The 112,244-nt window shown below is 62.1% G+C and carries 104 protein-coding genes, 2 tRNA genes, 1 pseudogene and 1 riboswitch (1 of these 108 cut by a window edge); of the genes and pseudogenes, 50 read left to right on the top strand and 57 right to left on the bottom strand.

The window, feature by feature from the left end; translation table 11 throughout:
• Positions 1 to 66: 66 nt before the first annotated feature.
• Together NKH54_RS09080 and NKH54_RS09075 are read right to left on the bottom strand one after the other, a co-directional pair.
• A complete protein-coding gene (locus NKH54_RS09080) occupies positions 67 to 720 on the bottom strand; it encodes a hypothetical protein (protein WP_156932451.1) in 654 nt (217 codons plus the stop codon).
• 456 nt (positions 721 to 1,176) lie between these two features.
• On the bottom strand, positions 1,177 to 1,836 hold the full coding sequence (locus NKH54_RS09075; RefSeq protein ID WP_023748484.1) for a recombinase family protein: 660 nt from the start codon (positions 1,834 to 1,836) through the stop codon (positions 1,177 to 1,179).
• 700 nt (positions 1,837 to 2,536) lie between these two features.
• Here NKH54_RS09075 and NKH54_RS09070 point away from each other — a divergent pair.
• Positions 2,537 to 2,953, top strand: a complete 417-nt coding sequence (locus tag NKH54_RS09070; protein WP_023748485.1) for a hypothetical protein — start codon at positions 2,537 to 2,539, stop codon at positions 2,951 to 2,953.
• A gap of 9 nt (positions 2,954 to 2,962) precedes the next feature.
• Here the strand turns inward: NKH54_RS09070 and NKH54_RS09065 are convergent, their stop codons facing one another.
• Both NKH54_RS09065 and NKH54_RS09060 read right to left on the bottom strand, forming a co-directional pair.
• Positions 2,963 to 4,414, bottom strand: coding sequence for a tyrosine-type recombinase/integrase (locus NKH54_RS09065; RefSeq protein WP_353028075.1), 1,452 nt, complete (start codon positions 4,412 to 4,414; stop codon positions 2,963 to 2,965).
• 93 nt (positions 4,415 to 4,507) lie between these two features.
• A tRNA-Leu gene (locus NKH54_RS09060) sits at positions 4,508 to 4,592 on the bottom strand.
• Positions 4,593 to 4,798: 206 nt separating this feature from the next.
• On the opposite strand from NKH54_RS09060, the gene NKH54_RS09055 reads away from it, so the two are divergent.
• Entirely contained in the window at positions 4,799 to 5,383 is a 585-nt protein-coding gene (locus NKH54_RS09055) for a YqaA family protein (protein ID WP_353028074.1), read from the top strand.
• Positions 5,384 to 5,445: 62 nt separating this feature from the next.
• A complete protein-coding gene (locus tag NKH54_RS09050) occupies positions 5,446 to 5,964 on the top strand; it encodes a disulfide bond formation protein B (protein WP_353028073.1) in 519 nt (172 codons plus the stop codon).
• A 267-nt stretch (positions 5,965 to 6,231) separates the two neighbouring features.
• Here the strand turns inward: NKH54_RS09050 and NKH54_RS09045 are convergent, their stop codons facing one another.
• Entirely contained in the window at positions 6,232 to 6,789 is a 558-nt protein-coding gene (locus tag NKH54_RS09045) for an HNH endonuclease (RefSeq protein ID WP_008874122.1), read from the bottom strand.
• Positions 6,790 to 6,917: 128 nt separating this feature from the next.
• Positions 6,918 to 7,559: a DNA-3-methyladenine glycosylase family protein gene (locus NKH54_RS09040; protein WP_023685318.1), complete on the bottom strand. Its 642-nt coding sequence runs from the start codon at positions 7,557 to 7,559 to the stop codon at positions 6,918 to 6,920.
• 74 nt (positions 7,560 to 7,633) lie between these two features.
• Between NKH54_RS09040 and gluQRS the strand changes: the two genes are divergently transcribed.
• Positions 7,634 to 8,509, top strand: coding sequence for a tRNA glutamyl-Q(34) synthetase GluQRS (gluQRS, locus tag NKH54_RS09035; RefSeq protein WP_353028072.1), 876 nt, complete (start codon positions 7,634 to 7,636; stop codon positions 8,507 to 8,509).
• Here gluQRS and NKH54_RS09030 read toward each other — a convergent pair whose 3' ends face one another.
• The gene (locus NKH54_RS09030) at positions 8,510 to 8,797 is read right to left on the bottom strand and encodes a hypothetical protein (RefSeq protein WP_353028071.1); all 288 of its coding nucleotides are present in this window, start codon (positions 8,795 to 8,797) and stop codon (positions 8,510 to 8,512) included.
• Positions 8,798 to 9,015: 218 nt separating this feature from the next.
• Here NKH54_RS09030 and NKH54_RS09025 point away from each other — a divergent pair, with 218 nt between their 5' ends.
• Positions 9,016 to 9,891 (top strand): DMT family transporter, encoded by an 876-nt coding sequence (locus NKH54_RS09025; protein ID WP_352518497.1) that lies wholly within the window; start codon positions 9,016 to 9,018, stop codon positions 9,889 to 9,891.
• On the opposite strand, the gene NKH54_RS09020 is transcribed toward NKH54_RS09025, so the two are convergent.
• The gene (locus NKH54_RS09020; RefSeq protein WP_023671675.1) at positions 9,888 to 10,739 is read right to left on the bottom strand and encodes a YihY/virulence factor BrkB family protein; all 852 of its coding nucleotides are present in this window, start codon (positions 10,737 to 10,739) and stop codon (positions 9,888 to 9,890) included. The two genes, NKH54_RS09025 and NKH54_RS09020, sit on opposite strands and share 4 nt — an antisense overlap.
• Positions 10,740 to 10,799: 60 nt before the next feature.
• Between NKH54_RS09020 and NKH54_RS09015 the strand changes: the two genes are divergently transcribed.
• The 7 genes from NKH54_RS09015 to NKH54_RS08985 all read left to right on the top strand — a co-directional run bounded on the left by NKH54_RS09015 (position 10,800) and on the right by NKH54_RS08985 (position 16,225).
• Entirely contained in the window at positions 10,800 to 11,666 is an 867-nt protein-coding gene (locus NKH54_RS09015; protein WP_353028070.1) for an SDR family oxidoreductase, read from the top strand.
• Between the two features lie 24 nt (positions 11,667 to 11,690).
• Positions 11,691 to 11,882 (top strand): twin transmembrane helix small protein, encoded by a 192-nt coding sequence (locus tag NKH54_RS09010; protein ID WP_023671673.1) that lies wholly within the window; start codon positions 11,691 to 11,693, stop codon positions 11,880 to 11,882.
• Between the two features lie 19 nt (positions 11,883 to 11,901).
• Positions 11,902 to 12,483, top strand: a complete 582-nt coding sequence (locus NKH54_RS09005; RefSeq protein WP_353028069.1) for a cob(I)yrinic acid a,c-diamide adenosyltransferase — start codon at positions 11,902 to 11,904, stop codon at positions 12,481 to 12,483.
• Positions 12,484 to 12,511: 28 nt separating this feature from the next.
• Entirely contained in the window at positions 12,512 to 13,312 is an 801-nt protein-coding gene (locus NKH54_RS09000; protein ID WP_353028068.1) for a rhomboid family intramembrane serine protease, read from the top strand.
• 214 nt (positions 13,313 to 13,526) lie between these two features.
• The gene (locus NKH54_RS08995) at positions 13,527 to 14,276 is read left to right on the top strand and encodes an electron transfer flavoprotein subunit beta/FixA family protein (RefSeq protein WP_023685322.1); all 750 of its coding nucleotides are present in this window, start codon (positions 13,527 to 13,529) and stop codon (positions 14,274 to 14,276) included.
• Between the two features lie 20 nt (positions 14,277 to 14,296).
• Positions 14,297 to 15,226, top strand: a complete 930-nt coding sequence (locus NKH54_RS08990; RefSeq protein WP_023685323.1) for an electron transfer flavoprotein subunit alpha/FixB family protein — start codon at positions 14,297 to 14,299, stop codon at positions 15,224 to 15,226.
• 120 nt (positions 15,227 to 15,346) lie between these two features.
• Positions 15,347 to 16,225 carry a 3-hydroxybutyryl-CoA dehydrogenase gene (locus NKH54_RS08985; RefSeq protein ID WP_353028066.1) on the top strand — a complete coding sequence of 293 codons (879 nt, stop codon included), beginning with the start codon at positions 15,347 to 15,349 and terminating at the stop codon, positions 16,223 to 16,225.
• A gap of 27 nt (positions 16,226 to 16,252) precedes the next feature.
• Here NKH54_RS08985 and NKH54_RS08980 read toward each other — a convergent pair whose 3' ends face one another.
• The 3 genes from NKH54_RS08980 to NKH54_RS08970 form a co-directional block, all read right to left on the bottom strand.
• Positions 16,253 to 18,187 carry a PAS domain S-box protein gene (locus NKH54_RS08980; protein WP_352518498.1) on the bottom strand — a complete coding sequence of 645 codons (1,935 nt, stop codon included), beginning with the start codon at positions 18,185 to 18,187 and terminating at the stop codon, positions 16,253 to 16,255.
• A 202-nt stretch (positions 18,188 to 18,389) separates the two neighbouring features.
• Entirely contained in the window at positions 18,390 to 19,028 is a 639-nt protein-coding gene (locus NKH54_RS08975) for an NrsF family protein (protein ID WP_353028065.1), read from the bottom strand.
• Position 19,029: 1 nt separating this feature from the next.
• Positions 19,030 to 19,581, bottom strand: coding sequence for a sigma-70 family RNA polymerase sigma factor (locus NKH54_RS08970; protein ID WP_023671665.1), 552 nt, complete (start codon positions 19,579 to 19,581; stop codon positions 19,030 to 19,032).
• Between the two features lie 204 nt (positions 19,582 to 19,785).
• Here NKH54_RS08970 and NKH54_RS08965 point away from each other — a divergent pair, with 204 nt between their 5' ends.
• The 3 genes from NKH54_RS08965 to NKH54_RS08955 all read left to right on the top strand — a co-directional run bounded on the left by NKH54_RS08965 (position 19,786) and on the right by NKH54_RS08955 (position 23,598).
• Complete coding sequence (locus NKH54_RS08965; RefSeq protein WP_023737455.1) at positions 19,786 to 20,793, top strand: iron ABC transporter substrate-binding protein; 1,008 nt, start codon at positions 19,786 to 19,788, stop codon at positions 20,791 to 20,793.
• Between the two features lie 154 nt (positions 20,794 to 20,947).
• On the top strand, positions 20,948 to 22,519 hold the full coding sequence (locus NKH54_RS08960) for an ABC transporter permease (RefSeq protein WP_023737454.1): 1,572 nt from the start codon (positions 20,948 to 20,950) through the stop codon (positions 22,517 to 22,519).
• A complete protein-coding gene (locus NKH54_RS08955; RefSeq protein WP_023686694.1) occupies positions 22,516 to 23,598 on the top strand; it encodes an ABC transporter ATP-binding protein in 1,083 nt (360 codons plus the stop codon). Before NKH54_RS08960 ends, NKH54_RS08955 begins: the two co-directional genes overlap by 4 nt.
• Positions 23,599 to 23,633: 35 nt before the next feature.
• Here the strand turns inward: NKH54_RS08955 and NKH54_RS08950 are convergent, their stop codons facing one another.
• The 4 genes from NKH54_RS08950 to ugpB all read right to left on the bottom strand — a co-directional run bounded on the left by NKH54_RS08950 (position 23,634) and on the right by ugpB (position 27,827).
• Positions 23,634 to 24,695, bottom strand: a complete 1,062-nt coding sequence (locus NKH54_RS08950; protein WP_023673333.1) for a sn-glycerol-3-phosphate import ATP-binding protein UgpC — start codon at positions 24,693 to 24,695, stop codon at positions 23,634 to 23,636.
• Positions 24,696 to 24,702: 7 nt separating this feature from the next.
• Positions 24,703 to 25,551 (bottom strand): sn-glycerol-3-phosphate ABC transporter permease UgpE, encoded by an 849-nt coding sequence (gene ugpE / locus NKH54_RS08945; protein ID WP_023737453.1) that lies wholly within the window; start codon positions 25,549 to 25,551, stop codon positions 24,703 to 24,705.
• 9 nt (positions 25,552 to 25,560) lie between these two features.
• Positions 25,561 to 26,445, bottom strand: a complete 885-nt coding sequence (ugpA, locus tag NKH54_RS08940) for a sn-glycerol-3-phosphate ABC transporter permease UgpA (RefSeq protein ID WP_023685330.1) — start codon at positions 26,443 to 26,445, stop codon at positions 25,561 to 25,563.
• Between the two features lie 71 nt (positions 26,446 to 26,516).
• Entirely contained in the window at positions 26,517 to 27,827 is a 1,311-nt protein-coding gene (gene ugpB, locus NKH54_RS08935; RefSeq protein ID WP_353028064.1) for a sn-glycerol-3-phosphate ABC transporter substrate-binding protein UgpB, read from the bottom strand.
• Between the two features lie 479 nt (positions 27,828 to 28,306).
• On the opposite strand from ugpB, the gene NKH54_RS08930 reads away from it, so the two are divergent.
• Positions 28,307 to 30,754, top strand: a complete 2,448-nt coding sequence (locus NKH54_RS08930) for a bifunctional diguanylate cyclase/phosphodiesterase (protein WP_353028063.1) — start codon at positions 28,307 to 28,309, stop codon at positions 30,752 to 30,754.
• Here NKH54_RS08930 and tlpA read toward each other — a convergent pair.
• Complete coding sequence (gene tlpA, locus NKH54_RS08925) at positions 30,751 to 31,440, bottom strand: thiol:disulfide interchange protein TlpA (RefSeq protein ID WP_353028062.1); 690 nt, start codon at positions 31,438 to 31,440, stop codon at positions 30,751 to 30,753. The genes NKH54_RS08930 and tlpA overlap by 4 nt on opposite strands.
• Positions 31,441 to 31,474: 34 nt before the next feature.
• Here tlpA and argH point away from each other — a divergent pair, with 34 nt between their 5' ends.
• The 3 genes from argH (at position 31,475) to lysA (ending at position 34,483) form a co-directional block, all read left to right on the top strand.
• Positions 31,475 to 32,875 (top strand): argininosuccinate lyase, encoded by a 1,401-nt coding sequence (gene argH / locus NKH54_RS08920; protein WP_353028061.1) that lies wholly within the window; start codon positions 31,475 to 31,477, stop codon positions 32,873 to 32,875.
• 68 nt (positions 32,876 to 32,943) lie between these two features.
• A complete protein-coding gene (locus NKH54_RS08915; protein ID WP_023673325.1) occupies positions 32,944 to 33,150 on the top strand; it encodes a hypothetical protein in 207 nt (68 codons plus the stop codon).
• Between the two features lie 64 nt (positions 33,151 to 33,214).
• Positions 33,215 to 34,483: a diaminopimelate decarboxylase gene (lysA, locus tag NKH54_RS08910; protein ID WP_352533918.1), complete on the top strand. Its 1,269-nt coding sequence runs from the start codon at positions 33,215 to 33,217 to the stop codon at positions 34,481 to 34,483.
• A 20-nt stretch (positions 34,484 to 34,503) separates the two neighbouring features.
• Here lysA and NKH54_RS08905 read toward each other — a convergent pair whose 3' ends face one another.
• A complete protein-coding gene (locus tag NKH54_RS08905; protein ID WP_023748498.1) occupies positions 34,504 to 34,806 on the bottom strand; it encodes an ArsR/SmtB family transcription factor in 303 nt (100 codons plus the stop codon).
• 50 nt (positions 34,807 to 34,856) lie between these two features.
• Here NKH54_RS08905 and NKH54_RS08900 point away from each other — a divergent pair, with 50 nt between their 5' ends.
• From NKH54_RS08900 to NKH54_RS08890, 3 genes are all read left to right on the top strand, one after another.
• Positions 34,857 to 35,798 carry a threonine/serine dehydratase gene (locus NKH54_RS08900; protein ID WP_353028060.1) on the top strand — a complete coding sequence of 314 codons (942 nt, stop codon included), beginning with the start codon at positions 34,857 to 34,859 and terminating at the stop codon, positions 35,796 to 35,798.
• 136 nt (positions 35,799 to 35,934) lie between these two features.
• Positions 35,935 to 38,523: a TIGR02302 family protein gene (locus NKH54_RS08895; protein ID WP_023711721.1), complete on the top strand. Its 2,589-nt coding sequence runs from the start codon at positions 35,935 to 35,937 to the stop codon at positions 38,521 to 38,523.
• A gap of 41 nt (positions 38,524 to 38,564) precedes the next feature.
• Positions 38,565 to 38,936, top strand: a complete 372-nt coding sequence (locus tag NKH54_RS08890) for a glyoxalase superfamily protein (protein ID WP_023685340.1) — start codon at positions 38,565 to 38,567, stop codon at positions 38,934 to 38,936.
• On the opposite strand, the gene NKH54_RS08885 is transcribed toward NKH54_RS08890, so the two are convergent.
• On the bottom strand, positions 38,933 to 39,796 hold the full coding sequence (locus NKH54_RS08885; RefSeq protein ID WP_023698713.1) for a LysR family transcriptional regulator: 864 nt from the start codon (positions 39,794 to 39,796) through the stop codon (positions 38,933 to 38,935). The genes NKH54_RS08890 and NKH54_RS08885 overlap by 4 nt on opposite strands.
• Positions 39,797 to 40,022: 226 nt before the next feature.
• Between NKH54_RS08885 and NKH54_RS08880 the strand changes: the two genes are divergently transcribed.
• Positions 40,023 to 40,973 carry a DMT family transporter gene (locus tag NKH54_RS08880; protein WP_353028059.1) on the top strand — a complete coding sequence of 317 codons (951 nt, stop codon included), beginning with the start codon at positions 40,023 to 40,025 and terminating at the stop codon, positions 40,971 to 40,973.
• 6 nt (positions 40,974 to 40,979) lie between these two features.
• Here NKH54_RS08880 and NKH54_RS08875 read toward each other — a convergent pair whose 3' ends face one another.
• The 3 genes from NKH54_RS08875 to NKH54_RS08865 form a co-directional block, all read right to left on the bottom strand.
• A complete protein-coding gene (locus NKH54_RS08875; protein ID WP_023673316.1) occupies positions 40,980 to 41,351 on the bottom strand; it encodes a response regulator in 372 nt (123 codons plus the stop codon).
• Positions 41,352 to 41,415: 64 nt separating this feature from the next.
• Complete coding sequence (gene hpt / locus NKH54_RS08870) at positions 41,416 to 41,958, bottom strand: hypoxanthine phosphoribosyltransferase (RefSeq protein WP_023673315.1); 543 nt, start codon at positions 41,956 to 41,958, stop codon at positions 41,416 to 41,418.
• 23 nt (positions 41,959 to 41,981) lie between these two features.
• On the bottom strand, positions 41,982 to 42,617 hold the full coding sequence (locus tag NKH54_RS08865) for a hypothetical protein (protein WP_352545446.1): 636 nt from the start codon (positions 42,615 to 42,617) through the stop codon (positions 41,982 to 41,984).
• Between the two features lie 174 nt (positions 42,618 to 42,791).
• Between NKH54_RS08865 and ftsE the strand changes: the two genes are divergently transcribed.
• From ftsE to NKH54_RS08850, 3 genes are all read left to right on the top strand, one after another.
• Entirely contained in the window at positions 42,792 to 43,451 is a 660-nt protein-coding gene (ftsE, locus tag NKH54_RS08860) for a cell division ATP-binding protein FtsE (RefSeq protein ID WP_023685344.1), read from the top strand.
• Complete coding sequence (locus tag NKH54_RS08855) at positions 43,444 to 44,433, top strand: cell division protein FtsX (protein WP_353028058.1); 990 nt, start codon at positions 43,444 to 43,446, stop codon at positions 44,431 to 44,433. Before ftsE ends, NKH54_RS08855 begins: the two co-directional genes overlap by 8 nt.
• A gap of 133 nt (positions 44,434 to 44,566) precedes the next feature.
• Positions 44,567 to 45,286: a YdcF family protein gene (locus NKH54_RS08850; RefSeq protein ID WP_023673311.1), complete on the top strand. Its 720-nt coding sequence runs from the start codon at positions 44,567 to 44,569 to the stop codon at positions 45,284 to 45,286.
• Positions 45,287 to 45,384: 98 nt separating this feature from the next.
• Here NKH54_RS08850 and NKH54_RS08845 read toward each other — a convergent pair whose 3' ends face one another.
• Positions 45,385 to 46,017 (bottom strand): pyridoxamine 5'-phosphate oxidase family protein, encoded by a 633-nt coding sequence (locus NKH54_RS08845; protein WP_023704321.1) that lies wholly within the window; start codon positions 46,015 to 46,017, stop codon positions 45,385 to 45,387.
• Positions 46,018 to 46,131: 114 nt separating this feature from the next.
• Here NKH54_RS08845 and NKH54_RS08840 point away from each other — a divergent pair, with 114 nt between their 5' ends.
• Both NKH54_RS08840 and NKH54_RS08835 read left to right on the top strand, forming a co-directional pair.
• The gene (locus tag NKH54_RS08840; protein ID WP_023685345.1) at positions 46,132 to 47,037 is read left to right on the top strand and encodes a LysR family transcriptional regulator; all 906 of its coding nucleotides are present in this window, start codon (positions 46,132 to 46,134) and stop codon (positions 47,035 to 47,037) included.
• Positions 47,038 to 47,152: 115 nt separating this feature from the next.
• Positions 47,153 to 47,962, top strand: coding sequence for a lysophospholipid acyltransferase family protein (locus NKH54_RS08835; protein ID WP_023742891.1), 810 nt, complete (start codon positions 47,153 to 47,155; stop codon positions 47,960 to 47,962).
• Between the two features lie 69 nt (positions 47,963 to 48,031).
• On the opposite strand, the gene NKH54_RS08830 is transcribed toward NKH54_RS08835, so the two are convergent.
• The 3 genes from NKH54_RS08830 to NKH54_RS08820 form a co-directional block, all read right to left on the bottom strand.
• Positions 48,032 to 48,658, bottom strand: coding sequence for a LysE family translocator (locus NKH54_RS08830; RefSeq protein ID WP_352984592.1), 627 nt, complete (start codon positions 48,656 to 48,658; stop codon positions 48,032 to 48,034).
• Between the two features lie 83 nt (positions 48,659 to 48,741).
• Positions 48,742 to 49,689 (bottom strand): aldo/keto reductase, encoded by a 948-nt coding sequence (locus NKH54_RS08825; protein ID WP_023673306.1) that lies wholly within the window; start codon positions 49,687 to 49,689, stop codon positions 48,742 to 48,744.
• A 164-nt stretch (positions 49,690 to 49,853) separates the two neighbouring features.
• Positions 49,854 to 50,387: a gamma-glutamylcyclotransferase gene (locus NKH54_RS08820; protein ID WP_023754180.1), complete on the bottom strand. Its 534-nt coding sequence runs from the start codon at positions 50,385 to 50,387 to the stop codon at positions 49,854 to 49,856.
• Between the two features lie 124 nt (positions 50,388 to 50,511).
• Between NKH54_RS08820 and NKH54_RS08815 the strand changes: the two genes are divergently transcribed.
• Both NKH54_RS08815 and NKH54_RS08810 read left to right on the top strand, forming a co-directional pair.
• A complete protein-coding gene (locus NKH54_RS08815; RefSeq protein ID WP_023694036.1) occupies positions 50,512 to 51,510 on the top strand; it encodes a DUF2125 domain-containing protein in 999 nt (332 codons plus the stop codon).
• Positions 51,511 to 51,634: 124 nt separating this feature from the next.
• On the top strand, positions 51,635 to 52,558 hold the full coding sequence (locus NKH54_RS08810) for a sugar kinase (protein WP_353028057.1): 924 nt from the start codon (positions 51,635 to 51,637) through the stop codon (positions 52,556 to 52,558).
• A gap of 6 nt (positions 52,559 to 52,564) precedes the next feature.
• On the opposite strand, the gene NKH54_RS08805 is transcribed toward NKH54_RS08810, so the two are convergent.
• Both NKH54_RS08805 and hisC read right to left on the bottom strand, forming a co-directional pair.
• Positions 52,565 to 53,500 carry a prephenate/arogenate dehydrogenase family protein gene (locus NKH54_RS08805; protein ID WP_352623532.1) on the bottom strand — a complete coding sequence of 312 codons (936 nt, stop codon included), beginning with the start codon at positions 53,498 to 53,500 and terminating at the stop codon, positions 52,565 to 52,567.
• A gap of 4 nt (positions 53,501 to 53,504) precedes the next feature.
• Entirely contained in the window at positions 53,505 to 54,614 is a 1,110-nt protein-coding gene (gene hisC / locus NKH54_RS08800; RefSeq protein WP_352623534.1) for a histidinol-phosphate transaminase, read from the bottom strand.
• A gap of 126 nt (positions 54,615 to 54,740) precedes the next feature.
• A riboswitch (SAM riboswitch) is annotated at positions 54,741 to 54,818 on the top strand.
• A gap of 60 nt (positions 54,819 to 54,878) precedes the next feature.
• On the opposite strand from hisC, the gene metX reads away from it, so the two are divergent.
• Positions 54,879 to 56,048, top strand: a complete 1,170-nt coding sequence (gene metX, locus NKH54_RS08795) for a homoserine O-acetyltransferase MetX (protein WP_023685352.1) — start codon at positions 54,879 to 54,881, stop codon at positions 56,046 to 56,048.
• The gene (metW, locus tag NKH54_RS08790; RefSeq protein ID WP_023685353.1) at positions 56,045 to 56,659 is read left to right on the top strand and encodes a methionine biosynthesis protein MetW; all 615 of its coding nucleotides are present in this window, start codon (positions 56,045 to 56,047) and stop codon (positions 56,657 to 56,659) included. The genes metX and metW overlap by 4 nt, the downstream gene beginning before the upstream one ends.
• Positions 56,660 to 56,666: 7 nt before the next feature.
• On the opposite strand, the gene NKH54_RS08785 is transcribed toward metW, so the two are convergent.
• Positions 56,667 to 56,987, bottom strand: a complete 321-nt coding sequence (locus tag NKH54_RS08785) for a DUF1330 domain-containing protein (RefSeq protein WP_023694041.1) — start codon at positions 56,985 to 56,987, stop codon at positions 56,667 to 56,669.
• 247 nt (positions 56,988 to 57,234) lie between these two features.
• Here NKH54_RS08785 and NKH54_RS08780 point away from each other — a divergent pair, with 247 nt between their 5' ends.
• A complete protein-coding gene (locus NKH54_RS08780; RefSeq protein WP_023673297.1) occupies positions 57,235 to 58,170 on the top strand; it encodes a glycosyltransferase family 2 protein in 936 nt (311 codons plus the stop codon).
• 51 nt (positions 58,171 to 58,221) lie between these two features.
• Here NKH54_RS08780 and NKH54_RS08775 read toward each other — a convergent pair whose 3' ends face one another.
• From NKH54_RS08775 to NKH54_RS08765, 3 genes and pseudogenes are all read right to left on the bottom strand, one after another.
• On the bottom strand, positions 58,222 to 59,010 hold the full coding sequence (locus NKH54_RS08775; protein WP_023822501.1) for a DUF1194 domain-containing protein: 789 nt from the start codon (positions 59,008 to 59,010) through the stop codon (positions 58,222 to 58,224).
• A gap of 63 nt (positions 59,011 to 59,073) precedes the next feature.
• Positions 59,074 to 60,895: pseudogene (locus tag NKH54_RS08770) on the bottom strand (ABC transporter ATP-binding protein/permease).
• Positions 60,896 to 61,032: 137 nt separating this feature from the next.
• Positions 61,033 to 61,815: a class I SAM-dependent methyltransferase gene (locus NKH54_RS08765; RefSeq protein ID WP_023670688.1), complete on the bottom strand. Its 783-nt coding sequence runs from the start codon at positions 61,813 to 61,815 to the stop codon at positions 61,033 to 61,035.
• 118 nt (positions 61,816 to 61,933) lie between these two features.
• On the opposite strand from NKH54_RS08765, the gene gloB reads away from it, so the two are divergent.
• Complete coding sequence (gloB, locus tag NKH54_RS08760) at positions 61,934 to 62,701, top strand: hydroxyacylglutathione hydrolase (protein ID WP_023754177.1); 768 nt, start codon at positions 61,934 to 61,936, stop codon at positions 62,699 to 62,701.
• A gap of 20 nt (positions 62,702 to 62,721) precedes the next feature.
• Positions 62,722 to 63,174, top strand: coding sequence for a cupin domain-containing protein (locus tag NKH54_RS08755; RefSeq protein WP_023745808.1), 453 nt, complete (start codon positions 62,722 to 62,724; stop codon positions 63,172 to 63,174).
• Here the strand turns inward: NKH54_RS08755 and NKH54_RS08750 are convergent.
• From NKH54_RS08750 to NKH54_RS08740, 3 genes are read right to left on the bottom strand one after another with little or no spacing between them, the layout of a single operon-like run.
• Positions 63,149 to 63,823, bottom strand: coding sequence for a lysoplasmalogenase (locus NKH54_RS08750; protein ID WP_023754176.1), 675 nt, complete (start codon positions 63,821 to 63,823; stop codon positions 63,149 to 63,151). The two genes, NKH54_RS08755 and NKH54_RS08750, sit on opposite strands and share 26 nt — an antisense overlap.
• Positions 63,820 to 64,707: an aromatic amino acid exporter YddG gene (gene yddG / locus NKH54_RS08745; protein WP_353028056.1), complete on the bottom strand. Its 888-nt coding sequence runs from the start codon at positions 64,705 to 64,707 to the stop codon at positions 63,820 to 63,822. The genes NKH54_RS08750 and yddG overlap by 4 nt, the downstream gene beginning before the upstream one ends.
• 44 nt (positions 64,708 to 64,751) lie before the next feature.
• Positions 64,752 to 65,552: a DUF3108 domain-containing protein gene (locus NKH54_RS08740; protein ID WP_353028055.1), complete on the bottom strand. Its 801-nt coding sequence runs from the start codon at positions 65,550 to 65,552 to the stop codon at positions 64,752 to 64,754.
• Positions 65,553 to 65,811: 259 nt separating this feature from the next.
• Here NKH54_RS08740 and rpmB point away from each other — a divergent pair, with 259 nt between their 5' ends.
• The 3 genes from rpmB (at position 65,812) to NKH54_RS08725 (ending at position 67,626) form a co-directional block, all read left to right on the top strand.
• Complete coding sequence (gene rpmB / locus NKH54_RS08735) at positions 65,812 to 66,108, top strand: 50S ribosomal protein L28 (RefSeq protein WP_023670682.1); 297 nt, start codon at positions 65,812 to 65,814, stop codon at positions 66,106 to 66,108.
• A 162-nt stretch (positions 66,109 to 66,270) separates the two neighbouring features.
• The gene (locus NKH54_RS08730; protein WP_353028054.1) at positions 66,271 to 66,951 is read left to right on the top strand and encodes a queuosine precursor transporter; all 681 of its coding nucleotides are present in this window, start codon (positions 66,271 to 66,273) and stop codon (positions 66,949 to 66,951) included.
• A 3-nt stretch (positions 66,952 to 66,954) separates the two neighbouring features.
• Positions 66,955 to 67,626 (top strand): hypothetical protein, encoded by a 672-nt coding sequence (locus NKH54_RS08725; protein ID WP_353028053.1) that lies wholly within the window; start codon positions 66,955 to 66,957, stop codon positions 67,624 to 67,626.
• 5 nt (positions 67,627 to 67,631) lie between these two features.
• On the opposite strand, the gene NKH54_RS08720 is transcribed toward NKH54_RS08725, so the two are convergent.
• The 4 genes from NKH54_RS08720 to NKH54_RS08705 all read right to left on the bottom strand — a co-directional run bounded on the left by NKH54_RS08720 (position 67,632) and on the right by NKH54_RS08705 (position 72,303).
• A complete protein-coding gene (locus NKH54_RS08720; protein ID WP_353028052.1) occupies positions 67,632 to 68,657 on the bottom strand; it encodes an esterase-like activity of phytase family protein in 1,026 nt (341 codons plus the stop codon).
• Complete coding sequence (cobT, locus tag NKH54_RS08715) at positions 68,654 to 70,552, bottom strand: cobaltochelatase subunit CobT (RefSeq protein WP_027050744.1); 1,899 nt, start codon at positions 70,550 to 70,552, stop codon at positions 68,654 to 68,656. Before cobT ends, NKH54_RS08720 begins: the two co-directional genes overlap by 4 nt.
• A gap of 11 nt (positions 70,553 to 70,563) precedes the next feature.
• Positions 70,564 to 71,550, bottom strand: a complete 987-nt coding sequence (gene cobS, locus NKH54_RS08710; protein ID WP_023670677.1) for a cobaltochelatase subunit CobS — start codon at positions 71,548 to 71,550, stop codon at positions 70,564 to 70,566.
• Positions 71,551 to 71,673: 123 nt separating this feature from the next.
• Positions 71,674 to 72,303 (bottom strand): J domain-containing protein, encoded by a 630-nt coding sequence (locus tag NKH54_RS08705; protein ID WP_032887126.1) that lies wholly within the window; start codon positions 72,301 to 72,303, stop codon positions 71,674 to 71,676.
• A 169-nt stretch (positions 72,304 to 72,472) separates the two neighbouring features.
• Between NKH54_RS08705 and NKH54_RS08700 the strand changes: the two genes are divergently transcribed.
• Entirely contained in the window at positions 72,473 to 72,775 is a 303-nt protein-coding gene (locus NKH54_RS08700) for a BolA family protein (protein ID WP_023670675.1), read from the top strand.
• Positions 72,776 to 72,786: 11 nt separating this feature from the next.
• On the opposite strand, the gene NKH54_RS08695 is transcribed toward NKH54_RS08700, so the two are convergent.
• Both NKH54_RS08695 and NKH54_RS08690 read right to left on the bottom strand, forming a co-directional pair.
• Positions 72,787 to 74,340: an acetolactate synthase large subunit gene (locus tag NKH54_RS08695; protein ID WP_353028051.1), complete on the bottom strand. Its 1,554-nt coding sequence runs from the start codon at positions 74,338 to 74,340 to the stop codon at positions 72,787 to 72,789.
• Positions 74,341 to 74,453: 113 nt separating this feature from the next.
• Positions 74,454 to 74,786, bottom strand: coding sequence for a hypothetical protein (locus tag NKH54_RS08690; protein ID WP_353028050.1), 333 nt, complete (start codon positions 74,784 to 74,786; stop codon positions 74,454 to 74,456).
• Between the two features lie 92 nt (positions 74,787 to 74,878).
• On the opposite strand from NKH54_RS08690, the gene NKH54_RS08685 reads away from it, so the two are divergent.
• Genes NKH54_RS08685 through NKH54_RS08675 form a run of 3 tightly spaced genes read left to right on the top strand, consistent with a single transcriptional unit; the run spans position 74,879 to position 79,713 of the window.
• Complete coding sequence (locus NKH54_RS08685) at positions 74,879 to 76,828, top strand: PrkA family serine protein kinase (RefSeq protein WP_023686732.1); 1,950 nt, start codon at positions 74,879 to 74,881, stop codon at positions 76,826 to 76,828.
• A 17-nt stretch (positions 76,829 to 76,845) separates the two neighbouring features.
• A complete protein-coding gene (locus NKH54_RS08680) occupies positions 76,846 to 78,153 on the top strand; it encodes a YeaH/YhbH family protein (RefSeq protein WP_023685368.1) in 1,308 nt (435 codons plus the stop codon).
• Positions 78,154 to 78,162: 9 nt separating this feature from the next.
• The gene (locus NKH54_RS08675; RefSeq protein ID WP_023670670.1) at positions 78,163 to 79,713 is read left to right on the top strand and encodes a SpoVR family protein; all 1,551 of its coding nucleotides are present in this window, start codon (positions 78,163 to 78,165) and stop codon (positions 79,711 to 79,713) included.
• Positions 79,714 to 79,753: 40 nt separating this feature from the next.
• Here the strand turns inward: NKH54_RS08675 and NKH54_RS08670 are convergent, their stop codons facing one another.
• The 3 genes from NKH54_RS08670 to NKH54_RS08660 are packed head-to-tail and all read right to left on the bottom strand — an operon-like array spanning position 79,754 to position 82,388.
• Complete coding sequence (locus NKH54_RS08670) at positions 79,754 to 80,650, bottom strand: HlyC/CorC family transporter (protein WP_023731087.1); 897 nt, start codon at positions 80,648 to 80,650, stop codon at positions 79,754 to 79,756.
• Positions 80,647 to 81,780 (bottom strand): 3-dehydroquinate synthase, encoded by a 1,134-nt coding sequence (aroB, locus tag NKH54_RS08665; RefSeq protein ID WP_353028049.1) that lies wholly within the window; start codon positions 81,778 to 81,780, stop codon positions 80,647 to 80,649. Before aroB ends, NKH54_RS08670 begins: the two co-directional genes overlap by 4 nt.
• On the bottom strand, positions 81,777 to 82,388 hold the full coding sequence (locus NKH54_RS08660; RefSeq protein ID WP_023670667.1) for a shikimate kinase: 612 nt from the start codon (positions 82,386 to 82,388) through the stop codon (positions 81,777 to 81,779). The genes aroB and NKH54_RS08660 overlap by 4 nt, the downstream gene beginning before the upstream one ends.
• A 172-nt stretch (positions 82,389 to 82,560) precedes the next feature.
• On the opposite strand from NKH54_RS08660, the gene NKH54_RS08655 reads away from it, so the two are divergent.
• From NKH54_RS08655 to NKH54_RS08635, 5 genes are all read left to right on the top strand, one after another.
• The gene (locus NKH54_RS08655; RefSeq protein ID WP_023670666.1) at positions 82,561 to 82,713 is read left to right on the top strand and encodes a hypothetical protein; all 153 of its coding nucleotides are present in this window, start codon (positions 82,561 to 82,563) and stop codon (positions 82,711 to 82,713) included.
• 21 nt (positions 82,714 to 82,734) lie between these two features.
• Entirely contained in the window at positions 82,735 to 83,646 is a 912-nt protein-coding gene (locus NKH54_RS08650; RefSeq protein WP_027050748.1) for a site-specific tyrosine recombinase XerD, read from the top strand.
• Positions 83,647 to 83,734: 88 nt separating this feature from the next.
• The gene (locus NKH54_RS08645; protein ID WP_023685389.1) at positions 83,735 to 84,685 is read left to right on the top strand and encodes an acetyl-CoA carboxylase carboxyltransferase subunit alpha; all 951 of its coding nucleotides are present in this window, start codon (positions 83,735 to 83,737) and stop codon (positions 84,683 to 84,685) included.
• A 234-nt stretch (positions 84,686 to 84,919) separates the two neighbouring features.
• Positions 84,920 to 86,215, top strand: coding sequence for a L,D-transpeptidase family protein (locus tag NKH54_RS08640; RefSeq protein ID WP_023815675.1), 1,296 nt, complete (start codon positions 84,920 to 84,922; stop codon positions 86,213 to 86,215).
• A 60-nt stretch (positions 86,216 to 86,275) separates the two neighbouring features.
• Positions 86,276 to 86,524, top strand: a complete 249-nt coding sequence (locus NKH54_RS08635) for a sulfurtransferase TusA family protein (RefSeq protein WP_353028048.1) — start codon at positions 86,276 to 86,278, stop codon at positions 86,522 to 86,524.
• A gap of 12 nt (positions 86,525 to 86,536) precedes the next feature.
• On the opposite strand, the gene NKH54_RS08630 is transcribed toward NKH54_RS08635, so the two are convergent.
• Together NKH54_RS08630 and NKH54_RS08625 are read right to left on the bottom strand one after the other, a co-directional pair.
• Positions 86,537 to 87,634: a CobW family GTP-binding protein gene (locus NKH54_RS08630; protein ID WP_023706315.1), complete on the bottom strand. Its 1,098-nt coding sequence runs from the start codon at positions 87,632 to 87,634 to the stop codon at positions 86,537 to 86,539.
• A gap of 3 nt (positions 87,635 to 87,637) precedes the next feature.
• Positions 87,638 to 88,816 (bottom strand): D-alanyl-D-alanine carboxypeptidase family protein, encoded by a 1,179-nt coding sequence (locus NKH54_RS08625; RefSeq protein WP_023699101.1) that lies wholly within the window; start codon positions 88,814 to 88,816, stop codon positions 87,638 to 87,640.
• 233 nt (positions 88,817 to 89,049) lie between these two features.
• On the opposite strand from NKH54_RS08625, the gene NKH54_RS08620 reads away from it, so the two are divergent.
• Together NKH54_RS08620 and NKH54_RS08615 are read left to right on the top strand one after the other, a co-directional pair.
• A complete protein-coding gene (locus NKH54_RS08620) occupies positions 89,050 to 90,213 on the top strand; it encodes a M20 aminoacylase family protein (RefSeq protein ID WP_353028047.1) in 1,164 nt (387 codons plus the stop codon).
• A gap of 106 nt (positions 90,214 to 90,319) precedes the next feature.
• Positions 90,320 to 90,396, top strand: a tRNA-Arg gene (locus NKH54_RS08615).
• A gap of 207 nt (positions 90,397 to 90,603) precedes the next feature.
• Here the strand turns inward: NKH54_RS08615 and NKH54_RS08610 are convergent.
• The 7 genes from NKH54_RS08610 to NKH54_RS08580 all read right to left on the bottom strand — a co-directional run bounded on the left by NKH54_RS08610 (position 90,604) and on the right by NKH54_RS08580 (position 104,308).
• On the bottom strand, positions 90,604 to 92,295 hold the full coding sequence (locus NKH54_RS08610) for a recombinase family protein (RefSeq protein WP_353028046.1): 1,692 nt from the start codon (positions 92,293 to 92,295) through the stop codon (positions 90,604 to 90,606).
• Positions 92,292 to 92,786, bottom strand: a complete 495-nt coding sequence (locus tag NKH54_RS08605; protein WP_353028045.1) for a DUF2924 domain-containing protein — start codon at positions 92,784 to 92,786, stop codon at positions 92,292 to 92,294. Before NKH54_RS08605 ends, NKH54_RS08610 begins: the two co-directional genes overlap by 4 nt.
• Positions 92,787 to 92,790: 4 nt before the next feature.
• A complete protein-coding gene (locus NKH54_RS08600) occupies positions 92,791 to 93,126 on the bottom strand; it encodes a DUF3489 domain-containing protein (RefSeq protein WP_353028044.1) in 336 nt (111 codons plus the stop codon).
• Positions 93,127 to 93,398: 272 nt separating this feature from the next.
• Positions 93,399 to 95,180 (bottom strand): phospholipase D-like domain-containing protein, encoded by a 1,782-nt coding sequence (locus NKH54_RS08595; RefSeq protein WP_353028043.1) that lies wholly within the window; start codon positions 95,178 to 95,180, stop codon positions 93,399 to 93,401.
• The gene (locus NKH54_RS08590; RefSeq protein WP_353028042.1) at positions 95,164 to 98,730 is read right to left on the bottom strand and encodes an AAA domain-containing protein; all 3,567 of its coding nucleotides are present in this window, start codon (positions 98,728 to 98,730) and stop codon (positions 95,164 to 95,166) included. Before NKH54_RS08590 ends, NKH54_RS08595 begins: the two co-directional genes overlap by 17 nt.
• A 252-nt stretch (positions 98,731 to 98,982) precedes the next feature.
• Entirely contained in the window at positions 98,983 to 102,948 is a 3,966-nt protein-coding gene (locus NKH54_RS08585) for an nSTAND3 domain-containing NTPase (protein ID WP_353028041.1), read from the bottom strand.
• A 298-nt stretch (positions 102,949 to 103,246) separates the two neighbouring features.
• Positions 103,247 to 104,308, bottom strand: a complete 1,062-nt coding sequence (locus NKH54_RS08580) for a hypothetical protein (RefSeq protein WP_353028040.1) — start codon at positions 104,306 to 104,308, stop codon at positions 103,247 to 103,249.
• A 348-nt stretch (positions 104,309 to 104,656) separates the two neighbouring features.
• On the opposite strand from NKH54_RS08580, the gene NKH54_RS08575 reads away from it, so the two are divergent.
• A complete protein-coding gene (locus tag NKH54_RS08575; protein WP_353028039.1) occupies positions 104,657 to 108,049 on the top strand; it encodes a TM0106 family RecB-like putative nuclease in 3,393 nt (1,130 codons plus the stop codon).
• Positions 108,050 to 108,425: 376 nt separating this feature from the next.
• On the opposite strand, the gene NKH54_RS08570 is transcribed toward NKH54_RS08575, so the two are convergent.
• The 5 genes from NKH54_RS08570 to NKH54_RS08550 all read right to left on the bottom strand — a co-directional run.
• Positions 108,426 to 108,950 carry a ComEC/Rec2 family competence protein gene (locus NKH54_RS08570; protein ID WP_353028038.1) on the bottom strand — a complete coding sequence of 175 codons (525 nt, stop codon included), beginning with the start codon at positions 108,948 to 108,950 and terminating at the stop codon, positions 108,426 to 108,428.
• Positions 108,947 to 109,306, bottom strand: a complete 360-nt coding sequence (locus tag NKH54_RS08565) for a ComEC/Rec2 family competence protein (protein ID WP_353028037.1) — start codon at positions 109,304 to 109,306, stop codon at positions 108,947 to 108,949. The genes NKH54_RS08570 and NKH54_RS08565 overlap by 4 nt, the downstream gene beginning before the upstream one ends.
• A complete protein-coding gene (locus tag NKH54_RS08560) occupies positions 109,306 to 109,800 on the bottom strand; it encodes a hypothetical protein (protein ID WP_353028036.1) in 495 nt (164 codons plus the stop codon). The genes NKH54_RS08565 and NKH54_RS08560 overlap by 1 nt, the downstream gene beginning before the upstream one ends.
• Positions 109,801 to 110,041: 241 nt before the next feature.
• Entirely contained in the window at positions 110,042 to 111,232 is a 1,191-nt protein-coding gene (locus NKH54_RS08555; RefSeq protein ID WP_353028035.1) for a ComEC/Rec2 family competence protein, read from the bottom strand.
• Between the two features lie 20 nt (positions 111,233 to 111,252).
• Positions 111,253 to 112,244 carry the 3' portion of a S8 family peptidase gene (locus tag NKH54_RS08550; RefSeq protein WP_353028034.1) on the bottom strand. Its footprint extends 1,048 nt past the window's final position, so only the last 992 of its 2,040 coding nucleotides appear in the window; its start codon lies beyond the right edge, outside the window; the stop codon is at positions 111,253 to 111,255.

Below are 112,244 nucleotides of genomic sequence, written 5' to 3'. Positions count from 1 at the left end.
CATCAGAAGGTAGCCTGAAGGCTGAGAACATCAGAGGGAGGGACTTCCGTCCGCTCCTGTGTCTGATCAACACGCTATGTCGACCATATCGGGCTCATACGACACCTTGAGGTGACCCTTAAGTGTGACCCTGATCTGAGCTTGGGCTTTGCTGATCTGGCCAGTTCGATTGCCGACATAGTGAGAGACCATCCGAGTGGACGCTCCCGTGATCCTGCTCATGTCAGCCTGAGCGACATTCGGGAAATGGTCGAGAAGCCATCTGACCTGACCCTCAGGGTCTAACTTGTGTCTGCGACCGACCATGAACTCGCCAAGCGCCACCTGAGCGGCCACCGCCACCGGACTGGACGTGATGTCGGTCTTGATTGTCTGGACAGCGTCCGCCCATCGCTGGTCGATCCATGCCTGTCCCTTGGGTGATATGACATCGAATGGACGTCCGACGATGGAGAAGACACGCTTCCCCAACCCTGACCTGACTGACTTCATGGTCAGCCGCCGCCGCGTGACGTGCTTCCTTTCGGCGAAAGAGGCATGCTTGGGAGTTTGGTCTTCAATCTCGTGCTGGAGAATGCCGAGCCGAGACAGGACATCGCGGACCTGTTTGCGGCCGACGCCTTTGGTCTCGCCGTACTCGGTGATTGTGATCCATGAGCCTATTGGTGCCTGGACGACTTCACCGGTGGTGCTGTCGACGGTCTCTAAGGTGTACTCCAAGTTGTCCTTTCTGGGGTCGGTTCCTGTTGGCTGTCGCTTCCGCAAAACATCCCCTCAGGCTGCCTTACGGTGCCGTTGGGGTCGACTTGGGTGCGGTGAGGGGCTGGTGAGGCTGTCGCCACGAAAGAGGCCGACGCGCAGACGAGCGCGTGAGGCTTTCGGCTCCGTAGAGCTAGTGTGGCGGGTATGGGATCAATGCCCATTTCGCCTTCGTAGTGCTAGTGGTCACCCTATCAGATTACGGGGCAATTCGGCTCCGTAGTGCCAGTGGTGTCCCTATTGGGATTATGGGCAGGCTTGGGAGAAAGGCGTTCGATAGTGCTAGTGTGTACCCTATCGGGTTATGGGGCGATTTTGGCTTCGTAGTGCTAGTGGAGTACCTATGGGATTTCGGGCCATTTCGGCTTCATAGTCCCACGGTTGTCCCTATTCGGCGTCGCAGTGCCACGGTTCACCCTAACCGGCCGCGCCCCGATCCAAAGTCCGCTTAACCTGCATGGCCGTCCAAGCACCACCTCGGGGCGTCTTAACACCCGCCTCGTGAAGCGCCGCTGCGATGTCCCTTAGCGTCTTGCCAGCGTCCCTCAGCGGCTTCACGACATCCATCACCCGCCGCGCATCGGCATCCGCAGTCGCCTTCAAGGACGCTATCCGTCCGTCCAGCGACCCCGCCCTGTAACCCCCGAGCTTGACGCCCTTCGCCTTCGCCGCCGCCAGTGCTGCCTTGGTCCGCTCTGATATGAACGTCCGCTCCTGCTCTGCCAGCGCCGCATATATGTGAAGCTGGAAGGGGTCGGCGTTCGGCATAGTCGCCACTCGTATCGCGGCGCGCTTCATAGCCCCCGCGATGAACTCGACATCACGGCTCAGTCTGTCCAGCTTGGAAACCAGAACCTCAGCCCCGAGCCGCTTCGCCAGCGCCAGCGCCTTCGCCAACTCGGGGCGACTGTCGACCTTCCCCGACATCACATCCATGAACTCCCCGACAATCTCCCACGGCACATCCGAGAAGGCGTTCAGGAAGATGTCGATGTCACGCCGCTGCGCCTCAAGCCCAAGGCCGCTCTTGCCCTGCTCTGCGGTGCTAACTCGGGTGTAGATGACGTAGCGCTTCATGGCCGTTCCTCGTGTCTGGAACCACGTCTATGCGGTCTTGTATCACAAGTCAATGGACGTTGCGCTTGATACAAGTCATGCGCTCGCGCCGTCCGACCTCATCATGGGTGAAGCCTCGGCCGCAGCACTCGACGCGACTGGGCGCAGCCTCTGCGGGGCAAAGCGGTGCCGTCCAGAAGTCCTGAGGGTGGCCTGTGGTGGAACCGAAGGGGGGCACGGGGGGTGATCCCGCGCTGCCACATATCTGATGGGTAGGGCGGATTTTTCCGCCAGATATTCCTGACCCACCCTTGGTCATCACAGGGCAAAGATGGGGCGTCATGGTCACGAAATAGTCACTGTTGTTCCGCTTGTCAGCGGTACTCCAAGCTATAGACTTGGGGCATGGGAAACGGGGGCTGGCGTCCATAACCAGCACCCCGATCAGCGTCCAAACCTGATCTAATCCCATGAAGGCGGCGCGCCGGTCACTTCCTGCAAGACCGTGGCTGGCGCGTCGTCACTATTTGCCATCCAAGCATTGACCTGTGGCCGGCGCAAGGCAGACTTGGTCTCGTTGGCATCACAATCAGGTCACCCGCATATACGATCCCTCGTGCGGCACGGGAGGACTATTGGCGAAGGCCTTGACCTGCGGGTAGCAACCGGTCGTTATACACCTGTCTAGTCGACAATCGGAAGCATCAGTAGGGGGGGTGAAATGACGCTTAAAGACGATCTGCATGCGGTTCTCGATACGGATAGACCTGTCTTCGAGTTCACAAGAAATCTACTCACGCTGATTACCTATTGGACCATATTGCTTATATCTTGGTTCATGTTCGTGGTGGGACCGGAAACACCAGGGGCACTTCCCAAAATCGTATTCAAATTCTTTCTCATGGTCCCGGGAATATTCGGCGTCTATTTGATTTCGAGGTTGGTCTCTAATGCGTTCGATCTTCTGCGGCAGGTTGAGAAGCATCTCGCAAATTCGGAATGGCTCATTCTCCGGAAACTTCCATTCATTGTCACCCCTATAGGCCTAGTCGGCTTGGGCGCATTTACGCTCCTCCTCACAGCAAGCCTCCTTCCGCCCATCTTGGGCGTTGCCAGGACGCTCTATGCCACTCATTGAGACCAGCGATCAGGGTTGCCGACCCCCCAAGACCGCCTTCCTCATCGCCCTTGTGGCAACCTCCAGCCGCCTCTCAGGCCCGCCGTATCGCTCCGCCATGCCGCCCAGGGTGTGCCCAAGGATCAGGTTCTGGTCGTGGGTGTCCACCTCGGCAAGGTCCAGCGTATCCTCCATGTTATGCCGAAGGGAGTGGGTAACCTTCCTGCGGTCGTCGGTCACCTTCCGCACATGCTTCCCCAGCGCCGCAGACGCCTTCGTGTTGCCACCCTCGACACCATAGCGGGGGAACAGCATCGGACCATCGGTCAGCTTAAGGGCCTCCTTAGCGGCCTCCAGCGCGTCCCCGACCAATGGCACCCGGCGTCTTGAAGGGTCGGTCTTGATCCGCCTATCTTCGTGCCATTCGACCTCGACATGCGGCGTGTCCCCTTCAACCACTACGTCCTTAACCCTCAACCCAGTGACCTCGGCGAGACGGCAGCCTGTCCCCTCCAGCAGCCGCCACATCAAGGGCAAGTCAGGGTTGTCGGCGTGGGTCTTGATCCGCTGCCTGACCTTCTGAAGCTCGCCCTTGGTGAAGGGCAGCCTCTTGTTCTTCTCGGATGTATCGCCGCCGCGCCCAGACCCCAGCACGGGCAATCCGGTAAAGTGATTGGTCAGCCCATGCAGCTCCGTCACCTCGGCAATGGCGTGATTGATGATCGCCCGGATGTCGTTCAGATATCGGTCGACCGTCGACTTACTCCCGACCTCACCCCGCATGAATTCTTGCACCTTCCGGGCCTGCTCACGAGTGATGCTCACCACGGTGACCGTGTCAGGTGTGGATGCCAGCGCCTTGGCAATGTAGCCCACCGCCCGCTCTGCCCTCTGCTCATCCTTCTTGCGCTCCAGCGGCTTCGGGTCGTTCAACGCAAAGCGGTCCTTAAGATAGAGCTTCTTGGCGTCCTCAATGGTCGGCGCGGGCTTCTTGGGAATGGCGGTATTGAGCATCCGTACCAGTCGCGTGTCCTCAGCGCTCACCCCAATTGGGTAATCGGTCTCAGGGTCGGTCGGGTACTTGGCCGCGATGGCATCCGTCACAACACTGCGCTCGATCCAGTCACGGGTCTCTTGGTCGTCGTCGCCAGCCTCGTCCTCATCAATCGGCGGCCTGTAAGGATTGAGCCCCAGCGCCTTGATCCGTTCAACGGTCTCTTGGAACAACTCCCGCGCGGTCTTGGGGCGATTGATGCCGCGCACCTCATCCCAAGCCGCCGCCAGCATCTGCTCGACCTCGCGATGCACTTGCCGGTATTTCGCCAGCGCCTCGCCCTTGGCATTTCCCAACGGTATGGTGATCTCGCCCTTACTTAAGATAGATCGAAGCTCAGGTTTGACGACGCGCCGGTAACGATAGGTGGAGCTCCCCAGCTTCTTGCTCTTGCGCTCTTGCCAGTAGTCCACGATCACGCTGCTCATTATGTTGGACCCCCTAATGTACCTCAACGATGTACCTCGGGGGACGTCTAAGCCCTTGAAAGCCTTGCAACTACTGGGCTTGCTGGTGGTCAGTGGTGCCCCTAGCCGGAATCGAACCAGCACTCCTTGCGGAACTCGATTTTGAGTCGAGCGCGTCTACCAATTCCGCCATAGGGGCTCAGGCCCAAAGGCCTGGATGGGCGCGGACTATACGGTTGGAGGCCTGTTCGTCAACTGGCCAAATGCGCCGCCGTGCCCTGCTTGCGGCAAAAGCCCGCCTTTCTGTTTCGTGAAGCTCCTGCCATTGTGCGGCGCGGAAAACCTTTCTAGACAGACGCGTATCAAAGCGCGTTGCGTCTGGGCAACTTGCATCCAGGAGAGCCGATGCTTCGCGGACTTTACGACTGGACCTTGTCGCTGGCGGCCCGCAAATCCGCCGAATGGTGGCTGGCCTTCATCGCCTTCGTCGAAAGCTCGGTGTTTTTCATACCTGCCGACGTCTTGTACCTGCCCATGGCGTTGGCGCGGCCCGAACGCGCCTATCGCTATGCGCTGACCGCCACTGTCGCGTCGGTGCTGGGCGGCATTGCCGGCTGGCTGATCGGTTACTATGCCTACGACACGATAGCACGGCCGATGCTGGAGCACTTTGGCGGCCTTGACGCGTTCGAGAGCTGGCAGTCGGCCGGCACCGGGCTGATGCTGGTGCTGCTCGTCACATCGGGTGCCGCCCACCTGCCGCCGATCAAGGTGGTCACCATTCTGGCAGGCGCCCTCCACGTCAATCTTGTCGTCTTCATCGTCTCCGCCATCCTGGCGCGTGGCGCTCGTTTCCTGCTTCTTGCCTGGCTGCTGCGCCGCTATGGCGAGGAGATCAAGGAATTCATCGAGAAGCGTTTGGGATTGATCGTCGGCGCCGGCGCCGCCGCCCTGATTTTGCTCTATATCGTCGTCAAATACGCCTTCTGACCGCCCAAGGCGGGCGGTGGGTCAGGACTATGCCGGCGGACGGCGAATTCAACGGACGAAACATGACAGCCACGATGACAGCCGATACCGGACGCCAGCGGACGCGCACCGCTTTGTTTCTCGCCGTGGCCATGGCCGCCACGGTCGGCTCCGCGCTCGCCTTCCAGCACATAGGCGGCTACATCCCCTGCCATCTCTGCCTGGAACAGCGCATGCCCTATTATATCGGCGCCCCGCTGATGCTGCTGGCGGTGATCGCCTCGATGTTCAGCGCACCCGCATGGCTGACGCGCGGCCTGCTTGCCGTCGGCGGCCTGCTGATGCTCTACGGGCTCTATCTCGGCGTCTATCATTCGGGCGTCGAATGGGCCTGGTGGCAGGGTCCGGCCGATTGCACGGCCGGCGCCGGCCCGGTCGATACCGGCGGCAAGGGCGTGCTCGACGCGCTCGACAAATTCGTGCCGCCATCCTGCGACAAGGCAGCCCTTCGTATCCTCGGCCTGTCGCTGGCCGGCTGGAACGCCATCGCCAGCTTCATCCTCGCCGCCGTCGCCTTCCGCAGCGCGCTGGCGCGCGACTAATCAAGTGCGAGGTCGCGCCATGCGGCCAGTCTCTTAATGTTGGCACCGCCCCTCATTGCCCTGCCGGGCATTTCTCCCCGTATAGTGACGGGGAGAAAGACGCAGTCATCAATGGTTTCGCCAATCCAGAACGCTGAAAGAAGGGCGCCAAATTTGCAGCCAATTCCCTATCTCCCCGTCACTATACGGGGAGAAGGTGGCGGCAGCCGGATGAGGGGCAGCACCTGACGTCGGCGATTGCCCTGGCAAGGCCGATCGGGCCAATCCCTACGGCTCCAACTCCACATCCCAGTAGAGATAATCCATCCAGCTTTCATGCAGATGGTTGGGCGGGAACAGCCGGCCATTGTTGTGCAGGTCGTGCACGGTCGGCTGGTAGGGCTTCTGCAACGGCCACATCTTGGCGTGCGCCGGCATCATGCCGCCCTTCCTCAGATTGCAGGGTGAACAGGCGGCCACGACATTCTCCCACGTCGTCGCCCCGCCGCGATGGCGCGGGATGACGTGGTCAAAGGTCAGATCCTCGGGCGTGCCGCAATACTGGCACTGGAAGCGGTCGCGCAGGAACACGTTGAAGCGGGTGAATGCCGGGTGCCTCGACGGCTTCACATAGGCCTTCAGGCTGACGACGCTGGGCAGCTTCATCGAAAAGGTCGGCGAAGACACCGCATGCTCGTATTCGGCGACGATGTTGACCCGGTCGAGGAACACCGCCTTGATGGCATCCTGCCAGGACCAGAGCGACAAGGGGTAATAGCTGAGCGGACGGTAATCCGCATTCAGCACCAGCGCAGGAAGCCCATCCGGAGATACGGCAACCGTCACCTTGTTGACCTCCTCGTTTTAAAACCGATCGGCGTGGATACTGTAAGCCCGACATGACAGGGATGTGAAGCGGATTGTCATCAGCCAAACGCGGCAAAAATGCAGGGTTTTCATGCTTTTTTGCGGTTTCAGGCCGGAGGTGCTGCGTCCCGGCCCCTGGTTTCGCGATAATAGGACCAGAAAAGCCGCGATGCGACACCTCGCCACGGGCTCCATGATTCGGCCAGGGCGATCAGCGTTTTCTCCGGCGGACGCGGCTCGATGCCGAGCGCGTGGCCAACCGCGCTCTGCAGCGCGACGTCGCGCGCGGGGAAAATATCGGGGTGGCCGGCGGCAAACAGGAGATAGACTTCCGCCGTCCACGGGCCGATGCCCGGCACCGCGATCATAGCCGCGATCGCCTCTTCGGCGTCGAGCGAACAGAGGTGATGCAGGTCGAGCCCCTCAACCACGGCCTGCGCAACCGCGATCAGACCGCGCTGCTTCGGCCGCGACAGCCCAGCCTCACGAAACATGTCCTCGCCGGCGGCAAGGATCGCCTGCGGCGTTAGCGGATCGACCAGTTTCACCAGCCGGCCGAAAATGGCATCGGCGCTCGCACGGGATACTTGTTGCGAAACGATAATGGAGGCCAGGCTTCGAAAGCCGGGCTCCGACAGCCGCAGCGGCACCTCGCCGGCCATGCCGCGCACCTTTTCCAGGCGCGGATCGATTGCGCAAAGCGCATCCAGCCCGCGCGCAATATCGTCCAGTGTCGCGATGCGTTGCATGTTTTCTTGTTCCTGAACCGACCTCACGGTAGCAATTGGCAAAACCGCTGCACAACCCGATTGCCGCTTGTGAGATGACGCTCCTGACATTCCGCTTCGCGCCGAGCCCGAATGGCGAACTGCATCTCGGCCATGCCTATTCGGCACTGCTCAACCAGCAACTGGCGCGTGCGGCCGGCGGCCGCCTGCTGCTGCGCATCGAGGACATCGACACGATCCGCTGCACGCCTGAATTCGAGGCCGGCATCTTTCGCGACCTCGAATGGTTAGGTCTCGAATGGGAACAGCCGGTGCGGCGCCAGGCCGAGCATTTCTCCGACTACCGGGCCGTGCTCGACCGGCTGGTCCGCGAAGAACTCGTCTACCCTGCCTTTATGAGCCGTGGCGAGATCAGGGCCTTCATCGCCGACAGCGAAAAGCGCGGCCGCGGCTGGCCGCGCGACCCGGACGGCGTGCCGCTTTATCCCGCCGCCGACAAGGCGCTGCCGGTCAGCGAACGCAACCGCCGCATCGCCGAAAATGCGCCCTTCGCCTGGCGCCTCGACATTGATGCAGCGCTGGCGCGCGTCGGCACGGATTTGTCCTGGCGCGAATTCACCAACGAGACGCTTTCGGCGACGCAGCGAGTCGAGGCGCGTCCGCAGGACTGGGGCGACGTCATTCTGGCGCGCCGCGACATCCCGACCAGCTATCACTTGGCCGTCGTCGTTGACGACGCTCTGCAAGGCGTCAGCCATGTCGTGCGTGGCCGCGACCTTTATTCCGCGACCGGCATCCAGCGCCTGCTGCAGGAACTGCTCGGCCTCGGCCAGCCGCAGTATTTCCACCACCGTCTCATACTCGGACCGGATGGGCGCAAACTGTCGAAGAGTTTTGCTGATACCGGCCTTGCCGCGCTGAGGCCGGCAGGCATGTTGCCGGACGATGTCAGGCGGCTGGTCGGGCTCTGACTAAAGCCGGGCCAGCCCCGCCTTGAGCAGCGCCAACGCGCCTATAAACGCGAGGGCGCCGCCCAGTCCCCAGGCAACCGCGAGCTTCAGATCTCTCAGGACGATGCCATGTTCGTTCGCGGCCATGACCGCGGCGAAAAAGCCGAGCGTGAACAGCAGCGTGTTGCCGGTCGACCCAAAACCGTCCTCCTGCATGATGGCGTCGAGCGCTGAGCCGAAGAAGAAGCCGAACACGGCCACACTGGCCACCGTCATCAACAGCCAGCTTGGATCGAGATGCAACAGCATGCGCGCTCCCTGTCGAAGCCAAAACGCCATGTCGCCGGATCGATCGACAGAAGTCGATTGCCCTGACGCCGCCCTTTGAATTCGGCCACCTCCTACATCAGGATGAGCTTATGTACCAATTGTTTCACTTTGCTTGCCGGATTGAACCGCATTAGAGCAATTGCCGTATTTGTCTCTTCACCGAATCGGACCTCTCCACCGGAAACGGCTTCCCCGAAATGCACAGTCTCAAGCGGTTCATCCCCGCCTCGTTTGTCGTCCTGTGGGCGACAGGTTTCATCGGCGCGCGCTACGCCATGCCCTGGGCGGAGCCCTTCACCTTTTTGGCGGCCCGCTTTGTCATCGCCGCCTTGCTGCTTGCCGGGCTGATGCTCGTGCTTGGCTCGAAGCGAGCCACAAGGGCAGAAGCGCTTCACGCCACGGTCGCTGGCATCCTCATGCATGGCATCTATCTCGGCGCGGTGTTCTGGGCGATCCACAGGGGCATGCCCGCCGGGCTTTCGGCGCTGATCGTCGGCCTGCAGCCACTGATCACCGCCGTGCTTGCCGGCCGATTCCTCGGCGAGGCCATCCTGCCGCGCCACTGGGCCGGCCTTGCCGTCGGCCTTGTGGGGGTGATCATCGTGCTGTGGCCGAAGCTCGGCGCTCTCGGCGGCGGCGTTACGCCCGAAACCCTGACGGCGTCGCTGGTCTCGGTGCTGGGCATGAGCGCCGGGACCATCTGGCAGAAGCGCTATGCTTCGGGTGGCGACCTGGTGGCGGCGACGATGTGGCAATATATCGGCGGCGGCTCGCTGATGATCCTGGCTTCGCTGGCACTGGAGACCCACACGGTGATCATCAACGGCGAACTGATCTTCGCCATGGCCTGGCTGGTCCTGGTGCTGTCGATCGGCGCCATCTTCCTGCTGATGGTGATGATCCGCGACGGCGAGATGTCGAAGGTCGCGTCACTGTTCTACCTGGTGCCGGCCGTCACCGCTGTCATCGCCTGGGCGCTGTTCGGCGAACAGCTCAGCCTCGTGCAGATCGTCGGCATGGCAATCGCGACGCTCGGCGTCGGGCTGGCCACGGCTCGGCCAGCCAAAACCTAGCTGCCGACCCGTGCGCGCGCTTCGAGAAAGCGGCTGATCGCCGCATTGAGTTCGCCGCCGAGGATGAAGATCGCCGACAGCATATAGAGGAAAACCACGGCGATCATGATCGAGGCGAGGCCGGCATAGGTCGTCACATAGGACGAGAAATGGTCGAGGTAGGTCGCGAACATCGTCGAGCCGACAAGCCACGCAGCCAGAGTGAAGATGATGCCAGGCACCAGCGAGACAAAGCGGCGCTTGCCCGCCGGCAGCCAGTAGTGGACGGCAAACAAGCCACCAATGATGACGGTTGAGGCGATGACGTAGCGCCACAGCGTGATCGTGCCCGTATAGGGTTTGATCCACTCGAAATGAGCTTCCGCCAGCCGCGCCAGCAAAGGCGCAAAGACCAGGAGCACGCTGATCGCCAGGAAACCGGCCGTCGCGATCAGCACGAAGAAAATGCTCTGCACCCGGCGGTAGATGATGCCGCGCGTTTCGGCGACGCGGTAGGCGCGGTTGAGCGAGGTGCGCAGCGCCTCGATGCCGTTGGAGGCGAAATAGGCCGCCAGAAGCACGCCGTAGGTCAAAAGATCGGTGCGCCGCACGGTCAGCACGTTGAGCACCTCGCGCGCGATAGGCTTGGCGATCTGTTCGGGCCAGGTGTCGAAGACCAGGTGCACGGCAGTATCGGCGAACGCCTGCGCACCGAGGAAGCTCGCCAGCGTGGTGGCGAAGATCAGGAACGGGAACAGCGCCATGAGCGAAGTGATCGCCAGATGGCTGGCCATGGCCCAGCCGTCATCGGTGTTGAAATGGCCAAGCGCGTCATAGAGCACGCGGCGCAGCACGACGATATTCCGCATCAAGAGCCGCGTTCCCTTCGATTGTCTCGACGCCGCGAATATGGGAAGGGATTGTGGCAAATGGCAACCCTTGCTCAAACCACGACGCCGCCTGCCAAAGAGTTGCGCACCATCATCGTCACCGGCGCCTCGTCCGGGATAGGCGCCCACTGCGCCCGTGCGCTGAAGGCGGATGGCTGGCGGGTGCTTGCAACGGCGCGCAAGCCTGAAGACATAGCCTCACTCGAAGCAGACGGCATCGAAGCGTTTTACCTCGATTACCGTGAGCCGGACTCTATCGAAGCCCTTGTGAGCTCGGTGCTGGAGCGGACAGGCGGACGCCTCGACGCCCTGTTCAACAACGGCGCCCATGCACAGCCCGGCGCCGTGGAAGACCTGCCGGTTGCGGCATTGCGCGAGCAGTTCGAGGCCAATTTCTTCGGCTGGCACGACCTCACCCGACGCATCGTACCGGTAATGCGTCGCCAGGGACATGGCCGCCTCGTTCATTGTTCCTCCATCCTTGGGCTCGCGCCGGTGCCTTTTCGCGGCGCCTACTCAGCCTCCAAGCACGCGCTCGAAGGCCTGATGCTGTGCATGCAGCAGGAACTCAGGGGCAGCGGCATCCATGTCTCGCTGATCGAACCGGGGCCAGTGACCTCGAAAATCGCCAGCAACGGGCTGTTCTGGTTCCTGAAGAACATCGACCACAAGAATTCCGTCCACCACCTCGCCTATGCCTCGCAGCTGGCGCGGCTTCGGGCCGGCGGCAGCTCATCGCGGCTGAAAAAGGGGCCGGAGGTGGTCTATGCGGCCTTGCGCCATGCACTTCTGTCGCGGCGCCCGCGCCCGCACTATGTGGTAACAGTGCCGGCCAGGATCGGCGTGATGCTCAAGCGCATCCTGCCGGCATCGATGCTCTACCGCGTTCTGGCCAGACGCGCCTGACCGCAACAGAACTGGGAACAGATCATGGCAACCGTCATCAAAGTCCTCCTCGTCCTCGTCATGGTCGCCGTGGTGATCGTGCTTGTCCGCGGCCTCATCAACATGATGCGCGGCGGCTCCGGTGTGAGCTCGAACAAGCTGATGCAGGCACGCGTGCTGCTGCAGGCGCTGGCGTTGGCACTGATCCTGCTGGTGGTGTATTTCACCCGCAAGTGACGGCCGTTCGGGAGGCGACGTGGTCAAGCTCAACAAGATCTACACCCGCACCGGCGATGACGGCACCACTGGCCTCGGCACCGGTGAACGCAGGCTGAAATCCGACCTGCGCGTCGATGCCTACGGCACCGTCGATGAAGCCAATGCCTGCATCGGCATCGCCCGCCTGCACACAGCGGCAAGTTATCCCGCCATCGACGCCATGCTGTCCCGCATCCAGAACGATTTGTTCGACCTCGGCGCCGATCTCGCCGTGCCCGACGACGGCAAGCCGCTGGGCTACGAGCCGCTGCGCATCATCGCCTCGCAGACCGACCGCCTCGAAAAGGATATCGACCTTCTCAACAAGGATCTGCAGCCGCTCAAATCCTTCGTGCTCAATGGCGGCACGCCGGCGGCGGCAGCACTTCATCTTGCCCGCACCGTGGCGCGACGGGCCGAGCGGATCATGGTGGCGCTGGCGCAGGACCCGGCCGAACATGTCAATCGCGAGGGGCTGAAATACATAAACCGCGTCTCCGACTTTCTGTTTGTCGCCGCCCGTGCGGTCAATGACAACGGAAATGCCGACGTGTTATGGGTGCCCGGCAAGAACCGCTGAATTTCGAAGGCGGGAAAGGGCTTGGGGCATGTTCATCCCGCTTTACGACTCCAACAGGTTGCGCCACATCCGGCTGCAATATGTGACGATCGGCCTGATCGCGGCCAACGTGTTGGTCTTTCTCATCACCACGATCGGCGGCGAAAATTTCAACAACGCAGCCGTGCTCGGCTTCGGCTTCATTCCTTCGGTTGTCCACGACACGGCAGAACTCTCGCCCCAATTCGTCGTCATTCCCGAGAGCCTGAGTTACCTTACCTATGCCTTCCTGCATGCCGATATCTTTCATCTCGGCGGCAACATGCTGTTCCTGTGGGTGTTCGGCGACAATGTCGAGGACGCACTCGGCCACATCCGCTACCTCATCTTCTACCTGCTTTGCGCCATCGCCGGCGCCTTCTTCCAGGGGCTCGTCGCCTGGAGTTCGGAGGTTCCGCTGATCGGCGCCTCCGGCGCCATTGCCGGCGTCGTCGCCGCCTATCTGGTCCTCTACCCCCGGGTGAAAGTGTGGGTGCTGGTCTTTGCCCGGATTCCGCTGCGTATCCCGGCCTTCATCCCGCTGATCCTGTGGATCGGCTTCCAGGTGGTGATGTTTGCCGCCGGCGGCGAAAACCAGATATCCTGGGCCTGCCATATTGGCGGCATCATTGCCGGTGGCGTGCTGGTGCTCATCATGCGCAGCCGCGGCGTGCCGCTGCTCGCCGGTGGCGACGGCGAGCCGCAACCCGCCGATCAGCCAGCCGCTTCTACTGGGCCGGCGCCAGCCGGTCCCGCTCCCGTGCAACCTGAGACGCGTTGGGGCCGGGGTGGCGCTTCCGGTCACAAGTGAACCGATTTGGGTGGTTTGGTCGCTGCCGTGGCATATTGACGTGTTGCGTCGCCACAACTACGGAGAGCGCCACCGCTAGGCGGCAGAAGACCAGAATTCGTCCGGCCAGGATTCCGTTTGGCCGGAATTCAGTCAGGAATGTCGGCTTTCGACAACTCTGCGGAGGCGCACGCTGCTATAGCGCGCCCGGATATCTCAGGAGAGGTGACAGACAATGAAGATCCTTGTGCCCGTGAAGCGGGTTGTGGATGCGAACGTCAAGGTTCGCGTCAAGGCCGATGGTTCGGCGGTGGAACTCGCCAACGTCAAGATGGCGATGAACCCGTTCGACGAGATCGCGGTGGAAGAGGCGCTCCGGCTGAAGGAAGCCGGCAAGGCCGAAGAGATCATCGTCGTTTCGGTCGGCCCGCAGCAGGCGCAGGAAACGCTCCGCACCGCGCTCGCCATGGGCGCCGACCGCGCCATCCTGGTCAAGACCGACGAGCAGACCGAGCCGCTCGGCGTCGCCAAGGTGCTGAAGGGCGTCGTTGACGCCGAACAGCCCGGTCTCGTGATCCTCGGCAAGCAGGCGATCGATGATGACTCGAACCAGACCGGCCAGATGCTGGCCGCCCTGCTCGGCTGGGCACAGGGCACTTTCGCCTCCAAGGTCGTGATCGACGGCGACAAGGCCAAGGTGACGCGCGAAGTCGACGGCGGCCTGCAGACGGTGGAACTGAAGATGCCGGCGATCATCACCGCCGATCTTCGCCTCAACCAGCCGCGCTATGCCTCGCTGCCCAACATCATGAAGGCCAAGAAGAAGCCGCTCGACGAAAAGAGCCCGGCCGATTACGGCGCCGACGTCAAGCCGCGCCTGAAGGTGCTCAAGACCGAGGAGCCCAGCGGCCGCAAGGCGGGCGTGAAGGTCAACAGTGTCGCCGAACTGGTCGACAAGCTCAAGAACGAAGCCGGCGTGCTCTGAGACTGGAAGGAACAGATAAAATGACCATTCTCCTCATCGCAGAACACGACAACGCCAGCCTTTCCGACCAGACCGCGAAGGCGCTCTCGGCGGCGCTGCAGATCGGTTCGGACGTGCATGTGCTGGTCGCCGGCAAAGGCGCCAAGGGCGCGGCCGACGCCGCTGCCAAGCTCGAGGGCGTGAGCAAGGTGCTGCTGGCCGAGGCCGACGAACTGGCCGAGCGCCTCGCCGAACCGCTCGCCGCACTCGTTGTCTCGCTGGCCGGCGCCTACGACACCATAATCGCGCCGGCGACCTCGTCGGGCAAGAATGTCGCGCCGCGCGTGGCGGCCCTGCTCGATGTCGCGCAAGTCTCCGAGATCATCGAAGTGGTTTCACCAGACACGTTCAAACGGCCGATCTATGCCGGCAACGCCATCCAGACGGTGCAGTCGAGCGACGCCAAGAAGGTCATCACTGTGCGCACCGCCTCCTTCCAGGCTGCCCCGGAGGGCGGCTCGGCAGCTGTCGAGACGGTCAAGGCCGCGGCCAATCCCGGCCTCTCCACTTTCGTCGAGAACAAACTCTCGGAAACCGACCGTCCGGAGCTGACCTCGGCCAAGATCATCATTTCGGGCGGCCGCGCGCTCGGTTCCTCGGAAAAGTTCCAGGAAGTCATCCTGCCGGTCGCCGACAAGCTCGGTGCAGCCGTCGGCGCCTCGCGCGCTGCCGTCGACGCCGGCTACGCCCCGAATGACTGGCAGGTCGGCCAGACCGGCAAGGTCGTGGCGCCTGACCTCTATATTGCCGTCGGCATTTCCGGCGCCATCCAGCACCTTGCCGGCATGAAGGATTCGAAGGTCATCGTCGCCATCAACAAGGACGAAGAGGCGCCGATCTTCCAGGTTGCCGATTATGGCCTGGTCGGCGACCTGTTCGTCATCCTGCCGGAACTGCAAAAGGCGCTTTGACGCTTTCTGCCAAAGCGTATTAAATTGTGAAAGGGTGGGGTAGACGAAGCTGCCCCACCCTTTTAGTTTGCACTGCACAAAAAGCAGGCCGCAAAGGCCTTTTCGACGGGATCGCTGCAAATGGCCAAGATCGAGACGATCGGCATCATCGGAGCCGGCCAGATGGGCAGCGGCATCGCGCATGTATCAGCACTTTCGAGTTTCAAGGTGCTGATCTACGACGTCTCGCCCGACCGTATCGAGAAGGGCATTGCCACGGTCAGCGGCAACATGGCCCGCCAGGTCGGCTCCGGCAAGCTTGAGGAAAAGCTGCGTAACGAAGCGATGGCGCGCATTTCCGCAGCCCCCACCATGGCTGATCTCGCCGGTGCCGATCTGGTTATCGAGGCGGCGACCGAGGACGAGACGGTCAAGCGCAAGATTTACGCGCAGCTCTGTCCCCAGCTCAACCCGGAAGCCATTCTGGCGACCAACACCTCGTCGATTTCGATCACCCGGCTTGCCGCGCAGACCGACCGTCCTGAGCGTTTCATCGGCATACATTTCATGAACCCCGTGCCGCTGATGAAGCTGGTCGAACTGGTGCGCGGCATCGCTACCGAGGATCAGACCTTCGAGGCGGCCAAGGCCTATGTGAAACAGCTCGACAAGACCATCACCGTCTCTGAAGATTTTCCGGCCTTCATCGTCAACCGCATTCTGTTGCCGATGATCAACGAGGCGATCTACACGCTCTATGAGGGGGTCGGCTCGGTCGATGCCATCGACACCGCCATGCGGCTCGGCGCCAACCATCCGATGGGACCGCTGCAGCTCGCCGATTTCATCGGCCTCGACACCTGCCTGTCGATTATGCAGGTGCTGCATGACGGCCTGTCGGATTCGAAATATCGCCCCTGCCCGCTGCTGGTGAAATATGTCGAGGCCGGCTGGCTCGGCCGCAAGACCGGGCGCGGCTTCTACGACTATCGCGGCGAGCATCCGGTTCCGACGCGCTAACCACCAGAACGAAAGTTCCGTGCTCCCTCAGGACGCCGCTGCAAGCGGCGGCTCTGCTTGGCCTCTTGACCCGGTATCGTCAGGCGCCACGGAAACACAGCCGCGGCCGGCGGCCTTGGCCGCATAGCAGGCAGCATCGGCCCGGGCGATGATCTCGTCGACTTCACCGCTGTTGCTGTGGATTGGCGCCAGCCCGATGCTGGCATCGATCGCATGCGGCCGGCCGTCCCAGCTGAACTGCAGGCCGCGGATGGCGTCGATGACCGAGCGTGCGGCAATCCTGGCGCCGGCGCTCGGCCCGGCTTTCAGGATGACCGCGAATTCGTCGCCGCCGAGGCGGGCCACGATATCCTCCGGCCCAAGCGCACCGCGAATGGCCTCGGCAACCCGCTTCAGCAAGGCGTCGCCGGCGGCGTGCCCGCCAGTGTCGTTGACCAGCTTGAAATGGTCTAGATCGATGAACATGAAATGATGTTCGCCCGCCGGCCTGGCTGTGCCGGCCTTGCGGCTCCGGTCGACCAGTTCCTCCATGGTGCGGATAAAGCTCGAACGGTTGGCAAGGCCGGTCAGCGCATCATGCGCGGCGGCATAGGCGAGCTGGCGCTGCAAGGCGCGCGCATCGGTGAAGTCCTGGAAGACGATGACAAGACCGCAGAACTCCTGGCGGTCGTTCATGATCGGCGACACCACCTGGCGGATGCTGCAGCGTGTGTCGTCGCGACGGATGAGGACGGCGCGACTGTTCTGGTCGGCAGGGCTGGCGCTGCCGAGCGCCGGCCGCGTCATGCCGATCCTTTGCCCGGTTTCTTCGTCCACCGCCCAGTAGACATGGCCAAGCGTCTTGCCGAGCGCCTCCGCGCCAACAACGCCGGTGAGCTTTTCGGCGACCGGGTTCATGAAGGTGATGCGGTTGGCGGCATCGGTGCAGATGACGGCGTCGCCGATCGACTGCAGCGTCACCCTCAGCCGCTCCTTCTCGTCGGCCAGCATTGCCGCCGATACGATGAGGCTTTCCTCGGTTTGCTTGCGCTGGGTGATGTCGGTCAGGCTGCCGATGGCCCTGACCAGCCGTCCGTCCTTGTCGCGTTCGAGCGTCTTGCCGCGGTCGAGGATCCAGACCCAGTGGCCATCCTTGTGGCGCATCCGGAACTCGGCTTCGAAGAACGGTGTCCTGCCCTCCAGATGGGCACGATCGGCTTCGGCGACGTTTTCGCGATCGTCGGGGTGGATCATCGCCAGCCAGCGGTCGGGGTCGCCGTCCAGTTCGCCATCGGCATAGCCCAGCATCTTCACCCAGGTGGCGGAGTAGGTGGTGCCGCCCTTCCGCATATCAAGATCCCAGACGCCTTGTCCGGCGCTGGCCAGGGCAAAATTCCAGCGCGTTTCGGCTTCGGCTATGCGCGCCTCGGATTGCTTGCGCGCATCGATATCCTCGATCTGGGAGACCAGGTAGAGCGGGCTCCCGCTCTTCTCGTCGCGAATGACGGAACCGGCAAGATGGGCCCATACCGGCGTGCCGTCCTTCCTGAGGTAGCGCTTTTCGAAGTGGAAGGCGTTGACGGTGCCCGCCCGCATGCCGTCCATCGTCTCACGGCCGATCTGCACATCGTCGGGATGGGTGATCTGGAAGAAGGTCAGCGCCTCGATCTCCTGCTTGCTATAGCCGAGCATGGCGGCGAAGGCCGGGTTGGTTTCATGGATGCGGCCGTCGAGGCCGACAATGGCGATGCCGATCGCCGAATCCTCCATGGCGCGGCGGAAACGCTGCTCGCTTTCGGCGATCTGCCGGCGGTCGTCCAGTATCCGGTAAATGAACAGGGCGGCGAGAATCAGCGCAACGGCGGCGACCGGCACCGATATCTGCAGGCAGAGTTTCAGCACTTCGGCGCTGACATCGAGCCGCGACAGCAGGAGCGCGACCACGGCAGCGCAAAGCCCTCCGGCCGCAAGCACCAAAGCCACGTGACTGTCAGCCCGCAGGCTTTTTCGCTCTCGTCGCATAACTGTGCATGCCACCCCATGCGCAACACATTTCTGCAAAAAACACTGGATGATCGATTTTAAGGAAAGGTTGCGCCGGAGCCACCGGCAACACGGTGAACCCGCAAACAATTGCCGGCATGATTAAGGATCGGTGATTATTGGGCGATCTTGAACCGCCCGGTCACCAGCGCACGAAGAACCGTCCCCCGAGCGCGCCCAGACCGGCGAGGACGGCGATGGCGAGCGTGTACCAGGTGGCGACGAAAAGCGGCGAATCGTCGAAGCAGTGCGCGGCGTAGAAGGTCGCCGCCAGGCCGCCGGCGAGCAGTCCCGCGACCACCCCGGCCAACACCGGCCGCGTCGGCGCGCCATAGCGCAGCATCCACAGGAAGACGGCAAGCGGGCCGATTCCGATCAGCGGGATGAAGCCCATGCAGATCATCATGTTGGAGCCGACCATGCGCGTGCTCCACATCGGCTCCGGCACCATGAACAGTTCGAGAGCCACCGCCACGGCCACCAGCAGCGGCGCCGCCAGCATCCAGGCCGCGGCTCTTGCCGTCGAAGCGCCCGGCGTCGACAACGCCCGGACCAGGCCAAAGGCGGTGACGGCGAGCACGATGGTGAACACGAACTTCGCCAGGAACCGCATCGTGTGCATGGCGGTCATGATGTCGGGACGCGGGCCGATGGTGAGAAAGAAGACCAGAGCCGCGATCACCGCCGCGGCTGCCGCCGCCATCAACCAGGCCGAGCGCAGCGGCATCGCCTTGCTGCTTGTGTCGGCGTCGAGTGCCTTGATGAGATCCTCCGTCCTCATGTCACTGCCGCCCGAAGCGCCCCTGCCCAAATCGCTTGGCGATCGCGGCAAGCCCGCGATGCAGCGACACCCGCACCGCCGTCTCGCTGACGCCGAGCCTGGCCGCCGTCTCGCCGATGGAGCGGCCGTCGACCGAGATCGAAGAAACGACGGAACGCTGCGCAGCCGGCAGTCCGTCCAGCGCCCGGTTGATGTCGCGTTCGCTGACGGTCTCGGTTTCCGGCTCGGCAAAGGTCTCGGCGATCTCGTCGATCTCGATTTCGATGCGCCGTCCGCGCCGCCGGAAAGCATCGATCAGCTTGAAGCGGGCTATCGCATAGATCCATGGCAACACCGGCGCGTCCTGGCGCCAGGTATGCCGTTTCACATGAATGGCCAGCAAGGTTTCCTGCACGACATCCTCGGGATCGACCCCGCCCTGTACGATCTTGCGCCTCGCAAAGCCGCGAACCAGCGCGGCGATCCGGTGCAAAAAGTCGGCGTAGGCCCTTTCATCTCCCGCGATCGCGGCCCGCATCAGCCGGGAAAGCTCGGCCTCATCCTTGCCGCTCACAAGAGTTCACTCCCCGATCTTCGCGCCTCGGCACCGATTTGTTACGTGTCCGGCGAAATGATGTCCAAGCCAAAGTGCCGCAAAATCACGAAAGTTTGCGGGAGCGGCGACCGATTGAAGCAGCCGAGCAATGTTGACTACTGCTGTCAGGTATCGATAGGTGCAGCCTGCGAAACCAGAACCACCGAGATTGAGGATGACGCCATGAGATACACGCTCTCCACCCTAGCGGGGGCCACAGCGCTGGCCGTGAGCATGATCGCCGGGCCGGCGATGGCCGCGGATGCCGGGATCATCGTCTACAACGCCCAGCATGAGAGCCTGGCCAAGGAATGGGTCGAAGGTTTCACCAAGGAAACCGGCATCAAGGTCACGCTGCGCAATGGCGGCGACAGCGATTTCTCCAACCAGATCGTCGCCGAGGGCGCTTCTTCGCCGGCCGACGTGTTCCTGACCGAGAACTCGCCGGCCATGACTCTGGTCGAAGCGGCGGGCCTTTTCGCGCCGGTCGACGCCGACACGCTGGCGCAAGTCCCGGCCGAATTCCAGCCGAGCACCGGCAAATGGGTGGGTGTCGCGGCGCGCAGCACCGTCTTTGCCTACAACAAGACCAAGCTCACGGCCGAAAAGCTGCCCAAATCGATGCTCGATCTCGCCGATCCCGCCTGGAAAGGCCGCTGGGCAGCCTCGCCTTCCGGCGCCGATTTTCAGGCCATCGTCAGCGCGCTGCTCGAGCTCAAGGGCGAAGCCGCAACCGCCGACTGGCTGAAGGCCATGAAGGAGAATTTCACCGCCTACAAGGGCAACGGCACGGTGATGAAGGCGGTCAATGCCGGCGAGATCGAAGGCGGAATCATCTACCACTATTACTATTTCGGCGATCAGGCAAAGACCGGCGAAAACAGCAAGAACGTCGAACTGCATTATTTCAAGAACCAGGATCCCGGCGCTTTCGTCTCGATCTCCGGCGGCGGCGTGCTCGCCTCGAGCAACCACCCGAAGGAAGCCCAGGCGTTCCTCAAATGGGTGACCGGCAAAGGCGGCCAGGACGTGCTGAAGACCGGCACGTCCTTCGAATACGCTATCGGCAAGGACGCGCAGTCCAATCCCAAGCTGGTGCCGCTGGCCGACCTGCAGGCGCCGAAGGTCGATCCGGCGACACTGAACTCCAAAAAGGTGACCGACCTGATGACGGCAGCCGGCTTGCTTTAGTCCGCGTTCGTCCTAAAAGGGCAACGTTTGCGCTCCTGCGAGGCTTTCCGCAGGAGCGCTCTGTTTTCGGGATGGCTTCGTCCATGACGACATATTGCGTTTCCGGCCGCGCCTGCGGCGCCCCCGCCCCGGCGGCAGTGGCGCGGTCGAGCTGATGCAAACTGCCGTCGATCTCGCACGTTCAGGCCAGACAGTCGGGCGGTCCCGCCGGAAGCCCATGTCCTGGATCGCGCTTGCCGCCATAATTGTCTCGCTGCTGTCGCTGCTGCCGCTGGCGTTCATCATCTGGATCGGTGTGCAGATCGGCTGGGACACTGCTTCGGCCCTGGTCTTCCGGCCGCGCGTCGGCGAACTTCTGGTCAACACCGTGCTTCTGGTGGCGCTCACCGTGCCGATCGCCACCGTGCTGTCGGTGACGCTGGCATGGCTGACCGAGCGCAGCGACCTGCCCGGCGCCCGCCTGTGGGCTTGGCTGTCGGTGGCGCCGCTCGCCATCCCCGCCTTCGTGCATTCCTACGCCTGGATCACCATGGTGCCGACCTTGCACGGCCTGTGGGCCGGCGTGCTGGTCTCGGTTCTCGCCTATTTCCCGTTCCTCTATCTGCCGCTGGCGGCGGCTCTGCGCCGGCTCGATCCTGCTTTGGAGGACGCAGCCGCAGCACTCGGCCTTGGACCATGGCGGGTGTTTTGGCGTGTCGTGCTGCCGCAGCTGAGACTGGCCATTTGCGGCGGCGCGCTGCTGGTCGGCCTGCATCTGCTGGCCGAATACGGCCTCTACGTCTTCATCCGCTTCGACACTTTCACCACGGCGATCGTCGACCAGTTCCAGTCGACCTTCAACGGTCCCGCCGCCAACATGCTGGCCGGCGTCCTGGTGACTTGCTGCTTCGTGCTGCTCGCGCTGGAGGTGCTGGTGCGCGGCGAGGAACGCTATGCCCGCGTAGGCTCGGGTGCCGCGCGCCGCCAGCAGCGCACCAGGCTCGGTCGCGCCACCCTGCCCTGCCTGGCTCTGCCTGCCATCGCCACGCTTCTCGCCATCGGCGTGCCCTTCGTCACCATCGGCCGCTGGCTGGTCGCCGGCGGCGCCGATGTCTGGCGTTTGGACGAGATCGGCCTGGCGCTTGGCCAGACACTGTTCCTGGCGCTGGCCGGCGCCTTGCTTGCGACCATCGCCGCCATGCCGATGGCCTGGATCTCGATCCGCGCGCCGGGACCGCTGCAGCGGCTGCTCGAAGGCTGCAACTACATTGTCGGTTCGCTGCCCGGCGTGGTCATCGCGCTGGCCTTGGTCACCATTACCGTGCGCATCGCCATGCCGCTCTACCAGACGCTGTTCACAATCCTGGTCGCCTATGCCCTGATGTTCCTGCCGCGCGCCTTGATCAGCCTCAGAGCCTCGATCGCACAGGCGCCGGTCGAGCTCGAACGCGCCGCCGCCAGCCTTGGCCGGCCGCCGCTGAAGGCGCTTTGGTCGACAACGATTCGCCTGTCGGCGCCGGGGGCTGCGGCCGGCATGGCGCTGGTCGCGCTCGGCATCATGAACGAGCTGACCGCCACCCAGATGCTGGCGCCCAACGGCACGCGCACGCTGGCCATGGCGTTCTGGTCCTATAGCGGCGAGATCGACTATGCCTCCGCCGCCCCTTACGCCTTCATCATGGTGGCGATGTCGCTGCCGCTGACTTGGCTGCTCTATGTCCAGTCGAAACGGATGGCCGGGCGATGAGCTTTCTCGAAATCAGTGGCCTCACCAAGCACTACGGCCCGGTCGCAGCCCTTGCCGGCATCGAGCTCAGCGCCGCAAGCGGCAGTCGCACCGCGATCGTCGGCCCGTCCGGCTGCGGCAAGACGACGTTGCTGCGGCTGATCGCCGGCTTCGAGGCGCCCGACCAGGGCCGCGTCGTGCTCGACGGCGAGGTGCTGGCCAATGGCGGCCATGCGGTGCCGGCGCACCGCCGCGGCATCGGCCTGGTGGCGCAGGACGGCGCCCTGTTCCCGCATCTCAGCATCGGCGACAATATCGGCTTTGGCATGGCCCGCGGCGAGGACCAGCGCGCCGAGCGCATCGCCGAGCTCGCCTATACCGTCGGGCTGGACAAGGCGATCCTCAAGCGCCGCCCGCACCAGCTCTCCGGCGGCCAGCAGCAGCGCGTGGCGCTGGCCCGCGCCATGGCGATGAAGCCCAGGCTGATGTTGCTCGACGAACCGTTCTCGGCGCTCGACACCGGTCTGCGCGCCTCGATGCGCAAGGCCGTCGCCGAACTACTCGAAGCCGCCGGCATCACCACCATCCTGGTCACCCACGACCAGGCCGAGGCGCTGTCCTTCGCCAGCCAGGTGGCGGTCATGCGCGACGGAAAGTTCTCTCAGATCGGCACACCGCGAGAACTCTATCTGCAGCCGAAAGACCGCATGGTTGCCGAGTTTCTTGGCGACGCCATCATCTTGCCGGCAAAGATTTCAGGCGGCTTCGCCACCTCCTCGCTTGGTCGCATAGCCGTCGACTCGAAGGAGCGGCGCGACATCGCCCGCATCATGCTGCGACCGGAGCAGGTGCAGGTAAAGCGCACGTCGCGCGAAGGCATGTCGGGTCCTGCGGGCACGATATTCGCCGAGGTGACGGACTCGGAATTCGCAGGCTCGATGTGCACCATTGCCGTGCGGCTGTTGAACAACCCCGATCCGCCGGACGCCGCGGCGATCGGCAGCACACCGCTGACCTTACGCAAGCCGGGAATCGACGCACCTGCCGTCGGCGAGATCGTGCGTCTGACAGTTTCCGGCAAGGCGCATGTCTTCGCCTGAACTGCCGATGCGTCGGATTGGCGCGAGCGGCTGCGTCAATCGACTCGTTTCCCAGCATTGTCGAACCAATGCAGCTTCTCGGCCCTGGCCACGACGCGCAGTTGATCGCCGGGTTTGGCCGTGGCGCGGCCGGCCACACGCACGACGATGCGGTTGCCGCCGGCGGCACAGTGAAGAAAGCTTTCGGCTCCCACAGGTTCGACCGCCTCGACCGCCGCAGGCAGAATAAGCGCGCCGGATGATGCCTCGGCACTGAAGGTGACGTCGGCATCCTCAGGGCGGAAGCCAAGCGTGGCGGCGTTCGTAGGCGCGAAGTCAACCGTCTTGCCGTCGGTCAGCGCCGGACCAGCCGGTCCTTGCGAAAGAGGCAGAAGGTTCATCGGCGGCGCTCCGATGAAGGAGGCGACGAAGGTCGATGCCGGCTTCTCGTAGATGTCGAGCGGCGCGCCCGTCTGCTCGACCAACCCGCCATTCATGACGACGAGAATATCGGCCAGCGTCATCGCCTCAAGCTGGTCGTGGGTGACGTAGACCGAGGTGACACCGAGCGAGCGCTGCAAATTCTTGATTTCGACCCGCATCTGGCCGCGCAGTTTGGCGTCGAGGTTGGAAAGCGGTTCGTCGAACAGGAAGACTTTTGGATTGCGCACGATTGCGCGACCCATGGCCACGCGCTGGCGCTGGCCGCCGGAAAGCTCGCGCGGGCGCCGGTCGAGCAGCGCCGTGAGCTCCAGCACCTTGGCGGTCGAGCGAACCCTGCTGTCGATCTCGTCCTTGGGAGTACCCCGGTTGCGCAACCCGTAGGCCATGTTGTCGTAGACCTTCATATGTGGATAGAGCGCATAGTTCTGGAACACCATGGCGATGTCGCGCTCGGTCGGACCGATCGTGTTGACGATCTTGCCGTCGATGGCGACGGTGCCGGAAGAAATGGTCTCAAGCCCGGCGATCATCCGCAGCAGCGTGGACTTGCCGCAGCCGGACGGCCCAACCAGCACGCAAAGCTCCTTGTCGGGTATGGCGATCGAGACACCCCTCACCGCCTCGACGCCGCCGGGATAGACTTTCTTCACATCCTTCAGATCGATGGTCGCCATCAGCTTCTCACTTTTCGGTATCGACCAGTCCGCGCACGAACCAGCGTTGCATCAGCACCACGATCAGGATCGGCGGCAGTATGGCCATCATCGCGGTGACCATGACCAGATGCCATTGGGTATCGGCATCGGCGAAGGAGACCATCTTTCTAAGTGCGATGACGATGGTGTTCATGTCATTGCTGTTGGTGACGAGCAGCGGCCACAGGTACTGCGTCCAGCCATAAATGAAGAGGATGACGAACAGCGCCGCGATGTTGGTGCGCGACAGCGGCAGCAGGATGTCGAAAAAGAATCGCCATGGTCCGGCGCCGTCGACACGCGCCGCTTCCACCAACTCACCTGGGATGGTCATGAAGAACTGGCGAAACAGAAGCGTGGCGGTGGCCGAGGCGATCAGCGGAATGATCAGGCCGGCATAGGTGTCGATCATGCCGAGATCGACCATCACCTTGTAGGTCGGCAGGATGCGCACCTCGACGGGAAGCATCAGCGTGATGAAGATCAGCCAGAAGAAGACCATCCGAAGCGGAAAACGGAAGAACACGATCGCATAGGCCGAAAGGATCGAGATGAAAATCTTCCCCACCGCGATGCCGAGCGCCATGATCGTGGTGTTGAGCAGCAATCGGCCGACACTGACGCCGCCGATGCGGCCGACACCGCCGAACAGCGCCTCGCTGTAATTGTTCCAGACCTGGTCGCCGGGCAAAAGAGGCAATGGCGGCTTGAGGATGGTCTGCAGCGTCTGCGTGGAGGCAACGAAGGTGTAGTAGATCGGGAAAGCGACGATCAGGATGCCCAGGATGAGCACGGCGTGGGCGATGAGGGCGCGAAGCGGGGACTGACCAATCATCGCTCGCGCTCAACCGTAGTGGACTTTGCGTTCCACATAGCGGAACTGGATGGCCGTGAGTGAGATGACGATGACCATCAGGATGACCGACTGCGCGGCCGAATCGCCGAGGATCAAATTGACGAAACCGTCATTGTAGACCTTGTAGACCAGCGTCTCGGTGGCCTTGCCTGGCCCGCCGCCGGTGACGGCATGAACGATACCGAAAGTGTCGAACAGCGCATAGACAGTGTTGACGACCAGCAGGAAGAAGGTCGTCGGTGCGAGCAGCGGGAAGACGATGGTCCAGAAGCGCTTCGTCTCCCCGGCGCCGTCCATGGCCGCCGCCTCTATCAACGTCTTCGGCACCGCCTGCAGCCCGGCGACGAAGAACAGGAAATTGTAGCTGATCTGCTTCCAGGCAGCCGCAGATACCAGCAGGATCATGGCTTGGTTTCCGTTAAGCAAGGGATCCCAGGCGATGCCGAGACCTCTCAACGCGTAGGCCAGCGAACCGATCGAGGGGTTGAACAGAAACAGCCACAACATGCCGGCAATCGCCGGCGCCACCGCATACGGCCAGATCAGCAGCGTGCGATAAAGGCCTTTGCCGCGCACCACCTTCTCGGCCATGACGGCAAGCAACAGGGCCACACCCATGGCGACCATCGCGGTCGCCAGAGAGAACACCAGCGTAACTTTGATCGAGTTGAGGTAGGCCGGGTCGGCCAGCACCTTGCGAAAATTGGCGAGCCCGACGAACTTGCTCTTCAGCCCGAACGGGTCTTCCCTGAGCATCGACTGGTAGAGCGCCTGCCCCGTCGGCCAGTAGAAAAAGATCAGCGTAATGGCGAGTTGCGGCGCCACCAGCAGATAAGGCAGGGTCTTGTTGGGAAAGACGACGCGTGGAGACAGGGTGATTCCCTCGCTGTGCAGGAAATCGTCCACGCGGGTCCGCGTGGACGAGGTTCAACTGACAAATCGCTTCAGTTTCCGATCGCTTCCTGAATCGCCTTGTTGCCGCGTGCGACCGCGTTGTCGAGCGCCTGCTGCGCAGTCTGCTGGCCGGCCAGCATCTTCTCGAACTCCTCGTTCTCGATGTCGCGCACCTGCGGCAGGTTGACGAGGCGCACGCCCTTCGAGTTCTCGGTCGGCGCCTTGCCCAGCATCTGCAGGATCGGCGTCTCACGGCCCGGATTCTTGTCATAGAAGCCGGACTTCTTGGTCGCCTCATAGGCAGCGAGCGTCACCGGCAGATAACCCGACTTCTGGTGCAGATACTCCTGCACTTCGGTCTTGGACAGGTAGGAGAAGAACGCCGCGACGCCCTTGTATTCCTCGTCCGATTTGTTGCCGAACACCCACAGGCTGGCGCCGCCCGGCGTGGTGTTCTGGGGCGCGCCCTTGGCGTCACTATCATAGGGAAGCTGGCCGATGCCGTAGTTCATGCCCGACTTGACGATGTCACCGAGACCCCCCGACGATTCGGTGAAGATGCCGCATTCTCCGGCAAGAAAGATCTGCTTGGCTTCGGATGTACGGCCGCCATATTTGAAGGTGCCGTCCTTGGCCAGGTCGGCGAGCGCATGGAAATGATTGACGAAGATCGGCGCATTGATCTTGAGCTCGACGTCGGTTCCGGCAAGTCCGTTCTGGTTGGTGCCATAGGAAACGTCGTTCCAGGCAGCGAAGGCCTCAAGGTGGATCCAGGTCAACCACGTCGAGGTATAGCCGCAGGAAGCGGCGCCGCTCGCTTTGATCTTCTTGGCGGCTTCCCACACCTCGTTCCAGGTCTTTGGCGGATTGTTCACATCAAGCCCGGCCTTCTGGAAGATATCCTTGTTATAGTAGAGGATGGGCGACGAGGAATTATAGGGGAAGGACAGCATGGTCCCGTCCGGCTTCGAATAGTAGCCGACGATGCCGGGCAAATACTGGCTCTTGTCGAAGGTCACGCCGGCGCTGGTCAGCACATCGGCCACCGGCTTGATCGCACCTTCGGCGGCCATCATGACGCCGGTACCCACGTCGAACACCTGGATGATGTCGGGCGCTTGCCCCGCACGAAAGGCAGCGATGCCGGCATTCAGCGTTTCGGGATAGGTGCCCTTGAAAACAGGGAGAATTTCATAGTCGCTCTGGCTGGCATTGAAATCCTTGGCGATCTTGTCGACCACCTCGGCATTGGCGCCGGTCATTGCATGCCACCAACTGATCTGGGTGGCGGCGAAGGCGGAGGTGGTGGAAAGCAGGGTCAAGGTGGCGGCAACACCGGCCGCAAAGCCGAACAACTTCATGTTTCATCTCCCGTTTGTCATTGGCGAAAGGGGCGCTCCCGCGAACGCAATATGTGTCTCTGATGACAATCGGACAACGGATTTGTTGCTGTTTCGTGAATTTCATACCCGGCTAACTTCGCGCCCCCTCGCCTTGCAACGAGGACCGAGAGAAATGCCAAGCCGGCTCAGCGATAGAATGGGGCATGGTGGGCCTGCAAGGATCGCCGACCGCCCAGCGATGCGTGAAGGGCCCGCGTGACAGCGCCACGCACCTGCACCGTGCGGCCGCCAAACCGGCGCTCGGCCAGATCGAGATCGGCCGAGCGGCATCGCGCCAGGCGCTGCTGTAACCGTGCGTCTGGAATGAGACAGGATCGCCGCAACGTACAACCCGAAAAACCCGCTGTAGTTGTAGTTCGCATAACCGATTCTTCGTCAAGCGTGGCATACTAATCAAGTGGACGGCTTGATTGCTGTGGGAGAGCAGGTGGGGCGAGATGCTGACGGTCTATAATTGTATCGTGCATGAGCACGATCTGAGACTGGTCGCACTGGCAGCGCTCATTTGCGGTATTTCTTCCTTCTCGGCGGTCAACCTGCTTCGCCATGTCGACCGCTCGAGCGAGCGCAACCGCTATACCTGGCTGATGATAGCAGCCACTTCCACCGGCTTCGGTATCTGGGCGACGCACTTCATCGCAATGCTTGCCTTTTCTCCCGGAATCCCCAACGCCTACAATACGGAAATGTCGGCGCTTTCGCTCGCCGGTTCCGTCGCCCTGACCGCTGCGGGCATGTGGATCGCCACCTTGCGCCGGGGCATCGACTACCCTCTGGTCGGCGGCGCGGTCCTCGGCGCTGGTATCGCCGCCATGCACTATATCGGCATGGCCGCCTTCGAGGTCGAAGGGCGCATCGTCTGGAACCCGCTGCTGGTCGGCGTCTCGGTGCTGACAGGCGTCACCCTCGCCGCGCTGGCGCTGCTGGTGGTGTTGCGACGGCCGTCCATGCAGGCCACAATCGCCGCCGCCATCCTGTTGACGCTGGCGATCTGCAGCCTGCACTTCATCGCCATGGGCGCGGTGTCGATCTTCCCGGACTCCTCCATCGAGATATCGCAGTTCACGGTCGAACCGGTGTCGCAGGCCTTCGCCGCCGCTGCAGTCAGCCTGGCTATCCTGGTGCTTTCAGCCGCAGCATTGTGGATCGACCTTCGCTTCCGGCGTCACAAGCTCGAGGCCGAGCGCATGCACGGCCTCGCCAACGCCGCCGTCGAGGGGCTGATCGTCTGCGATGGCGCCCGCATCGTCAGCGCCAATGACAGCATCGCGGCACTCACCGGCATTGCGCCGGAAGTGCTGAACGCGATGCTGCTTGGCGATCTCTTCGGCGAACGCACCGCGGCCGGCATGTCCGACTGCAGCGGACAGGCACAGGAAGCCGAACTCAGAGCCCATGACGGCGCCACCATCCCCGTCGAACTTATCGCCAGAAGCATCGACTATTGCGGCAAGCGGCACAGCGTTGTCGCCGTGCGCGACATCCGCGAACGCAGGAAGGCCGAGCAGGAGATCCTGCGCCTCGCCCATTTCGACCCGCTGACCGGGCTCCCCAACCGCCGCAGTTTCTCCGGCCGGCTCGAGGCCGAAATTGCCGCAATGGACCGCGGCGGCAAGGGTGGGCATCTTGCGCTGCTGCTGCTCGACCTCGACCGCTTCAAGGAAGTGAACGACCTGTTCGGGCATGGCGCCGGCGATGCCATGCTGCAGAAGGTGGCGCTATGCGCCTCCGCCGTGCTCCGCCACGGACAGATGCTGGCGCGTCTCGGCGGCGACGAGTTCGCCATCATCGCTCCGAACCTTCCCGATCCGCAGGCGGCCGGCCGCATCGCCGAGGCGGTGCTGGCGGCCATGCGCGAGGAAAACCGGCTGTCGGTCGGTGGCGGGCTGGTGTCGGCCAGCATCGGCATTGCACTTTATCCGCTCGACGCCGATGAGCCGACACTCCTGGTCAGCCACGCCGACACCGCGCTCTACCGCGCCAAGGCCGAGGGCAAGGACACTTACCGTTACTTCGAGGCCTCGATGGGCGCCGAGGCGCGAGACCGGCGCGTGATGGAGCACGAACTGCGCCAGGCGATGGCGCGCGATGAGTTTCGCCTCGTCTACCAGCCACAAAAGGAGATCAGCAGCGGGCGGATGGTCGGGTTCGAAGCGCTGATCCGCTGGCGCCATCCGCAGCGCGGCGACGTGTCGCCGGCGACCTTCATCCCGGTGGCCGAAGACAGCGGCGTCATCATCCAGATCGGCGAATGGGTGCTGGCGACGGCCTGCGCCGAGGCAGCGCGCTGGAAGAACCCTCTCACCGTCGCGGTCAATGTCTCGGCGGTGCAGCTCCACAATCCGAATTTCAGCCGCAAGGTGCATGAAGTCCTGCTCGGCTCCGGCCTGACGCCCGGCAGGCTCGAACTCGAGATCACCGAAACGGCGCTGGTCAAGGACATGCCGCGCGCGCTGGCGACCTTGCGCCAGGTGAAGGCGCTTGGCGTGCGTGTGGCGATGGACGATTTCGGCACCGGCTACTCCTCGCTGTCCAATCTCCGCGCCTTCCCCTTCGACAAGATCAAGATCGACGGCTCATTCATCAAATCAGTCGACAGCAACGGCCAGGTGGCAGCCATCGTACGCGCCGTTCTGGGGCTTGGCCGCGGTCTCGGCCTGCCGGTTCTGGCCGAGGGCGTCGAGACGCTGGGCGAGCTGAAATTCCTCGACGCCGAGGCCTGCGAGATCGGCCAGGGCTACTATCTAGGCCGGCCGAGCCCGATCGAGGCGTTCAGCGAACTGACCGGCGTCGCGGCGCCGGCGGCACACGACGACGCCAGCGTCAAACAACGCGGCGGCAGCATCTTGATGCTGCCGCCGGCGGCGGCCCTGCGCTCATCCTAAGGGGCGAGTGCGGCCTCGACCAGGCGCTTGGCATCCGGTCCCGACCATTCGGCCGGTCCGTTCATATGCGCGACCAGGCAGCCTTCGCCATCGATCAGCATGGTGACGGGGAGGCCCAGCGCCAAGCCACGCGTCTTGACGTCGTTGAACAGCGCCAGCGTCGAATCGCGGTAGTAGCCGAGCGACCCGATGCCGATATCCGCGAGAAACTTCTTCGGCTTCACATCGTCGCCGGCATCGACATTGACCGCGACCACTTCGAATGCATCGCTGCCCTTTTCCTTCTGCAAGGCGTCGAGCGCCGGCATTTCGGCGCGGCAGGGCGCGCACCACGTTGCCCACAGGTTGAGCAGCACGGTCTTGCCGGCATGATCGGCGATCGTCATCGGCTTGCCGTCGGGACCGTTGAAGGCGAGACTTTTCAGCGATTGCGGCGGATCCGCGGGCAGCAATGCCGCAACCTGGCCGGTAGCCGCGGCGGCAACCTTTTTGGCGCGGTCGCTCTTGGCGGCGCAGGCGACGTCGTCCTTGCTGTTGCCCGCGCCCGCAGGTGCGCTGCCGGTGGCTGCGTTGTTGCCAGACCCGCTCTCGCTGACATATACCGCGACCGCGCCAGCCAGCACGCCCGCCAGCAAAGCGGCGAGGATCAGGCGCGGGGCCGGGAAGTATCTGTTACCGTCTGCCATTTTCTAAGACTGCTCCGGAGCACGGGTTATAGCCATGAGCGACAAGAAGGCCAGCAACCAGATGTGGGGCGGACGTTTTGCCTCGGGTCCGGCCGCGATCATGGAAGCGATCAACGCGTCGATTTCGTTCGACCGCAAACTCTATGCCCAAGACATAAGAGGTTCGATCGCCCACAGCGAGATGTTGGCTGAAACGGGCATTATTTCGGCGGCCGATCAAGAAAAAATCGCTCACGGGCTGAACACGATCCTGAAAGAGATCGAGGCCGGCACGTTCGAGTTCTCGACCCGGCTGGAAGACATTCACATGAATATCGAGGCCCGCCTTGCCGATCTGATCGGCCCGGCCGCCGGCCGCCTGCACACGGCGCGGTCACGCAACGACCAGGTGGCGGTGGATCTCCGGCTCTGGGTCAAGGACGAGTGCTTTCGCGTCGCCGAGGCGCTGAAGGGGCTGATCTCAGCCTTGCTCGACCGCGCCGAGGAGCATGCGGCGACCGTGATGCCCGGCTTCACCCACATGCAGGCGGCGCAGCCGGTGACCTTCGGCCACCATTGCATGGCCTATGTCGAGATGTTTTCGCGCGACCTGTCGCGCGTCCGCGACGCCATCGAGCGGCTGGATGAAAGCCCGCTCGGCGCGGCAGCGCTTGCCGGCACCAGTTTTCGGATCGATCGCCACAAGACCGCCAAGGCGCTCGGCTTCCGCGAGCCGATGCGCAATTCCCTGGACAGCGTCTCCGACCGCGATTTCGCGCTGGAGTTTTTGAGCCTGGCGGCGATCTGCGCCACGCATCTGTCGCGGCTCGCCGAAGAAATCATCATCTGGTCGACGCCGCAATTCGGCTTCGTTAGGCTGTCGGACAGTTTCTCCACCGGCTCCTCGATCATGCCGCAGAAGAAGAACCCGGACGCCGCCGAACTGGTGCGCGGCAAGACCGGCCGCGTCACCGGCCATCTCGTCGGGCTGCTGACCGTGATGAAGGGCATGCCGCTGACCTACGGCAAGGACATGCAGGAAGACAAGGAATCGGTCTTCGACGCTGCCGAAACACTCGATTTGATGCTGGCTGCGATGACGGGCATGGTGCGCGACATGACGGTCAATGCCGCCGCCATGAAAAAAGCCGCCGGCTCGGGCCACGCGACCGCGACCGACCTCGCCGACTGGCTGGTGCGCGCGCTGGGCCTGCCCTTCCGTGAGGCACACCATGTCACCGGCCGCGCGGTGGCGGTGGCCGAAGAGAAGAAGGTGAGCCTTGAAAAGCTGTCGCTGGAAGATCTGCAGTCGATCAACCCCGGCATCACGGCAGACATCTTCTCGGTTCTGGCGGTGCAGAATTCGGTGAAGAGCCGCACCAGTTTCGGCGGCACGGCGCCGTCGGAGGTCAGGAAGCAGATCCGCAGCTGGAAAAAGCGCATCGCCAAGGCATGATGCCGGGGTGCAATGCGCCTAAAACTCGGTTAAAAGCGCAGCACATAAAGTTTCGGACGGATGGATCGATGACCGCAAGCAGGATTTTGGTGACGCTGACGCTGCTGACGGCGATGGCTGCCGTGACCGCTTGCGGCCGTAAGGCCGGTCTCGACACGCCCTATGAAGCGGCCGTCCAGGCCCGCAAGGACGCCGAGCGCGCCAAACAGCCGGTGCCGCCGGAGCCGGAAAAACCGGTCGTGGACAAGAAATTCATCCTCGACCCGCTGATCTAGAGCCGATGAGACTGGCTTGGACTTTCTGACCAGGTCTCGTGCTCCAACTTCCGGAAACACTCTCGTGAACCATTTCGATTACCGCGACGGCGTGCTCCATGCCGAGGACGTGGCGATACCAGACATCGCCGCAAGCGTCGGCACGCCGTTCTATTGTTATTCGGCGGCAACCTTGACGAGGCACTACCGGGTGTTCGCCGGGGCGTTTGCCGGGCTCGACACGCTGGTCTGTTACGCCTTGAAGGCGAATTCCAACCAGGCGGTGCTGCGGACGCTGGCAAAGCTCGGCGCCGGCGCCGATACCGTCTCGGAAGGCGAAATGCGCCGCGCGCTCGCCGCCGGCATCCCGGCCAGCAAGATCGTATTCTCGGGCGTCGGCAAGACCGCGCGCGAAATGGATTTTGCGCTCGAGGCCGGCATTCTCTGCTTCAATGTCGAATCCGAGCCGGAGCTGGAGTTGCTGTCGGCCCGCGCCACCGCGCTCGGCAAGGTGGCGCCGGTCTCGCTGCGCATCAACCCGGATGTCGACGCCAGGACGCACAGGAAGATCTCCACCGGCAAGGCCGAGAACAAGTTCGGCATTCCCTGGCAAAGGGCGCGCCAGGTCTATGCCCGCGCGGCCGGGCTGCCGGGCACCAAGCCCATCGGCATCGATACCCATATCGGCAGCCAGGTCACCGAGTTGCAGCCCTTTGACGATGCTTTCGCGCTTCTGGCGGAACTGGTCGGCGCGCTGCGCGCCGATGGCCACGCCGTCGAGCATGTCGATCTCGGCGGCGGCCTCGGCATCCCCTACCGCACCGACAACAGCCCGCCGCCTCTGCCCGATGCCTATGCCGAGATCGTCAGGAAGCATCTGACAAAGCTTGGAGTGAAGGTGATGTTCGAGCCGGGCCGGCTGATCGTCGGCAATGCCGGCATCCTGGTCTCGGAAGTGATATTCGTGAAGGAAGGCGACGCCAAGAACTTCCTCGTCGTCGACGCCGCCATGAACGATCTGATCCGGCCGACGCTCTACGATGCCTTCCACGACATCAAGCCGGTGGTGCAGCCGCCGGCCGACACGCCGCGCATGGCGGTCGACGTCGTCGGCCCGGTCTGCGAGACCGGCGACTATCTCGGCCTCGACCGTGACCTGCCCCGGCTCAAGTCTGGCGACCTCATTGCCGTCACCACCGCCGGCGCCTATGGCGCGGTGCAATCCGGCACCTACAACACCCGCCTACTTGTGCCTGAGGTTCTGGTCGACGGCGACCGTTTCCACGTCGTGCGCCGGCGCCAGACCTATGACGAGCTGATCGGCCTGGATTCGGTGCCCGACTGGCTTGCATAGGAGCCGCAGCGCCGGCTGCGCTACAGCCGGTTCTGGATGAGCAACCTTGCGTCGGCGATGCTGTCCTCGTCGCGGCGGTAGAACGTCCATTGCTTGATGCGCTTGGGCCGCAGCAGGCCGGCCTGGGTAAGCACGCGCATATGTTCGGAGAGCGTCGCCTGCGTAATGCCGAGCTTCTCCGCGATCAGCAGCGCGCAAACGCCATCCTCGACCAGATCGCCGTCTGCCTGGGCCGGGAAATGCGCCTGCGGATCCTTCAGCCAGTCGAGGATCTGCAGCCTGCGTTCATTGGCGATCGCCTTGAAGATTTCAACCTCTTGCATTTAGCCATTTTGCCAAGTTACTAATTGCTGTCAATCCCAAGGAGATGGTCATGACGAACGGCAACACCGTCACGCGCGAACGCATCGCCGCGATGGAACCGCGCATCCGCCCCTATATCAGGCACACGCCGGTGCTGCGCGTCGACATGGCCGATTTCGACGGGCCGCCGCAGGCGATTGACCTCAAGCTCGAATGCCTGCAGCATTCCGGCTCGTTCAAGGCGCGCGGCGCCTTCACCAATCTGCTCGAACGGCCGGTGCCTGCGGCCGGCGTGGTTGCGGCTTCGGGCGGCAATCATGGCGCCGCAGTCGCCTATGCCGCCATGCGGCTTGGCCACAAGGCGACGATCTTCGTTCCCGAAGTCAGCCCGGCGGCCAAGCTGCAGCGCATCCGCGGCTACGGCGCCGAACTGATCGTCGGCGGCGCCCGCTATGCCGAGGCGCTGGCCGCCAGCGAGGCTTTTGCCGAAAAGACCGGCGCGCTGCAGATCCATGCCTTCAACCAGGAGGAAACATTGGTCGGCCAAGGCACGCTCGGCCTCGAAATCGAAACCGATCTGCCCGACATCGACACGCTGCTGGTCGCTGTCGGCGGCGGCGGCCTGATCGGCGGCATCGCCGCCTGGTTTGCCGGCCGCATCAGGATCATCGCCATCGAGCCCGAAGGCGCGCCGACGCTGCATCGCGCCTTCGAAGCCGGCCACCCCGTCGATGCGCCCGCCGAAGGCGTTGCCGCCGATTCGCTGGCGCCCAAACGCGTCGGCGAGATGATGTTCCCGATCGCCGAGGCTTTTGTCGAGCGCTCCATTCTGGTCACCGACGACGCCATCATTGCCGCGCAGAAGGCGCTGTGGCAGCGGGTGCGGATCATCGCCGAGCCGGGTGGCGCCGCAGCCTTTGCGGCTCTCTTGTCCGGCCGCTACACACCGGCGCGGGGCGAGCGGATTGCCGTCCTTGTCTGCGGCTCGAATACCGATCCGGCGAAATTCTAAACCTTGCTTCGACTGAAGTGGGACGCAAACCCGTCAAAGCTTTTCAAGTTTTCCGGAACCGCCTCGCCTTTGCCGTGTTTGCTGGTAAACTTCTGCTTGTTGAGTCCGGGCTATCCCGCCCGGGCAGGAAGGGCCGATGACGGAACGCCCCATTTCCAGTGGCGATCGCAGCCTGGCCGGGCGGCTTGCCCTGAGCCGGCTGGCGACACGGGTCTCGATGACGGTCGAGCGCGGCTGGCCGCTGCTTCTGCCGCTGCTCATCATCGCCAGCCTGTTTCTCAGCCTCTCCTGGCTCGGCCTTTTCCCCCGGCTGCCTGACATTGCGCGCATTATCCTGGTCACTGCGTTCGGTATTGCCACGCTGGCGGCGCTCTATCCGCTGCGTTTCTTCAAGCTTCCATCCGCCGCTGAAATCGACCGCCGTATCGAGGCCGCCAACCAGCTGCAGCACAGCCCGGTGCTGGTGCAGACCGACCGTCCCAGCGGCAAGGAAAGCATCTTTTCCCAGGCGTTGTGGCGCGAACACCAAAAGCGCATGGCCGACAAGCTCGGCAGCCTTGGCGCCGACCTGCCGCGTACCCGCGTGCCGGAGCGCGATCCGTGGGCATTGCGTGCCGTGGCGGCGCTGCTGTTGGTCACCGCTTTTGCCTTTTCCTTCGGACCGTCCGGCGGCAGGCTGTCCGATGGTTTCAGTGCCCATGCGGCGCGCGACATCGTACCGCCGCGCATCGATGCCTGGGTGACCCCGCCGGCCTATACCGGCAAGCCGCCCATCTTCTTGACCGCGCCAGTCATCGATGGCAACGCCAAGCAGGCGGTTGCCACCTTCACCGTGCCGCAAGGCAGCGACGTCTCGCTGCGCGTGACCGGCGGCTCCGGCGAGGAAACGCTAAGCTTTGCCGACAAGGGCGGCAATGCTCGCGCCATCGACCCGTCGGGACCACAGGTGGCGGCCGTCAAGGCAGCGGCGGTCAACCCCGCGACCCCCAAGCTGCGCCAGTTCACCGGCAAGCTGACCGCCGACGGGACACTGACGCTGAAGTCGGGCGAAGCCGATCTCGGTCGCTGGGCCTTCGCGGTGATCCCCGACAAGCCGCCGACGATCCGCTTCGTCGGCGAGCCCAAGCGCGCCGTCAACGGCGCCTTCGAGCTCAACTACCAGATCGACGACGACTATGGCGCGGCCACCGCCAAGGCGGTTTTCGCGCTGGCCGATCCGGCGGCGCCCGATGCGCATCCGCTCTACGGCCCGCCTGACCTGCCGCTGGCGCTGCCGCGCCGCGGCGGCAAGGCGAACGCCGCCAAGACCACCAAGGACCTCACCGAGCACGTCTGGGCCGGCGCCAGCATCAAGCTGTCGCTTGTCGCCACCGACGATGCCGGACACACCGCGACCAGCGAAACCAAGACTATTGTGATGCCGGAGCGGCCCTTCGCCAACCCGCTGGCGCGGGCCGTGGTCGAGCAGCGCCGCCTACTGGCGCTCGACGCCAATGCCAAGCCGCGCGTGCTCGACCTGATGGACGCCATCACGCTGCGGCCCGAGGACACGTTCGACAACATGTCGCATTACCTCGCCATCATGAGCGCCCGCAGCCGGCTGAAGATGTCGGACAGCGACGATCAGTTGCGCAACGAGGTTGCCTATCTCTGGGAAATCGCGCTCGGCATCGAGGAAGGCAATCTCTCGTCCGCCGAAAAGCGGCTCCGCCAAGCCCAGCAGGCGCTGCAGGACGCCATCAAGCGCGGCGCCAGCGACGAAGAGATCGAAAAGGCGATGAAGGAACTGCGCGAGGCGATGAACGAATTCCTGCAGGAATTCGCCGAGCGCGCCAAGCAGAACCCGAACGCGCCGCAGATGCAACAGAATGGTCGCGAGCTGCGTCAGAGTGATATCGACCGCATGATGGACCAGATCGAGAACCTGGCGAAGTCGGGCGACCGCGACAAGGCGCAGGAGCTGCTGTCGCAGCTGGAAAACATGATGAACAACCTGCAGGCCGGCCGTCAGCAGCAGGGCGGCGAGCAGGACAGCGAGATGCGCCAGCAGATGGACAAGCTGGGCGAGATCATGCGCCGCCAGCAGGAGATGATGAACGACACCTACCGCATGGACCAGATGCAGCGCGGAGATAATCAGCAGCCCGGCGAAGGCAATGGCGACGACCCGGACCAGCCGGGCGTCGGCAAGGATCGCGATCCTCTCGCCCGGCCAAAGTCGATGACACCGCAGGAATTCGCCGATGCGATGAAGCAGCTGCAGGAAGGCCAGGGCCAGTTGCAGAGCGAACTCGACAAGCTGAAGAAGGGCCTGGAAGGCATGGGCATGCAACCCAATGAGGGGTTTGGCGACGCTGGCAAATCCATGGGCAATGCCGAAAAGTCGCTTGGCGAAGGCGAAGGCGACCAAGCAGTCGGCCACCAGGGTCGCGCGCTGGAAGCGCTGCGCAAGGGCGCCAAGGAGATGATGAAGCAGCTGCAGGCGATGCAGGGGGACCAGGGCGGCAGCCAGGAAGGCGGCCGCCAACAGGACGCCGGCCGCGATCCGCTGGGCCGACCGCGCGCCAGCCGCGGACCCGATTTCGGCGATTCGGTGAAGGTGCCCGACGAGATCGACGTGCAGCGCGCCCGCCAGATTCTCGAGGCGATTCGCAAGCGGCTCGGCAACGCGCTCAGCCCCGACATCGAGCGCAGCTACCTCGAGCGGCTGCTGGAGCTGAAGTAGCCTCCAAGGCAACATCCGTCGAACTGAATGGTATCAGCGCCATGCCGAAACTCGGTGCCGTCACGCCCATCCTGCGCATCTTCGACATCGCCAAGGCACGCGAATTCTATGTCGACTTTCTCGGCTTCAAGGTCGAGTTCGAGCACCGCTTCGACGACAATGCGCCGCTCTACATGGGTGTAATCCGCGACGGCTGTGTCCTGCATCTGAGCGAACATCATGGCGACGGCGCGCCGGGTATAGCCATGCGCATCAAGGTCGAGGACATCGCGGCATTGCACCGCGAACTGATCGGCAAGAGATACCGCTACGCCCGGCCGGGCCTCGAAACCACGTCGTGGCAGACCCGTGAAGTGTCGGTCGGCGACCCCTTCGGCAATCGCCTGCATTTCTACGAGGATGCAACAGACTAAGCCGGCCGGTTGACGAACGCCTCGCGGATCGCCTCCTGCATGCCGTCGATAGCTTCGCCTGAGGCATTTGGGCTGCGGTGCATCACCACATTCGAGGAATCGATATGGCCGAACCCGTCAGCGGCGGTGAGTTCACGACAGCCATCCGGAATATTGCTGTGCGAGATCGGCGCGATCGCCAGGCCAGAGGTGACGGCGAGCTTCAGGCCGCCGGTGGTGTCGCTGGTATAGGCGACACGGTAGGCCAGCCCACGCTGCTCAAGCGATTTGATGGCAAAGTCCTTGCACCAGCCGGCCCGGTTGTAGAGCGCGATCGGCACCGGCCGCTCCTCATGCATGTGATGCAGGCTCGATGTCACCCACACGGTCGGATCGTGCATCAGCACCTCGCCGCCGGAAGGATCCTGCCATTCGAACACCACGGCGAGGTCGAGTTCACCGGCCGCCAACGCTGCCAGCTGGGCGCCCGAATGTGCATAGCGCACGGTGACCTCGACCTTGGTGTGACGCTTCGAGAAGGCGCCGAGCGCGCGCGACAGGATGGCGTGACCATATTCCTCGGGAATGCCGATGCGCACAGGCCCGCCAAGCGGTGCCGCCGCCATCGATGCCGCCGTCTCGTCGAGCAGAGAGACGATGCGGCGGGCATTGACGATCAGCTCGCCGCCACGGCGCGTCAGCGCCACGCCGCGCGAGCCGCGTTCGAACAGGCTGTCGCCGACCAGCTCCTCGAGCTTCTTCATCTGCATCGACACCGCCGACTGGGTGCGCCCGGCCTGCTCCGCCGCCCGGGTGAAATTGCCCGCTTCGGCAATGGCGACGAAGGTGCGCAGGAGATCGCTGTCGAGGGGTGGCCGCATCGAATCCGTCATAAGCAAATTTGATCGCTGGTATCATTCCAATTCGTTTGCAACATGTCAAACGCCGCAGCATAGTCCGCTCGCCCATTGGATATGCCGCCGCGAAATCGGCTGCGGACCAATCAAAGAGTCCTCACTCATACCCGCTGCCCGAAACGGTAGCGGGTTCTTTTTACCCCATGGCCGGGCGGCTGCGGGCAGTTAAGGCAAGGGCCGGCAGAACAACATGCGCAACCGGATCGTTCTCGGCATCATCAGCCTGTGCCTTGGCGTGCTGGTGTTCTCGCTCCAGGACCCGCTGGTCAAGGCGGTGTCGGCCGGCTATCCCGTGACCGAGGTGATGTGGATCCGCTCGATCGTCGCTTTGCCGATCCTGATCTTTCTCGTTCGCGCCGACGTCGGCCTGCGGGCCATCGCCTCGAAGCGGTTCGGCCTGCTGACGATACGCGCCTTCATCCAGTTCTCCTCCTATACGGTTTACTATCTGGCGATCGCTGCCTTGCCGCTCGCCGACGCGGTGGCGCTCTATTTCATGGCGCCCCTGTTCATCATGGCGATAGCCGGGCCCTATCTCGGCGAGCGGGTATCCTGGCAGGCTCTCGCCACCGTGCTGATCGGCATGCTGGGCGTGGTCGTGATGCTGCGCCCGGGCGCCGGCCTGTTCGACTGGGCGGCGCTGCTTTCGTTGGGCTCGGCTTTGCTCTACGGCTTTTCACAGCTGATGGCGCGCAAGATCGGCGACACCGAATCCTCCACCGTCATGGCCTTCTACCAGAACGGCGCCTATCTGGTCGGCGCCGCTGCGGTTGCCGGCACATTCTGGCTTGCCAGCATAACCCATGCTGTCCACCCCAGCCTCGAATTCCTGGTGCGGCCGTGGGTCTGGCCGACGACCCCGGATTTCCTCAAGATGGCGGCCTGCGGCTTCGTCGCTTCGGCCGGCATGATTCTGCTGTCGCAGGCCTACAGGCTGGCGCCCGCCAACCGCGTCGCCACCTTCGAATACACCGGGATTATCTGGTCGCCGCTGTGGGGCTTCCTGTTCTTCGACGAGGTGCCGCGCTCGACCACCGCCATCGGTGCGGCGCTGATCATCGGCGCCGGTCTGCTGGCGCTCAACACCGAACGGCGCCGGAGCGCTGCGCCTGTCCTCGCCGCGTCTCAGGATGCCGCCTGAAGCGTGTCAGGCGAAGCAGGCGAGCGCCTGGTCGACCCGCGAGCGGATTTCGGCCAGCGTGAAAGGCTTTTGCACGACGTCGATAATGATGCCGTTCAATTCCTCGGCGCGCTCGCGCTGGTCGGCATAGCCGGTCATCAGCAGGATCTTCATGTCAGGGAAAAGCCTGGCTGCGGCGATCGCCATCTCGATGCCGTCCATTTCCGGCATGCGGATATCGGAGACGACGAGGTCGTAACCGCCGCCTGCAGCACTGACCATCGCCAGCCCCTGCGCGCCGTCGGCGGCGATATCGATCGAGTGCCCGGCGCGTTCGAGCGCGCGGGCGGCGAGGGTGCGGACGGACTCATCGTCCTCGACGATCAGAAGCTTTGCCATGGGCCGGAATTTGGCGGGCAAAAGTTGACTTTTTCTGAAAATTTGAAGCGTCGGGGGCCTTTTCTCAGGCATCGCCTTTGACGACACCGACAAACGGCAGTTCGCGAAAAGCGTGAGCGACGTCCATGCCGTAGCCGACGACGAAGTAATCGGGACAGTCGAAGCCGACATAGTCGGCGTTCAGCTCGGTCTGGCGGCGCATGCGCTTGTCCAACAGCACCGCGATGGCGCAGCTTTTGGCGCCGCGCGACAGCATCAGGTTGCGGGTGAAGGAGAGCGTCTTGCCCGACTCCAGGATATCGTCGATCAGCAGCACGTCGCGGCCGGCGACCTCATTGTCGATGTCGCGCAGCACCCTCACCTCGCCGCTGGTGGTGCCGGCGCCATAGCTGGAAATGAAGATGAACTCGACCTCGGGCGACAGCCCGACATCGTGCATGGCGCGGATCAAATCGGCGGCGAAGATGAACGAGCCCTTCAGCACCGAAATCACCAGCAGGTCGTGATAGTCGTGCTCGGCGATCTCCTTGGCGAGTTCGAGATTGCGCCGCGCGATCGCGGACGCCGAAAACAGGACCTCGATGTCCTTGCCGCGCACAACTGGCATCAACAACCTTTCCAGAGAACCGACTAGCCGGCGAAGGTGACCGCCACGGCCTTGACGCCGTTTCTAGGCACATCGAGGCGGCTGGAAAAGCCGAATCTTTCGCCGGGCGCCAGAGAACGGTTGGATGTCCCCAGAGTATAACGGGTGATGCGGCTGTCATTGCCGGTGACACGTATCTCCAGCGGCGGCAATTGTCCCGCCTTCAAACCGTCATTGACGGCCTCGCCATCCACGAACAGCACCGGGGCGGGTCCTGAGGCGTCGACACGCGACGTGACGCCGGCAATGCTGAGTACGGCGCCCTCCGGCTGTTCGACTGACCAGAACGGCGTCTGGCGCACCAGCGCATGGCCACCCGAGACCCAGAAGGCGGCAAGCGCCGCACCGATGCCGGCAATCCAGAAGATCGGCCCGCCACGCGATGCCGGCCGCCCGGCTGACGCATCTGATTTGCGCAGCATCTCCATGCCTTCGATCGACGGCGTCGCGATGTCGCGCGCCGGCGTCGGCATGGCTTCTATCAGTGGGATCAGCTGCGGCAGCACCTCATAATCCGCATCGACGATGTCGGTCGCCACAGGACGCGATTCCGGTGCGACACTTGTCCCGGTCATGATTTCGCCGGAAACCGGGCGCGCGGTTCGTTGCTCAGCCATCATGGCCCCGCTGTTGCCTCTTCGTTTCTTTTGCGTAAATGGAAATGGTTAACGCTTCCCCACCGGAACCCTTGTGACGCACTCAAAAACAGCGAAAATTAACCGACGGTTAACCATGGCGGCCGATGGTCGTTGGACAGAAAGGGCTGGCACGCCGCCGCCCTCAGGTCGTCGCACGTGATCCGCTTCGAAAATGTCGGCCTCCGCTATGGCATGGGTCCGGAAATCCTCCGCGACATCTCCCTGCACATTCCGGAGAGCTCCTTCCAGTTCCTGAGCGGGCCCTCCGGCGCCGGCAAGACGACGCTGCTGCGCCTTTTGTTCATGTCGCTGAAGCCGACGCGCGGGCTGATCACCATCTTCGGCAAGGACCGCTCGCGCATCTCGCGCGCTGAACTGCCGCATCTCAGGCGCCGCATCGGCGTGGTGTTCCAGGATTTCCGTTTGCTCGACCACATGACCACTTATGAGAATGTCGCTCTGCCGCTGCGCGTGCGCGGCCGCGAGGAAGCGAGCTACCGCACCGACGTCACCGAACTTTTGAAATGGGTTGGCCTGGGCGAGCGCATGCATGTGCTGCCGCCCGTCCTTTCGGGCGGCGAAAAGCAGCGCGCGGCAATCGCCCGGGCCTTGATCGAACAGCCCGAAATCCTGCTTGCCGACGAGCCGACCGGCAATGTCGACCCGCCGCTGGCGCGCCGGTTGCTCAGGCTGTTCATCGAGCTCAACCGGCTCGGCACCGCTGTGGTGATCGCCACTCACGATCTCGGCCTGATGGAGCAGGTCGACGCGCGCCGCATGATCCTGGCCGGCGGAAGGCTGGATATTTATGACTGAACTATCGGCCGAACAGTTGCATGGAGACGCCGCCGATCTCGCGACGACGACGCAGCGCGTCCAGCGCCGCATGGCGCCGATCGTGCCGGCGCAGAATATCGCCGGCCGCGCCTTGGTGCTGGTCATCGCCATCATGACCTTCCTGTCGTGCCTGACTTTCGGCGCCGTCACGCTGGTGCGCGACACTGCCTCGGTCTGGGAAAACCAGATCTCGCGCGAGGCGACGATTCAGATCAAGCCGGTCGACGGCCTCGACATGGAGGCAGCCCTTGCCCAGGCCTCGAAGATCGTCGGCGAATTCCCCGGCGTGAAGGAAACCCGGATCATCGATCGCGACGCCACCGCGCGTCTGTTGGAGCCATGGCTGGGCTCGGGCCTGAATATCGACGAATTGCCGGTGCCGCGCCTGATCATCGTCACCATCGACGAGACCAGTCCGCCCGACTTTAGCGCCATCCGTGCGGCGCTCACGCCCAAGCTGCCGAGTGCTTCGCTCGACGATCACCGTACATGGGTCGACCGGCTGGTCGCCATGGCCCGCACCACGGTCACCATCGGCATCGCCGTGCTGGTCCTGATGCTGTCGGCGACGGTGCTGACCGTAGTGTTTGCGACGCGCGGCGCTATGGCGGGTAACGGCCATATCATCGAAGTGCTGCATTTCGTCGGCGCCGAGGCGCGCTTCATCGCGCGCGAATTCCGCTGGCATTTCCTGGTCACCGGGATGAAGGGTGCGGCCGCCGGCGGCGCAGCCGCGATCCTGGTTTTCATCGTCTTTTCCTGGTGGTCGTCGCGCAACATGGCAACGCCGCAGGCCGACCAGGCCACCGCTTTGTTCGGCAATTTCGCCATCGGATCGGCAGGCTATCTCGGCGTCGGCCTGATGGTGCTGGTGATCGGCGGACTGACAGCGGCGACCTCGCACGCCACCGTCGTCGCCTATCTCAGCGACATCGATGTCCGCCAGCCGGATGCGGGGTGAACCGTGAGGGCAGAAGCGAAAACAGTTCGGGGGCAAGGACAGGAATGGAAGGGACGATCACGGATCGAAAACCGACGTAACGCAATGTGCGCTTTTTTCCTTACCAAAAAGGCATTTCAGGATTAACCATAGGATGATGAACGCGCGGGAGTCGACCGGAACGGCTGGACAGATGCCAGTGGTGCGTTTGCGTGTGCGTACCGGGCTGGGCCGTTTGCGCACCGCCCTGCGTCTCGCCTCCCTCTGTCTACTGCTGCTGGTGGCCCTGTTTGCCGGTGGCTTCGGCTGGTTCGCCAGCAAGGTCAGCCACATGACGACCCCGACCAACCCGGCCAAGGCCGATGCGATCATCGTCTTGACCGGCGGTCAGGCCCGCCTCGACGCAGCACTCGATCTGCTTGCCTCCGGCAAGGGCGAGCGGCTGCTGATCTCAGGCGTGCATCCCTCTGCCAGCCGCCGCCAATTGCAGGCTGCTACCGGCGGCGACAAGGCGCTGTTTTCCTGCTGTGTCGACATCGACCGCGCCGCGCTCGACACGATCGGCAATGCCGAGGAAAGCGCTAAATGGGTGGAGAGCCACGCCTATGGCAGCGTCATCCTCGTCACCAACAATTACCACATGCCGCGCAGCCTGCTCGAGATGGGCCGCCTGCTGCATGGCGCCAGGCTTGAACCCTATCCGGTGGTCAACACCAATCTGGACAATGGCGACTGGCTGACCAAGCCGGAAGCGCTACGCGTGCTTCTGACCGAATACAGCAAATACCTGCTGGCGCTTGCGCGCGGCGTCGTCCCGGTCCGCCAGACTGCCGACAGCGTCGCACTGGCCGAGGTTTCGACCGCCAAGGACTAAAGCAATTCCAGGAAAAGTGTGTAGCGGTTTCCCCGGGAAAAGCACGTACGCTTTCCCTTGGGAATTGCGTCCAAACAGACGACTCTGACGGCGCTCGATTACCCCTTGACCGTGCCGTCTTCCGGGCCACGCAGCCGCGCAATCTCCTGTTCGAGGCTTTCAATCCGCTTGTCGCGTTCGGCGAGTGCGGCCGCGACATCGGCGGCCTCGAATCGCTGCGGAATGTGTTGCGGGCAATTGGCATCCCAGGCCGAGACGGTGAACAGGATGACCTGCTCGGGGCGCGCCTTGTAGTCCTGCGGCATCAGCCTTGCCAGAAGCTCGGCATCGTCCTCGACGACGCGCGCCGTGCCCCAGATCTTGACGCGCTGGCGATGCGCATAGTCGATCAGGAACAGGAATGCCTGGTTGTTGTCGGCGAGATTCCCCTGCGTGATGAACTGCCTGTTCCCGGAGAAATCGGCAAAGCCGATGGTCTTCTCGTCCAGCACCTTGAGGAAGCCGGCTGGCCCGCCGCGATGCTGGATATAGGGCTGACCCTCGCCATTTGCCGTCGACAGGAAGACGCTGGTCTGCGCCGCGATGAAGTCGGCGAGGTCGGGCGTCATATGGGCGCGCCATCCGCCGCGCTCCTCGGCGCTGGCATAGCCCTTGCGCGAACCTTTGCGGGTCTGGATCGCCTTGACGGTCGGCGTGAAGGCGACATCGCTGGTGAAAGTATGAGCATTCATGGAAGCCTCCGCGGGGCCGAAACACGGCCATTGTAAGCGAAGAGGTAGGTCCTTCCATGCTTTGGATGTAGATGGCATAGTTGCAAGCTATCCTTCCAATTTCCGGAAGAAACTATGGATCGTCTCGAAGCCATGTCGCTGTTCGTCGCCGCGGTGGAAGCGGGCAGCCTTTCCGCTGCCGGCCGCCATTTCGGCATTCCACTGGCAACGGTCAGCCGCAAGGTTTCCGACCTCGAAAAGCACCTTCAGGCGCGCCTGCTGAACCGTTCGACCCGGCAGCTCACGCTGACCGATGCCGGCCAGGCCTATCTCGCCGCCTGCCGCCGCATCCTCGGCGAGGTCGGCGAAGCCGAACGCACCGCTGCCGGCGAATACAGCACGCCGACCGGCGACCTGTTCATCACCGCGCCGGTCGTCTTTGGTCGCCTGCACGTGCTGCCTGTCGTCACCGAATTCCTGGCGGCTTATCCTCAAGTCAACATTCGCCTGACGCTGGCTGACCGGATAACCCAACTGGCGGAGGAACATCTCGACCTTGCCATCCGCATCGGCGAGCTTGCGCCTTCGAGCCTCATTGCCATCCGCGTCGGCGCGATCCGTCGCGTCGTGTGCGCCAGCCCCGCCTATATCGCCGCGCATGGCATGCCGCGGACGCCGGACGATCTGGCCGCGCATGAATGCATCAGTTTCGAAGGGCCTGCAGCGCTCGCCAGCTGGAGCTTTGCCGGCGACAAGGGCGAACTGATCGTGCCGATCCACTCACGGCTGCGCGTCAACACGGCGGAAGCTGCAATCGATGCCGCGATTGCAGGCGCCGGGATGACGCGGGTGCTCTCCTACCAGATCGCGGACGCAGTACGTTCCGGCGTGCTCGTCCCGGTCTTGCGACCCTTCGAGCCGCAGCCGTGGCCGGTGAGCCTCGTCCATGCCGGCCAAGGCCTGCTGGCGGTGAAACTCAGGGCGTTCCTCGATTTCGCCGCTCCGCGGCTGAAGCAGCGGCTATTGCAGGCGACGTGGTGAGTTGAGACTGGCTTGAGTCAGTGGCGAGCCGGCCTATGTCAGGCCATTGCGGCGTTTCCTTTTTGCCCGCGCTTGGTGTAACCAACGCACACCTCCTCAACGGGCCCTTCCCCGCATGCTCTATATCCGCTCGCTGGCGTTCAACTTCGTCTTCTACGTCAATCTGATCGTCCAGATGGTCCTCTGGACCCCTTACTACTTCCTCTCGCCACGCCATCGCGCCTGGTTCGTGCCGAAATTCTGGTCGCGCACCAGCCTGTGGCTCTACGACAAGATCGCCGGCACCAGGAGCGACATCACCGGCGTCGAGAACCTGCCGGAGGGCTCTTTCATCCTGGCGCCGAAACACCAGTCGTTTTGGGACGCGATCGCTTTCTTTCCCTTCCTCCACGATCCGCTTTATATCCTGAAGCGCGAGCTGACCTGGATCCCCTTCTTCGGCTGGTACATCCTGAAGATGCGGATGATCCCGGTTCACCGCGGCAGCCGCTCCAAGGCGTTGAAGCAGGTCGTTGCATCGACAAAGCAGGAGATGGGGCGCAATCCGCGCCAGCTGATTATCTACCCCGAAGGCACGCGCCGAGCGCCAGGCGACGAGCCGGCTTACAAATACGGCATTGTCGAGCTCTATACGCAGCTTGGCGTCCCGGTGGTACCGGTCGCCCATGTCGCCGGCCTCTATTGGCCTCGCCGCAAATTCTTGCGCTTTCCCGGCACCATCAAGGCCCGCTTCCTGCCGCCGATTCCGCCCGGGCTCGGCAAGGACGAATTCATGGACCGGCTGATCGGCGATACGGAAGTCGCCTGCGACCAGCTGCTGATCGAGGCATCGCAGGCTCCTAACCCGCCGCAAATGCCGCCGACGGCGGTCAAGCGGCTGGCCGAACTCGCCGCGGCCGCCAAAGCAATTCCAGGAAAAGTGTGAGCGGTTTTTTCCGTCCTGAATTGCGCCAAAACAAAAAAGACCAAAGCTTGATCTCTTCTGCGGGCCGGCTCAAGGCCACGCCGCCAGCGCCGTGGTCAGCACCAGCGTCGCCGCGAAGGCCAGATTGATGATCCGCGACGCCAGCGGCTGGCGCAGGGTGCGGGCGAAGGCCGCGCCGGCCAGCAGCCACAGCACATGGATGGCTACGATCATCAGGGTGAGAACCGCCAGCCTGGCCGGGATGCCGAGAGCATCGGCGCCGGCTGCGGTCGCGGAGCCAGCAAGGACCGCAGCAATCGCCACATAGGCTTTCGGGTTGGCAACGGCGAGCAGTAAGCCGCCGAGGAAGGTCGGCAGAACCGCGCTGCTGTCACGCGCGGCCAGCGGCGGCGCTGTCGCTATTCTGTAGGCGAGGTAGAGAATATAGGCGGCGGAAGCGACCGCCAGCACTGGCGCTACGCCCGGCATCGAGGTGAGGATAGCCTTGATGCCGGTGGCCACTACCAGCAGCACCGCGACCGTGCCTAAAATGATCCCCGATGTGTAGTGAAGCGAATTGCGCAGGCCGAAGGCGGCCCCTATCGCCGTGACGCTGATCGTCGCCGGGCCAGGACTGCCCATGACGACGGTTGCCGCCAGCACCAGCGCCAGCAATTGCTGCCAGGGCTGCGCCTGCGAAAGAATGTCTGCGGCCATGCTGCCTCTTCTCCACAATAATGGAGAACAGTGTGGCAAGGCGGACAGCCGTCGTCTTGAACGATCGTGCCGAACCTGCGCGGCTAGGCGCTGGCCTTGTCCAGCGCCACGAGATCCTCCGCGCTGAGCTTCAGCGATGCGGCGCGCACCAGGCTGTCGACCTGGTCCAGCGTCGTGGCGCTGGCGATCGGCGCGGTGATGCCGGGCTGCGCCATCACCCAGGCGAGTGCTACTTCCGCCTGCTTGGCCGAATGGCGCGCCGCCACAGTGTCGAGTGCGGCCAGAATGCGCATGCCGCGCGCATTGAGATAAGCCTTCACGCCGCCGCCGCGTTCACTTTTGCCGAGATCGGCCTCGCTACGGTATTTGCCGCTCAAAAACCCCTTGGCGAGACTGAAATAGGTGATGACGCCGATATCCTCGGCCACGCACAGATCATGCAGCGGCCCGTCGAAGGATGAGCGGTCGTAGAGATTGTATTCCGGCTGCAGCACGCTGTAGCGCGGCAGCCCGCGCAGGCTGGCAACATCGAGCGCGGCGCGCAGCTGGCCGGCGTCGAGATTCGAGGCGCCGATATGGCGGACCTTGCCGGCAGCGAGCAGCTTCTGGTAGGCGCCGAGCGTCTCTTCATAAGGCGTGGTCGGGTCCGGCCAGTGCGACAAATAGAGGTCGATGACATCGGTCTGCAGCCGCTTGAGCGACGCCTCGACCGCCCTTTCGATATGGGCAGCGGACAAATCCTTCTTGCCTTGTCCCATATCCGAGCCGACTTTGGTGATGACGATGATCTTGTCACGGTTGCCGCGGCTTTTCATCCATTTGCCGATGATGGTCTCGGACTCGCCGCCCGCGTGGCCGGGCACCCAGCGCGAATAGGCATCGGCCGTATCGATAGCGTTGAGGCCGGCGTCGCCAAACCGGTCGAGCAGGTCGAAGGAGGTCTTCTCGTCCGCGGTCCAGCCGAAGACATTGCCGCCCAGGACCAGCGGCGCGATGGAAAGGTCGGTTTGACCGAGACGGCGTTTTTGCAAGACGGGGCTCCGTGGGCTGGCGGCGGGTGACCCGAATGCTTCGGGCCGCAGCTAAGCTAGGTCTCGCCGCGCCGAGGTCAAAGGCCTCAGCCAATTTTTCCAGCGGGCCAGCGCTTCACAAAGGCGCGAGCGCTTCGCCTGCAGGCTCGCCGTGGTCTACCGGCTCACGAGGCGATCCGCTTCGCCACCTCTTCCAGCCAGTGGTCGCTGATACCCAGCGCCGCGAGATGCTGCAGCGTGTTGAGCACATAGTCCTCGTTGTTTCCGGACTGGCCGACGGCGCCACGGATAACACCTGCCGCATGCGCGGCATCGAGCCCGCCGGCATACTGCTCATGCTGGCGGTCGACGATATAGGCGACCGCTTTCACTCTCTCTCCCGCGGCCGCACCATTCACGTCGAGACTGATATCGAGCACACGCTCGAGATAGACGCTGGTCACCAATTCGCGCTCGCGCAGATAGGTCAGCACCTCATCGCGCAGCTCGCCGGGCACGCGAAAGGCCAGCCCGATGCAGGAGCCGCCACGGTCGAGGCCTAGCACCAGGCCCGGCCGCTGGCGCGTGCCGCGATGCACGAAGGAATAGACGCACAGCGACCGGCGGTAGCCGTAAAGCCGCGCGCGGCGGGTCTCCACATGCGCAAATCCCGGCCGCCAGATCAGCGAGCCGTAGCCAAAAACCCAAAAATCGCCCATATCGCCAAGCCTGATTGCACGAGAGTGACGCCGCCGCATCGGAATCGGTGCTCTTCTGTTCTTTTTGCTTGTTGCGTAAGCCACAGTCCACCCGCAACACGCCCGCGTTAATGAAAGCCGCAGCATGACGTCAAGTGACGAGCGTCCGTCGAAGTTTCGCCGCCGGCTGATGTGGCTCGCTGCCTTGGTCGTTATGCTGTTCGGCGTCTACAGCGCGGTCTGGTTCTATGTCGCCGGTCGCGTCAGCAGCGAAGCCGACAAGGCGGTGGCCTCGCTCAAGGACAAAGGCATCGAGGCCGGCTGCGCCAACCTCACCGTCAGCGGCTACCCCCTGAGTTTTGCCATCTCCTGTGACAATCTGGCTTACGAGGACGACGCCAGGAACGTTGCCGCCTCGGCAGGCAGCTTCAACTTCGTTGCAGAACTCATCCGGCCTTTGTCGCCTGCCGCCGAGTTGCGTGGGCCACTGCGGACCTCGGTGCCCGGGATGGCGCCGCTATGGATCGATTGGGACAATCTGCAGGCCAATGCCAAGCTCTCCTGGCCCTTGCCACGCAGCATTTCGCTGCAGGCCGAGAGCTTGTCCGGCCAGACCGATCCGGCCGACGACACCGACCCGGTTTCACTGTTCAGCGCCGGAACGGCGGCGGGCGAGTTGCGACCCGACGGCCAGGACATCGGCTACGTCGGCAGCTTCACCGATCTTGAGATCGACGCCGACGCGATCGGCGGGCGCGTGCTGCCGCCGCTCGACGGCAGCGGCGACGCGACGCTGAAGAACGGCGTCGCGCTGATGAAGACGCAGGCCAGGAGCCTGCGCGGCCAGGCGGTCGGCATCCACAAGCTCGATCTGTCGTCGGGAACCGCGCGCATCACCGTCTCCGGCCCGGTGTCGGTCGACGCCAACGGCCAGGTCAATGCCGACCTGACGATCAAGCTGCAGGATCCCAAAGCCGTGGCGGCAATCCTCGCCACCGCAATCCCCGAGCAGAAGAGCCAGATCGAGCAAGGCTTTGCCGGTCTGGCGCTGCTCGGCAACGAACCGTCGATGCCGCTCAAGGTGGTGAAGGGCAAGGTCTCGCTCGGCTTCATTCCGCTGGGCAAGATCAAGCCGCTCGATTAGAGCAATTCCAGGAAAAGTGTGAGCGGTTTTCCGTCCGGAATTGCGTTAAAACAAAGAGATAGAACATGATCGCAAAGAGCGGGAATGGCTTTTGGGGAGAGATCATGTTCGAGCAAGCCGACGCATGAACCGACCGGTGAAACTGCTGAGCGTTGGCGCGCTGACGCTGGATACCATCCTGGCCGTCGAAACCCTGCCCACGCATCAGGGCAAGTTCATCGCCTCGGACGGCATCCAGATCGCCTCGGGCATGGCGACAAGTGCTGCCTGCGCCGCCCGCCGTCTCGGCGCCGAGGTGTTCCTGTGGGCAAGTGCAGGTGACGATGCCGTCGGCGACCAATTGCTGGCCGGCATCGAGGCCGAGGGCGTCGATTGCGGCTTTGTCCGCCGCGTCGAAGGCGCCCGCTCGGCGCTGGCCGCGATCCTGGTCGACGCTCATGGCGAGCGCATCATCGTGCCCTTCTACGACCCAAAGGCGCAGGCCGACCCCGAGGCGGTGCCTGTCGCCGATCTTTCCGGCTTCGATGCCGTGCTGGTCGATGTGCGCTGGCCGGGCGCCGCCGCTCTTGCCTTGACCGCCGCGCGCAGCGCCGGCCGTCCCGCCATCCTCGACGCCGACACGGCGCCGGTTGAGGTGCTGGAGCGCCTGCTGCCGCTGGCATCGCACATCGTCGCTTCGGAGACGGCGGCACGCATCGTCTGCGGCCATGCGCTGGACCCCGGAACCGCCTGTGCCGACCTCGCCAGCCGCACCGATGCCTTCGTGGCGGTGACCGGCGGCGCCGCGGGAAGCTGGTGGCATGACCGGTCCGCCGGATGCGTGCGCCACATCGCGGCGCCGAAGATCAAGGCGGTCGACACGCTTGCCGCCGGCGACGTGTTTCACGGTGTCTTTGCCGTCGGGCTTGCCGAAGCCATGCCTATCGAGCAGGCCTTGCGCTTTGCCAGTGCTGCCGCCGCGCTCAAATGCCAACGCTTCGGCGGCCGGCTGGGAGCGCCAAACAGGGCCGACACAATGGCCATGCTCGAAGCGACGTGGCCCGCTTGAGGGAACTTAGCTCTTGGCCGGATGTTCCACCGCCTGGCGGCCAAAATCCGGCACGTCGATGTCCTGGCCGGCCTCGATGATCGAACGGCGAACGGCCCGGGTGCGGGTGAACAGGTCGAACAGCTTGTCGCCGTCGCCCCAGCGGATCGCCCGCTGCAGCGAGGCGAGGTCCTCCGAAAAGCGCGCCAGCATTTCCAGGATGGCATCCTTGTTGTGCAGGCACACGTCGCGCCACATGGTCGGGTCGGAGGCGGCCAGACGGGTGAAGTCGCGGAAACCGGAAGCCGAATATTTGATCACTTCCGACTTGGTCACCGATTCCAGATCGTCGGCCGTGCCAACGATGTTGTAGGCAATGATGTGCGGAAGATGCGAAACGATGGCCAGCGTCATGTCATGATGCTGCGGGTCCATCGTGTCAATGTTGGAGCCGCAGCGCCGCCAGAATTCCGACAGCTTTTCCAGCGCGGCCGGATCGGTTCCCGGCAGCGGCGTGAAGATGCACCAGCGGTTTTCGAACAGCTCGGCGAAACCCGCATCCGGGCCCGATTTCTCCGTACCTGCCAGCGGGTGCCCCGGAATAAAATGCACGCCTTCCGGCACATAGGGCTGCATTTGCGCAATGACGGAGGCCTTGGTCGAACCGACATCGGTGAGGATGGCGCCTTTTTTCAGCGCCGGCGCGATCTCTTGCGCCACCTCGCCCGACGATCCCACCGGCACCGAGACGATGATCAGGTCGGCATTGCGGACCGCTTCCCTGGCGTCGGTGGTGTAGCTCTCGCCAAGACCGAGCTCCTTCGCCCGTGCCAGCGTGGCCGGGCTGCGCGTCGCGATGGCGACATGGCGGGCCAGGCCCTCGCGGCGGATGATGCGGGCCAGCGACGAGCCGATCAGGCCGATGCCGACCAGCGCGATCTTTTCAAACATCGGTGCTGTCATTGTTTCAGCTTTTCAGGAATGTCGTGAGGGCATCGATGACGCCGCGATTGGCTTCTTCGGTGCCGACGCTCATGCGAAGCGCATTGGGAAAGCCATAGCCGGTAACGCGCCGCAATATATAGCCGCGCTGGGTGAGGTAGTCGTCCGCCGCCTCAGCCGAATGCCTCTTGTCGTCGGGAAAGTGGATGAGGACGAAATTGCCGACGCTGGGCGTCACGCGCAGCCCAAGCTTCGTCAGCTCTTCATTCAGCCAGGTAAGCCAGGTCTCGTTGTGCAACGAACTGCGCTCGACATGGGCGCGGTCGCGGATGGCGGCAATGCCGGCCTCGATCGCTGTTGCGTTAACGTTGAAAGGGCCGCGGATACGGTTGATGGCATCGACGATGTGCAGTGGGCCATACATCCAGCCGATGCGCGCGCCGCCAAGGCCGAGCTTGGAGAAGGTGCGGGTCATGACCACATTCTGTGCGCTGCCCGCCAGCTCGATGCCGGCCTCGTAGTCATTGCGCCTGACATATTCGGCATAGGCCGCGTCGAGCACCAGAAGCACGTTGCCCGGGAGCGTGGAATGCAGGCGGCGGACCTCCTGGAACGGCAGATAGGTGCCGGTCGGATTGTTGGGATTGGCGAGGAAGATGATTTTGGTCCGCGGCGTCACCGCGGCCAGGATCGCGTCGACGTCGGCGCGCTCCTCGGTTTCCTTCACAGCAACCGGCTTGGCCCCCGCCGACTGAATGTAGATCTTGTAGACCATGAAGGCATGTTCGGTAAAAATCGCCTCATCGCCTGGCGCCAGATAGGTCTGCGCCAGCAGGCCCAAAATCTCGTCGGAACCGTTGGAGCAGATGATGTTTGCCGGGTTGAGGCCATGCACCTCGGCGATCGCCTCGCGCAGCCGGCGGGCGGTGCCGTCGGGATAGACATCGAGCTTGCCAGCCACTTCGCGCGCGGCCTCGATCGCCTTCGGCGACGGGCCGAGCGGGTTCTCGTTCGACGACAATTTATGGACCTTGGCAACGCCGGCCGGTGCCGTGCTCTTGCCCGGCACATAGGCGTCGATGTCCATAATGCCCGCGCGGGGCGTCGGCCGTGCCTTGTCCGCTGTCTTGTCCATGTCGCAAATCCATCGAGAATGCCTCCGTCCGGAGGCCGCAGCGGAAATACAAGCCGTAGCCGCGAATGTCGAGAGGCGGGCAATAGCTGGCCGTTGACGCCGGGCCGCACGAGTTCTAGAAGAACGCAACAGTTCCGTGGTGATTTGGCCGGTCGGCTTGCAGCCACGTTAAACAACTCGCTAAAGGGCCGTTTGCGTGACGTAACCGGCTTTGCGATCGCATTGCCGGTTTTTTATTGCCTGACGGCGGGCAAGGAGAGTCACATGGCCGCGCTCCGCGCTACAAAAACCAACAACGAGGCCGACAACCCGTCGAGCCCTGTGTTGCGTTTTGGCCCTGACAAGCCGCTGAAGCTCGACGCCGGCACGCTTTTGTCGCCGTTCCAGATCGCCTACCAGACATATGGCGCCCTCAACGATGCCCGCACCAACGCCATCCTGGTCTGCCACGCGCTGACCGGCGACCAGCATGTCGCCAGCACCAATCCGGTGACCGGCAAGCCCGGCTGGTGGGAAGTGCTGATCGGTCCCGGCAAGATCATCGACACCAACCGCTTCTTCGTCATTTGCTCCAACGTCATCGGCGGCTGCCTCGGCTCCACCGGTCCGGCCTCGACCAATCCCGCCACCGGCAAGCCCTACGGCCTCGACCTGCCAATCATCACCATCCGCGACATGGTGCGGGCGCAACTGATGCTGGTCGACCATTTCGGCATCGAAAAGCTGTTTTGCGTGCTCGGCGGCTCGATGGGCGGCATGCAGGTGCTGGAATGGGCGTCATGCTATTCCGAGCGCGTCTTCTCGGCCCTGCCGATCGCCACAGGCGCACGCCATTCCTCGCAGAACATCGCCTTCCACGAGGTCGGCCGCCAGGCTGTCATGGCTGATCCGGACTGGCATGGCGGCAAATATTTCGAGCACGGCAAGCGCCCGGAAAAGGGGCTCGCCGTGGCGCGCATGGCCGCCCACATCACCTATCTGTCGGAAGCCGCCCTGCATCGGAAATTCGGCCGCAATCTGCAGGACCGCGAAGCGCTGACCTTCGGTTTCGACGCAGATTTCCAGATCGAAAGCTATCTGCGCCACCAGGGCATGACATTCGTCGACCGCTTCGACGCCAACTCCTACCTCTACATGACCCGTTCGATGGATTATTTCGACCTCGCCGCCGACCATGGCGGCCGGTTGGCAGATGCCTTTGCCGGGACCAAGACCCGCTTCTGCCTGGTGTCCTTCACCTCGGACTGGCTGTTCCCGACCGAGGAGAGCCGCTCGATCGTGCATGCGCTCAACGCCGCCGGCGCCTCCGTCTCCTTCGTCGAGATCGACACCGACCGCGGCCATGATGCCTTCCTGCTCGATGAACCCGAACTGTTTGCCGCCATCAAGGGCTTCATCGGCTCGGCGGCCCGCGCAAGGGGGCTCGCCTCATGAGCGTCAATGGCAGCCAGCGCGTTGACCTCGAAGTCGTGGCCAACCTGATACCGCCGCAGTCGCGGGTGCTCGATGTCGGCTCCGGCGACGGCCTGCTGCTCGAACTCCTGCAGGAGACCAAGCAGGTCGACGGCCGCGGGCTGGAGCTGTCACAGCGCGGCGTCAATGAATGCGTGGCGCGCGGTCTCTCGGTCATCCAGGGCGATGCCGATACCGACCTCGAATTCTATCCGGACAAGGGTTTTGACTTCGTCGTCCTGTCTCAGACGCTGCAGGCGACCCGCAACCCGAAGCTGGTGCTCGACGAGCTGCTGCGAATCGGCAACCGCGCCATCGTCTCCTTCCCCAATTTCGGCCACTGGCGGGTGCGGCTGTCGCTGTTCGTCAAGGGCCGGATGCCGGTGACCGCGGACCTGCCCTATTCCTGGTACGACACGCCCAACATCCATTTCTGCACCATCCGCGACTTCGTCAATCTGGTCGAGGAACTCGGCGCTTCGGTCGAGAAAGCCACCGCGCTCGACGGCAACGGCCAGAAGATCGGCCTGTCGATGCCATGGTGGTTCTGGAATTTCTTCGGCCAGCAAGCGGTGTTCTTGCTGAAGCGGTAGTTTGCCCCTATTCCAGCACATCCGTCGCCTTGTGCGGGTGCTGAACGCCATCGGCGATGATCACATCGGCGTGGGAGTTGTCGGTGCGCAAGGCCAGAATCTCCCGATAGGCTGATGAATCGTACCAGCCCCACGCATGCGCCCTGTCCGGAAACTCGATGACGATCAGGTGCCCGGGCCATTCGTTTTCGACCACGTCCATGTCGCCGCCGTGGACAAGGAAGCGGCCGCCGAACGGCTCCAATGTGGCGTCGATCCTCTGCAGATACTCGACAATCTGCGGGCCCATTGTGACTTGACGCATATGGGCGACGGCGTAGGCGGCCATGGCTGAACTCCCTGTGAGATCGAAGCCCGACGACCGGCTTCGTTGGCGCAATCTGCAGACATGATGGCCATCGGTCGATTACGTCTGGGGTAATCGGCCGGCTTACCGGCGTCCTGGCTCAACAGTTTGTGATGACATTGCCGCTGGTTTTTTGTAGCGTCGAATCGAATGCCATCCCGGGTAAGGCTTGGACGGCGACCATCAAAACCTCCGGCCTCCAGGCATTTGGGGGCACAATCGAAGCAACATGTCCAAGGCAACCGACCTCGCTCCGCTGATCTCGGTGATCACACCGACGCACAATCGCCGCAGCAAGGTGGTGCGCGCCGTGGAGAGCGTGCTGGCGCAGAATTTTCCCCGGTTCGAACACATTGTCGTCGATGACGGCTCGACCGACGGTACGGCAGCCGCACTTGCCGAAATCCGCGATCCACGGCTGATCTATGTTGGCTCGAAATGGCGCGGCGCCAATGCCGCCCGCAATGCCGGCATCGAGCGGGCGCAGGCGCCGGTGGTGACATTCCTCGATTCCGACGACGTCTATTTGCCGGATCGCCTGGCGCGGACGCTGGAGCAGTTCGACAACAATCCCTCGCTCGAAGTGCTGATCAGTTCCTTCGTGTCGCTGAAGGGCAATCGCCGCACCAACTGCGTCAACCGCGAGGCGCTGCTGAGCCGCGACTCGCTGGAGCGGGCCCTTGTCGCGCAGACCATCTTCATTGCCGGGTCGGCAATCACCGCCCGGCGCGAGTCGCTGCTGGCCATCGGCGGCTACGACAGTGACGTCACGCGCATGCAGGATCGCGAATTGTTGCTGCGCTTTGCCCGTCGCAGCGGCGCGCAGCTGTCCGAAGTGATCGACTGGAAAAAGTACAACTCGGAGAATTCGATCTCCGGTCGCCGGGACGGCTATGTCGAAGCCTATGCGAGCTTGATCGACAAGCACCCCTATATCGCCGACCGCTACCCCTACATTCCGCCTTACATGATCGCCCGGCAGCTCATCGCCGATGCACTCAAGGGCAGGGTTTCGCAGGCGTTCTCCGGCTATATGGCCAACCGGTCGTCGAAGGCGCTTGGCTATTCGCTGCCGCAGCTGTTGCGTGGCTATGTCGGCGGCCGGCGCTGGCGCCGCGATCTCTATGCCGAATTTCGCGACAAATACGGTGCACGGCCGGCCTGAAGTTTGCCGACAAGCCGAGCAGCGGCTTTCCCCTCCGAACTGCCTCAAACCTCATTTGTCGAGTTCCGGCAGATATGGGTCGGAATATAGCCGCCGGTCGCGTTCGCCCTGCAGGCAGTCCATGGGTGCGGCGGCATCGATCGGGACCACGGTCGCATCGGCGATGCCGCTCACCTCCAGGATCAACTTGCGGCGTATGGCGGTGGCGAATTCCGAGGCCACATAGATCGGCAAAACGAAGGAGCCGGGCCCACCGGTGACGCAGTCGTCATAATACTGGTCGAGATGGCTGAAGGTCGGCGACGGGCTGATCAGGATCGGCAGGCCGTTGATGACGATGCCCTTGGCCACCGCCGCATCGCGTGTCGTGGCGACGGGCAGCCCGGTGTTGTTGGGACCGTCGCCGGAAATGTCGATGACGCTGCGTGGCGCATCGAACCCCGTGCCCTCGAACAGCCCGGCGCCGAAGGCAAGCGCACCGGAAATCGAGGTGCCGCGAAAGCTGCGGAACGGCCGCGCTTCTATTCTGTCGGCGAAGGCGTTGGCGCTCTCTGCGCTGTCGATCACCTGCCAGGCGATGACGCCATCCTCGCGCACGACGCCCGCCCATTCGAAATAGGCAAGCGCGATGCGCCCGGTGGTTCCCGAGCGCACGGCCTTGATGAAATCGGGATGCCTGAGGGCCTCGACATAGCCAGCGCGCTGCAGCGCGAACTCCCTCTCGTCCATCGACTGTGAGATGTCGACGGCCAGCACCAGTTCGACATCCACGGCAACGGCCGGGGCAGCCACGGGCGTGGTGCAGGCAAGGCAAGCTAACAGACTGAACGCGTCGAGCATGGCCGCACCACCGATATTTCGATCCGTGATCTTCGCCGCGATCGCGGCGAAATAAAGCCCCTTCTACTTCTTTCGCCGCACGGCCGCTTTCGGCGGCGGGTCGATGGCGCCGGTCCTGACTCGGGCGGGTTTCAGTGGCGCAGCACCCGTATCCTTCACGATGTTCAATGCGCGTGGAAAGAAATGATCATTGTGCAGTCCGCGCCCGATGTTGAGGATCGCGGTTTCCGGCAGGCGTTTCTCCAACATGGACAGCACCCTTCGTAGCGAAGGACCATCGAACGCGTCCATCGCTTCGTCGATGATCACCCATTTCGGCTGCCGCAAGGCGAGCCTGGCGAAGGCCAGCGAGCGTTGTTCGTCATCGTTGAGTTCACGCTCCCACCGTGCGGAACGGTCGAGCGAGGATGACAGCCGCTCGAGCCCGACCTCGGCCAGCACCGCCCCAAAATCAGCATCGCCAGCCGGCGCCGAGCCATTCGGATGCAGCACTTCGCGTAACGTGCCGGCAGGAAAATACGGAACACGCGGCACGAAAATCGGCGTTTCTCCGGCCGGCAAGCCGATCCGCCCGCTGCCCCAGGGCCAAAGGCCGGCAATGGCGCGGAAGAACAATGTCTTGCCGGCGCCTGGATCGCCGGTGATCATGACGCGCTCACCGGGATGGATCTCGACATGGCTGTCTGAAAGTTTGGTGCAGCCCTCCGGCGAGGCCACTTGGAGCTTCTCGAAGGTCAGGCTGCCATTGGCGTTATCGCCGAATTCGATGCGCTTTTCCTTGTCGTGCAGCACATCGGTATCATCGAGCGCAATGCGGAAGTCGGCAACGCGCATCAGCGTGGCGCGCCAGTCTGCGATGCCGCCGATATTGTTGATGAACCAGCGCAGCGACGAGTGCACCTGGTTGAAAGCGCCGACCGCCATCATCAACCCGCCAAAGCTGATATCGCCTGAAAAATAGACCGGCGATGCCACCAGGATCGGCGCCACCACGGTGATCCAGCCATAGGTATCGGTCACCCAGGAAAGGTTGATCTGCGCTTTGTAGATGTTTCGCATCGCGCCCAGCACCGTGCCAAGGTCGATTTCGAGCCGTCTCTTGGCATCGGCTTCGCCGTGATAGAGCGCGATGGCGTCGACATTCTCGTTGACGCGCACCATCCCGGAACGCAGCTCGGCCTCGCGGGTGTAGCGGTCGCTGTTGAGGCGGATCAGCGGCCGCCCGACCAGCCAGCTCAGCCAGGAGGCGATGCCGGCATAGAGGAACGCGGCCCAGACCATGTAGCCCGGTATCGCCAGCGACCAGCCCGTTGATGTGGAAGACGAAGCCCGACGAGAGTTGCCAAAGCACGCCGACGAACGACACCAGCAGGATGAAGGATTGCAGCAGGCCGACGCCGAGGTCCGTCGACAGATCGGACAGATGCGCGGCATCCTGCTGCATGCGCTGGTCGGGATTGACGCCGATGGCGCCGGCATTGGCGAGCCGGAAGGCCCGCGCCGGCCGCATCCATTGGTCGATCAGGTCGAGCGTCAGCGCCTCGCGCAGCTTCAGCCGGATCATCTGGTTGAGCCAGGTCTGAGCGATGTTGAGCAGCAGCAGCGTGCCGGCAATCACGGCAAAGATCATCAGCTGATGCAGGAAGGCCGCCATGTCGCGACGCGCCAGCGCATCGTAGAAAGGCTGGTTCCAGCGGTTGAGCAGAACCTGGCCGATCGACGTCGCGACGATGACCGCCATAATGCCGACCGACGTCCAGACCAGCCACTTGCGCACCGGTGAGCCTATCAGCGCCCGTTTGATCGTCGCCACCTGATCGCGCAGGCTGCTGGCATCGACGGTTACCGGCTGAGCGGCGGCGGACTTGTCCGGTTGATCAGCCATGCACGAGGTCCTTGCGTTCAGAAGCGTTGCTGAAACCAGATGGAGAGACTTGAAGGCATCCGCCGCTCAAACGGACCGCGAATGCATCTGCGACAGATAGGTGGGAAAAACCCACGCAACACCAGTTTTCATGATGATCACGAAGGTGTCACCTGACGCGTCGTCGATGTCACCCCTTCCGCCCGGCGGCCAAGCCGCGTCGCACCGTGCGGTGACAGTACCGGCACGAAGACACGGCGCGAAGCGCGCTGCGCGACCGGCACGCCCTGATAGAGCCGCTTCTGCGCCTCGACCACGATGACGCCGGAAAAGATCGGCCAGAACCGCCGGCCGGCGCGCTCCAGCACATTGTGGAACCGCATCATGAAGCGCCGCGGCGATGGCGGGAAGAACAGCGCGTCGGACCAGGAAGCCGGCGTGAAATTCGCCTCGCGCAGCAATTCTGTCAGCTGGCCGCGCGAGAACGGCCGGCCATTGCCGAACGGCGTGTGCTCGAACCGCGCCCAGACACCGCGCCGGTTGGGCACGACGATGACGACGCGCCCTGCCGGCGACAGCACCCGCCAGATCTCGTTCAGCGTCTCGCGCGGGTTTTCGACATGTTCGAGCGAATGCACGAGCAGCATGCGGTCGATGCAGGAATCGACCAGCGGCAATTCCTCGTCGAAGACCAGCGCCGTAGCCGTCGGCCCGTTCGCCGGCCAGACGACGGCGCCTTGCGTAGCAGGCATGAAGGCAAACACCCGCTCGGCATCGGTGCCGAACCGCTCCAGCCACGGCAAGGTATAGCCGAGCCCGACCAGCCGCTCATTCGGCACTGTTGCCCATATTGAGGACAGCGCCATGGTGATCGAGCGTTCAGCCAGGCGGCCGAGCGTGGTCGAATAGAAGGAGCGGAGATCGACGATATCGGAATGCATGCGCGGGACGGTAGCTGCGATGCCGCCCAAGTTCAACAAAGCCGCCACGTTCTGCAAAGCTAGAGTGACATCGGCGGCCAAGCGCCCTATGTCTGCGCCAACAGATGGAGAGATGCCAATGCCCGTCGAAATCGAACAGTTCATGTGCCGCAGCGACAATTTCGGCGTGCTGGTGCATGACCCGAAAAGCGGCGAGACCGCCATTATCGACGCGCCCGAAGAAGCGCCGATCATTGCCGCGATCGAGCGTACCGGCTGGAAGCCGACGATGATCCTGACCACCCACCACCATGTCGACCATGTCGAGGCCAATCTGGCGCTGAAGGAGCGCTTCAAGCTGCGCATAGTCGGACCGGAGGCTGAAAAGGGAAAAATTCCCGGCATCGACGAGACCGTCGGGCAAGGCTCGGTCGTCCATCTCGGCGGCGAGCGGATCGATGTCATCGCCACGCCCGGCCACACTGCGGGCCATGTCTCCTATCATTTTCCGGCCTCGAAAGTGGCGTTCACCGCCGACACTTTGTTCGCGCTCGGCTGCGGCCGGCTGTTCGAATGCAAGCCGCCGGTGATGTATGAGTCGCTGAAGAAGCTGGCGGCACTCCCGGCGGACACGGTCATCTATTGCGGCCATGAGTATACGCTTTCGAACGCCCGCTTTGCGTTGACCGTCGACCCGACCAATTCGGCGCTCAGGGAACGCGCCGCCAAAATCGAGACCCTGCGCGCCGACAACAAGGCGACGCTGCCGACCACGATCGGCGAGGAATTGTCGACCAATCCGTTCCTGCGCTGGCACGACCCGGCGATCCGCAAGCATCTCGGTATGGAGGAGGCCTCCGACGCCGAAGTGTTCGCGGAAATCCGCAAGCGCAAGGACAATTTCTGAGCATCGTTCCGGGATCAGCCATGACCAGCGCCGCTGAAATCATCGCCATGCTTGGCCTCAAGCCGCATCCGGAAGGCGGCTGGTATGCCGAGACCTTTCGCGACGGCGCCGGTGGCGCGCGCGGCCATTCGACGGCGATCTATTTCCTCCTTGAACAGGACCAGATTTCGGCCTGGCACCGGGTCAAGGACGCGGCCGAGGTCTGGCACTTCCATGCCGGAGCGCCGCTGGCGCTGTCGATGTGCGAGGAAGGTAGTCCAATGCTTAACCAGGTGATCGAGCAGGTGCTCGGCATTGAGCTTGCGGCGGGCGAGCGGCCGCAGATCGTCGTGCCGGCCGGCTGGTGGCAATCGGCGCGCAGCCTCGGCGAATGGACGTTGGTCGGCTGCACCGTGGCGCCGGGCTTCGACTTCGCCGCGTTCGAAATGGCCGAGCCGGGCTGGGAACCTAGCGTAGCAAAAAGCCGAGCGTAATTGCCAACTGGGCGGCATAGTAGAGCACCCAGACCGCATAACGGATGCCGGCGCGATAGGGTGCTATTGCCGGAACCAGAAATTTCTCCGCGGCAAGCAGCCCGTCCGATGCCATGAACATAACAGCGCCGCCGATGACCCACGGATTGTCGAGCGTCAACGCCGAGATGCCCATCGCCAGAATGGCTGCGATATAGACGCCGATTGGCACCCGCAGGCGGGGGCCGACACGGCGCCAGAGTGCCGCCAGCATGACGACTGCGAAGGCCGCCATGGCCAGCGCGATGACGCCGCGCCATGTCTCGGCGCTGAGCACATCCAGCCCGCCGCCGCTGCGCAGGAAGAGCGGCACATAGAGGACATGCGCCGCAAGGAAGCTGGCCAGCCCGCCGAGGAAGGCCTTTTCGCCGTCACGCGACAGGAAGGCGTCGCCGACGGCGCTGAGCGCCAGCGCAGCGACGAGCAACAGCGGCCCACCTTGCATGAAGGCGAGCGCCGCAAGCATGGCCACGGCCAGCGTCTTTGCCGCCGAGCGGGCCAGCGTCGGCCGCATATCCAGGGTGAAGGCGTAGATCACTGCCGCCACCAGCGAAAAAATCAATGTTGCATTTGCGTTGGCGTCGATGCCGCCGGCAAACGGCATCGTCATGCGCTTGCCCCGCCAGTTGCCGCCTTGCGCAGGAACAACGATTTCGCCGCCAGCGCCGCGCCGCCGGTGATCAGCACGCAGGCCGCCAGGATACGCAGCGACGGCTCGGCAACGCCCGCCGCGATCAGCACCAATGTCGACAGCAGTGGCGCCGCATAGCTTGCCGCGCCGAGCACCTGGATGTTGCCGCGCTTTACGCCGATATCCCAGGCGTAGAAGGCCGCGCCCACCGGCATCAACCCCAAACCAAGCACCGCCAGCCACTGGCCGGGACCATCGGGCAGCACCGTCTTTTGCAGCAGAAGCTGGCAGACGAGAGACAGGGCTGCCGTGGCGGCGCAGAACCAGGTGACGATCGAGGTCGGCACCGCCGGAAAGCGCCGCGACAGCAGCGAATAGGACGACCACAGCAGCGCACAGACGGCCGCCATCGCATAGCCGAAGGTGTAGCGAGCATCGAAGGCGAGGCCGCCACCCTTGGTGACGATCAGCACGGTCCCGGCGAGCCCGAGCAGCGCGCCGACGACATGGTTCCAGGCCAGCTTCTCGCCCGGCATCAGCGCTGATCCCAGCACGATCAGCAGCGGCCACAGATAGGCGATCAGGCTTGCCTCGACCGCCGGCGCGTTGCGCAGCGCGGTGAAATAGAAGAAATGGTAGCCGAACAGTCCGGCAATGCCGATCACCCAGACCTGGCGTGGGATCTTCAGGCTTTTATCGGTCGCCGGCATGAACAGCCGGGCAACCAACCCGACTGCGGTGCCGATGGTGAAGGTGATGGCCGAGAGCAAGAATGGCGGCACGGCGCCCGACGCATCGGTGAGCAACGCCAGCAGCGCCCACATGGCGACCGCCGAGAAACCGATCAGTGTTGCGCGCCCCATGCCCGTCTCCGGCGACTCGCCCCATTCTATTCGGGTGGGCGCGTCTATTCAGTAGCTTCGAACCGCCCCGCGCTGACAGTCAAGGTGCCGATCTGCGTCCCGACCGTGGCGTGGATCGGCGCATATATGCCGGTTTGGCCGAGCGGTGCAAACGTCACCATCATCTGGCTCTTCTTCTTCAGGTAATTCAGCGCCTTGCGGCCCTTGCGGTAGCCTGCCACCGGCTCGAAGCTCATCTTGCAGGTAACGGTGTCGCCCTTGTAGCCCTTGACCGAGATTGATCCTTTCGAGGCGTAGGTCAGCGTCAGGTCGGCGCGCATCTCGCCGTCATAGAATTTCACCTTGCGCCCACAGACCTGGTCGAGGCTGTCGGAATGGATGACGGTAGCCGCCATCGGATCGAGCACCGATGCCAGATCGTTGCTGCCCAGCGGTATCCAGTTTTTGGGATTGCGCTTTTTCGGCTCGGGAATGACCTGGGTGGCGGTCACCGCGCCATTGGCAAAGCGGATATCGACCATGGAAGCCTTCTTGCCGGACTTATAATCGGCGCGAAATACCTGTGGCTGCATCTGCTTGCCCAGGATCTTGCCCTTTGACGAGATCGTGCCGCTCGTGTCGTCGAACAAGGTGGCGAGACCCGCGCTGGAGACGGTGCCGTCTATGGAATAGCTATCGCCTTCGTAGTGGCTGGAAAATGTCGCCTTGGCCACGGAAAGGCCGAGGAACGACACCGTGTATTCGCCCTTGAAGGACTGTGCGGCGGCTGCGGGCGCGGCGGCAAGGGTTGATGTTGGCAAGGCGGCGACAAGTATGGCGACAACGGCATGTGACGGGCGAAGCATGGCGGGCTCGGTCCTTGATTTTTTTAACCGGAGGCGGGCGACTCCGGCTTGAGATGTCCCTGTCCGACCGCTTATAGGCTGAATTCCGGCCTTTATGTGAAACGCTCGTCACAGTCGTGGGCAAGCCGGAGCTTGACGCATTGGCGAAATGCAACTATGGAACGCCAACTTTTCCATAAGGCCGCCTGACTGAAACCGCGCGCCACCCGGCGCGGGCGAACAAGGTTTGGCAGGCTAGACAGAACTGAAGGTTAGAACCATGTCCCGCACCTGCGAACTCACTGCCAAGGCAGTCCAGACCGGCAACAATGTGAGCCACGCCAACAACAAGACCAAGCGCCGCTTCCTGCCGAACCTCGTCAATGTGACGCTGATTTCGGAAGCGCTGAACCAGAATGTGCGCCTGCGCATTTCGGCCAACGCGCTGCGTTCGGTCGAGCATCGCGGCGGCCTCGACGCCTTCCTGGCCAAGGCCGACGCCAAGGAATTGTCGCAGCGCGCGCGGCTGCTGAAGAAGCAGATCGCCAAGAAGCTGGCCGACCAGCCCGCCGCTTAACGATATCAAGGCGGGGGACGACCGCCCTGAGCATCGGAGCAATCCGATGCTCAAAACTTCTAAGGCAGCAGCATCGGAGCAATCCGATGCTCAAAACTTGCAAGGCAGCGCGATCCGGATTTCGGCTAGCGCCTGGCTGGTTCCATTACCCAGGATAAAAAAATGACTTCCTTCTCGCGATATCTGCCCTTTGTGGCCGCCATGGCGCTTGTCGTCGTGGCATCGAACATCCTCGTGCAGTTCCCGATGCAGGGCCAGGCCGGCGGTCTGTCGCTGGGCGACATCCTGACCTGGGGCGCCTTCACCTATCCCTTCTCCTTCCTGGTCACCGACCTTGCCAACCGCCGCTACGGGCCGACCGTGGCGCGCCGCATCGTCCTTGTCGGCTTCATGACCGCTGTGGTCTGCTCGATCCTCGTCCCGCCCTTCCTGTTTCGCCATGGCCTGATCGAGTTCGAGACATCAGCCGACCGGCTGGTGCGCATCGCCGCAGCTTCCGGCGCGGCCTTCCTTTGCGCGCAATTGCTCGACGTCACCGTGTTCAACCGGTTGCGCCGGCAGAGCTGGTGGCGCGCGCCGATCGTCGGCACGCTGGTCGGCTCGGTGTTCGACACCCTGGTATTCTTCAGCATCGCCTTTTCGGCCGCCTTCGCTTTTGCCGGCCCGAACGACAGCTTTGCGCTGGAGACGGCGCCGCTGATGGGCGGGCTGCCGGTCGAGTCCATGCGCTGGGTCTCCTGGGCGCTGGGCGACCTCTCGGTGAAGCTGATCATCGCTGTTGTGGCCCTGATCCCCTACCGGCTGCTCGCCGCCCACTGGAGCCAGCAGGACGTGGCTGTCTAGGCCATGATCCCTTGGGTCCAGCTCGGCTCGGCCAAAACGCCTGACGGCGGACAGGAACTGCGGTTAAAGCAGCGCGGCAGCGAATTCTCGATCATGCTCGGCACCAATGAGCTGATGAACAGCCGCCTCAGCGGCTCCGAGGAAGCGCTGGCCAAACTCTCCTGTGAAAAGATCGGCGGCCGCGCCCAACCGAAAATCCTGATCGGCGGCCTCGGCATGGGTTTTACGCTGCGCGCTGCGCTTGCCCAATTGGGCGCCGACGCAGGCATCACCGTTGCCGAGCTTGTCCCTGCCGTCATCGCCTGGGCGCGCGGCCCGATGGAGGCGGTCTTCGCCGGCTGTCTCTACGATCCCCGTGTGACGGTTCGCGAAGCCGATGTCGGGCACATCATACGATCCGACAAGGCCGCCTGGGACGCCATCCTGCTCGATGTAGACAATGGCCCCGAAGGCATCGTCTACAAGGGCAACGACGCCCTCTATGGCGCTGCCGGCCTCGGCGCGGCGCGTGCAGCGCTCAGGCCCGGAGGCGTGCTGGCTGTTTGGTCGCAAGGCCCCGATGCCGGCTTTACACGTAGGCTCAAGCAGGCGGGCTTTGTCGTGGACGAGGTGAAGACGCGCGCCAATGGCAAGCGCGGCGCGCGCCACGTCATCTGGATCGCCACCAAGCCTTAGGGCTCTCAATCCTGGTGCAGGATGAATTCCAGATAGAGGTTGCGCTGCAGGATCGAATGGTTGTCGTCCGAGATCAGCGACACCATCAGCGCTCTGTCATCGCGGGTCCAGACGTCGAGCCCTTCCATATTGTCGATCTGGTAGCCCATATCGGCTTCCATCAGCACCGGCCCGTCGGCAACCGCGCCCTTCTCGACGCTTTCGCCATAGATGCGTCGCAGCCGCATCCTGACACCGCCGGCCATCGAGAAACTGCGCTCCAGCAGCAAGAGATCGCCATTCGGCAGGAAAGCGCCGTCGGTGATGTCGAAATCGCCGTTGCGCTTGACCGTGAAGACGCCCTTGTGCGGCCCTTCGATGATGGCGGCATAGATGTTGCCAGCCTTGTCCAAGCTCTTTTCCGAGACCACGACGAGGCCGCCCTCGTGCTGGCCGTTGGGATTGGCGTGGGTGACGGTCTCGAAACCGCGGTTCTGTCGCAGTTCGCGGGCTGGAACCAGAAAGTTCAGTTGCTTGAACGGCGCCGTCATGTTGCTGGGGTCGATCTTGAACTGGGCGACGCGGTGATCGCGCTCGAAGCCGACGGTGGCGATGCCGTCCTTGACTGCAAGGCCCTCGGCATCGACTTCCCATTTCCTGTCGATCGGCCGGCCCTTCTCATCGACCATCTGCTGCATGCGGAAATTCTGGATGCCGGACGGCCGCTTGTCGGCATCATGGGTGATCGAGCCGAAGAACCAGAAGCCCGTATCGGCGACGCCGATGAAATCGCTGCCGGGTTTGACGAACCGAAATGCCGACAGCGCGCCGAAATCGCGCGTCGTCGAGTTCATCTCAAGACCGCCGACGAATTCCAGCGGCCCAAACTGCTTGTCGGCGCTGCCTATATGGAAGGTGGTGATCGGCCGCGCCGAGACTTGGACCGGCTCGACCGCGCTTGGGCCGGCGGCGATGGCCGGCGCAAACGCCATGCCGGACAAGGCAGTGACCGCGAAGAGCATCTGCCGAAACCCGCCGCGCAAGAAAATCATCCGGCGCGCCGGTAGCCGCCGCGGCGTGTATCGCGCACGTTTTCCTCGGCGAACAGCGAGGCCAGCTGCTCGGTCATGGCGCCGGCCAGTTCCTCGGCATCGACGATGGTGACGGCGCGCCTGTAATAACGGGTGACGTCGTGGCCGATGCCGATGGCCAGAAGCTCGACCGGCGAGCGCGTCTCGATCAGCTCGATGACGGCGCGCAGGTGCCGCTCGAGATAGTTGCCAGGATTGACCGACAGCGTCGAATCGTCAACCGGCGCGCCGTCCGAGATCATCATCAGGATCTTGCGCTGTTCGGGCCGGGCGATCAGCCGGCTGTGCGCCCATAACAACGCCTCGCCGTCGATGTTTTCCTTCAGCAGGCCCTCGCGCATCATCAGGCCGAGATTGCGCCGGGCGCGACGCCACGGATGATCGGCGGATTTGTAGATGATGTGGCGCAGATCGTTGAGCCGGCCGGGGTTCGGCGGCTTGCCGTCCTTCAGCCACTTCTCGCGAGCCTGTCCGCCCTTCCACGCGCGCGTGGTGAAGCCGAGGATCTCGACCGAGACGCCGCAGCGCTCCAGCGTGCGCGCCAGAATGTCGGCACAGGTGGCGGCAACCGTGATCGGCCGACCGCGCATCGAGCCCGAATTGTCGAGCACCAGCGTCACCACCGTGTCGCGGAATTTGGTGTCGCGCTCCTGCTTGAACGACAACGGCTGCATCGGGTCGATGACGACACGAACCAGGCGTGCCGGATCGAGATAACCCTCTTCGAGGTCGAAATCCCAGGAACGGTTCTGCTGCGCCATCAGGCGGCGCTGCAGCCGGTTGGCGAGCCGGCCGACGACGCCGGAGAGATTGGCCAACTGCTTGTCGAGGAAGGCGCGCAGCCGGTCGAGTTCTTCCTCCTCGCACAGCTCTTCCGCACCGACCGTCTCGTCGAAGGCGGTGGTGAAAACCTTGTAGTCGATCTCTTTCGGCAGGTTGGCGAAGGGGTTGTCGTTGCGGCGCGCCTCGCCCGGCGTTTCGGCGTCCGCATCGTCATCGTCGGAAAGATCGTCGGCAGTGGCGTCGGAGGCCTCAGTCTCCGACGACTGTTCGTCGTCGGCGGAGGCCTCGGCATCCTCTGACTGCGACTGCTCGGAGCCGGAATCCTCTTCGCCGCCCTCCTCGCTCTGCTCCTCGCCTTGCGGCTGGTTGTCGTCATTGTCCTCGGAGTCTTCGGTTTCCTGGTCGTCGCCGAGTTCCTCGGCCATCTCCATGGATGCAAGCATCTCGCGCACGACGCGGGCAAAGGCCTGCTGGTCGCCAAGCTTGGCCGACAGTCCGTCGAGATCGGCCTTGGCTTTTTCCTCGACCCAGGGCCGCCAGAGGTCGACCAGCCGTTCGCCGCTCTTCGGGATCGGCCGTCCGGTCAGCTTCTCGCGCACCATCAGCGCCAGCGCTTCCTCGATCGGCGCGTCGGCCTTGTCCTTGACGTCGACAAGGTTGGCCTTGGCGTATTTGTCCTCCAGCATGGAGCCGATATTGTCGGCGACGCCCTGCATGGCGCGGCTGCCGATCGCCTCGACGCGGGCCTGTTCCACGGCGTCATAGATCGAGCGCGCCAGCTTGCCTTCCGGCGCCAGTTTGGTGTGGATGCGCTGATCGTGGCAGGCGCGCTTCAGCGCCATGGAATCGCCCAGGCCACGAGTAATCGCGATGTCTGTCTTGGACGCTTTCTTCGGCAGTTCGGGCAGTCGGGCGCGGCTGCCGGCGAGCGCCGGGCGGTCCTTGGCGAAACCGACTTCGAGCTCCTTGTCGCCGGCGATGGCGCGCATGCAGACGGTGACGGCACGCTTGAAGCTGTCGGCTTCAGACCCCGTCTTCGACTTGTTGCGCGTGTTGTCGCCCGGACCCGCCATCAAGGCTCAGCTTACCCCAGCACCACGTTGGCGGCGCTCTCGGGCAAATCCTCGCCGAAGGCGCGCTGGTAGAACTCGGCCACCACCGAACGCTCCAGCTCGTCGCACTTGTTGAGGAAGGTCAGCCGGAACGCCATGCCGATATTGCCGAAGATCTCGGCATTTTCGGCCCAGGTGATGACGGTACGCGGGCTCATCACGGTCGACAGATCGCCATTGATGAAGGCCGAGCGCGTCATGTCGGCGACGCGCACCATCTTGTTGACGATGTCCTTGCCCTTGCCGTCGCGATAGTGCTTGGCCTTGGCCAGCACGATGTTCACCTCATTGTCGTGCGGCAGGTAGTTCAGCGTGGTGACGATCGACCAGCGATCCATCTGCGCCTGGTTGATCTGCTGCGTGCCGTGATAGAGGCCGGTGGTGTCGCCGAGGCCAACGGTGTTGGCGGTCGAAAACAAGCGGAACGCCGGATGCGGACGGATGACCCGGCTCTGGTCGAGCAGCGTCAGGCGCCCCGATGATTCCAGCACGCGCTGGATGACGAACATCACGTCCGGACGGCCGGCATCGTACTCGTCGAAGCAGAGCGCGACATTGTGCTGGTAGGCCCAAGGCAGGATGCCGTCGCGGAATTCGGTGATCTGCAGGCCATCCTTGACGACGATGGCGTCCTTGCCGACGAGGTCGATACGGCTGACATGGCTGTCGAGGTTGACGCGTACGCAGGGCCAGTTAAGGCGGGCTGCGACCTGTTCGATATGCGTCGATTTGCCGGTGCCGTGATAGCCCGAGACCATGACGCGGCGATTGTAGGCAAAGCCGGCAAGGATCGCCAGCGTCGTCGCCTTGTCGAACAGATAATCCGGATCGATGTCCGGCACATGTTCCGAGGTCACCGAATAGGCCGGCACCACCATCTTGGACTCGAAGCCGAATTTGTCTTTCACTGACACCGTCGTGTCGGGCAAATTGGCGATGTCGCGATCGACCTTGTTCATCTCTATCCGAGTCTCCACGGGCGAAATGCCTGATTTCGCCGGCAATCGTTTTTGTCCGGGGGCGGTCTTAGAGCCTTTTCCACCCTTATGAAAGTTGGAAAACGACACGAACCGTTAGGTCGCTCAGCACAAACCCGCCTGCTTGAGCACGCGATAGGCCTGCAGCACATCGCGGAACCGGTCTTCCGAACCTCTATCGCCGCCATTCGCATCCGGATGGTGGCGCTTCACAAGTTCCTTATAGCGCGCCTTGATGTCCTTGCCAGTCGCCTTTGTATCAAGGCCAAGCGTTTCCAGCGCCTTGGCCTCAAGCGGCTTGGCCTTGCGCTCGCGCGCCTCGCGCGGGTCCTTCGGCCCTTTGAACAGATCGAAGGGATCGCGCATGCGGTTGTAATAGCCGGCGCGACCGGAACGCTGCTGGGCGAAATCGGGCGAGGAGCGCGTCGAGGCGCCGGCGACGCCCATCTTCCATGTCGGCCGGTGGCCGGTCATCGCTTCCTTCTGGAAGCGGGCTATCTCGGTGTCCGGCACGCCGGAGAAGTAGTTGAAACCCTTGTTGTATTCGCGCACATGATCGAAGCAGAACTGAAAATACTCGCCTTCCTTCATGCGTCCGACCGGCGCCCGGTGGGTACCGGCCTCCTTGCAGCCGTCCCACTGGCAGATCGGCGAGTGCGACTTCAGCTCCGCATCCTTGTCGGGACGGACCCGAATTTTCTCGAAATATTTGGGGTACGGTTTCATCTCACCCATTTATGGGCTGTTCGCACGTGCGAAACAAGAATTGACATTTTCGCGATCATCGCCCTAACCGCTGAATCGCGGCATAAAGCAGGGCGAATGGCGATTTTTGAGGCGGCCCGGCGGGATCGATCCCCGATTTCCCGATCACGCCTTGCAGATATGGTGAAGGGAGATGGCGATGTCCATACAGGCGACGATGGAAGACAAGCTGAACAAGGCGTTTTCGCCGGAGCGGCTGGCGATCGTCAATGAAAGCCACCTTCATGCCGGTCATCACCACCACGGCTCCGACGATCACGGTGCCTATGACGGCACCGGCGAGACGCATTTTCGCGTCCGCATCGTCTCATCCGTCTTTGCCGGCATGAGCCGCATCGACCGCCACCGCGCCGTCAACGAATTGCTCGCAGCGGAGCTGCAAGCCGGTGTCCATGCGCTGGCAATCGAACCGGCTGCACCCGGCGAAAAGACCCGTTGGTAAGTCTCTCCGCCTCAGATCACCGCTTCGATGAGAAACGGTCCCGGACGCGACAGGGCACTGTCGAGCAGCGCGTCGAACCGCTCGCACGTGTCGGCGCGGGCCGCCTCGACGCCCATGCCTTTGGCCAGCGCAACCCAGTCCAGCGCCGGATGGTCGAGATCGAGCATGCGCCTAGCGTTCTCGCCGATCTCATTGACCCCGACATTCTTCATTTCGCCATGCAGGATGGCGTAGGTCCGGTTGGAAAAGATGATGGTCACGACGTCAAGCTTTTCCCTGGCCTGGGTCCACAGTCCCTGCACCGTGTACATGCCGCTGCCGTCGGCCTCGAGATTGATCACCTTGCGGTCCGGGCAGGCGATCGCTGCTCCTGTCGCCATCGGAATGCCGCCGCCGATCGATCCGCCCGTACCCATCATGTAGTCGTGCGGCGCCGCAAAGGCGGATAGCGCGAAGAACCGTCTCGCCGAGGTGACCGCTTCGTCGCAGACGATGGCATTGGCCGGAAGTTTGCGCGCCACCGACAGCGCGATGGCATCGTCCGTCAGTCTGCCGCTCAGCGTCGGTTCGTCTGGAAAGGCGGTTGCGGCGGCGAATTGCTGCGTCGGCTTGATGCCGACCTCGGCAGCCAGCGCCTCCAGCGCCGCTTTCAGATCCTGGCCATGCGCCGCCAGCGAAAGCACCTTGCAATCGTCCCGAACCAGCCGCCCGGGCTTGCCGGGATAGGCGAAGAAGGCAACCGGCTCCTTGGCGCCGACCAGCACCAGCAAATCGATATCCCGGAGCGTGGCCGTCGCCGCATCGACCGGATAGGGAATGCGGGTCGGGGCGAACCGCCCGCGGCCGCGCTGCATGCGGGCGATCAGAACCTCACTGAACAGCCTGACATCGCTTCCCGATGAGATTCTCCCTGCGATTTCAAGTCCATCGGCGCGCGCCGCCTGCCCACGCAACACCATGCCGACACGGCCCGGCGCGGCGCGGATTGCTTCGGCGATCGTGCGCACAACAGCCATGTCGACGGCGGGCGGCGGCTCCAGCTCCACCTTGCCAGGTGAAATCGCAGCAACTTCGCCCCAGGCGGCATCCGCAGGCAGGATCAGCGTCGTGACGCCAGGCGGCGTGAGTGAGGCGCGGAAAGCCGCCTCTGCGGCCGGCACAATATCGGCCGGCCCCTTGACGCGGCCAACCCAGTTCGACATCGGCGACGCCAGGCCTTCTATGTCGCTGGTCAGCGGGGCATCGAGCGGCAGATGGTAAGAAGCATGGTCGCCGACAATGTTGATCATCGGGCTGCGCGCACGCCTTGCGTTGTGCATGTTGGCCAAACCGTTGGCGAGACCCGGTCCGGTATGCAGCAACGTTGCTGCCGGGCGGTCGGTCATGCGCGCATAGCCGTCGGCGGCGCCGGTCACCACGCCCTCGAACAGGCCGAGCACGCAACGCATCTGAGGTTTGCGGTCCAGTGCGGCAACGAAATGCATTTCGGATGTGCCAGGATTGGCGAAGCAGACCGTGACGTCATTGGCGAGGAGCACGTCGCACAGCAGATCGGCGCCATTCATGATTTTCTTTCCCAATCGACAATTCAGGAACAATTGCACCTGTAGGCGCCGGGTCGGCAATGTCCCGCCGGGGCTTTTGGTCTGATCCAGGACGCCTCGCGGGGATCCGGCGATCAACCGACGGTCCATTCAAGGAAGGCCAGCATCGCGGCGGTCAACGCGTCGCCGTCCTCGCCGAAGTCGTGATTGATCGACATATGCGTGTAGGCGTTGCCGTCGAACAGCGTCACTTCAGTGCCGATGGCGCGCAGGCGTTTGGCAAAGCCTTCGATTGGTCGTCGCGGCCTTCGGCGCGCGAATAGGCGATGAAGGTCGGCGGATGCTTGTGTCCATCGAGATAGCTGGCCGGCGACAACGCCGCCCATCAGCGCCGCAGCACCGGGCAACCCGCCATTCCAGCCACTCCGAATGTTTCCTCCCAAGCCTTCTACCCGGATTGCAGCCACTCTCCTTCATGTGAAGGGAACCAACAATGCTTTCCGACAGTTGAAGGTGATGAGGCGATTGGAATCCAGATCGGCTCCGAGGGCAGAACATCATGCGTGCAACCCAATCCGACGTCTTCGATCTTTTTTCGGAAATTTATGCCAATGCGGCGGACGAAGAGGTCAGCATCCAACAGTATCTTCTTGCCTGTCGGGAAGACAAATCGATGTACGCTTCGGCGCCCGAAAGGATGGTCGACGCAATCGGCGAACCAAAACTGGTTGACACCAGCAAAGACGAGCGCCTCGGCCGCATTTTCGCGAATCGGACCCTCAAGATCTACCCTCATTTTTCCGACTTCTATGGAATGGAGGATACGATCGAGCGCATAGCTGGATATTTCCGCTATGCCTCGCAGGGGCTCGAAGAACGCAAGCAGATCCTCTATCTCCTCGGCCCGGTCGGCGGCGGCAAATCCTCTCTGGCCGAGCGCCTGAAGAAACTGATGGAGCAGCGCCCGATCTACACGCTGAAGGTCGGCAACCAGATCAGCCCGGTTTTCGAGTCGCCGCTTGGGCTGTTCCATCCCGATCACATGGGTGATCTGCTAGAGGATAAATACGGCATAGCCCGGCGCCGGCTGAACGGATTGATTTCGCCATGGGCGGCCAAGCGCCTCGACGAATTGTCTGGCGACATTTCCAAATTCAGCGTCGTCAAGCTGATGCCTTCGCGGCTGCGCCAGATCGGCATTGCCAAGACCGAACCTGGCGATGAGAACAATCAGGATGTCTCGGCCCTGGTCGGCAAGGTCGACATCAGGCAATTGGAAAATTTTAGCCAGTCCGACCCCGATGCCTATTCCTATAGCGGTGGCCTGAACCGGACCACGCAAGGTCTGCTTGAATTCGTCGAGATGTTCAAGGCACCCATCAAGGTTCTGCATCCGCTGCTGACCGCGACACAGGAAGGCAGCTACAACGGCACTGAAAATTTCGGCGCCTTTCCCTACCAGGGGATCATCGTCGCCCATTCCAACGAGTCGGAATGGCAACAGTTCAAGAGCAACAAGAACAATGAGGCGTTTCTCGATCGCATCCTGGTGGTCAAGGTACCCTATTGCCTGCGGATCACCGAAGAGAGGCAGATCTATGAGAAATTGCTGCGTGAGAGCGAGTTGGCCGCCAGCCCCTGTGCCCCTGAAGTTTTGGACATCCTCAGCCGCTTTGCAGTTTCGACGCGCTTGGCCGAGCACGACAACTCGCCGCTCTACACCAAGATGCGCGCCTATGACGGCGAAAATCTGAAGGAAGTCGATCCCAGGGCAAAGTCGGTCCAAGAGTATCGCGACGCCGCCGGCGTCGATGAAGGCATGACGGGCGTCAGCACGCGCTTTGCCTTTAAGATCCTTTCGCAGACATTCAACTTCGATAATGAGGAGGTGGCCGCCGATCCTGTGCATCTGATGTACATTCTGGAGGAGGCGATCAAGCGGGAGCAGTTCCCGAAGGAAACGGAAGCGGCCTATCTTGAATTCATCAAGTCGGAGCTTGCGGCGCGCTACGCCGAGTTTATCGGCCACGAAATCCAGAAGGCCTATCTGGAGTCCTATAGCGAATACGGCCAGAACCTCTTCGACCGCTACATCGCCTATGCGGATGCCTGGATTGAGGACCAGGACTACAAGGACCCCGACACCGGCCAGATCCTCAACCGGGAGATCCTGGACAACGAACTTTCGCAGGTCGAGAAACCGGCAGGCATCGCCAATCCCAAGGACTTCCGTAACGAGGTGGTGAAGTTCACTCTGCGCGCTCGCGCAAGAAACCACGGCCGCAACCCGTCATGGACCAGCTATGAAAAACTGCGCGAGGTCATCGAGAAGCGGATGTTCGGACAGGTCGAGGACCTCTTGCCGGTGATCAGCTTCGGCTCCAAGCAAGACAGCGTTACGGAAAAGCGCCATAACGAATTCGTACAGCGCATGATCGAGCGTGGCTACACAGAACGGCAGGTACGCCGGCTGGTGGACTGGTACATGCGGGTGAACAAGGCGGGTTGACAGAGCCGGATGGTTCCATGCCGATCTTCATCGACCGTCGCCTGAACCCCAAGGACAAGAGCCTTGGCAATCGACAGCGCTTCCTCAGGCGTGCTCGCGAGGAGTTGAAGCGGAGCATTCGCGATCAAATCCGCACTGGCAGGATCGCCGACGTGGATACCGAGCACGCCGTGCCCATGCCTGAAAGGAAAACGGCCGAGCCGAGCTTCAACGATGACAGGGCCAGCGGACGGCGCCGACACATCCTTCCGGGCAACAGGCATTTTTCCCCTGGAGACCTGCTCCCGAAGCCGCATGGGGGCGGCGCGGCGTCGTCGCCAGGAAACACGGCGTCGGAAGACGATTTTCGTTTCGTGCTGTCACGCGAGGAGGTGCTCGAACTCTTTTTTGAGGATCTCGAACTGCCCGACCTGGTTAAGCTCAATCTCAAGGAAATCCTTGCCTTCAAGCCGCGCCGGGCCGGCTTCGCGGCAACTGGTTCCCCGACCAACATCAATGCCGGCCGCACGATGCGCAACAGCCTAGGCCGGCGCATTGCGCTGAGGCGCCCCACGCAGCAGGAACTGGAGGCGATCCTCCGGGAAATCGTCACGCTTGAGTCGGCCCCGGCCGGCGCGGCGGTGCGCCAGCGCATCGCGGAATTACGCGACGAGCTTGACCGGCTGGAGCGACGGCGCAGGCGAATTGCCTTTGTCGATCCGGTCGATATCCGATTCAACCGCTTCGACGCCCGGCCGGTGCCGAATGCCAATGCCGTCATGTTCTGCCTTATGGACGTGTCCGGATCGATGGGCCAACGCGAAAAGGACTTGGCCAAACGCTTCTTCGTGCTGCTGCACCTGTTCTTGAAACGGCGCTACGAACGCACGGAGATCGTCTTCATCCGCCATACCCATGAGGCGCACGAAGTGGATGAGGACACGTTCTTCTACAACACGCAGAGCGGCGGTACGATCGTCTCCACCGCGCTCGACGAAATGCACCGCATTATCGGCCAGCGCTATCCTGCCAGCGAGTGGAACATTTACGCCGCGCAGGCCTCTGACGGGGACAATTTCACCACCGATTCCGAGCGATGCATAGAGCTCATGAACGGCAAGCTCATGCGCCTGTGCCAGTATTTCGCCTATGTCGAGATCATCGACGAACGCGAGAGCCACATATTCGGTGCTACCGAAAACGGGACGTCGCTTTGGCGCGCCTACAGTACGATCGAGCTGAAATGGCCCAACTTCCAGATGAGCCGCATCGCTGCTCCCGCGGATATTTACCCGGTCTTCCACCGGCTCTTCGCCAGGCAGCCGGTGGCCATCAAGAGCGCTTGAGAGAGAGAGATGGTCAGGCGAGCCAACGAAACGAATTTGTTGTTTTCCGGTTCCGACTGGAATTTCGAGAAATTATCGCGGGCTTTTGAAGAGATCGAGGCGATCGCGGTCGACGAGTTGCATCTCGATACTTACCCGGTCCAGATGGAGATAATCTCCTCCCAGCAGATGCTCGACGCCTACTCATCTATCGGCATGCCACTGATGTATCGGCATTGGTCGTTCGGCAAACATTTCCTTCACCAGGAGCTTCTTTACCGTAAGGGTGGTCGGGGGCTGGCCTATGAACTGGTCATCAACTCCAATCCCTGCATCGTCTACCTCATGGAGGAAAACACCATGGCGTTGCAGGCCCTTGTGACGGCCCACGCGGCGCTTGGCCACAATCATTTCTTCAAGAACAATCATCTGTTTCAGCAATGGACCGACGCCGGGGCAATCCTGGGTTATCTGGACTTCGCCAAGGGCTACATCGCCCGGTGCGAGGAGCGGCACGGCCTTGCAGCAGTGGAGGCCATTCTCGATTCCGCCCATGCGCTGATGGAACAAGGGGTGTTCCGCTACCACCGGCCGCCAAAGCTCTCGTCGGAGCGACAGCGCGAAGGGCTTCGCGAGCGCCTCGAATACGAAGAGCGCTCCTACAACGATCTGTGGCGCACGCTGCCGCCGTCGCAGAACAAAAACAAGTCCGGCAATGAGGATCAAGGGATGGCGGAGCGCAAGAGATCGCTCAACCTTCCCGAGGAAAACCTCCTTTATTTCCTCGAGAAGAACAGCCTGATCCTGGAACCCTGGCAGCGCGAGATCATCAGGATCGTCCGCGTCATCGCGCAATATTTCTACCCGCAGCGACAGACTCAAGTCATGAATGAAGGCTGCGCCACCTTCGTGCATTATACCCTCATGAACATGCTATTCGATCGTGGCCGGATCGGCGAAGGTGCCATGCTCGAAATCCTGCGCAACCATTCGAACGTGATCTTCCAGCCGGCCTTTGACGATCCCCGGTTTTCAGGCATCAATCCCTATGCCCTCGGCCTCGACATGATGCAGGACATACAGCGCATTTCGACCGAGCCGACGGCGGAGGACCGCGACTGGTTCCCGGACATTGCAGGACATGGCAACTGGCGCGAGGTCCTGCTTGAGGCCTGGGCCAACCACCGCGACGAATCCTTTATCCGCCAGTATCTCAGCCCGAGCTTGATCCGAAAATGGCGGTTCTTCGTGCTTGGCGATGGAGCCGACAAACCGCATTTCGAAGTCGCGTCGATCCACAACGAACGTGGCTATCACAAGATACGCGCCCAGCTAGCCCACAGTTACGACCTTGGAGCGAATCGGCCGGACATCCAGGTGATTGATGTCGACCTGCTCGGCGACCGGCAGTTGCGGCTGCAACACAGGGTAAAGGATGGTGTTGTGCTCGAAGGGGCCAGCCGTGACGCGACGCTCCGCCATGTCCGCAGCCTCTGGGGCTACGAGGTCAGCCTGGTCGCAGTTGACGCTCAAACCGGTGCGACAATCCACGAACGGTCTACGAGCCAGATCGCGGCATAAGCTCGGCAAAGAGCGTCCTGTTGCGGGCCTGCTCGTTACCTCAGGCTTCGCCCGCCGGCCTGATCCTGATCCTTGCGATCCGGTTCTTGTCGCGCTTCATCACCACGAAGCGCTTGCCGTGGAAGGTGAAAGCCTGCTTTTCCTCGGGGATCGACTGCGTCTCGTGGATGACCAGGCCGGCAATGGTGGTCGCTTCCTCGTCAGGCAGGTTCCAGTCGAGCGCCCGGTTGAGATCGCGGATCGGCACGGTGCCGTCGACGACCACGGAACCGTCCGCCTCCTGCTTGACGCCCTGAATGTCGACATCGTGCTCGTCGGCGATCTCGCCAACGATCTCCTCGATAATGTCCTCCAGCGTCACCAGCCCTTCGACCTCGCCATATTCGTCGACGACGATGGCGAAATGCGCCTTGGCGCGCAGGAAGGCGTTGAGCTGTTCCTGCAGCGTGGTGGTGTCGGGCACGAACCAAGGCTTCGAAGCGATCTTCATCACGTCGATCCGGGAAAAGTCGTTGCCGACTTCGTTCAGCGCTCGCAGCAGGTCCTTGGCGTGCAGCACGCCGACAATGTTGTCGAGAGAGCCTTTCCACAACGGCATGCGGGTGTGGGGGCTCTGCAGAATCTCGCGCACCACCGCTTCCGGCCCATTGTCGGCATTGACCGAGCGCATATTGGTACGGTGGACCATGATGTCGGAGACTTCGAGTTCGGCGAGGTCGAACAGCCCGCCGACGCGGTCGCGGTCCTCTCGCACCATCTGGCCGTCGCGGCGGAAATCGTCGACCGCGCCGCGCAACTCGTCCTGGGTCGAGCGCTGCGGCTCGATGCGCGACAACTCATAGCCGAACATGGCAAGCAGGCGCGTGCGCACGGCCAGGACAAGCAGGATGAGGATGGCAAGGACGGCGACGACGGTCCAGCCGGGCTCGTTGATCATCGCGGCCGGCTTTCCTGGCCCGGGTGGTTCTCCCTGAGGAACGAAAGTACTTCCGACGCCGGTACATCCTTGGCAATAAAAGCCTGGCCAACGCCGCGCGTTAGGATGAAGGTCAGCGCGCCGCGCGACACTTTCTTGTCCTGGGTGATGAAGCCAAGCAGCGCCTCGGCATCGGGCAACTCACCAGGGATGTCGGCCATCCGCCAGGGTAGACCGACGGCGCGAAGATGCGCCTCCACGCGCGCCGCGTCGTCCGGGCTGGCCAGATTGAGCCTTGCGGAAAAGCGGTGCGCCAGCGCCATGCCGATGGCGACGCCTTCGCCATGGACGAGGCGGGCGCCATCATACTGTGTGGCGCCTTCCAGCGCATGGCCGAACGTGTGGCCAAGATTGAGCAGTGCGCGGTCGCCGGTTTCGAACTCGTCGCGGGCGACGACATCGGCTTTGGCGCGGCAGGCCTCGGCAATCGCCTCCGCCCGTTCCGCACCACCGGCGAACACCTTTTCCCAGTTCGCTTCCAGCCAGGCGAAAAACGCCGGTCGGTCGATCAACCCGTATTTGGCAAGCTCGGCATAGCCGGCGCGAAATTCGCGGATCGGCAGCGTGTCGAGCACTTCGGTGTCGGCCAGCACCAGCTTCGGCTGGTGGAAGACGCCGACCAGATTCTTGCCGCGCGGGCTGTTGATGCCGGTCTTCCCACCGACCGAGGAATCGACCTGCGCCAGCAGCGAGGTTGGAATCTGGACGAAATTCATGCCGCGGCGCACGATGCCGGCGGCAAAGCCGGTCAGGTCGCCGATGACGCCACCGCCGAGCGCAATGACGACATCGCCGCGCTCCAGCTTGGCGGCGAGCACGCCGTCGACCACCTCTTCGAGGTGGGCAAAGCTCTTGGTCTTTTCGCCGGCCGGCAAAGTGATGACGGCAGGCTGGATGCCGCCTGTTTCCAGACCGGCCTTCAGCGCGTCGAGATGTGCCGCCGCGACATTGTCGTCGGTGACCACCGCCGCCCTCGTGCCGGGCAGGCGGCGCGAAATCTCGGCGCCGGCGCGCGCCAAAAGGCTAGGGCCGATCAGGATGTCATAGGCACGCTCGCCAAGGCCGACCTCGACAGTGACCGGTTCGCTCACAGCCGCACCTCGCCCGGCGCAGTCGGAGCCGGAATGCCGAAATGCCCGCACAGCGCGTCGACAACCTCCGTCGCAATGACCTCCTTGCGGTCGTCGCGTGTCGGCACGGTGATGTTGGACGTGGCATAGACCGGGTAGCGCTCGCCCATCAGTCGCTCGAGCACGGCGCGCGGATCGGCGCTTTTGAGCAACGGCCGGTTCTGCTTCTTGGACACGCGTTCCATCAATAGGTCGATCTCGGCCTTCAGCCACACCGACACGCCATGCCCGGCGATCGCTTCCCGCGTCTGCGCATTCATGAACGCGCCGCCGCCGGTCGACAGCACCTGCGGCCCACTCTCCAGCACGCGCAGGATGACGCGCTGCTCCAATGCCCGGAATTCGGTCTCGCCATAGCGTTCGAACAGTTCCGGCACCGTCATGCGCGACACGGTTTCGATCTCCTGGTCGCTGTCGACGAAGGGCAGCGACAGCATCGTCGCCACCTTGCGGCCGATCGCCGTCTTTCCGGCGCCCATCAGGCCGACAAAGACGATCGAGCGGCTGCCCAGCCTGTCGAGCAGCGCGGCATGGCTATCGCCGGGAGGATTTGCTGGTAACGCGTTCATGAGACCATGCTGTTTCTAAGCCGTCTTTGCCGGCGTATCGACATCAAAAGCCCGTTTGCGTCAAGCACAGCGCCTTTCGCACGCAGAGCCCTTCGTCCTTGAATTGACGGAATTAGCGTCCCATAAGGACACAGGGCTTGGAATCGCAGAGCAAGAAGACGGGCGAAGATTGATGCCGACACTGTTCCGCTTTGTCGTGACGATGATGATTCTTGCCGGCATTGCCTATGGTACGATGGTGGCGTTGGCGATGTTCGTCGAGCCGAAAAAAGCCGAAATCACCGTGCGCATTCCACCGGAAAAGCTGAACCCCAAGAAAAACTGACCCAAAACTGACCCCTGGAACATGAACAGCGCGGCTCGCATCGAAGCCTTTCTCGAGATGATGAGCGCCGAACGCGGTGCCGCTGCAAACACGCTGTCTTCCTACCGCCGTGATCTCGAAGACGCTTCGCAGCAGATTGCCGGCGGGCTTGCCGCTGCCGCCGCAGCCGACATCCGCGCCTATCTCGACGATATCGCGGCGCGCGGCTTTGCGTCGACGTCGCAGGCGCGCAAACTGTCGGCGATCCGCCAGTTCTTCAAGTTTCTCTACGCCGAGGGCTTGCGCGGCGACGACCCGACCGGCACGCTGGACAGTCCGAAAAAGGGCCGGCCGCTGCCCAAGACGATGAGCGAGGCCGATACCGGTCGGCTGCTCGACCGCGCCGCGCTTGAGACAGGCGATGCCGTCAATGGTGACCGGGTGGCTGCACTGCGCCTGCACGCTTTGGTGGAGGTGCTCTATGCCACCGGCTTGCGCGTCTCCGAACTAGTCGGCCTGCCGGTGACCGTCGCCCAGCGCGACGACCGCTTCTTCATGGTGCGCGGCAAGGGCGACAAGGAGCGCATGGTGCCGCTGTCGGCCAAGGCCCGCACGGCGATGCGGGCTTGGCTCACAGCCCGGGCCACGGTGCCGGCTTTCGCCGACAGCCCGTTTCTGTTCCCGGCCGCCGGCGACAGCGGCTTTCTCTCCCGGCAGGTCTTTGCCCGCGATCTCAAAGGCCTTGCCGCGCGGGCCGGCATATCGGCGGCGAAAATTTCGCCGCATGTGCTGCGCCATGCTTTCGCCAGCCATCTCCTGCAGAACGGCGCCGATCTCAGGGCGGTGCAGCAGCTGCTCGGCCACGCCGATATCTCGACCACGCAGATTTACACGCATGTGCTGGAAGAGCGGTTGGTGCGGCTGGTCAACGATCATCATCCGCTTGCCGACTAGGCCTCATATCGCTATGTGAGGGCAACGTGCCCGCGCGGAGCCTACATCTGCGCGATGTTTGCCTTCCGACGCATCGGTCCGCTCAAGAATGTACAATTACCTCGATTTCGAAAAGCCGGTGCAGGACCTTGAACTCAAGATCCTCGAGCTGAAGAAGCTTGCCGAGAATGGCGAGGCGGTCGACGTCGGCGACGAAATCAGCCGGCTCGAGAAGCGCGTGCGCGACGCGCTGCGCGACATCTACAAGGCGCTGACGCCGTGGCAGAAGGTGCAGGTCGCGCGCCACACCGACAGGCCGCATTGCCTCGACTACATCAAGGGTCTGTTCAGCGATTTCACGCCGCTCGCCGGCGACCGCAATTTCGGCGAGGACCAGGCGATCATCGGCGGCTTCGCCCGCTTCCGCGGCGAACCGGTGGCCGTCATCGGCCAGGAAAAGGGCTCCGACACGGCGAGCCGGCTCAAGCACAATTTCGGCTCGGTGCGCCCTGAAGGCTACCGCAAGGCCGTGCGGCTGATGGAACTTGCCGACCGTTTCCAGATCCCACTTCTGACGCTGGTCGACACCGCCGGCGCTTACCCCGGCGTTGGCGCCGAGGAACGCGGCCAGGCTGAAGCCATCGCCCGCTCAACCTCGGCCTGCCTCGGCCTCAAAGTGCCATCGATTTCGGTTGTAATCGGCGAAGGCGGTTCGGGCGGCGCCATTGCGATCGCCACCGCCAACCGCGTCTACATGCTGGAACACGCCATCTATTCGGTGATCTCGCCGGAAGGCGCTGCCTCGATCCTGTGGCGCGACACCACGCGCTCGAAAGATGCGGCGACCAACATGAAGATCACCGCCCAGGACCTTCTGGAAATGAAGATCATCGACGCCATCATTGCCGAGCCGCTCGGCGGCGCCCAGCGCGCGCCCGAAACGGTGATCGCCGCCACCGGCGATCTCATCGCCAAGACGATGAAGGATTTTGCCGGCGCCAACACCGATTTTCGCGAACAGCGCCGCGAAAAATATCTGGCGATGGGCCGCAGCCTCTGATTTTGGCCGGCAGCGCACCGCAATGTGGCGTCAAGGAGCAATTTCGCCACAAAAATGCCGCCGCATTCGGCTCAATAAAAAATCCGTGACACCGGGCGAATTGCCGTGGGGGGCGCCGTCCGACGCTTGCGGTAAGGAATTTTCAAGGTTAACGGGCTTAGGGTCCGTCAGTGTTCAGCATGCAGGCCCGGGCGCTATCCGGCCGTGCCGCGAGAAAAAGACATAGCCGTATCCATGTTTACCAAGCTTGCCCGCACTGGACTCCTGATCGCCGCGCTTGGCGTTGCCGGCTGCAACGATTCCTCGATGAAGAATTTTGCGCCGGAAGCCAGCAAGCCGCTGCCGGACAAGATCCTGGCCGACATGAAAGCCAAGGGCATGATCCGCACCTCGTCGGTGATGGCTCGCATCTTCAAGGAAGAAGGCAAGCTCGAAATCTGGAAGGCCAAGACCACCGGCCGCTACGAGATGGTCGCCAGCTACGACATCTGCAAATGGTCGGGCAAGCTCGGCCCAAAATACACCGAGGGCGACCGCCAGGCGCCGGAAGGTTTCTATACGGTCCGCCCGTCGCAGATGAATCCGCGCTCGAACTATCACCTGTCCTTCAACATCGGCTATCCCAACGCCTATGACCGTGCCAATGGCCGCACCGGCGCCAATCTGATGGTGCACGGCGCCTGCTCGTCGTCGGGCTGTTATTCGATGACCGACCCGCAGATCGAGCAGATCTACGCTTTTGGTCGCGATGCCTTCCAGGGCGGCCAGACCGAGTTCCAGATCCAGGCCTTCCCGTTCCGCATGACCGCCGCCAACATGGCGCGCTACCGCAACGACCCGAACTATGAGTTCTGGAAGATGCTGAAGGTCGGTTACGACAATTTCGAGATCACCAAGGTGCCACCGAAGGTCGATGTCTGCGACAAGCGCTATGTCTTCAACCAGGTGGCGCCTGAGGGCACGACATTCGATCCGACTGGCGCATGCCCCGCGACCACGCAGCCCGATTCGCTGAAGAGCGCACTCAACGCCTATCAAAGCAGCTATGACGCGGCCTTCACCGGCGCGGTCAAGGCCAGCGTGCCAGCGCCCAAGCCAACCATTGCCGGCATCAAGGAAGCCGCCATCGTTTCAGACTGGTCGAAGCGCCGCGCCCGGGGCGAGCGCGTGCCGATCGAACCGCCGTCGCTGAATTCCGACGGCACGCTGACCGAGACGGCGCGCATGGGCCGCATCGATTCGCCCGCCGGCCGCAAGATGGCGGCGCTGGACGCAGAGAAGGAAGCCAAGCGCAAGGCCGAGGAACAGCGGGTTGCTGCCATCGAGGCTGCGAAAGCCGCCAAGGCCCAGGCACTGGCTGAAAAGCAAGCCGCAAAGGCCCAAGCGCTGGCCGAAAAGGAAGCAGCCAAGCAGGCCCCCCAGCAGCCGGTCGCCACTGCGAGCGTCGAGGCGGCGCCTGCGGAACCGCCGGCGGACGAAAGCCGGATGTCGAAGATCAAGAACAAGCTGCTAGGCATGTTCGGCGGCTGAGGTTTTTCGCCTTGCCGATGCATGTCGCCCAAAAGTGCGCAGCGGTTTTGGGACAAAGACATGCATGAAGACAAACAAACAAATCACACCGCGATCTATGACCTCAAGGGCCTGAACTGCCCCCTGCCCGTTCTCAAGGCGAAAAAACGCCTGGCGGCAATGCAGCGGGGCAGCCGGCTTTGGCTGGAGACCACCGACCCGCTGGCGGTCATCGACATCCCCGCCTTTTGCGCCGACGCTGGCCACCAGCTTGTTGAAACATCAGCCGTCAGCGGCGGCCACCGCTTCCTGGTCGAACGCGGCGCATAGCGAGCCTGACAATCAGCCCCCGGCTATCGCCAGCGGATTGCTCTCCAGCGCCGCGCGATCCGGCGTGTCGATCGACGGCCGGTTGGTGAAGGCGGAAAACAGCCGGCGCACATAATCTTCCGGCATATCGAGCGTGATCAGCACCAGCCTGGTGCCGCGTTGGCCGTCCGGCCAGGCCAGCAGCCGCGCCGGCGGATGCAGGATCTTCTGCACCCCGTGGACGACAAGCGGCCGCGACGGGTCCTCCGCAAGCTCGATGACGCCCTTCATCCGCAAAAGCTTGTCGCCATGCGCAGAACGCAGCAGGTCGAGGAACATCTCGATCGCCGAAAACGGCACCGGGCCGTCATGGACCAGCGAGTAGGAGCGCACGCGGGAATCGTGGCGGTGGTGGTGCTCATGTTCGCCGTGATCATGATGATGGTGGTGCTCATGGGCGGCTTCTTCGCCGAGCCAGCGCCGGACATCGGCGGATTTGGTCGCCGGATTGTAGAGGCCGCAATCGAACAGCGCCGTGACGCCGGTTCGGCCGTCGCCGGCCTCCAGCACCACGGCGCCTGGATTGAGCTGATGGAGTCGCGTTCGCAAAGCATCGACGTCGCCGGGATCGCTGGCCAGATCGACCTTGGTCAGCACGATGCGATCGGCGACCGCCACCTGCTTGACCGCCTCGACATGGCCGTCGAGCGTCGCATTGCCGTTGACCGCGTCGACCAGCGTGATGACGCCATCAAGTCGGAAGGCCTGCACAAGGGCGGGATGCGCCATGATCGACTGCAGCACCGGCGCCGGATCGGCGAGCCCGGTGGTTTCGACGACGACGCGGGCAAGGCGGGCGATACGGCCGGTCTGCAGCCGGTCAACGAGGTCAGCCAGCGTATCGACCAGTTCGCCGCGCACCGTGCAGCACAGACAGCCGTCGGACAACTGGATGATGCCGTCCGAGGCCTGCTCGACCAGCAGGTGGTCGATCGCCACCTCACCGAATTCGTTGATGATGACGGCCGTGTCGACCAGTGCCGGATCTTTGAGCAGCCGGTTGAGCAATGTCGTCTTGCCGGCGCCGAGGAAGCCGGTGACCACCGTGACGGGTATCGGAAAGCCAGCCATCGCCTAGTTCGCGGCTTTGACCAGCTGGTCGCCCTGCACCGCGGTTGCCTGGCCCACCACGGCCGGTTCGGCGCCCTTTGGCGCCGGAATGTCTGGCCGCCAGCTCGGCAGCGGCACATCGGCATATTCCTGGCCGCCCTGGTCGAGCATCGCCTTCGGCGCCGGCCCGGTGGCGCCGCCGAGGCCCACGGCAACCAGCGTCGGCACGTGGTCGAGCTTTTCCTGATAGGGCGATTTCGGCACGTCGGCACCCTTCGCGGCCACCGGCGGAGCCGCCTCGGACTGCTCGTGCGGCGCCTTCTTCCTGCAGATCTCATCATGCATGTCGTTGGGTGACATTGTATCGCCATAGGAAGGCATGGCCGCGACCGTGAGCCAGTTCGGGTCGGGCATGGCAAAGCCCTGGTCGAGCAGCCTGGCGGCGGTCTCGGCACGGCTGATCGCCGATTTTTCGCCGAGCACGACCGCGACCAGCGTGCGGCCATTGCGTGTCGCCGAGCCGATCATGTTGAAGCCCGAGGGACAGACGAACCCGGTTTTCATGCCGTCGGCGCCGGGATAGCGCCCGATCAAGAGATTGTAGTTGGAGATCGCCTTCTTGCCGACGGCAAGGCCTTCGATCGAGAACCAGGGGGCGTATTGCGGGAATTCCTTGCGGATCGCCATCACCAGCAGGGCAAGATCGCGCGCCGTCGTATACTGCTCTGGCGAAAACAGTCCGTTCGGATTGACGAAATGCGTTCCGGTCATGCCGAGCCGCGCCGCCTCCGCATTCATGCGAACGGCGAATCCGGCCTGCGAGCCGCCTATGTTTTCGCCGATGGCCATGGCGATATCGTTGGCCGATTTGACCAGCATCATCTTCAACGCATTGTCGAGCCGCATCACCGAGCCCGGCTTGAAGCCCATCTTGCTCGGCGGTTCGCCCGCCGAATGCTTGGTCACCTTGATCGGTGAATCGAGCTGGACCTCGCCGGCGGCAATCGCCCGGAAGGTGACATAGGCGGTCATCAGCTTGCTCAGCGAAGCGGGATACCAGCGCTTGAATGCGTCCTGGTGCTGCAGAACCTTGCCGCTGTTGAGGTCGAACAGGATCACCGGATTGGCCAAAGCTGGCCCAGCCAGCATGGGTAGCGCCAAGCCGCCCGTTAGCAGTAATTTGAGGATATGGCTGTGCCGCATCATGGAATCCGAAATCGCCTCTTGCCGTAGTCGCCCCTGGCTCCGTAAGATTTCGTTACGCGATGGCCAGCATGACCTGATCCGGCCCTCAATTTCCGGATCACATTGTCTGGGGTGCTATTTACCCTATGTGACGCCAAGATGGCAAAGTGCCAAGATGGCAACAAGCATGGCAATCACAATTGCAATCAAGCAGGCCAGATCGTCTGCTCCAACAGCGAGATGGAACCATTATGCCGATTCTCAACCGCGCCGCCGAGATGCAGGATGAAGTTGCCGGCTGGCGACGCCATCTGCACCAGACGCCAGAACTGAATTTCGATGTCTTCAAGACCGCCGCCTTCGTCACCGAGAAGCTGAAGGAATTCGGCTGCGACGACGTGGTGACGGGCCTCGGCAAGACCGGCGTCGTCGGCATCATCCATGGCCGCAAGGGGCAAGGCGCGACAATCGGCTTGCGCGCCGACATGGACGCGCTGCCGATCAACGAGATCACCGGCAAGCCCTATGCCTCGACCATTCCTGGCAAAATGCATGCCTGCGGCCATGACGGCCATACGGCGATGCTTTTGGGCGCCGCCAAATATCTGACCGAAACGCGCAATTTCGCCGGCTCGGTCGTGGTCATCTTCCAGCCGGCGGAAGAGGGCGGCGGCGGCGGCAACGAGATGGTCAAGGACGGCATGATGGAGCGTTTCGATATTTCGCGCGTCTTTGGCATGCACAACATGCCGGGCCTGCCGGTGGGCCAGTTCGCCATCCGGCCGGGCCCGATCATGGCGGCGACCGCCGAGTTCACCATCACCGTGAAGGGCCGCGGCGGCCATGCGGCGATGCCGCACGGCACGATCGACCCGATCGTCATCACCAGCCAGTTGGTCGGCGCCCTTCAGACGGTCGCTTCGCGCAGCACCGATCCGGTCGAGGCGGTGGTGGTTTCGGTGACGAAGTTCCACGCCGGCGACGCCTACAACGTCATTCCCGAGACCGCCGAGATTGCCGGCACGGTGCGCACACTGAAGAAAGAGATCGCCAAGAAGTCGGAAGAGCGCATCCGCACCATCTGCGAAGGAATAGCCACCGCCTTCGGCGCGACGATCACTGTCGACTATGACGCCAACTATCCCGTGACCTTCAATCATCCGGAAGAAACGGTCTTTGCCGGCGATGTCGCGGCACATGTCGCCGGCGACACCCAGGTCCACCGCGCCATCCAGCCGGTGATGGGCGGCGAAGACTTCTCCTACATGCTGGAAGCCCGACCTGGCGCCTTCATCTTCATCGGCAATGGCGAGACCGCCGGCCTCCATCATCCGGCCTACGACTTCAACGACGAAGTCATACCGCACGGCATGAGCTACTGGGTGAAACTGGCCGAAACGGCGCTGGCAGCCTGACCTGCCCCGACGAAAGGCCGGCCGATTAGCCTTCGGCCGGCCTCTTCATTGCCTTCGGCGAGCCTCTTGGCGAAACGATCGGAAGCGGCTATGTGTCGGGCCGCGTGGTCCCGTAGCTCAGTAGGATAGAGCGGCAGATTCCTAATCTGTAGGTCACAGGTTCGATTCCTGTCGGGATCACCATGCAGTCACCGTAAATATGGTCTCTATCTGCTGGCTCGAAATTCGGTCGACTTATCCCAGGGTTAGCCGGACCGTTCTCCCAACAGCCGGGCAGATCCGCTCAATCGGTCTCTGTTTCCGCCGAGTTTTCAAGGCCCGTCTCTCTGACCAGCTTTCCGTGCCCTATTGTTTTCGTAGTTGATGCAGAGAGATCGCCTGTGGGCTGTACTAAAAGCCCAGAAGGGACTGCTGCTGGTTCCAATCAACCGGAAGATCTGCGAGCCGAGCGAGCCGCCGGGCGGTTAGGCTGACAGGTTGATTGCCCGCCAAAATGTTGTCCACGATCGCCGGAGAGAGGAAGGCTAGTGGCAATGCCTTGCTTAGGTCAGCGCGATGGATACCGGTAGCTTTCGAAAGTTCAGAAATGCTTCGAGCCGAGCCGTTTGTGAGCGCCGACAACATCGAGTGTGACCTTGCCAGCAGTTTGACGAGGCTCGGATCAGGAGCCTTTTCACGCTTTGGTCGATCTCCAATGATCAAGCGTGCCTCATTTCCACGCCTCTGAATCTGGCATGCGATGGTGATCGTATGAGTCTCCACTGCGATGACAGGTTGCTGGGGGTCCTTTGCGCCAATACCAGCGCTCTGGGATTGTACGATTGCTCTCACCAAAGCAGCAGGGTTGATTGCGAGCTCAATTGTCTGGGACGAAAGCGTTATCCTCAGGATCGCGCTTTTGACGATCAATCTACGCTTCGCATTACATCCTGGCGAGTCGCTCAAGAGCCCGTCCGCCTCGCTCAAGCTGCTCGCGATCGCCTCCTTAGAGGCGTATCGCTCGATCCATTCGGCCAACAGCGATTTGCCTTTGAGCAAAGCGATTAGCTGTTGGTCGACGAACGCTTCCAGTTCGTCAGCCGGAACTCTCCAGCCGGTATCGTCCTTGCGCCGAGCGACCTTCAACCGATTGGAGATGTAGTAGCGGTAGCGCTTGCCATGGTTGCTCGCATAGGCAGGGCTCAGCCGATCGCCGGTTTCGTCGAAGATGAGGCCTGTAAGCAGGTGCAGATCTGCGACATTCGATCGCGATCGGCGTTTAGGCCCTTGCTCCTTCAACAGTACCTGAACCGAAGCAAACAATTCCGCGTCTACGATCGGCTGGTGAGCGCCTTCGTAGCATGTGTCTTTGTGACGAGCCTGGCCGATGTAAACGGGGTTTGAAAGCAGGTGATAGAGTCGCCCACGACTGACCGGGGATCGAAGTGGCGTGGATCTGTCCACCGTTTGGCTTTGATTCAGCTCATCGGCTAAGGCCAGCACTGACTTCAATTCCAGATAGCGCGGGAATATCGACCGGACGATTGTAGCTGCTGGTTCATCAACCACCAGCTTCTTATCAACTGCACGGTAGCCGAGCGGAACGGTACCGCCCATCCACATACCCTTCTTTCTGGATGCAGCGATCTTGTCGCGGATGCGCTCTGCGGTCACTTCCCGCTCGAACTGAGCGAATGAGAGGAGCACGTTGAGTGTCAGCCTGCCCATCGACGTCGTGGTGTTGAACTGCTGGGTGACAGAAACAAAAGACACACCGTGAGCATCGAAGGTCTCAACGATCTTGGAAAAGTCCATCAGCGACCGCGTGAGCCTATCGATCTTGTACACGACCACCACTTCGATTCGCCTGTCACGAATGTCTTGAAGTAGGCGCTTTAGCGCTGGCCTCTCCATGGTCCCACCTGAGATGCCGCCATCGTCATAGAACTCTGGTACCAGCTTCCAACCCAGACCGACCTGCGAAGCGATGAAGGCCACGCAAGCTTCGCGCTGCGCATCAAGTGAGTTGAATTCCTGCTCAAGACCCTCTTCGGTGGATTTGCGGGTGTAGACGGCACAGCGCAGTTTTTGCTGGTTGCTCATAGCCCAAAGAACCTCGGACCGGACCAGTGAGCGCCAGTGATCTTGCGGGCGATAGCGGAGAGCGACCGATAGGACTTACCTTCAAACAGAAACCCTTCCGCGGTCACGTCGACGACGTGAGTTTTGCCATTCCAATCACGCAGAAGGCGAGCCCCCTTCGATAGAGACCGACGCTGCTTCGCAGCTGGGTCGGCATTTTTACCATCGCCCTGCATCTCATTTGAAGTCACCGACGCCGAGCCTGATGCCGTTCCCGATCCATTGATGCCGACCTGTCGCACTGCTTCGGCGAAGCGCCTCTTTGTCTCAGGCGACAAGCCTCCGAGCCTCTTCGCTTGCAGATGCCAGGCGGCCGCTCTCACTAAGAGGTCACGCCGCACCCCGCTCGGCGGCGGGCACCCATAGATCTTGATCCACCGAGCCACAAGCTCGTCGCGAGAGAGGTCGCCAAGCGCGGCGACCTCCAGTTGAAGCTTTGGTTCGATAGCCATGGCTTCAATCAGCCTTGGCCTTGCCGACGAGCCGATAGCGTCGAACCCCGTCCTTGCCGACTTCGCTGACTAAACACAAGCCCAGCTTCTTCTTCACCGTCCCAGAGAGAAACCCGCGCACCGAATGAGGTTGCCAACCGGTCGCGTCTATCAAGGTCGCGAGCGTCGCCCCCCTTGCCAAGCGAAGCTTCTTCAAGACGGTGTCCGTCTTCGTGTCGGCGACCTTGAGATTCTTACTTTTGGGTGCGACATCTACCGGAGTGAAAGACAGTTTCCGAAGGCGCTTCCGCGGCGTCGCAATCGCTTGAGCAGGGGCGGTTCTCAATCTCTCCAATTCCACAGCCCTCTCCCTGGTCATTGTCGGTAACGAGCATAGCTTTTCTCCATCAATACCGGCGTCGGACCATCCGACGCCTGTACTGGCTGGAGCCCGCACTGGGCGGGCATAAACCGAGAGGGTCTGCGTCGCCCGGCCCCAACAGCAATGCTTGCGGCTTGAGCAAAGTCCAGTGCGACAGAGAATTATTTTCGGCTATCGAACGATTGTTGATGGGCCAAGTTACCCGCGACAAATCTATCAGTTCTTAAACGGTGCAACCTGCTCTTTGTGCCTCATCCCCACTGCGCAGACTCAAACGCGTTGATGAAGGTATCAGCGATGCGGGTAGACTCGATAAACACGCCGATCTCGTTGAATGGCTTCTTTTCGCTGGGGTCAACCGATAGCCAATTGAAGCTTGACACCGCAAGGCAGTTTGAATCCCACCCCAAAACCTTTGCATGCAGTCTCGGCCTTTGCACAGGGCGCAACGAAAGTCCGGCTGAGGCATACTCTCGCGCGATTTGGGTTGCTTCTATGCCCGACATAGCTCCCGTTGTGCGTCCGTAATATGCAAAAACCTCAATGTGATCCTCATCCTTATTTTTTGTCCCTGCGATGAGCGGATAGAGTGTGACTGCCTTGCCTGCGACTCCAATCCTGTGGCTTGTGACGAAAGCACGACGTTGGTAGCGATCACGTGCATCTATTGGGACCTTTGCGTGATCTTCGGTGTACAGGAGCCACATTGGAACCCGACGCCCCGACTTTTCTGGCGACGATTGTATCTCTCGACTTAAAGTCGCCAGCTCCTGCGCGGTTTCGTTCCAAATACTCTTCCTGCCAACCGACATCATCGATAGCGAGTTAACCAGCTCAGCGACTTGAAGCCTATCTCGTAGCCGTACAGACGCCTCGAAGCTGTCGAACCGTGTGGCTAGCCAATTACAAGAGCCCACGACACCGATCCATCCCATCCGCCTGTCGTTGGCAACCATGAATTTGGCGTGAGAACCAGTGCTAAGGTGATGCATGCGGATGTATTCACGGAATGGATGCTCGCCGATCCAGTCGTGCATCGCCCTCATCGCCAGTTGGCTTGAATTTTCCTTTTCCGCAGGATCATCGCCCTGCCCGAAAAAAATGTCGACACGAACTTTTCTTGATGCAGCCTGCAAAAGAGCAGGCAACCGATCTTTGGCATTGTCCGAAACGAACGTCGAATGAATGATAACGCGGTCTTGCGCGCCGCCTAATATTCCCTCGAACGTTTGTCTGTGACCTTGGTCATCGAGAATTAGATCGCCATTCTCGAAAATGCCCACTCTCGGCCGAGCTGGCGATGCATTTTCTCCAGCGCGACTAATAACTGCCGCAGGTAGAAGAGTGCCCTTTCTTGACAGTTCGGTCTGCGCCTCCAAATAGGCACCTGCAACAAGGTCGAGGAACTGCTGCGACGCGCCTTTGGGAATTCCTTCCGGCAATCCATTCCTGAACGTTATGAGACCGAACGTAGAAGAAGCTCCGGAGGCACTCGGGAATGATCCGACTATTAACTCATCACCGCTTTCTAGTACGCGATAAATCTCCGCAAGATTTTCAACAACACCTTTACGCGGCATCATGTGAACGTGCTGGCCAGCGTTATTTGTTGGAAGATCCTTTCTGCTCCTATTGATAACATCTCGCCATCGGAAAACACATCCCGTAAGGTCATCAATATAGTAAGTAATCCATCGCGCATCTGGAACAATTACGGATGGCAGGTTGTCGAGTTTCGCGTTACGCTTTCCAGGCTCAGTCGCCTTGAAAAGCAGATTTTTTCCCGAAGTCCGAATTTCCACCCATCCCGCTCGCATTAGACGCGTGAACGCTTCGACTATTACACGTCGAGGAAGCTGCGAGCTCTTGGACAAGTCATCGGCAGTGAGTCCCACATCACAAACAGTTCGTAGCAAAAGATGTTCTACGACACTCCAACGGCGTCCACGCTCAAGCTTGAATTTCTTGCTGCCACGCAGGAGCGGGTAGACAAGATGTATTGTACCCTTTTCCTCTTCAGGCAAATTTTTCATGCTGCACAACGCTGACTTCGGGAACTGCTATATCAGGAGAAATTTGGCGCTCTTGCCCACTTTTAAGACTTCTCCGCAATCGCCGGAAAAAATCTAACGATTTTACCGACTTGTTGCTCGTACTTTCCAACACATGATCGAAGAACGCCAAGCTGCCTATCACAATCAGCTTATGTTTAGCCCTGCTGACGAGCACATTCATACGATTGCTGCGACCGATGAACCCCAGTGCTTTGACATAATTTGTATGCTCGTTGTTCCTCACTAGCGAGATTACCACGCAATCAGCTTCGCGACCTTGAAACGAATCCACCGTCCCAAAAAACTCTCCACCCTCCTCTGGCCTAAAATCATCTTCCAGAGCCGCAATGTTTCGAGCGCCCAGCGTCGAGCGCAGGAGCTTAACTTGTTCCGTGTAGGGAGAGAGAATTGCCAGGGTTGGCTTCTTGTCGAGGCTTCCCGTTACTCTTAGCCAACCCAGAAGATTGCAGCAGGCTTGCACTTCGGAACGGTTCACTCGAAAAGGTCGGTCTGAGTCTCCGTAATTGCTGCCCGCCGTTGCTTGCCGCGAATACGGCATGTCTACGAAGATCACCGGGCTTTCGGAAATCGCGCACTCATTTGCAAAAACGACCGGAGGGCGTAACGCGAGGAACTCCTCTTCCTTCTCCTTGAAGGTTACAAGATCATTGTCATAAAACGTCTCGGAGACAATCTTGGCGATAGCCGGGTGCATTCTATGCTGCTCGTTGAGGCGGCGGGCAATTCGCCTTAGATATGGTCGCCTCTCAATGCGTGCATATTCCCGCTCAATAAGAGTCTCGAACATCGTCAGAAGCCCAAGTGCGTCCGCACAGGTTTTAGACAAATCATCCTGTGTTCGCTCCTCATCTTCAACAAACTCATCGATCGCAACGTCCTTTAGGAAGCGAGCGATCAATTTTTGCGACGCAACGATTGCACTGTGAACCGCGCTTGGGTCAGCGAGCAAATTTTTGACTCGATCCAGATCGAAGGGGGGAAGCTGCAGATGATCTCCGATCATAAGGCGACGGTAGGACAAAAGTAGAGGTTGTATTAGGTCTGTACCAGAAGCTTTGGCCGCCTCTTCAATGATCGTCCAATCAAAGAATCCCTTTTCATTGATCAATGTCTCAAGCGCGGGAGAGTTTGTGGTGGCAAAAACGATATTTGCAGACCTAAGCAGAAGACTTTCAAATGCCCTACGATCTGAAGATGCTAATCCTCGTGCAGCCGCGGACCCACCACTGGCGACATCGGCCATGGCTCGGATTCGCTTGCTAAGGTTATTATCTGCCTCGCATATTTTGCTCCCCGCCAGGTCGCGTAGTAGCCGACCTGCTTGCGAGGATATCTCCAGTTTTCCGCTTTCTTTCTCGTCATCTGCCGCACGTGCTCGGACCATTACCGGCGCATCCGCGCCCTCGAATAGCTCACTAACCTTATCCATTAAGTGATCTATTGCAGCATTGCTCTGCGCGGAAAGTAGGAGACGACTCGTCGGCTCCTCAAAGAGTTTGCGCCTGACTAAATCAGTAACAAGGTGAGTCTTCCCGACACCGGGCGGACCTTGCAGCATGAAAAATGGAACCGTGGCAGTGATTTCCTGCAACGCCAATTTCTTTGAAGCGTCAAACCTTGAAAACTGAGAATCAATTCTTAGCTTATCTTGGCTGTCACTTATATTACCACGCTGGTCGACTAAAAGCTGAAGCAATTCCGTGTGTGTTGACAATACAGTTAGAGCCCGCTGCCGCCGCTTGAGTTGAACCAAATTGGCTGTGGTGTCTGTCGGTGTTAAAAAAGCCTTCCCAGTCAAATGCGGAGGTTGGGGGCCCTCGAGCGTAAAGACCCCATCCGTCTCAGGAGCTGGCGCGATCTCGACACGCCATTTCGTTATAGTCCCACGTGTACCGAGAGCTCCAATATCCAATAGTGCCCATTCGACCTCCTGTTTTATGTCCTCATTCGGCCCCTCGGGGGACAACATCTTTTGAAGTTTCGCCGCGGGGGCGTCAATCTTTAGCGCTTCGGCGAGTTGATACCTGTCCCTGTCCGCCTCATCTATAACTTCAATACGGTACCGGTTCCCATAAGCGGACTTGTCAGGACGCGTTAGAACCCTGACGGGGTAGATAGCGGTGGTGGCAAATGCCAATTCAAGACGAAGCAAAAGTGCAAGCGCTTGGTTGACTTCCTGCGCTGGGGATCGCTGCCTAGCTGCCTTTCCAGTGGAGACTATTAGTTTTTCCCAAGATAATGTTCTTCCACGCAGTTTCGGAAACTCACGGGAGGCATCCTGCATCTGTCGAAAGTCGAGCGTCGAAGCTTCAACGGAAATTGACCACTGGATGGCCATGGGCTGCGGAGATTGGGATTCCGCATCATCAATGAATGCAAAGTCCCAGCTTTCAGGTTCGGTGGAGCCCCAACGCTTGTAGCGACGTACGTTGTAGTTTAGCCGGTCACCGCAAAGCGCATATACCAGTTCGCCGCCGGCTTCATGATTGTATCCTATAAAAAGCGGGCTTGGTCCCAGATCTTTCACGATGAAGTCAATTTGCTCGTCAAAATCGTTTACCTCTAGTGCATAATCAAGTTCCTCGCGAATTTTTCTGGTTAATTTGCTCGTATCGCCTAAATTTAGCGCGGCCGAGTACCGACTCTCGCGGGACAGCAATTCAGCATTTAGCGCAGCTGCTATTTCGGCGGCTTGCCGTTGTATTTCTTCGGCGTCCAGTCGATCAACCGGCAACAACCCGATCATTGTGCGAAGAAGGCGGATCTCAGCAGCGGTAGAATGTTCCACAACGGCTGACGGTACGATTTGCATATCAGCGAGTCTATCTAGGGGCACATCGAGAATGTCGGCAAACAACAAAGCTAGATCCGCCCAGTCGGCGGCGAATGAAGTGGCTGGGCGTTGCCTTATAGCCTTGGGGCTGTCCTTTTTTCCATCCAGTGCGGTAACCGCGATACGCATCGACCATTCGAAGCCGGTTAACCTGAAGTCCGGACTTGATCTCAGGTTCGTGAGGATGCACCACATATCAAGGTTTCGGTGAATTATGCCCTGAGAATGGAGCAGGTCGAGACCGCTTACGAGCCTCCGAAAGTTTGCCCATAGCAGTGTTCTCGAATGGGGCTGCCGCGTCGTTTGCAGGACGACTGAAGCGTCATTGTCAAACAGGGCTTGAAGTGGCAGAGCTTCCCCGGCGTCTAGAACGAGGTAGAAACCATTCTCGTCCGCCCCATTTGAAAGCATTCGAGCGATCAGTTCGTCGGCGCGAGGGACGGCGGCCAGTCGGTGCAGCTGACGAATCTCGCTGCGCCAGATGTCTTCCAAATCTGTATCGTCTACCCCTTTCTCCCTCGGCCAGTGCTTGAGGAGAATTCGACGGCCTGTACTATCGGTGCCTTCCCGAAGCCCAGGACGCCCAATCTTTCGATCAGCCCGCACCAAAGCATTCTTTTTGAGTGAAAACCCGGAGAGAAATGTATCCGTTTTCTTCTGTGATCTCTTAGCCATGCGATCTGCATAGTATCGATGTTGTACAATAGGGCAATACACTCGGCCGTTGTCTCAAGAAAAATGCCGTTAGGACCGTTGTGGCAGAAATTTGATATCTCCCAATCCAACGGAACGCGCCGGCATCCTCGAAACACTGCACCACATGTTCGATGGAACGGACCGCTTGTGGCGCGACGCCTGCCCAAAGGCGGATGAGATGCAGATCCGGTGCGAGTTGAAGGACTTCGATGGGGATGGGTAAGGCGAGTGTCAGGCATTCGCCCGGCTTGCCTTAAGCCAGGCAGCGACCGCCTCGACTATGCGGACCTCGCCGAATTCAGAAAGGTCGTGCGCCGTGACTTCGGGCAACGAAGCCGGCAGACTTGCAAAAATCTCCTTCAGTTTGAGCGGAAGTAAATTCTGGACGTCCCGCCCCAGGTCTTCACTCTGCCCGTAGGCACCCAGCAAGAGCGGCACCAGCAGGACCAGCCGCCCCGGAGAGAGCGCTTGCGCTGCCGCGATGACACGCGCCTCGGGTGCGCGCAAGGCGAGGAGATAGGCCAGTGAAACCGCCACGTCGGCGATCCTGCTTTGCAGCTGATTGTCGCCGATACCCGCCGCCTCGTCCGGCTGTACCTTGTCGGCTTCCGCGATGAGCGCAAGTGCGGCGTAACGATGAAGAGGCGGGGAGCCGGTCTTCAACGCCAGTCTGAGGACACGATTTCGCGCCGCATCGGAACCGTTCCGGACCAGGGCCCGCAGCAGGTTCAGCTGCACCTCTGAATCTTTGCTGGCCTTGATGACGGTTGCAAGCGCATCTACGTGCTCGTCGCCAATCGTCGTCGTAAGCAGTATCTCTGACGCCCGGATGGCGATCGGATAATTTGCGGGTTCCTCGTAGTGGTACGCGTGATTGGACCAGTCGTCGCCAGACAACCTGACAAGCGTTTCCAGGTGGTCTGGATGCCGCTTTTGATCCAGGATATCCACCACACGTCGACGGACTCGGTTGCCCTTGTCGCCAGCAAAGCCCAGGAGCTCAGTGTTAAGGGGCGAGGCCGACCGGGCGGCAAAAGCCGATAGGGCACGCTCGCGCACGTCGGCAAAGCGATGGCCAAGTCCTAGGAAGACGAGGTGGGTATATCCGGCGGCCTCAGCCAGGTCGATCGCGTCTGCGACGTCGGAGATCGTCCCGTCGCTGTTGTCTCCCTGCATCCGCAGCATGCCGTCAATGAGGGCGCTCACGTCGAGCCCAGACGCGTTAAGAACACGGGCGCGATGCAGCTGCACCCTCAGGCGACCGCTGTCGTCGACCGACTGCAGCAATGCGACCGCCTCCGGAGAAAGGCGCGCGCCCTCCTGGCCAAGAAATGGGGCCAAGGCTTGATCCAGGGGCGCTGGCAGCCGCGACACGATGGCTGCGCCGAGGCTGGCAACGTCCGCGCTGAATTCCCGGTCTGGTGACGCGGCGATGTCCATAGCGAGCTCAAGCAGGCGCGCATGCTGCCCGCCAGCTTGCAAAGCTTCCACGACCCGGCTGAGTACTTCCGGCGCATCCGCTATTGCCGTGCGGACAGCCTCAATTCGAATAGCGTTCCGGCCATTGCCATCACAAAGCGCTCTCTCCAGGCGCGGATGCAGGCTCGCGGGCAAGCGCCCGCGCAAGAGCTCCCACAGCCGCGACTCTTCCCATCCCTCAGCCACCGCGGCGATGGCCTGCCATTCATCATCCGTGGCGTCGGACTGATCCTGAAGAACCTTCAACCAGGCCTCAACCAACCCCGCGACTAAGGGATGTCGAGCCACTGCCGTCCAACCCTCGGTGCGGCGCCTAAGCCTGACATACTCTGCGAGCAACTCCCGCGCTGTGTAACCCTCTTCACCGGCGTCCTCGTAGTAGTGTTCTGCGGCGCCTTCGTCGTACTCGCCGTTCTTTAGCGCAAGCCAAAATTCGCGATCCTGGTCGCTAGCAAGATGAGCCAGATACTCAACAGCTTGGCGCACGACCGGTTCAAAGCCATTAATGTCCTTGAGCGCCCCGGCGACGATCGCATTGTCGTTGGGATGGTATCCACCCTCGATGATAAGGCCGGCAGCGTGCGCGAACGCTGGCGTGAGGTCCGGCGATAATCGTGCAATCTGATCCGCAAAGTCGCTGCCAAACCGCCCATGCACGCGGGGAAGGCTCCGGATGATGAATGCCTCGCAGATGGCCTTGGTGTGCTCGTGGCGGGACACCCAATCGTACCACTCTGGCGGCCGCTCGGGAGGCTGCCAATGGTCGAATGCGTGCCAAGCCCTGTTTGGATCACGATAGGTGAGCCAGCGCGCAAGCTCCGCGACCACACTCAAGGGGGAACCGACGGCCGCCGCCAGCTTGAGATCGTCTTCAAACTCTGGGCCTGCGGCAGCGACGCGCTTCTCAAGCCACTCGTCGACGGTGCTGGCGATGTCGCGGGGGATGTCCGGCTGCAGGTCATGATGGCGGGCGATAGCGGCCATCAAATAGGCAGCCGACTCCGTGCCCCAGTCGCCACCACTCTCACGATCAAAGCTGATAAAAGTCTCCAGCAGGTAGCGCAGAACCCTGGAGGACAGGTTAGCATGGCTTAGCATCGCCTGTTCCAGCCCGAGTTCGACGCGGGGATGCTGGTAGGCAAGGACCTCATCCGACTGGCGGATGTTTCGGCCAGCGACTAGAAAGCTGATGTAGCGGATAAGGCCGTCTTCGAGTGATTGGTCGTGTGCGGACAAAGCCGCCTGGATCCGCGGCAGCATGTGAAATGACTGACGATCGCGCGCCTTAAAAAGACCCCAAATGATAGCTGCCCACTGCCAATCGCGACGCTTCTCGACATTGGCGACGATCGACGTCTCGATCGAGTTCTGGTGCGCATCCTGCAGACAGCGCTTGATATAGTCGCGTTCGTGCTCCTTGGGCCTCAGACCATCAGAGAGAATGTTGAAATACCGGTGCATTTCGAGCGGTGTCGTTAGCCCTTCGACGGCCTCTTTGGCATACCTGACGACGATGGTCTGAAGGTCGAAGGGCAACCCAGGAAGCCGATTGTCGAAGAGCCGGCGGCGCTCCGTGAGGCCGTAGTTCTCCTCCTCAAGATGGACGATCCATTTCGGTCGCAACGTCTTGGGTGCACTTTCCCTGAGGACATCGGAGCGGCTGGTAACGACGAACTTCCGATCGCTGTTTGCAGACTGCAGAAGGTCGTCGATCGCGTCGTTCCACGGGACTGATGTTTCGTCGAGTCGAAATTTGCCCCATGGATCTTCGATCTCATAGACCACCGGGCCGCCTAGATGATCTTCGTATATCTTTTCGGGGCCGCCCCGGATGACCTCGTGGCGAATACCGGGAACGCGATCCCTGAGCCGCGCGATGAGGGCTTTGGCTGCCTTGGTCTTGCCAGTACCGGATGCCCCCGTGATCAGCACGGCATGACGCTTGTCTAGCGCTTCCTCTAGCTCGGCCCAGTTTGTCGGCGGCACAAAGCCTTCGAGGTCCGCGGATTCTCCAACATACCCACCGTATCGCCTGATCTCTTGCTCGATCTCCTCACGGGTCCATACGCCGCCGCTACCGCCGAGCATCCGCTCGAAGGCGCAGGCCCGGAGGCGCTCGCGGCATTCCGCGAGCTTTGTCACGGGAACGCGGAACCGCTCGGTCAGGATTACGTCGATGCGGCGCCTGACGCGCTCCTGATCCATTGGGCCGAGAATGCCAATGCGCCCGCCGGCCAATGATGGAAGTTTTGCACCAATTTCAGGCGGCAGGTCAGACGCGCGGGGCCAGGCCCCTACCTCGTCAACCCGCAGGTGTCGAGCTACGCCTTGAAGGTCTGCTGTGGTGATGAGAAGATAGCGCGCAGAGGGGTCTTTAAGCCGTTCGGCAGCGCTCTTTCGCCGCGTTCCATGCGTCAGAAGCCGTCCGATCTCCTGATGCGTCCACGGACCGGTACTTTTTACCTTGCACTGTACGATCAGCCGGTAGGTGTCCAGCGCGGTTGCCTGCGCCATCGCACCCGGCTCGTCTTCGATGTCCGTCTCAAGGTCTTCCTCGGTCACCGGCTCCAGGACGACCCTCTTCGCTACCTTCCTCACCAGCAAGAGATCCAGTGATACCCAGACGGATACATCTTTTTGATAGATGAAGCCCTCGAGCGCCGTTGTCCCGCTCGAAGATGATGGTTCGTCGGTGGCAGTTGTTGTAGAATCGGGCATGCCGCCATCTTAGCATAGGGCACCGAGCCACAGCGAGTTGTTCAACAGTCAGAGTAAGTTAAGGGCTTATACGCATCTTGGCACCCGGAGAGAGCCCTGTACGACACTTGTTGCCTCCCTGAGCGAGGTGTCGACTTTTTTTGGGCGCCCGCGCTAGTTCGCAAACTCGTCCGCGGTGCGTTAATATGGGCTGTCCTCCTCGGAGTGAAAGTCGCAGAACATCATTTTCTGGAAGGTCGCACAAAAGGTTCAGGCTGGAATTTGAACTTGTATCCATGCTTTCAATGCTTAAATTCAGTCAGAGCATTTCGCGATGGACGATCCGATGACAATTCGCACAGAGGCACTGCAAATCGGCAAGCCACGTGCGCGTTGGACCATTCATTTTGCCTACAGCAGTGGTCTTGTGATGCACCTCAATACAGGCATCGCCAAAGGGTCCAAGACTTTGAGAAGGAATGACCTTGCAGCGTTCGCAGAACAGGTAGCCGTGCTGTTTAACGAACCATTGCTTTTTCATCGCCGTAAGGCCTCTGGCGCGCTCCTTCTGAAGGTGTTCGACTAGTTTTTGTGAACCTTCGATCGCGGACGACTCATCATCATAGAATGACTGGGGCAGGTCCTCTCCCTTTGGGACGATGAGGTAACCAGCACTTTCGATGATATCGAAACAGGGTTGCCCCCAGCCGGCCGTGAAGTCCGTTGGCCTAGCAGGTCGACCTATGACCGGTGTCAACGCGATACCAAAGATTGCTTTTGGGGGAAGTCGTTCCCCAGACGGCAGGAGGAGGTCGAAATCCGTAGATTGTCCGAAATTGTGCGACAAACCGGCCATAAACGAGTCAATGGCCGCTTCGATCATCCTCGGCTTAACACGCCTCAAGACAGCCACTGGAAGTCGCCCGGCATTTCGTCGGACCGGGGTAGTTTCGGGTATTTCCAGCTCGGTCGAATCCCAGTCCGCAACTGGGCCTGCCGCCCGAAATTCTCCAGTAGTCTCGTCTAGATAGGTCAGCGTCATCCAGAGGTTAGGTTGCACATAGCTTTCACGCCGTCCTTTTCGGGGCTGCGCGTTGACATCCCTTGCAATCCTGATGATGGCCCGGAAGCGGCCATCGCAATTATCCCGCGCCCACCGCAGGTTTTCCAATCGTTCCTTGTTTCCCAGTCTCGGGCTCCAGTCTTTGGTGTCGATAGCAACATCGTCATAGAAGAGTTGGCCACCTTGGCGAAAAAGACGGTCCTGCCAAAGGGTAACTACGACAGCGCTCTTATCGGAAGTGCGCGCAGACCAACTCCATACCGGGTTGATGGGGACGGCCCCGTAACAAGCAAAACTCTCACGCAATCCCTTCGGCATTGCTCCCCTCCCCCTCTATCAACTGCCTGCGCCGATGATAGGCTATGGGCTCTAGGCAGAATAGGTTAAGCTCGCGCAGGAAAGTCATCTTATGTGCAGAAAGTTTCGCGCGATTGATGCCGTAGCGCTGTCATGATTTTTCAAGTCACCGAGACGCGAAAAGAGGCAGCACAACGATGCGACGGCCTAGTCGCCCCAACTGATCCCGCTGTTCTGCCGCTAGTGGAAACGACGCCCTAAGCTTCTGCAACGGCGCTGCTTCGACATGAGACAATACGGCTAATTCGCGATCAAGGCAGTCGTATAACCCGAATTGCCGTGCTGCCAACATCTGCGTAGACTTTATTTATGCTGAAAATCGGCTCCGAATTACAGTTGAGCGCCTCCGACCTTGTGGGCCACTTGAACTGCGGCCACCTGACGGTGCTTGACCTTCAGGTGGCGGACGGCGCGCTTCAGAAGCCCAAGATCTGGGACCCGCTGCTCGAGATCCTGCAGCAGCGCGGCGCCGCGCACGAGGCGGCCTATGTCGATCACCTGCGCGCCTCCGGCTTTAAGGTCGCGGTCATCGGGGGCAAGGGCATCGATGATGGCTCGGTGGCCGCCACGATCGAGGCGATGCGTGCCGGCGCGCAGATCATCGTGCAGGCCGCCCTACGCTCGCCGCCCTTCACGGGCCGGGCCGACATCCTCCGGCGCGTCGAGACGCCAAGCGATCTCGGCGCCTGGTCTTATGAAGTCGTCGACACCAAGCTCGCCCGCGAAACCAAGGGCGGGACGGTGCTGCAGCTCTGCCTCTATTCCGACCTCGTCGGGCAGGTTCAGGGCCTCGTGCCAGAATGCGCTTACGTTGTCGCGCCCCTCACCGGCTTCGAGCCGGAGGTCTTTCGGATCAGCGATTATGCCGCCTACTACCGCAATGTCCGGGGACGCTTCGCGGCGTTCCTGAACGGAAATGGTGGCACCTATCCGGAGCCGGTCGCTCATTGCGACATCTGCCGCTGGCGCGGCCAATGCGACGACCGGCGCCACCAGGACGATCACCTCTCCCTTGTAGCCGGGATCACGGCCGTACAGCGCGGCGAACTCGCCGGCCACGACGTCGCCACTATGACTGCGCTAGCCGAGCTCCCCCTTCCGCTGCCGTGGAAGCCGGAGCGCGGCGCCGCTTCCTCCTACAACCGCATTCGGGAGCAGGCCCGGATCCAGGTCGCGGGGCGCACGGCCGGGCAGTTGCGCTATGAAGCGCTGCCGATAGAACCGGGCTTTGGTCTGTGCCGCCTGCCGGAGCCGAACGACGGCGACATCTTCTTCGATCTCGAAGGCGACCCCTTCGTCGGCGATGGCGGCCTCGAATATCTCTTCGGCTACGCCTTCAAGGACGCAGAGGGCGCCCTCACTTACGTCGCCGACTGGTGTCTCACGCCGGCAGATGAAAAGGCAGCCTTTGAGCGCTTCGTCGATTTCGTGATTGAGCAGCGAGCGCACAATCCCGGCATGCACATTTACCACTACGCGGCCTATGAGGTGGGCGCGCTCAAACGCCTGATGGGGCGCTACGCCACGCGCGAGGAAGAGATCGACACGCTGCTGCGCAAGCAGGTCCTGGTCGATCTCTATGCGGTGGTCCGCCACGCCATCCGAGCCAGCGTCGAGAGCTATTCCATCAAGAAACTGGAGCCGCTCTACGAATTCACGCGCGCGGTGTCGCTGCCCGATGCCAACTATGCCTTGAGCAAGGTCCAGGCCCGCCTAGAGCTCGGGGACGCAGGCGGCATCAAAGCGGAGGATCGAGCCGTGGTGGCGGGCTACAACCAAGATGATTGTGTCTCGACGAAGCGGCTTCGGGACTGGCTGGAGGGCCTGCGGACTGACGCGGTCGCCTCAAGCGTGGAGATTCCCCGGCCGGCTCCGCCTGGAGAGGACGCTCCCCCGAATATTACAGCCCGGCAGGCGCGGATCGATGCAGTTGTGGCCGTGCTGACCGATGGCGTTCCGGTGGACTCCGCGGAGCGCAGCGCCGAACAGCAGGCGCTCTACGTGCTGGCGAACGTGCTCGACTGGCATCGCCGGGAAGAGAAGGCGATCTGGTGGGAATATTTCCGGCTGGCAGCGCTGTCCGCGGACGAGCTGGAGGACGAGCGGGCAGGCATCGCAGGCCTCGAATTCGTGGATACCGTCGGCGGAACCGCGAAGGCCCCCATCCACCGCTATCGATTTCCCCAGCAGGACGCGGAGTTTCGCGGCGGCGAGGATTTGCGCAGCGTCGGCGGCGAGCGATTCGGCAAGGCCGAGGGCGTCGACCTGGAACATCGCTTCATCGACATCAAGAAGCGAGGCGACACTGCCGGACTTCACCCCGAAGCGATCTTCGCCCATACCTACATCGACACGGCTGTCCTGGCCGAGTCCCTGGTGCAGATCGGCGAGTATGTGGCCGATCATGGCATCGGTGGTCCCGGTGCCTACAAGGCCGCGCGCGATCTGCTGCTGCGGCGGCCGCCCGATGCCGGCGGCGCGGCGCTGCGCCAGCCGGGCGAGAGCCCGGTCGATGCAGCCTGCCGCCTGGTCCCGGCCTTGCAGGGCGTGCTCGCCATCCAGGGACCGCCTGGCGCGGGCAAGACCCATACCGGCGCCCACGCGATCCTTGCGCTGGTCAGGGCCGGCCTTCGCGTCGGGGTGACCGCCAACAGCCACAAGGTCATTCGCAACCTGCTCGCGAAGGCCGCCGAGGAAACAGCGAAGGAAGACTTCGACCTGCAGTGCCTGCACAAGGTCACGGATGCGGAAGACAATGTCCCGCACCTCACCTTCACCACGAAGAACCCCGAGGCCCTCGGCGCCTTTGCAAGCGGCTACCACGTCCTTGGCGGCACGGGGTTCCTGTGGGCCCGGCCCGATGCAGCTGGCCTCGTCGACGTGCTGTTCGTGGACGAGGCCGCGCAGATGTCGCTCGCCAACGTGCTTGCCATATCGCCGGCTGCAGCTAGCGTTGTCCTGCTTGGAGATCCGCAGCAGCTTGAGCAGCCAATGCAGGGCTCCCACCCTGAGGGTACGGAGGTCTCGGCCCTCGACCACCTTCTCGGCGGACGGCAGACCATCGCCGAGGACGAGGGCCTGTTCCTCGACCAGACCTGGCGCCTCCACCCCGACATCTGCCGTTTCACCTCCGAACTGTTTTACGAAAGCCGCCTCCTTCCCCGTCCCGGTCTCGAGAACCAAGCCATCCTGATGGACGGCCCGCTTGGCGGAAGCGGCGTGCGCTATGTCGGAGTGCAGCACCGTGGCAACCAGAATTCCAGCCCGGAGGAGGCCGACCGCATCCGCGATGTTGTCAGCGGGATCCTCGCTTCGGGCGCACGCTGGCGCGACCGCGAGGGCAATGAGGCGTCGCTCGCCCTGGAAGACATCCTGATAATCGCGCCCTACAACGCGCAGGTCTTTGAAATCCAGGCACGCCTCCCCGGCGCGAGAGTCGGGACGGTTGACAAGTTCCAGGGACAGGAGGCGCCCATCGTGATCTATTCCATCACGACCTCCAGTCATGCCGACGCCCCGCGTGGCATGGAGTTCCTCTACAGCGCGAACCGCCTCAATGTGGCCACCTCCCGCGCCAAGGCACTGTGCATTCTCGTGGCCAATCCGGACGTGTTCGAGCCGGAATGTCGGACACCGCGCCAGATGCAGCTCGCCAACGGCTTTTGCCGCTATTTGGAAATGGCCGAGATGGTTGATTTGTAGGTCCTCGCAAAGGTCGACTTCGGAGGCTGGCCAACGAGAAGCGGCACGAGGGATTTCCCGATGGTCATTTGCGGCCATTCCAGAACAGGCGCTCGATCGGCGCTGAACCGAACATGAAGTCGCAGAACATCATTTATGGATCGAATGGCTCGCTTCTTTTCGTGCTTCACTTATAGCGCCAGATGCTGAGCTCCCACCGAGTGGCTAAATAAAGACCAAACCAGGCTGTCCCCGGCGTGTCAGCCGAATAGCACATCACCCGCCGCGATGACCTCTATACGACCGTTGACTTAATCCCTTCTGGGGAGCTCATTTGGATTTCCGGAACACCTGGATATTCAAGAGAACCGCTACATCGCGTCACGAGGATGGTCGGCTAGAAATTCAGTGTTCCGATATAGTAGTCCCGGTCGGCCATGCCCTCGTCGTCCAGCCACTCGCGCATTTCGTAGTCCGGATTCGAGACGTAGCAGTGCAACTTCTTCCCGTCCGGGGTGAATGAGATGTCCCAGGCGCGGGTTTGGGTGAGAGTGCTGTAACCGGTGTAGTAATGGTGGTGTCGGGAGGACACCTCGCCAAGCACAATTATTTCCGGCTGCAGGTTGTCGAGCCAGCTGTTGGCCAGCTTGCCCGAGTAGCGCCCGTGGTGCGGGGCGAAAACAACCGTCGTCTTCGGCAGGTTGATGTCGTCTAGGATGTCCTCCATGAACTGGGTTTCCAAGTCTCCAATCCACATGAAGCTGGCGCTGTCATTAATCGAATAGCGAGCCACGAGCGAAATGTTGTTGAATGCGATGCCGTCGACTGCCTCCTGAAGTGCCGCCTTAAAATGCTCGTTGCCGATGTTGGGCCAATGGATTTGGATCCCAGCAGTTTTCCTGACGTCGTCGCTCTCGTTCATCCACTTGCGCGTGCAACCCTTGTAGACGCGGAAGGCTTGGTCCCGTCGCGGAGCTGGCAATAGTGCTTGACGATTCCGTCTCCTCGTTCTTCGTCGCCTTGGTTGTTCACGACATAAAAGTTGTAAATCGGCATTTTCTCGTCGAGGTACTCAAGGCCTTCGATGTGGTCCTCGTCCGGGTGGGTCGAGATGAACCGAGTTATGCCCTTGTCCGCCGACTCCGCCTTGAGCTCCTGCACAATCGTCTCCTTGAAATCGTCGAACAGCTGGCAGTCGATGACCGTGAAGTTGTCGCTGTTGTGCTTGATGAAGAACATGTCGCCGGCACCAACGGCATAGGATTTGACGATAGCCATCACTCGCCTCGATTGTGGTGTTGCACCCGTTTTTCTATGAATGCGGCCTGCTTCCTGTAGGAGAGCAGGAAGAGGGCGGCCAGGAAGATGACTGTCCCGACCTCAACCGAGCGCAATGACCAGCCGTAGCGCGCGGCCAACAATTTTACCCAGTAGGCCAGTAGCGACAGAAGCAAGACCGAGCAGATCGAGCGGTATAGGTTGCTCGACTCGAGTAGCACCGCGATTTTCGGGTCCTTCGCCTCGGCGACAATGAAACTGGAGTAGTCCCCATGTTTTATGAAGTGGGTCCTCCTCAAGACGGGTTGAAGTATGACGGAGCCGACGCGGCTCACGACCACCCCCAAGAAATAGTACATGATTATATCGATCACTGTTGATGGTGACTGGAAGTCGTAGATCTCGAGCCTATGCATAATGAAGGCTAAGACCGCTCCAGGGATCAAATTGGTAAAAATATTGTATGATGAAATTTTCGATATTACGTCGCCCATGACCAACCCCAGAGACTCGAAGTCTTTGCACCGCAGCAGTCTCCTTAGAAGCAGAAGTCCTCACCGAATCTATTCACCGGTGATTTCGACGCCCGTTTGCCTCTGCAGTCCACGCGATTAATTTCGCGCCCGGGGCGGTGCAGTGAATCATTTGGCCTACTGTCAGTCACATAACATCGCTCATGAAAGTTGGCATCGACGCGCTCCACCTGAATGCGGTGGGACTAGAGCGCAGTCGTTGCTACAGAGTAATTTCTAAGGATAACTTCCCGGACGGTCGGATATTCTCGGACCACGGTCCCGGATAGGCCGCCTTCAGCGCTGGCAACATCTCGGCCAGCGACTTGACCTTGACCCCGCCCTTCTTGAGCACGTACGGCTTGCTCCAGTTTATGTCGGCGTTGGTGAAGTGCAGCACGATCTTGCGGTTGCCATGCACGCTGACGAGACCCTCGAGCAGCGGCGGGTCGGGGTTGTCGTAGTGCCCGTCGGCAGAGAAGACGTAGTGCGTCGCCGGGAAGAACTCGATGAAGCTCTTGGGGCTGTTCACCTTGCTTCCGTGATGCGGCATCTTCAGCAGATCGATCTTCCGCTTCGCGTCCGGCAAGCCAAGCTCCTTCCAAGCCTTGACGATGTCGTCCCCGCGGGCGTCGCCCGTGAGCAGCAGGCTCCTGCCTGCGACCTCGACCAGCATCACAATCGACGACAGGTTCGGTACGGAGGAGTCGAGCCTTGTGGAGAACAGTTCCTGCAGGGCAGCCGTCTTGGCGGGCGTGGTCTGCTGCTGCAGGGCCTTCTTCCATTTATCCCGCAGCTTTTCGAGCCGCTTCTGCAGGGGCCCAACAATCGTGATGGAGGCGCCTGCGACAGTCTGGGCCGGCTGGTTCTTCTGCACGGAAATAACATCGTTGAATGGTGGATTGCCGGCCAAGGAAAGTTTGCGCAGGTTGGCGGCGAGCTTGTTGCCTTGCGGGACGCTCTGCGCCACCGCAGCGCCGTCCCCCGCGAGTTTGACACTCGGAACGCGCCCGACGGTATCGGCACCGAGTTGAATTGCAGCGTCGTTGCGCATGGCCGTCAGCGAGGCCGGGGTCGGTCCCACGAGATCGTCGAACGAGTTGAACCAGAATTTATTGAACTTGACTACGCGGGCGGGCGGAGCCACCGCCAGGAGGTCGGAGGTCAACGCCATCAGCCCGTTGATATGATCGTCATCGATGTGGCTCACCATGCCGAGCTCGAAGACGAAGGGTTGGACCTTTTGTATCTCTTCTAGCCGGCACAAGAGGACATCCTTCCAAACCGCAAGCATCTTGCCGCCCACGGTCTCCGCTCGCGGCCCGCCGTCAATCAGCCAACGGCGTTCCTGACCCTCATGGTCATAGCGGAGGATCAGGCAGTCTCCATACAAAGCGTTCAGGGCTTCCAGCATTACCATGACATTTCCTCCCATTAGATGGATTGCAGGGCGCGCAGCACATCGACCAAACCGGCCCCTTGGAAGTCGCGCTCGCGGCCGAGATCGGTGGCGGTGCGCGTCAGTATGTCCTTGATCATAGCAGGTTGACCTATCAGTTCCGGGTGGCGCGCCATCAACATTGCCGCCGCTCCGCTGACATGGGGTGCGGCCATCGACGTCCCGTCCATCTGCTCGCTTCGGTCGCCGGGAACGGTCGAAGTGATTTTTTCGCCAGGCGCCACCAGATCGGGCTTGCGCCGGCCGTCGCCGGTCGGGCCGCGGCTGGAAAAATAGCTGACGCCAAAGGCGTGCGGATCGCGCCGATGTGTGGCGCCAACCGTGATCACCCCGTCGGCGTTGCCCGGATCTGTGATGCTGATCGAATGGTAGCCGGAGCCGAGACTCATTTGCCGTGCCTCGCTGTCGAAGCCGGTGTTGCCTGCAGCTGTCACCACCACCGTTCCCGAACTGGAAAGCCGGTTGCAGGCCTCGCATATCGGCGTACGACCGCAGGCATAAGAATCGACGTAGTGCCTGAGCGCAAGCGACAGGTTGGCGCCGTGGATCACCGGATAGTCGCGATTGCGGTTGACCCAGCCGACAAACTCGATGGCGGAGAGGATTGTGAACTCGTCGCTGTTGCCTTCGTCATCGAAGACGCGAAGGTCAAACAATCTGAGATCGGGGCACATGCCAACCAGCTCGGTCCTGATGTCGACGGGTTGGTGCCGCCCGGCAGCGAGGATGCCGGCGACGTGAGTGCCGTGACCGCGACGCGGCGGCGCGTAGGTCTGGTCGTGTCGCATCTCGATCAGCGGCTGGACGATGGCCCAGTCGATGTCCCGGGCAAGATCGCCGCGCGCCTGCAGGTGCGCGACGTTCAAGGCAAATGCCGGGTTGTTCACGATGTCCTTGATCTGCTGTGGGACCAACGCATTTGTAACGCCGACATTGATGGCTTGCTGGATCAGTCGTAGTCGGGTGA

The organism is Mesorhizobium sp. M1004, from assembly GCF_040318795.1.
GTDB lineage: Bacteria > Pseudomonadota > Alphaproteobacteria > Rhizobiales > Rhizobiaceae > Mesorhizobium.
The sequence above is the reverse complement of the archived record's forward strand: the minus strand, read 5'-3'. Positions and strand labels throughout refer to the sequence as shown.

What these genes read in the sequence shown, in the direction of transcription:
- NKH54_RS08605 (WP_353028045.1), bottom strand. Translation starts at nt 92,786, where the DNA reads ATGGCTATCGAACCAAAGCTTCAACTGGAGGTCGCCGCGCTTGGCGAC.
- NKH54_RS08720 (WP_353028052.1), bottom strand. Translation starts at nt 68,657, where the DNA reads ATGATTTTCTTGCGCGGCGGGTTTCGGCAGATGCTCTTCGCGGTCACT.
- cobT (WP_027050744.1), bottom strand. Translation starts at nt 70,552, where the DNA reads ATGGCGGGTCCGGGCGACAACACGCGCAACAAGTCGAAGACGGGGTCT.
- NKH54_RS08875 (WP_023673316.1), bottom strand. Translation starts at nt 41,351, where the DNA reads ATGGCAAAGCTTCTGATCGTCGAGGACGATGAGTCCGTCCGCACCCTC.
- NKH54_RS08780 (WP_023673297.1), top strand. Translation starts at nt 57,235, where the DNA reads ATGTCCAAGGCAACCGACCTCGCTCCGCTGATCTCGGTGATCACACCG.
- NKH54_RS08845 (WP_023704321.1), bottom strand. Translation starts at nt 46,017, where the DNA reads ATGAATGCTCATACTTTCACCAGCGATGTCGCCTTCACGCCGACCGTC.
- NKH54_RS09055 (WP_353028074.1), top strand. Translation starts at nt 4,799, where the DNA reads ATGCTTCGCGGACTTTACGACTGGACCTTGTCGCTGGCGGCCCGCAAA.
- NKH54_RS08890 (WP_023685340.1), top strand. Translation starts at nt 38,565, where the DNA reads ATGCCGAAACTCGGTGCCGTCACGCCCATCCTGCGCATCTTCGACATC.
- NKH54_RS08610 (WP_353028046.1), bottom strand. Translation starts at nt 92,295, where the DNA reads ATGAGCAACCAGCAAAAACTGCGCTGTGCCGTCTACACCCGCAAATCC.
- NKH54_RS09000 (WP_353028068.1), top strand. Translation starts at nt 12,512, where the DNA reads ATGTTCATCCCGCTTTACGACTCCAACAGGTTGCGCCACATCCGGCTG.
- gloB (WP_023754177.1), top strand. Translation starts at nt 61,934, where the DNA reads ATGCCCGTCGAAATCGAACAGTTCATGTGCCGCAGCGACAATTTCGGC.
- NKH54_RS08570 (WP_353028038.1), bottom strand. Translation starts at nt 108,950, where the DNA reads ATGAACGAGAGCGACGACGTCAGGAAAACTGCTGGGATCCAAATCCAT.
- NKH54_RS08905 (WP_023748498.1), bottom strand. Translation starts at nt 34,806, where the DNA reads ATGCAAGAGGTTGAAATCTTCAAGGCGATCGCCAATGAACGCAGGCTG.
- ugpB (WP_353028064.1), bottom strand. Translation starts at nt 27,827, where the DNA reads ATGAAGTTGTTCGGCTTTGCGGCCGGTGTTGCCGCCACCTTGACCCTG.
- NKH54_RS08805 (WP_352623532.1), bottom strand. Translation starts at nt 53,500, where the DNA reads ATGACAGCACCGATGTTTGAAAAGATCGCGCTGGTCGGCATCGGCCTG.
- NKH54_RS08640 (WP_023815675.1), top strand. Translation starts at nt 84,920, where the DNA reads ATGTTTACCAAGCTTGCCCGCACTGGACTCCTGATCGCCGCGCTTGGC.
- NKH54_RS08725 (WP_353028053.1), top strand. Translation starts at nt 66,955, where the DNA reads ATGATCCCTTGGGTCCAGCTCGGCTCGGCCAAAACGCCTGACGGCGGA.
- NKH54_RS08965 (WP_023737455.1), top strand. Translation starts at nt 19,786, where the DNA reads ATGAGATACACGCTCTCCACCCTAGCGGGGGCCACAGCGCTGGCCGTG.
- NKH54_RS08555 (WP_353028035.1), bottom strand. Translation starts at nt 111,232, where the DNA reads ATGCTGGAAGCCCTGAACGCTTTGTATGGAGACTGCCTGATCCTCCGC.
- NKH54_RS08765 (WP_023670688.1), bottom strand. Translation starts at nt 61,815, where the DNA reads ATGCATTCCGATATCGTCGATCTCCGCTCCTTCTATTCGACCACGCTC.
- NKH54_RS08755 (WP_023745808.1), top strand. Translation starts at nt 62,722, where the DNA reads ATGACCAGCGCCGCTGAAATCATCGCCATGCTTGGCCTCAAGCCGCAT.
- NKH54_RS09030 (WP_353028071.1), bottom strand. Translation starts at nt 8,797, where the DNA reads ATGCTGTTGCATCTCGATCCAAGCTGGCTGTTGATGACGGTGGCCAGT.
- NKH54_RS08885 (WP_023698713.1), bottom strand. Translation starts at nt 39,796, where the DNA reads ATGCGGCCACCCCTCGACAGCGATCTCCTGCGCACCTTCGTCGCCATT.
- NKH54_RS08915 (WP_023673325.1), top strand. Translation starts at nt 32,944, where the DNA reads ATGACCGCAAGCAGGATTTTGGTGACGCTGACGCTGCTGACGGCGATG.
- NKH54_RS08695 (WP_353028051.1), bottom strand. Translation starts at nt 74,340, where the DNA reads ATGAATGGCGCCGATCTGCTGTGCGACGTGCTCCTCGCCAATGACGTC.
- NKH54_RS08575 (WP_353028039.1), top strand. Translation starts at nt 104,657, where the DNA reads ATGCTGAAAATCGGCTCCGAATTACAGTTGAGCGCCTCCGACCTTGTG.
- NKH54_RS08645 (WP_023685389.1), top strand. Translation starts at nt 83,735, where the DNA reads ATGTACAATTACCTCGATTTCGAAAAGCCGGTGCAGGACCTTGAACTC.
- NKH54_RS08750 (WP_023754176.1), bottom strand. Translation starts at nt 63,823, where the DNA reads ATGACGATGCCGTTTGCCGGCGGCATCGACGCCAACGCAAATGCAACA.
- NKH54_RS08950 (WP_023673333.1), bottom strand. Translation starts at nt 24,695, where the DNA reads ATGGCGACCATCGATCTGAAGGATGTGAAGAAAGTCTATCCCGGCGGC.
- gluQRS (WP_353028072.1), top strand. Translation starts at nt 7,634, where the DNA reads ATGACGCTCCTGACATTCCGCTTCGCGCCGAGCCCGAATGGCGAACTG.
- NKH54_RS08840 (WP_023685345.1), top strand. Translation starts at nt 46,132, where the DNA reads ATGGATCGTCTCGAAGCCATGTCGCTGTTCGTCGCCGCGGTGGAAGCG.
- NKH54_RS09040 (WP_023685318.1), bottom strand. Translation starts at nt 7,559, where the DNA reads ATGCAACGCATCGCGACACTGGACGATATTGCGCGCGGGCTGGATGCG.
- NKH54_RS08850 (WP_023673311.1), top strand. Translation starts at nt 44,567, where the DNA reads ATGATGAACGCGCGGGAGTCGACCGGAACGGCTGGACAGATGCCAGTG.
- NKH54_RS09020 (WP_023671675.1), bottom strand. Translation starts at nt 10,739, where the DNA reads ATGCGGAATATCGTCGTGCTGCGCCGCGTGCTCTATGACGCGCTTGGC.
- NKH54_RS08620 (WP_353028047.1), top strand. Translation starts at nt 89,050, where the DNA reads ATGCCGATTCTCAACCGCGCCGCCGAGATGCAGGATGAAGTTGCCGGC.
- NKH54_RS08960 (WP_023737454.1), top strand. Translation starts at nt 20,948, where the DNA reads ATGCAAACTGCCGTCGATCTCGCACGTTCAGGCCAGACAGTCGGGCGG.
- NKH54_RS08740 (WP_353028055.1), bottom strand. Translation starts at nt 65,552, where the DNA reads ATGCTTCGCCCGTCACATGCCGTTGTCGCCATACTTGTCGCCGCCTTG.
- NKH54_RS08635 (WP_353028048.1), top strand. Translation starts at nt 86,276, where the DNA reads ATGCATGAAGACAAACAAACAAATCACACCGCGATCTATGACCTCAAG.
- NKH54_RS08630 (WP_023706315.1), bottom strand. Translation starts at nt 87,634, where the DNA reads ATGGCTGGCTTTCCGATACCCGTCACGGTGGTCACCGGCTTCCTCGGC.
- NKH54_RS09025 (WP_352518497.1), top strand. Translation starts at nt 9,016, where the DNA reads ATGCACAGTCTCAAGCGGTTCATCCCCGCCTCGTTTGTCGTCCTGTGG.
- yddG (WP_353028056.1), bottom strand. Translation starts at nt 64,707, where the DNA reads ATGGGGCGCGCAACACTGATCGGTTTCTCGGCGGTCGCCATGTGGGCG.
- NKH54_RS08855 (WP_353028058.1), top strand. Translation starts at nt 43,444, where the DNA reads ATGACTGAACTATCGGCCGAACAGTTGCATGGAGACGCCGCCGATCTC.
- NKH54_RS09015 (WP_353028070.1), top strand. Translation starts at nt 10,800, where the DNA reads ATGGCAACCCTTGCTCAAACCACGACGCCGCCTGCCAAAGAGTTGCGC.
- NKH54_RS08880 (WP_353028059.1), top strand. Translation starts at nt 40,023, where the DNA reads ATGCGCAACCGGATCGTTCTCGGCATCATCAGCCTGTGCCTTGGCGTG.
- rpmB (WP_023670682.1), top strand. Translation starts at nt 65,812, where the DNA reads ATGTCCCGCACCTGCGAACTCACTGCCAAGGCAGTCCAGACCGGCAAC.
- cobS (WP_023670677.1), bottom strand. Translation starts at nt 71,550, where the DNA reads ATGAACAAGGTCGATCGCGACATCGCCAATTTGCCCGACACGACGGTG.
- NKH54_RS08625 (WP_023699101.1), bottom strand. Translation starts at nt 88,816, where the DNA reads ATGCGGCACAGCCATATCCTCAAATTACTGCTAACGGGCGGCTTGGCG.
- NKH54_RS08590 (WP_353028042.1), bottom strand. Translation starts at nt 98,730, where the DNA reads ATGGCTAAGAGATCACAGAAGAAAACGGATACATTTCTCTCCGGGTTT.
- NKH54_RS08815 (WP_023694036.1), top strand. Translation starts at nt 50,512, where the DNA reads ATGACGTCAAGTGACGAGCGTCCGTCGAAGTTTCGCCGCCGGCTGATG.
- ugpE (WP_023737453.1), bottom strand. Translation starts at nt 25,551, where the DNA reads ATGATTGGTCAGTCCCCGCTTCGCGCCCTCATCGCCCACGCCGTGCTC.
- NKH54_RS08985 (WP_353028066.1), top strand. Translation starts at nt 15,347, where the DNA reads ATGGCCAAGATCGAGACGATCGGCATCATCGGAGCCGGCCAGATGGGC.
- NKH54_RS08705 (WP_032887126.1), bottom strand. Translation starts at nt 72,303, where the DNA reads ATGGGTGAGATGAAACCGTACCCCAAATATTTCGAGAAAATTCGGGTC.
- hpt (WP_023673315.1), bottom strand. Translation starts at nt 41,958, where the DNA reads ATGCCAGTTGTGCGCGGCAAGGACATCGAGGTCCTGTTTTCGGCGTCC.
- NKH54_RS08650 (WP_027050748.1), top strand. Translation starts at nt 82,735, where the DNA reads ATGAACAGCGCGGCTCGCATCGAAGCCTTTCTCGAGATGATGAGCGCC.
- NKH54_RS09075 (WP_023748484.1), bottom strand. Translation starts at nt 1,836, where the DNA reads ATGAAGCGCTACGTCATCTACACCCGAGTTAGCACCGCAGAGCAGGGC.
- NKH54_RS08930 (WP_353028063.1), top strand. Translation starts at nt 28,307, where the DNA reads ATGCTGACGGTCTATAATTGTATCGTGCATGAGCACGATCTGAGACTG.
- NKH54_RS08820 (WP_023754180.1), bottom strand. Translation starts at nt 50,387, where the DNA reads ATGGGCGATTTTTGGGTTTTTGGCTACGGCTCGCTGATCTGGCGGCCG.
- NKH54_RS08565 (WP_353028037.1), bottom strand. Translation starts at nt 109,306, where the DNA reads ATGGCTATCGTCAAATCCTATGCCGTTGGTGCCGGCGACATGTTCTTC.
- NKH54_RS08975 (WP_353028065.1), bottom strand. Translation starts at nt 19,028, where the DNA reads ATGAGGACGGAGGATCTCATCAAGGCACTCGACGCCGACACAAGCAGC.
- NKH54_RS08585 (WP_353028041.1), bottom strand. Translation starts at nt 102,948, where the DNA reads ATGCCCGATTCTACAACAACTGCCACCGACGAACCATCATCTTCGAGC.
- NKH54_RS09065 (WP_353028075.1), bottom strand. Translation starts at nt 4,414, where the DNA reads ATGAGCAGCGTGATCGTGGACTACTGGCAAGAGCGCAAGAGCAAGAAG.
- hisC (WP_352623534.1), bottom strand. Translation starts at nt 54,614, where the DNA reads ATGGACAAGACAGCGGACAAGGCACGGCCGACGCCCCGCGCGGGCATT.
- NKH54_RS08835 (WP_023742891.1), top strand. Translation starts at nt 47,153, where the DNA reads ATGCTCTATATCCGCTCGCTGGCGTTCAACTTCGTCTTCTACGTCAAT.
- tlpA (WP_353028062.1), bottom strand. Translation starts at nt 31,440, where the DNA reads ATGGCAGACGGTAACAGATACTTCCCGGCCCCGCGCCTGATCCTCGCC.
- NKH54_RS08775 (WP_023822501.1), bottom strand. Translation starts at nt 59,010, where the DNA reads ATGCTCGACGCGTTCAGTCTGTTAGCTTGCCTTGCCTGCACCACGCCC.
- NKH54_RS08655 (WP_023670666.1), top strand. Translation starts at nt 82,561, where the DNA reads ATGCCGACACTGTTCCGCTTTGTCGTGACGATGATGATTCTTGCCGGC.
- NKH54_RS09050 (WP_353028073.1), top strand. Translation starts at nt 5,446, where the DNA reads ATGACAGCCACGATGACAGCCGATACCGGACGCCAGCGGACGCGCACC.
- NKH54_RS08595 (WP_353028043.1), bottom strand. Translation starts at nt 95,180, where the DNA reads ATGAAAAATTTGCCTGAAGAGGAAAAGGGTACAATACATCTTGTCTAC.
- NKH54_RS09010 (WP_023671673.1), top strand. Translation starts at nt 11,691, where the DNA reads ATGGCAACCGTCATCAAAGTCCTCCTCGTCCTCGTCATGGTCGCCGTG.
- argH (WP_353028061.1), top strand. Translation starts at nt 31,475, where the DNA reads ATGAGCGACAAGAAGGCCAGCAACCAGATGTGGGGCGGACGTTTTGCC.
- metW (WP_023685353.1), top strand. Translation starts at nt 56,045, where the DNA reads ATGAGCGTCAATGGCAGCCAGCGCGTTGACCTCGAAGTCGTGGCCAAC.
- NKH54_RS08865 (WP_352545446.1), bottom strand. Translation starts at nt 42,617, where the DNA reads ATGATGGCTGAGCAACGAACCGCGCGCCCGGTTTCCGGCGAAATCATG.
- NKH54_RS08895 (WP_023711721.1), top strand. Translation starts at nt 35,935, where the DNA reads ATGACGGAACGCCCCATTTCCAGTGGCGATCGCAGCCTGGCCGGGCGG.
- NKH54_RS08660 (WP_023670667.1), bottom strand. Translation starts at nt 82,388, where the DNA reads ATGAACGCGTTACCAGCAAATCCTCCCGGCGATAGCCATGCCGCGCTG.
- NKH54_RS08995 (WP_023685322.1), top strand. Translation starts at nt 13,527, where the DNA reads ATGAAGATCCTTGTGCCCGTGAAGCGGGTTGTGGATGCGAACGTCAAG.
- NKH54_RS08670 (WP_023731087.1), bottom strand. Translation starts at nt 80,650, where the DNA reads ATGATCAACGAGCCCGGCTGGACCGTCGTCGCCGTCCTTGCCATCCTC.
- NKH54_RS08785 (WP_023694041.1), bottom strand. Translation starts at nt 56,987, where the DNA reads ATGGCCGCCTACGCCGTCGCCCATATGCGTCAAGTCACAATGGGCCCG.
- NKH54_RS08955 (WP_023686694.1), top strand. Translation starts at nt 22,516, where the DNA reads ATGAGCTTTCTCGAAATCAGTGGCCTCACCAAGCACTACGGCCCGGTC.
- NKH54_RS08560 (WP_353028036.1), bottom strand. Translation starts at nt 109,800, where the DNA reads ATGGGCGACGTAATATCGAAAATTTCATCATACAATATTTTTACCAAT.
- NKH54_RS08680 (WP_023685368.1), top strand. Translation starts at nt 76,846, where the DNA reads ATGCCGATCTTCATCGACCGTCGCCTGAACCCCAAGGACAAGAGCCTT.
- NKH54_RS08990 (WP_023685323.1), top strand. Translation starts at nt 14,297, where the DNA reads ATGACCATTCTCCTCATCGCAGAACACGACAACGCCAGCCTTTCCGAC.
- NKH54_RS08580 (WP_353028040.1), bottom strand. Translation starts at nt 104,308, where the DNA reads ATGCCGAAGGGATTGCGTGAGAGTTTTGCTTGTTACGGGGCCGTCCCC.
- NKH54_RS08730 (WP_353028054.1), top strand. Translation starts at nt 66,271, where the DNA reads ATGACTTCCTTCTCGCGATATCTGCCCTTTGTGGCCGCCATGGCGCTT.
- NKH54_RS08685 (WP_023686732.1), top strand. Translation starts at nt 74,879, where the DNA reads ATGCGTGCAACCCAATCCGACGTCTTCGATCTTTTTTCGGAAATTTAT.
- NKH54_RS08700 (WP_023670675.1), top strand. Translation starts at nt 72,473, where the DNA reads ATGTCCATACAGGCGACGATGGAAGACAAGCTGAACAAGGCGTTTTCG.
- NKH54_RS09070 (WP_023748485.1), top strand. Translation starts at nt 2,537, where the DNA reads ATGACGCTTAAAGACGATCTGCATGCGGTTCTCGATACGGATAGACCT.
- NKH54_RS08900 (WP_353028060.1), top strand. Translation starts at nt 34,857, where the DNA reads ATGACGAACGGCAACACCGTCACGCGCGAACGCATCGCCGCGATGGAA.
- metX (WP_023685352.1), top strand. Translation starts at nt 54,879, where the DNA reads ATGGCCGCGCTCCGCGCTACAAAAACCAACAACGAGGCCGACAACCCG.
- NKH54_RS08675 (WP_023670670.1), top strand. Translation starts at nt 78,163, where the DNA reads ATGGTCAGGCGAGCCAACGAAACGAATTTGTTGTTTTCCGGTTCCGAC.
- NKH54_RS08830 (WP_352984592.1), bottom strand. Translation starts at nt 48,658, where the DNA reads ATGGCCGCAGACATTCTTTCGCAGGCGCAGCCCTGGCAGCAATTGCTG.
- NKH54_RS08810 (WP_353028057.1), top strand. Translation starts at nt 51,635, where the DNA reads ATGAACCGACCGGTGAAACTGCTGAGCGTTGGCGCGCTGACGCTGGAT.